Origin of the sequence: Acidisarcina polymorpha (genome assembly GCF_003330725.1) — a bacterium.
Lineage (GTDB): Bacteria > Acidobacteriota > Terriglobia > Terriglobales > Acidobacteriaceae > Acidisarcina > Acidisarcina polymorpha.
In genome coordinates, this window is the sequence record NZ_CP030840.1 from 346,029 (window position 1) to 461,371 (window position 115,343).

The 115,343-nt window shown below is 57.4% G+C and carries 97 protein-coding genes and 1 tRNA gene (2 of these 98 cut by a window edge); 43 read left to right on the plus strand and 55 right to left on the minus strand.

Annotated features, from left to right (window positions below):
- Positions 1-135: the 3' portion of an ulvan lysase-like protein gene (locus ACPOL_RS01580; protein WP_114205502.1), read on the plus strand. 1,836 nt of this gene lie to the left of the window's left edge; 135 of the gene's 1,971 nt are visible here — the last part of the coding sequence; the start codon falls outside the window, past its left edge; its stop codon occupies positions 133-135.
- Positions 136-267: 132 nt separating this feature from the next.
- Here ACPOL_RS01580 and ACPOL_RS01585 read toward each other — a convergent pair whose 3' ends face one another.
- The 6 genes from ACPOL_RS01585 to ACPOL_RS01610 form a co-directional block, all read right to left on the minus strand.
- Positions 268-1,260 carry a CPBP family intramembrane glutamic endopeptidase gene (locus ACPOL_RS01585; RefSeq protein WP_114205503.1) on the minus strand — a complete coding sequence of 331 codons (993 nt, stop codon included), beginning with the start codon at positions 1,258-1,260 and terminating at the stop codon, positions 268-270.
- Positions 1,261-1,593: 333 nt separating this feature from the next.
- Entirely contained in the window at positions 1,594-3,291 is a 1,698-nt protein-coding gene (locus ACPOL_RS01590) for a carboxylesterase/lipase family protein (RefSeq protein ID WP_114205504.1), read from the minus strand.
- A 77-nt stretch (positions 3,292-3,368) separates the two neighbouring features.
- Positions 3,369-6,032: a glycoside hydrolase family 3 C-terminal domain-containing protein gene (locus tag ACPOL_RS01595; RefSeq protein WP_114205505.1), complete on the minus strand. Its 2,664-nt coding sequence runs from the start codon at positions 6,030-6,032 to the stop codon at positions 3,369-3,371.
- Positions 6,033-6,067: 35 nt separating this feature from the next.
- Positions 6,068-7,303, minus strand: coding sequence for an esterase (locus ACPOL_RS01600; RefSeq protein WP_114205506.1), 1,236 nt, complete (start codon positions 7,301-7,303; stop codon positions 6,068-6,070).
- Positions 7,304-7,469: 166 nt separating this feature from the next.
- Positions 7,470-9,023, minus strand: a complete 1,554-nt coding sequence (locus ACPOL_RS01605) for a tannase/feruloyl esterase family alpha/beta hydrolase (protein ID WP_114205507.1) — start codon at positions 9,021-9,023, stop codon at positions 7,470-7,472.
- A gap of 103 nt (positions 9,024-9,126) precedes the next feature.
- Complete coding sequence (locus ACPOL_RS01610) at positions 9,127-11,274, minus strand: alpha-galactosidase (protein WP_114205508.1); 2,148 nt, start codon at positions 11,272-11,274, stop codon at positions 9,127-9,129.
- 88 nt (positions 11,275-11,362) lie between these two features.
- Here ACPOL_RS01610 and ACPOL_RS35950 point away from each other — a divergent pair, with 88 nt between their 5' ends.
- Positions 11,363-11,461: a glycoside hydrolase family 95-like protein gene (locus tag ACPOL_RS35950; RefSeq protein ID WP_414633408.1), complete on the plus strand. Its 99-nt coding sequence runs from the start codon at positions 11,363-11,365 to the stop codon at positions 11,459-11,461.
- A 209-nt stretch (positions 11,462-11,670) separates the two neighbouring features.
- Here the strand turns inward: ACPOL_RS35950 and ACPOL_RS01620 are convergent, their stop codons facing one another.
- Positions 11,671-13,944, minus strand: a complete 2,274-nt coding sequence (locus tag ACPOL_RS01620) for a PP2C family protein-serine/threonine phosphatase (RefSeq protein ID WP_114205510.1) — start codon at positions 13,942-13,944, stop codon at positions 11,671-11,673.
- Positions 13,945-14,122: 178 nt separating this feature from the next.
- Entirely contained in the window at positions 14,123-14,974 is an 852-nt protein-coding gene (locus ACPOL_RS01625) for a YihY/virulence factor BrkB family protein (RefSeq protein ID WP_236657164.1), read from the minus strand.
- 431 nt (positions 14,975-15,405) lie between these two features.
- On the opposite strand from ACPOL_RS01625, the gene ACPOL_RS01630 reads away from it, so the two are divergent.
- Positions 15,406-15,615 carry a cold-shock protein gene (locus ACPOL_RS01630; RefSeq protein ID WP_114205512.1) on the plus strand — a complete coding sequence of 70 codons (210 nt, stop codon included), beginning with the start codon at positions 15,406-15,408 and terminating at the stop codon, positions 15,613-15,615.
- A gap of 142 nt (positions 15,616-15,757) precedes the next feature.
- Here ACPOL_RS01630 and queG read toward each other — a convergent pair whose 3' ends face one another.
- The 3 genes from queG to ACPOL_RS01645 are packed head-to-tail and all read right to left on the minus strand — an operon-like array spanning position 15,758 to position 19,052.
- Complete coding sequence (queG, locus tag ACPOL_RS01635) at positions 15,758-16,891, minus strand: tRNA epoxyqueuosine(34) reductase QueG (RefSeq protein WP_114205513.1); 1,134 nt, start codon at positions 16,889-16,891, stop codon at positions 15,758-15,760.
- Between the two features lie 12 nt (positions 16,892-16,903).
- Positions 16,904-18,046, minus strand: a complete 1,143-nt coding sequence (locus tag ACPOL_RS01640) for a glycoside hydrolase family 130 protein (RefSeq protein WP_114210550.1) — start codon at positions 18,044-18,046, stop codon at positions 16,904-16,906.
- 1 nt (position 18,047) lies between these two features.
- The gene (locus ACPOL_RS01645) at positions 18,048-19,052 is read right to left on the minus strand and encodes a DHH family phosphoesterase (RefSeq protein WP_114210551.1); all 1,005 of its coding nucleotides are present in this window, start codon (positions 19,050-19,052) and stop codon (positions 18,048-18,050) included.
- A gap of 665 nt (positions 19,053-19,717) precedes the next feature.
- Here ACPOL_RS01645 and ACPOL_RS01655 point away from each other — a divergent pair.
- The 5 genes from ACPOL_RS01655 (at position 19,718) to ACPOL_RS01675 (ending at position 26,969) form a co-directional block, all read left to right on the plus strand.
- Positions 19,718-21,301: a carboxylesterase/lipase family protein gene (locus ACPOL_RS01655; protein ID WP_236657165.1), complete on the plus strand. Its 1,584-nt coding sequence runs from the start codon at positions 19,718-19,720 to the stop codon at positions 21,299-21,301.
- A gap of 135 nt (positions 21,302-21,436) precedes the next feature.
- Complete coding sequence (locus tag ACPOL_RS01660; RefSeq protein ID WP_236657166.1) at positions 21,437-23,839, plus strand: penicillin acylase family protein; 2,403 nt, start codon at positions 21,437-21,439, stop codon at positions 23,837-23,839.
- Positions 23,836-25,647 (plus strand): glycosyltransferase family protein, encoded by a 1,812-nt coding sequence (locus tag ACPOL_RS01665; protein WP_114205515.1) that lies wholly within the window; start codon positions 23,836-23,838, stop codon positions 25,645-25,647. Before ACPOL_RS01660 ends, ACPOL_RS01665 begins: the two co-directional genes overlap by 4 nt.
- Entirely contained in the window at positions 25,644-26,576 is a 933-nt protein-coding gene (locus ACPOL_RS01670) for a polyprenyl synthetase family protein (RefSeq protein ID WP_338026738.1), read from the plus strand. Before ACPOL_RS01665 ends, ACPOL_RS01670 begins: the two co-directional genes overlap by 4 nt.
- Before the next feature lie 60 nt (positions 26,577-26,636).
- On the plus strand, positions 26,637-26,969 hold the full coding sequence (locus tag ACPOL_RS01675) for a metal-sulfur cluster assembly factor (RefSeq protein ID WP_114205516.1): 333 nt from the start codon (positions 26,637-26,639) through the stop codon (positions 26,967-26,969).
- Positions 26,970-27,110: 141 nt separating this feature from the next.
- Here ACPOL_RS01675 and ACPOL_RS01680 read toward each other — a convergent pair whose 3' ends face one another.
- On the minus strand, positions 27,111-27,329 hold the full coding sequence (locus tag ACPOL_RS01680; RefSeq protein ID WP_114205517.1) for a cold shock domain-containing protein: 219 nt from the start codon (positions 27,327-27,329) through the stop codon (positions 27,111-27,113).
- Positions 27,330-27,473: 144 nt separating this feature from the next.
- Positions 27,474-28,136 (minus strand): NUDIX hydrolase, encoded by a 663-nt coding sequence (locus ACPOL_RS01685; RefSeq protein ID WP_114205518.1) that lies wholly within the window; start codon positions 28,134-28,136, stop codon positions 27,474-27,476.
- Between the two features lie 29 nt (positions 28,137-28,165).
- Between ACPOL_RS01685 and ACPOL_RS01690 the strand changes: the two genes are divergently transcribed.
- The 5 genes from ACPOL_RS01690 to ACPOL_RS01710 all read left to right on the plus strand — a co-directional run bounded on the left by ACPOL_RS01690 (position 28,166) and on the right by ACPOL_RS01710 (position 32,564).
- On the plus strand, positions 28,166-29,116 hold the full coding sequence (locus ACPOL_RS01690) for a Rossmann-like and DUF2520 domain-containing protein (RefSeq protein WP_150132868.1): 951 nt from the start codon (positions 28,166-28,168) through the stop codon (positions 29,114-29,116).
- A 159-nt stretch (positions 29,117-29,275) separates the two neighbouring features.
- On the plus strand, positions 29,276-30,901 hold the full coding sequence (gene bshC / locus ACPOL_RS01695) for a bacillithiol biosynthesis cysteine-adding enzyme BshC (RefSeq protein WP_114205520.1): 1,626 nt from the start codon (positions 29,276-29,278) through the stop codon (positions 30,899-30,901).
- A gap of 142 nt (positions 30,902-31,043) precedes the next feature.
- Positions 31,044-31,547, plus strand: coding sequence for a hypothetical protein (locus ACPOL_RS01700; RefSeq protein ID WP_114205521.1), 504 nt, complete (start codon positions 31,044-31,046; stop codon positions 31,545-31,547).
- Positions 31,548-31,779: 232 nt separating this feature from the next.
- Positions 31,780-32,106 (plus strand): hypothetical protein, encoded by a 327-nt coding sequence (locus ACPOL_RS01705; RefSeq protein WP_114205522.1) that lies wholly within the window; start codon positions 31,780-31,782, stop codon positions 32,104-32,106.
- A 131-nt stretch (positions 32,107-32,237) separates the two neighbouring features.
- The gene (locus ACPOL_RS01710; protein ID WP_114205523.1) at positions 32,238-32,564 is read left to right on the plus strand and encodes a hypothetical protein; all 327 of its coding nucleotides are present in this window, start codon (positions 32,238-32,240) and stop codon (positions 32,562-32,564) included.
- 217 nt (positions 32,565-32,781) lie between these two features.
- Here ACPOL_RS01710 and ACPOL_RS01715 read toward each other — a convergent pair whose 3' ends face one another.
- Complete coding sequence (locus tag ACPOL_RS01715; protein WP_161557133.1) at positions 32,782-34,119, minus strand: oligogalacturonate lyase family protein; 1,338 nt, start codon at positions 34,117-34,119, stop codon at positions 32,782-32,784.
- 241 nt (positions 34,120-34,360) lie between these two features.
- Between ACPOL_RS01715 and ACPOL_RS01720 the strand changes: the two genes are divergently transcribed.
- Together ACPOL_RS01720 and ACPOL_RS01725 are read left to right on the plus strand one after the other, a co-directional pair.
- Positions 34,361-36,196, plus strand: a complete 1,836-nt coding sequence (locus ACPOL_RS01720) for a PHP domain-containing protein (RefSeq protein ID WP_114205525.1) — start codon at positions 34,361-34,363, stop codon at positions 36,194-36,196.
- 211 nt (positions 36,197-36,407) lie between these two features.
- Positions 36,408-36,689 (plus strand): GNAT family N-acetyltransferase, encoded by a 282-nt coding sequence (locus tag ACPOL_RS01725; protein WP_114205526.1) that lies wholly within the window; start codon positions 36,408-36,410, stop codon positions 36,687-36,689.
- A gap of 19 nt (positions 36,690-36,708) precedes the next feature.
- Here the strand turns inward: ACPOL_RS01725 and ACPOL_RS01730 are convergent, their stop codons facing one another.
- Entirely contained in the window at positions 36,709-36,978 is a 270-nt protein-coding gene (locus ACPOL_RS01730) for a DUF2277 domain-containing protein (protein WP_114205527.1), read from the minus strand.
- 290 nt (positions 36,979-37,268) lie between these two features.
- Here ACPOL_RS01730 and ACPOL_RS01735 point away from each other — a divergent pair, with 290 nt between their 5' ends.
- The 4 genes from ACPOL_RS01735 to fumC all read left to right on the plus strand — a co-directional run bounded on the left by ACPOL_RS01735 (position 37,269) and on the right by fumC (position 42,829).
- On the plus strand, positions 37,269-38,885 hold the full coding sequence (locus tag ACPOL_RS01735) for a sensor domain-containing diguanylate cyclase (RefSeq protein WP_161557134.1): 1,617 nt from the start codon (positions 37,269-37,271) through the stop codon (positions 38,883-38,885).
- Positions 38,886-39,400: 515 nt separating this feature from the next.
- Positions 39,401-39,547, plus strand: a complete 147-nt coding sequence (locus tag ACPOL_RS33375) for a hypothetical protein (RefSeq protein WP_161557135.1) — start codon at positions 39,401-39,403, stop codon at positions 39,545-39,547.
- Positions 39,548-39,599: 52 nt separating this feature from the next.
- Positions 39,600-41,315 (plus strand): NAD-dependent malic enzyme, encoded by a 1,716-nt coding sequence (locus ACPOL_RS01740; RefSeq protein WP_201759055.1) that lies wholly within the window; start codon positions 39,600-39,602, stop codon positions 41,313-41,315.
- Positions 41,316-41,410: 95 nt separating this feature from the next.
- Positions 41,411-42,829, plus strand: coding sequence for a class II fumarate hydratase (gene fumC, locus ACPOL_RS01745; protein ID WP_114205530.1), 1,419 nt, complete (start codon positions 41,411-41,413; stop codon positions 42,827-42,829).
- 29 nt (positions 42,830-42,858) lie between these two features.
- Here fumC and ACPOL_RS01750 read toward each other — a convergent pair whose 3' ends face one another.
- The 5 genes from ACPOL_RS01750 to ACPOL_RS01775 form a co-directional block, all read right to left on the minus strand.
- The gene (locus ACPOL_RS01750; RefSeq protein WP_201759056.1) at positions 42,859-43,020 is read right to left on the minus strand and encodes a hypothetical protein; all 162 of its coding nucleotides are present in this window, start codon (positions 43,018-43,020) and stop codon (positions 42,859-42,861) included.
- 383 nt (positions 43,021-43,403) lie between these two features.
- The gene (locus tag ACPOL_RS35395; protein ID WP_114205532.1) at positions 43,404-43,652 is read right to left on the minus strand and encodes a family 16 glycosylhydrolase; all 249 of its coding nucleotides are present in this window, start codon (positions 43,650-43,652) and stop codon (positions 43,404-43,406) included.
- 11 nt (positions 43,653-43,663) lie between these two features.
- The gene (locus ACPOL_RS35400) at positions 43,664-44,278 is read right to left on the minus strand and encodes a glycoside hydrolase family 16 protein (RefSeq protein WP_161557136.1); all 615 of its coding nucleotides are present in this window, start codon (positions 44,276-44,278) and stop codon (positions 43,664-43,666) included.
- A gap of 86 nt (positions 44,279-44,364) precedes the next feature.
- Entirely contained in the window at positions 44,365-46,428 is a 2,064-nt protein-coding gene (locus ACPOL_RS01770; RefSeq protein WP_114205534.1) for a PKD domain-containing protein, read from the minus strand.
- 558 nt (positions 46,429-46,986) lie between these two features.
- Positions 46,987-48,213 (minus strand): carbohydrate porin, encoded by a 1,227-nt coding sequence (locus tag ACPOL_RS01775; RefSeq protein ID WP_201759057.1) that lies wholly within the window; start codon positions 48,211-48,213, stop codon positions 46,987-46,989.
- Between the two features lie 357 nt (positions 48,214-48,570).
- Here ACPOL_RS01775 and ACPOL_RS01780 point away from each other — a divergent pair, with 357 nt between their 5' ends.
- Positions 48,571-49,545: a putative antibiotic biosynthesis monooxygenase gene (locus tag ACPOL_RS01780; RefSeq protein WP_114205536.1), complete on the plus strand. Its 975-nt coding sequence runs from the start codon at positions 48,571-48,573 to the stop codon at positions 49,543-49,545.
- Positions 49,546-49,695: 150 nt separating this feature from the next.
- Here ACPOL_RS01780 and ACPOL_RS01785 read toward each other — a convergent pair whose 3' ends face one another.
- The 3 genes from ACPOL_RS01785 to ACPOL_RS01795 all read right to left on the minus strand — a co-directional run bounded on the left by ACPOL_RS01785 (position 49,696) and on the right by ACPOL_RS01795 (position 54,358).
- A complete protein-coding gene (locus tag ACPOL_RS01785; protein ID WP_114205537.1) occupies positions 49,696-50,298 on the minus strand; it encodes a GerW family sporulation protein in 603 nt (200 codons plus the stop codon).
- An 888-nt stretch (positions 50,299-51,186) separates the two neighbouring features.
- Positions 51,187-53,427: a choice-of-anchor D domain-containing protein gene (locus ACPOL_RS01790; protein WP_161557137.1), complete on the minus strand. Its 2,241-nt coding sequence runs from the start codon at positions 53,425-53,427 to the stop codon at positions 51,187-51,189.
- Positions 53,428-53,692: 265 nt separating this feature from the next.
- Entirely contained in the window at positions 53,693-54,358 is a 666-nt protein-coding gene (locus tag ACPOL_RS01795) for a leucine-rich repeat domain-containing protein (protein WP_114205539.1), read from the minus strand.
- A 39-nt stretch (positions 54,359-54,397) separates the two neighbouring features.
- Here ACPOL_RS01795 and ACPOL_RS01800 point away from each other — a divergent pair, with 39 nt between their 5' ends.
- Positions 54,398-55,060 (plus strand): HD domain-containing protein, encoded by a 663-nt coding sequence (locus ACPOL_RS01800; RefSeq protein WP_236657167.1) that lies wholly within the window; start codon positions 54,398-54,400, stop codon positions 55,058-55,060.
- Between the two features lie 142 nt (positions 55,061-55,202).
- A tRNA-Sec gene (locus ACPOL_RS33080) sits at positions 55,203-55,297 on the plus strand.
- Between the two features lie 37 nt (positions 55,298-55,334).
- Here the strand turns inward: ACPOL_RS33080 and ACPOL_RS01805 are convergent.
- From ACPOL_RS01805 to ACPOL_RS01820, 4 genes are all read right to left on the minus strand, one after another.
- The gene (locus ACPOL_RS01805) at positions 55,335-56,093 is read right to left on the minus strand and encodes a DUF169 domain-containing protein (RefSeq protein ID WP_114205541.1); all 759 of its coding nucleotides are present in this window, start codon (positions 56,091-56,093) and stop codon (positions 55,335-55,337) included.
- 202 nt (positions 56,094-56,295) lie between these two features.
- Complete coding sequence (locus ACPOL_RS01810; RefSeq protein WP_114205542.1) at positions 56,296-56,814, minus strand: hypothetical protein; 519 nt, start codon at positions 56,812-56,814, stop codon at positions 56,296-56,298.
- Entirely contained in the window at positions 56,814-59,069 is a 2,256-nt protein-coding gene (locus tag ACPOL_RS01815; protein ID WP_114205543.1) for a tetratricopeptide repeat protein, read from the minus strand. The genes ACPOL_RS01810 and ACPOL_RS01815 overlap by 1 nt, the downstream gene beginning before the upstream one ends.
- A gap of 91 nt (positions 59,070-59,160) precedes the next feature.
- Positions 59,161-61,188, minus strand: coding sequence for a CRTAC1 family protein (locus ACPOL_RS01820; RefSeq protein ID WP_114205544.1), 2,028 nt, complete (start codon positions 61,186-61,188; stop codon positions 59,161-59,163).
- Between the two features lie 599 nt (positions 61,189-61,787).
- Here ACPOL_RS01820 and ACPOL_RS01830 point away from each other — a divergent pair.
- From ACPOL_RS01830 to nadC, 4 genes are all read left to right on the plus strand, one after another.
- Complete coding sequence (locus ACPOL_RS01830) at positions 61,788-62,882, plus strand: tetratricopeptide repeat protein (protein ID WP_114205546.1); 1,095 nt, start codon at positions 61,788-61,790, stop codon at positions 62,880-62,882.
- Between the two features lie 752 nt (positions 62,883-63,634).
- Positions 63,635-64,954 (plus strand): quinolinate synthase NadA, encoded by a 1,320-nt coding sequence (gene nadA / locus ACPOL_RS01835; RefSeq protein WP_414633409.1) that lies wholly within the window; start codon positions 63,635-63,637, stop codon positions 64,952-64,954.
- Positions 64,951-66,519 (plus strand): L-aspartate oxidase, encoded by a 1,569-nt coding sequence (nadB, locus tag ACPOL_RS01840; protein WP_114205548.1) that lies wholly within the window; start codon positions 64,951-64,953, stop codon positions 66,517-66,519. Before nadA ends, nadB begins: the two co-directional genes overlap by 4 nt.
- Positions 66,513-67,370, plus strand: coding sequence for a carboxylating nicotinate-nucleotide diphosphorylase (nadC, locus tag ACPOL_RS01845; RefSeq protein WP_114205549.1), 858 nt, complete (start codon positions 66,513-66,515; stop codon positions 67,368-67,370). The genes nadB and nadC overlap by 7 nt, the downstream gene beginning before the upstream one ends.
- Positions 67,371-67,624: 254 nt before the next feature.
- On the opposite strand, the gene ACPOL_RS01850 is transcribed toward nadC, so the two are convergent.
- The 10 genes from ACPOL_RS01850 to ACPOL_RS35670 all read right to left on the minus strand — a co-directional run bounded on the left by ACPOL_RS01850 (position 67,625) and on the right by ACPOL_RS35670 (position 82,516).
- Positions 67,625-70,129, minus strand: a complete 2,505-nt coding sequence (locus tag ACPOL_RS01850) for an alpha-galactosidase (RefSeq protein ID WP_236657168.1) — start codon at positions 70,127-70,129, stop codon at positions 67,625-67,627.
- 148 nt (positions 70,130-70,277) lie between these two features.
- The gene (locus tag ACPOL_RS01855; protein WP_114205551.1) at positions 70,278-73,625 is read right to left on the minus strand and encodes a TonB-dependent receptor; all 3,348 of its coding nucleotides are present in this window, start codon (positions 73,623-73,625) and stop codon (positions 70,278-70,280) included.
- A gap of 223 nt (positions 73,626-73,848) precedes the next feature.
- A complete protein-coding gene (locus tag ACPOL_RS01860) occupies positions 73,849-75,279 on the minus strand; it encodes a Gfo/Idh/MocA family protein (RefSeq protein WP_114205552.1) in 1,431 nt (476 codons plus the stop codon).
- Between the two features lie 212 nt (positions 75,280-75,491).
- Positions 75,492-76,826, minus strand: coding sequence for an MFS transporter (locus tag ACPOL_RS01865; RefSeq protein WP_236657169.1), 1,335 nt, complete (start codon positions 76,824-76,826; stop codon positions 75,492-75,494).
- 29 nt (positions 76,827-76,855) lie between these two features.
- Positions 76,856-77,653, minus strand: coding sequence for a glucosamine-6-phosphate deaminase (locus tag ACPOL_RS01870; protein WP_236657170.1), 798 nt, complete (start codon positions 77,651-77,653; stop codon positions 76,856-76,858).
- Positions 77,654-77,841: 188 nt separating this feature from the next.
- Entirely contained in the window at positions 77,842-79,032 is a 1,191-nt protein-coding gene (locus ACPOL_RS01875; protein WP_114205553.1) for an SIS domain-containing protein, read from the minus strand.
- 165 nt (positions 79,033-79,197) lie between these two features.
- Complete coding sequence (locus ACPOL_RS01880; protein WP_114205554.1) at positions 79,198-80,184, minus strand: carbohydrate kinase family protein; 987 nt, start codon at positions 80,182-80,184, stop codon at positions 79,198-79,200.
- A 111-nt stretch (positions 80,185-80,295) separates the two neighbouring features.
- Positions 80,296-81,393: an amidohydrolase family protein gene (locus ACPOL_RS01885; RefSeq protein WP_114205555.1), complete on the minus strand. Its 1,098-nt coding sequence runs from the start codon at positions 81,391-81,393 to the stop codon at positions 80,296-80,298.
- Between the two features lie 336 nt (positions 81,394-81,729).
- A complete protein-coding gene (locus ACPOL_RS35665) occupies positions 81,730-82,203 on the minus strand; it encodes a DeoR/GlpR family DNA-binding transcription regulator (protein ID WP_338026739.1) in 474 nt (157 codons plus the stop codon).
- 1 nt (position 82,204) lies between these two features.
- A complete protein-coding gene (locus ACPOL_RS35670) occupies positions 82,205-82,516 on the minus strand; it encodes a DeoR family transcriptional regulator (RefSeq protein WP_338026740.1) in 312 nt (103 codons plus the stop codon).
- Between the two features lie 173 nt (positions 82,517-82,689).
- Here ACPOL_RS35670 and ACPOL_RS01895 point away from each other — a divergent pair, with 173 nt between their 5' ends.
- On the plus strand, positions 82,690-83,454 hold the full coding sequence (locus ACPOL_RS01895) for a hypothetical protein (RefSeq protein ID WP_201759058.1): 765 nt from the start codon (positions 82,690-82,692) through the stop codon (positions 83,452-83,454).
- A gap of 191 nt (positions 83,455-83,645) precedes the next feature.
- On the opposite strand, the gene ACPOL_RS01900 is transcribed toward ACPOL_RS01895, so the two are convergent.
- Complete coding sequence (locus tag ACPOL_RS01900) at positions 83,646-83,912, minus strand: hypothetical protein (RefSeq protein WP_114205556.1); 267 nt, start codon at positions 83,910-83,912, stop codon at positions 83,646-83,648.
- 183 nt (positions 83,913-84,095) lie between these two features.
- Between ACPOL_RS01900 and ACPOL_RS01905 the strand changes: the two genes are divergently transcribed.
- The 6 genes from ACPOL_RS01905 (at position 84,096) to ACPOL_RS01930 (ending at position 89,125) form a co-directional block, all read left to right on the plus strand.
- Complete coding sequence (locus ACPOL_RS01905; protein ID WP_114205557.1) at positions 84,096-84,437, plus strand: ArsR/SmtB family transcription factor; 342 nt, start codon at positions 84,096-84,098, stop codon at positions 84,435-84,437.
- On the plus strand, positions 84,403-84,924 hold the full coding sequence (locus tag ACPOL_RS01910) for an SRPBCC family protein (RefSeq protein WP_114205558.1): 522 nt from the start codon (positions 84,403-84,405) through the stop codon (positions 84,922-84,924). Before ACPOL_RS01905 ends, ACPOL_RS01910 begins: the two co-directional genes overlap by 35 nt.
- 16 nt (positions 84,925-84,940) lie before the next feature.
- On the plus strand, positions 84,941-85,375 hold the full coding sequence (locus ACPOL_RS01915) for an LIC_13387 family protein (RefSeq protein ID WP_114205559.1): 435 nt from the start codon (positions 84,941-84,943) through the stop codon (positions 85,373-85,375).
- Positions 85,376-85,387: 12 nt separating this feature from the next.
- Entirely contained in the window at positions 85,388-85,852 is a 465-nt protein-coding gene (locus ACPOL_RS01920) for an SRPBCC family protein (protein WP_114205560.1), read from the plus strand.
- A gap of 78 nt (positions 85,853-85,930) precedes the next feature.
- Positions 85,931-88,186 (plus strand): alpha-amylase family protein, encoded by a 2,256-nt coding sequence (locus ACPOL_RS01925; protein ID WP_114205561.1) that lies wholly within the window; start codon positions 85,931-85,933, stop codon positions 88,184-88,186.
- A 9-nt stretch (positions 88,187-88,195) separates the two neighbouring features.
- A complete protein-coding gene (locus ACPOL_RS01930; protein WP_236657171.1) occupies positions 88,196-89,125 on the plus strand; it encodes a 5'-3' exonuclease in 930 nt (309 codons plus the stop codon).
- 165 nt (positions 89,126-89,290) lie between these two features.
- Here the strand turns inward: ACPOL_RS01930 and ACPOL_RS01935 are convergent, their stop codons facing one another.
- The gene (locus ACPOL_RS01935; protein WP_114205562.1) at positions 89,291-90,904 is read right to left on the minus strand and encodes a tetratricopeptide repeat protein; all 1,614 of its coding nucleotides are present in this window, start codon (positions 90,902-90,904) and stop codon (positions 89,291-89,293) included.
- A 240-nt stretch (positions 90,905-91,144) separates the two neighbouring features.
- Positions 91,145-91,900 (minus strand): SDR family oxidoreductase, encoded by a 756-nt coding sequence (locus ACPOL_RS01940; RefSeq protein ID WP_114205563.1) that lies wholly within the window; start codon positions 91,898-91,900, stop codon positions 91,145-91,147.
- On the opposite strand from ACPOL_RS01940, the gene ACPOL_RS01945 reads away from it, so the two are divergent.
- The gene (locus tag ACPOL_RS01945) at positions 91,893-92,414 is read left to right on the plus strand and encodes a winged helix-turn-helix transcriptional regulator (protein WP_236657172.1); all 522 of its coding nucleotides are present in this window, start codon (positions 91,893-91,895) and stop codon (positions 92,412-92,414) included. The genes ACPOL_RS01940 and ACPOL_RS01945 overlap by 8 nt on opposite strands.
- 496 nt (positions 92,415-92,910) lie before the next feature.
- Here the strand turns inward: ACPOL_RS01945 and ACPOL_RS01950 are convergent, their stop codons facing one another.
- Both ACPOL_RS01950 and ACPOL_RS01955 read right to left on the minus strand, forming a co-directional pair.
- Complete coding sequence (locus ACPOL_RS01950) at positions 92,911-93,936, minus strand: glycoside hydrolase family 130 protein (protein ID WP_201759059.1); 1,026 nt, start codon at positions 93,934-93,936, stop codon at positions 92,911-92,913.
- Positions 93,933-96,227 (minus strand): glycosyltransferase family 4 protein, encoded by a 2,295-nt coding sequence (locus tag ACPOL_RS01955; protein ID WP_236657173.1) that lies wholly within the window; start codon positions 96,225-96,227, stop codon positions 93,933-93,935. The genes ACPOL_RS01950 and ACPOL_RS01955 overlap by 4 nt, the downstream gene beginning before the upstream one ends.
- 595 nt (positions 96,228-96,822) lie before the next feature.
- On the opposite strand from ACPOL_RS01955, the gene ACPOL_RS01960 reads away from it, so the two are divergent.
- On the plus strand, positions 96,823-97,584 hold the full coding sequence (locus ACPOL_RS01960) for a Crp/Fnr family transcriptional regulator (protein ID WP_114205565.1): 762 nt from the start codon (positions 96,823-96,825) through the stop codon (positions 97,582-97,584).
- A 78-nt stretch (positions 97,585-97,662) separates the two neighbouring features.
- Complete coding sequence (locus ACPOL_RS01965) at positions 97,663-98,118, plus strand: response regulator (protein WP_161557138.1); 456 nt, start codon at positions 97,663-97,665, stop codon at positions 98,116-98,118.
- A 204-nt stretch (positions 98,119-98,322) separates the two neighbouring features.
- On the opposite strand, the gene ACPOL_RS01970 is transcribed toward ACPOL_RS01965, so the two are convergent.
- From ACPOL_RS01970 to ACPOL_RS01990, 5 genes are all read right to left on the minus strand, one after another.
- On the minus strand, positions 98,323-98,505 hold the full coding sequence (locus tag ACPOL_RS01970; protein WP_114205567.1) for a hypothetical protein: 183 nt from the start codon (positions 98,503-98,505) through the stop codon (positions 98,323-98,325).
- Between the two features lie 605 nt (positions 98,506-99,110).
- Complete coding sequence (locus ACPOL_RS01975; RefSeq protein WP_114205568.1) at positions 99,111-99,599, minus strand: acyl-CoA thioesterase; 489 nt, start codon at positions 99,597-99,599, stop codon at positions 99,111-99,113.
- Positions 99,600-99,676: 77 nt separating this feature from the next.
- Positions 99,677-101,071, minus strand: a complete 1,395-nt coding sequence (rseP, locus tag ACPOL_RS01980; RefSeq protein ID WP_114205569.1) for an RIP metalloprotease RseP — start codon at positions 101,069-101,071, stop codon at positions 99,677-99,679.
- 81 nt (positions 101,072-101,152) lie between these two features.
- Positions 101,153-102,358 (minus strand): 1-deoxy-D-xylulose-5-phosphate reductoisomerase, encoded by a 1,206-nt coding sequence (locus ACPOL_RS01985; protein WP_114205570.1) that lies wholly within the window; start codon positions 102,356-102,358, stop codon positions 101,153-101,155.
- 28 nt (positions 102,359-102,386) lie between these two features.
- Complete coding sequence (locus tag ACPOL_RS01990; RefSeq protein WP_114205571.1) at positions 102,387-103,211, minus strand: phosphatidate cytidylyltransferase; 825 nt, start codon at positions 103,209-103,211, stop codon at positions 102,387-102,389.
- Between the two features lie 121 nt (positions 103,212-103,332).
- Here ACPOL_RS01990 and ACPOL_RS01995 point away from each other — a divergent pair, with 121 nt between their 5' ends.
- Positions 103,333-104,280 carry a vWA domain-containing protein gene (locus ACPOL_RS01995; RefSeq protein ID WP_114205572.1) on the plus strand — a complete coding sequence of 316 codons (948 nt, stop codon included), beginning with the start codon at positions 103,333-103,335 and terminating at the stop codon, positions 104,278-104,280.
- Positions 104,281-104,420: 140 nt separating this feature from the next.
- Here the strand turns inward: ACPOL_RS01995 and ACPOL_RS02000 are convergent, their stop codons facing one another.
- Complete coding sequence (locus tag ACPOL_RS02000) at positions 104,421-105,260, minus strand: isoprenyl transferase (RefSeq protein ID WP_114205573.1); 840 nt, start codon at positions 105,258-105,260, stop codon at positions 104,421-104,423.
- An 81-nt stretch (positions 105,261-105,341) separates the two neighbouring features.
- Positions 105,342-105,803: a helix-turn-helix domain-containing protein gene (locus ACPOL_RS02005; protein WP_236657174.1), complete on the minus strand. Its 462-nt coding sequence runs from the start codon at positions 105,801-105,803 to the stop codon at positions 105,342-105,344.
- A 275-nt stretch (positions 105,804-106,078) separates the two neighbouring features.
- Here ACPOL_RS02005 and ACPOL_RS02010 point away from each other — a divergent pair, with 275 nt between their 5' ends.
- Entirely contained in the window at positions 106,079-106,705 is a 627-nt protein-coding gene (locus ACPOL_RS02010; RefSeq protein WP_114205575.1) for an HAD family hydrolase, read from the plus strand.
- Positions 106,706-106,751: 46 nt separating this feature from the next.
- Here ACPOL_RS02010 and ACPOL_RS02015 read toward each other — a convergent pair whose 3' ends face one another.
- A complete protein-coding gene (locus tag ACPOL_RS02015; protein WP_150132871.1) occupies positions 106,752-107,135 on the minus strand; it encodes a DUF3592 domain-containing protein in 384 nt (127 codons plus the stop codon).
- A gap of 144 nt (positions 107,136-107,279) precedes the next feature.
- On the opposite strand from ACPOL_RS02015, the gene ACPOL_RS02020 reads away from it, so the two are divergent.
- Positions 107,280-109,037: an acyl-CoA carboxylase subunit beta gene (locus ACPOL_RS02020; RefSeq protein ID WP_114205577.1), complete on the plus strand. Its 1,758-nt coding sequence runs from the start codon at positions 107,280-107,282 to the stop codon at positions 109,035-109,037.
- A 116-nt stretch (positions 109,038-109,153) separates the two neighbouring features.
- On the opposite strand, the gene ACPOL_RS02025 is transcribed toward ACPOL_RS02020, so the two are convergent.
- Both ACPOL_RS02025 and ACPOL_RS02030 read right to left on the minus strand, forming a co-directional pair.
- On the minus strand, positions 109,154-109,591 hold the full coding sequence (locus tag ACPOL_RS02025) for a type II toxin-antitoxin system VapC family toxin (protein ID WP_114205578.1): 438 nt from the start codon (positions 109,589-109,591) through the stop codon (positions 109,154-109,156).
- Complete coding sequence (locus tag ACPOL_RS02030) at positions 109,588-109,830, minus strand: type II toxin-antitoxin system Phd/YefM family antitoxin (protein ID WP_150132872.1); 243 nt, start codon at positions 109,828-109,830, stop codon at positions 109,588-109,590. Before ACPOL_RS02030 ends, ACPOL_RS02025 begins: the two co-directional genes overlap by 4 nt.
- A 105-nt stretch (positions 109,831-109,935) precedes the next feature.
- On the opposite strand from ACPOL_RS02030, the gene ACPOL_RS02035 reads away from it, so the two are divergent.
- The 4 genes from ACPOL_RS02035 to ACPOL_RS02050 all read left to right on the plus strand — a co-directional run bounded on the left by ACPOL_RS02035 (position 109,936) and on the right by ACPOL_RS02050 (position 113,317).
- Entirely contained in the window at positions 109,936-110,334 is a 399-nt protein-coding gene (locus tag ACPOL_RS02035) for a hypothetical protein (RefSeq protein WP_114205580.1), read from the plus strand.
- 33 nt (positions 110,335-110,367) lie between these two features.
- The gene (locus tag ACPOL_RS02040; RefSeq protein WP_114205581.1) at positions 110,368-111,267 is read left to right on the plus strand and encodes a beta/alpha barrel domain-containing protein; all 900 of its coding nucleotides are present in this window, start codon (positions 110,368-110,370) and stop codon (positions 111,265-111,267) included.
- 40 nt (positions 111,268-111,307) lie between these two features.
- Positions 111,308-112,126 carry an enoyl-CoA hydratase/isomerase family protein gene (locus ACPOL_RS02045; RefSeq protein ID WP_114205582.1) on the plus strand — a complete coding sequence of 273 codons (819 nt, stop codon included), beginning with the start codon at positions 111,308-111,310 and terminating at the stop codon, positions 112,124-112,126.
- 168 nt (positions 112,127-112,294) lie between these two features.
- Positions 112,295-113,317, plus strand: a complete 1,023-nt coding sequence (locus ACPOL_RS02050; RefSeq protein WP_114205583.1) for an aldo/keto reductase — start codon at positions 112,295-112,297, stop codon at positions 113,315-113,317.
- 123 nt (positions 113,318-113,440) lie between these two features.
- On the opposite strand, the gene ACPOL_RS02055 is transcribed toward ACPOL_RS02050, so the two are convergent.
- The 3 genes from ACPOL_RS02055 to ACPOL_RS02065 all read right to left on the minus strand — a co-directional run.
- On the minus strand, positions 113,441-114,019 hold the full coding sequence (locus ACPOL_RS02055; protein WP_236657175.1) for a hypothetical protein: 579 nt from the start codon (positions 114,017-114,019) through the stop codon (positions 113,441-113,443).
- Positions 113,979-114,758, minus strand: coding sequence for a hypothetical protein (locus ACPOL_RS02060; RefSeq protein ID WP_114205585.1), 780 nt, complete (start codon positions 114,756-114,758; stop codon positions 113,979-113,981). Before ACPOL_RS02060 ends, ACPOL_RS02055 begins: the two co-directional genes overlap by 41 nt.
- Before the next feature lie 324 nt (positions 114,759-115,082).
- On the minus strand, positions 115,083-115,343 hold the 3' end of the coding sequence (locus ACPOL_RS02065; RefSeq protein WP_114205586.1) for a hypothetical protein. The gene runs 318 nt beyond the window's last position; the window shows 261 of its 579 coding nt (coding positions 319-579); the start codon falls outside the window, past its right edge; it ends in the stop codon at positions 115,083-115,085.

The following is a 115,343-nucleotide window of genomic DNA, read 5'->3' on the forward strand; positions in this document are numbered from 1 at the left end:
CGCTTCGACCCGATTCCCGGCGAGCGCACATTCAATCTTGTCCCCGGGTTCGAAGCAGTGCCGTTGATCGTTGCAATTCAGTCCGGTAAAGAGGTGCGCCTGAGGATTGAGGCTGGTGATGCTGGGAACACATGATGTATTGGGATGCATAGCTCAGGATGCCTCCAAGAAACCTTGACAGTATGGTTATCGACCTAACAGCACCTATCGATGCTCCTTCTTCAGGATGATGGGTCTGCCAGAAGCTGCCACTGTCTGCGCGCAAACTTAAGTCGCCGGGACTTTGCGTCGTCGTTCCAGCCATTCGAGAACTATCGCTATGATCAAGAAGATTATCGAGACGCTGGACAGAAACATCATCCTTTGCGACGCAATGACGTAGGCTGTCCCTATCAGGGCAAGCAGAACACATGCAGCTGGAGCCGTATGCCTGAAGACCGTTCTGGTCGCAAGCGCTCCGGCACGAAATGTCATCACAATCCCAATTACGAATGCGATCAGCGTTGCCAGTTGCCACCCAGGTGTCATCGGAATATTGATGATGGCGTGGGCGATCATGGAAGGGATCAGCGAGCGAGTATAGGCAAAGACGATGCCCAATCCTGCGGCGAGACAAAATAGACTGGCGACCATCGTGATGTTGTAGGCGTTGGGAATCAAATATTGTCGATGCGCGAAGACAAACAGGCACGATGTTCCCACGATTGCGGGGCCATCACCCCAATCTTCAGCCAGGCGCCGCTGGTAGTAGCCGCGAAACAGTAACTCCTCAAGGACCGGAACCGCTGCATAGCTAAGGACCGCTGCGAAAAGCCAGAACTGCCATCGACGCCAAGACATATCAAAGAAGGCCTGCCGCCAGGGTGCCATCGCGCCCAGAGGATGAACAGTGTCGACCAGGGAATGGATGAGCACCGGGCATTCCGAAAGACACGCCGCGGTGACGCCCGCCGACAAGAGCCAGCCCCAGGTGTTCCCAGCTCGCGTCAGCCCGTAGGCTGCAGGTCCGCGTCGCCGGTACCACCAGTTCAATGGAATGATCAGCAGGAAATACGATCCATACTGCAGGAGCCAGATCAGCAGCAACCGGCGGGTAGCAAGCAGCAGGTCGGCGTCTGTGGCATGGGCGGTGAGGAGATCTAAGGGACTCGCCGGCACAGCGAACTGCCAGTGCACCATCAAGCTGATGATCTTGTCCTCAAGCGCCCCTGCTGCAAGATAGATACTAAGCACTTCAAGAAGAGCAGCTGTTCTTTTCAACGCCCCCTCGTTTTTCACTGGCTCAACAGCTTACACGAGCATTTGTCGGATTGCAGGGAGGTTGCTGGATACTTTTGATCTAACCGCTGTCGCCCTGGCATCTTGTCTACACATCCGGAAGATGCCCGGGCCAATTCAAAAACAAAGTGGAAGGGCAACTGAGGTGTTCTTGAGAAAGAACGGGCGATGGATAAACACCGGTTGCCATGTTTACTCCGGCAGCTGACGACGAAGCGTATGGATCGAGCTACACGAAGCGTGAGCAATGCACATTTAGCAACTCGACCTCTTGCTTCGTGGAATTAAAAGCCAGCGTTATGACCTCAGCGACCCTCAGGTCAAGATAATCTTGCGAGCTTCTCCTTCCGGGTCATCGGCCATTCGACACTCGTTGTCCCAGATCATCGCGCGATTGGTGTTCGGATTGGTGGGCGCCCAGTTTAATCCCGGTATGCTCGGATTCCCGGTTGCAGCAAATGCCGCCCACGAAGACGCCATCTTCTTCGCCAGCGCCTGCGCCTGCGGCGTATTACCCGTCCCCTGCTCACAGCGCTTCGTGTTATCGAAACAGAATTGAAGATCCGCCGTATGCCATGCGCCAGGCACACCATCGAGAATCGAAGTCTGCCACGTGAAGTAGTATGCGTACGCTGGCGCGGCCTGCAGCGCATGTTTCTGTTGCGCCATCTTCACCACGTTGTTTCGCATCCCGAGCCCATTCAGCCCCGGAGTTCCGCTGCAGATATAGGAAAGCGTCTGTATCTTCTTCTGCGGGTACGCCTTCTTCAGCGCCGCCACGATGGCCGTCGCCTTGTCCTCCCCGTACGCCTTGGCAAGGTTTGCATGCCACTCTTCTTCGGTCGGGCGCGAAGACATCTGGTTACCCTCTTCGCTCACCGAACCTACTAGAATCGGCACATTCTTCGATATCTCCGGGGCGGCGTCGAAGAACGACCGCATGTTGATCACCTTCCCGTCGACGCAAGGCGACCACCCTACGCGCGGCGTCCCGGGCGCCCCCGGTCCCATCATGGGGCGACCTGGCGGATTGATCTTCGCAGCCGCAGCGTTCCCGGCCGCAAGCAACTTGGTCCACTCCATTTTCTGAAGCGAACCAATATCGTTCGACGCAAGCCCGAGTTCCTTCATCGTCTGCCGCGCCAGTTCCTTTTGCTGATCCCTGCTGGGAATGTTCCCTCCGCCGCCGGACTGCGCCGCAGCCCGGTGGAACAGGCCGACTGCGGAGGGCATACCCATCAGCGTCGTCACCTTCGATCCGCCGCCCGACTGCCCGTAGATCATCACGCGATTCGGATCGCCACCGAAGTTCTCGATGTTTTCCTGGATCCACTTCAGCGCTGCAACCAGATCCGTCATCCCTACATTCGCCGAGTCTTCATATGCCGAACCGCCAATCTCCGCCGCCTCGAAGAACCCGAGGATATTCAGGCGGTGATTCACCGAGACTTGCACCACCTCGTGGTGGCGCGCCATCTGCGCCCCGTCGTGGGATGGCAGTTCGTAGGATGATCCAAAGCTGAAGCCGCCGCCATGCATGTAGAGCATCACGGGCCGCTTTCCCGTCAAGCCAGGCGTCCAGATATTGAGCTTCAACATATCCTCGCTCTGCCAGCCGTCGTCCCAATCGAACAAAAACGTCTGCTCGATGGCCGTCCACGGGTGCAGGCTTTGCGGGCAGTTCGCGCCGTACGCAAGAGCCGGATACTCGTCCGTCCACGGCGCAGGCGGCTTGGCCGGCAGCCACCGATTTTCCCCAGCCGTCGTTGCCCCATACGGCACTCCTTTGAACGTCAGCACGCCGCCATCGAGAAACCCGCGTACCTTGCCGTACTGCGTCGTCGCCACGGCCGTTCGCGGCGTCGACACATTTCCCGGTTCCTGGTGCGCGCCGGTCTTCACGCTGTCAGAGCCGAAGGCAGGCTTACCCAGCGCAGCCCCCAACCCCGCTGTAGTGGACAGCAGCAGCGCCTCACGCCGCGTGAGAACAACAGATTCCTTTGACTTCGCCATGAACTGCTTCTCCTCTCGTGTTTCTAGAATCATTCGCTTCGGAACTGCGCTGCCGATTCTTAGCAGCGCAATCCTGGTTATTCCGGCAGCGCGTATTGCCCATCAACGTGGAACTTGCCCGTAGCAACGGGCGCTCCCGTATCTGGCTGCCCGCCACCTACGCTGATTATGTACTCGCCTTGGGCGATGATCGGATTCCCATCCTCCGTCACCATCCCCATGTCGCGTGGTTTCAGATCAAAGTGCATCTTCTGACTGGCGCCGGCGTCGAGATGAACGCGCTCGAATCCGCGAAGTGCGATCCGCGGCGCTCCCTTGACATCCGGGAACTTCAGATAAAGTTGAACGACCTCGTCGCCGGCCAGCTTGCCCGTGTTCGTCACGGTCACATCCACCCGCTGTCCGGCAGCAACGGCCTGTGGCGGGATACTGAGATCGCTGTAACTGAATTTCGTATAGCTCAATCCGTAGCCAAATGGATAAAGCGGCTTACCGGTGAAGTAGCGATACGTACGATTCGCCATGCCGTAATCCTCGAAGTTGGGCAACTGGTCCACGCCCTTGTAGAACGTCACCGGCAGCCGTCCCGCAGGATTGTTTTTGCCGCTCAGCGTCTCGGCGACAGCTGCTCCGCCCTCTTCGCCTGGGTACCAGGCTTCGACGATGGCGTTGGCGTGCTGGTTGATCCAGCTCACGGCCAGGGCGCTGCCGTTCATTAGAACAACCGCCAGCGGCTTGCCTGTAGCCGCCACGGCTTCCACCAGGTCTTCTTCCGGCTGCGGCAAGTCGATGCTGGTGCGGTCTCCCCCGAGGAAGCCCGGTTCACTGACGGGCATCTCCTCGCCTTCGAGCTGGCTGGTGATGCCCACGACCGCGATAACGGCATCGGCGGACTTGGCCGCCGCGATTGCTTCGGGCGAGACACCGGTCTGCGCTTTGTTCCAGATCAGCTCCGCATGCGGCTTGTTGCTCTGCGTGCCATAGGTCATGCTGATCGTCGTCTTAATCCCCTTCTCCAGGCGAAGACGGCCCATACCGGAGGACAGCTCTTCGCCTCCGCCGAATGCCGCTGCCACCTGCTTGTCATCTACGGTGAGCCGGCAGAAGCCGCGGCAGCGAACGCCGAGCTGATAGTCTCCGGATTCAGAGGGCGTCAGCGTCCCCGACCATTGCGCGCCATAAGCTTTCTTCCCGGCAACTTCCTTGGGCAGATTGCTCTCGCTCAGGTTCACATTCGCTTCGGTGCGCGTCAGGATCGGCGTGGTCTTCGACCCGGGAGACATGCGGCCTTCGCTGTATTCAGCTTTGAGGCCGGGTTTGCCGTCGGGCGTGGTCAACAGCGCATCCGGCACCAGTTTTCCATTTGTGCGCAGAAACTGCGTTCCCGGAACATAAGTGATCGTTGCATTGGGGAACTCAGCATGCAGACCGTCGAGAACGGAGACGATGTGCGTTGGCTGGCCAGCGTAGTTGCCGATCAGCGGACGAGTCTGATCCGCCAGCGGACCGACAACAGCAATCTTTTTGATCTCAGGTTTGAGCGGAAGAACTCCGTCATTCTTGAGCAGCACCATGGACTCGTTCGCCAGCTTGCGTGCATGAGCCCGGTGTGCTTCGCTATCGAGCTCCTTCTCATCAATTTTTGCGTATGGGACCATGTCAGTGGGATCGAACATGCCGAGCTTGATGCGCGCGGTGAAGAGGCGAATGAGCGCGGTGTCGAGCGTGTTCTCAGGCAGGTAGCCCTGCTGCACGGCATCGATGTAAGCCTTTTCGACGGGTTCGCCAAAGCGAGAGGTGAAGGTGACGCACTCGTTGTCCATGCCGCGCAAGACAGAGATTGCGGCGCCCTGAGCCTGCGTGGGCCGATAGCGATGATTCGCCGCAACGTCGCGAACCGCATCGCAATCGGAGACAACGTAGCCCTGGAAGCCCCACTTCCCGCGAAGCTGATCTTGAAGCAGGTACTGGTTGGCGCAGGCAGGCTCGCCGTTGATAGCGTTGTAAGCGCACATGACGGATCCCGCCTTGCCCTCGGTCACGGCGGCGCGGAAGGCGGGCTCGTATGTGTCCACTTCATCGTGCTTGCTCACGTCGACATCGGCGAAGTGACGGGTCGGCTCCGGTCCACTGTGCACGGCGAAGTGCTTAGGCGTGGCAATAGCGAGGTAGTACTTGGGGTCGTCGCCTTGCAAGCCGGTAACGTACGCTACGCCCATGCGACCGGTGAGGAACGGATCCTCGCCGTAGGTCTCCTGCCCACGGCCCCATCGCGGATCGCGGAAGATGTTGAGGTTGGGCGACCAGAAGTCGAGGCCGCCCATAATGCCGGTGTGTCCTTCGCGCTGGTTCTGCACGTGCTTGATTCGGCCTTCAATGCCAATCTGCGCGGCCATGGTGTGGATGCCCGCTGCGTCGAAGGTCGCCGCCAGGCCTACCGGCTCGGGATACTCCGTCACACCCTGGTTGATGACGCCATGCAAGGCCTCACTCCACCACTGATACGCGGGGACCTGGAGCCGGGGAATGGCGGCCGAGTTGTTTTGCATCTGCGTCGCCTTTTCCGCCAGCGTCATGCGACGCACCAGGTCGGTGGCCCGCTGCTCTGGGGAGAGCTGCGGATTCATGTAAGGAAGATTTGCGGGTTCCTGAGCCACTGCAGTGGGTGCCGCTGAAGCAAACAGGAGTGCTACGCTGCAGGCGGCAATGCATTCGATGATTCTCGTCACACGAGTTTTCATACTTCCTCTCCAAAGCTAATTTCAGCAAGCGCGCTCTAGTGCGCCTCAGACGACTTGAAGACCATTGCCGCGAACTGATGCAGATAGTCTCTCCAACTGGGCCATGCGTGAAAACCGCCGCTCTCGTGCTCCTCCACATTGATACCGGCATCTTTCAGGATGGCCACGGTGGCATGGCTGTTCTGAAGCGCGATGTCGTACTTGCCCGCATCCACCCAGAACAGGCGAAACGGCTTGCCCGACGCGCGGTACTGCGCCACGTCCGTGTCCTGCTCTTCCTTAATCGAGTTGGGAAACCATCCGGAGCTGAAGACGCCCACGTAGGCGAAATCCGCTGAGTTGTCGAGCGCGATATTCAAGGTCTGCAGACCGCCCATCGAGAGGCCAGCGAGAGCGCGGTGGTCGCGGTCAGCGATGGTGCGATAATGCCCGTCGATGTAGGGCAGCACCACCTTTACCAGGTCATCGTTGAAGGCGTCATGGCCCATGCGGACGCCCGGCGTCAAACGGAACTCCGTGGAGATGTGGCCTGCGGGCATCACGATCAGCATCGGGACAGCTTTCCCGCTAGCGATCAGGTTGTCGAGAATCGCACCTGCCCGGCCGACCGTAGGCCATGAGTCATCAGAGTCTCCTCCCCCGTGAAGCAGGTAAAGTACAGGCAATCTCGCACTGCCGTTCTCGTAGCCCGGCGGTGTGTAGACGTGCATGCGGCGTTCGCCGCCGGTGGCAGACGAGTCATAGTAGACCGTTGAGATTGCGCCGTGTGGTACGGCCGTTTTGTACTCCGTGAAGTCCGAGCCCGGAACTTCGTACATGCTGAACGCGTGGGTCAGCGATTGCGAGGTGAGCGGATTCCGCGGGTCCGTCGTGCTCACGCCATCCACCGTGAAGGTGTAGCGATAGACTCCGGGCTCGATCGGACCGATGGTTGCTTCCCAGATACCCTGATCCCCCTTAGTAAGGGGCACACCAGCCATGTACTTGTTGATCTCTTGCGGCGTGACTCCCGGTGTGGCCTCCGGGCCCTCGGCATGCAGCTTCACCTCGGTGGAGTTCGGCGCCCAGATGCGAAACCGGACACGACGGTCGGGCTCTACCTCGACCGATTTCAGCGTGTCGTTCGGTGTGGGCGCCGGCATTTGCATCGCCGGCCAAGGCGGCTGTGCTGCGGGTTGCTGAGGCGCCGGCTGCGCATGAACGTACAGCCCGACGCATAGCGCCCCGAATACACAAACCGGGCGCAGGACTTCAGTTCTCAACCGCATCATTGGATTCTCCTGTGGACTTCCAATCTTGCTCTCAGAACAACTCGTTGGGCACTTTCAACACGCCGTGTCTTGTCTGTTTTGCCGGGCCATGTATCTGTCCGGAATGGTCTTGGCGGCAGGAACGATGAACCATGTAAGGAAACCTTTTCTCGGGAGTTGTGGGTCTTCACCGGCACTGAAAGTTTTGGGCGTCCTGTGGGTCTCCGCTTCCGGTGTACTGCGCGTGTTTGGGATAGGCGCATAACGGACGGCTGCGTCCTGGAAACGCCGCGCCGGTGGCAACGACGGACTCGGGCGCTGCGCCCTTCTCAACCCACCCGACGAGTGCGCTGAGCATGTCGAAGTGGTCCAGAGATTGGCCGCCCCCGCAGTGAGCCATTCCCGGCACAAGGAACATCCGGCTCCACTCAGTGACCTTGTCGGCTCCGCCGTTGGTCGCGGCCAACGACTTGTAGTATCGGAGCGTGTCGAGGGGTGAGAACCATGGATCACTGTCGCCATGGAAGAAGATCAGCTTCCCGCCGTTCTGCGAAAACGTAGACAGGTTCGTCGAGGCCGGCTCGACCAGCGGATCAGACGCGTGCAGCGCCGCGGCATCTACGTCGAGTTCGGTAGCGGTGGTGTACGGACCGAACAACCCATCTTTGCTCAGCGCCAGCAGACCGGGTATGCCGGTTTTCGAAGCAATGCCCGCGTCGTAAAGGAAGCCAGGGTAGACCTGCGATCCGTAAGCATTCTTTGGCCCTGAAAACGCTTTCTTGATCGCCGTGATTTTTTCCGGCGCGATGCACGTGTCGGCCTGCCCGGATTTGCATGCGAGCACCGCAGGATCGAAGTCGCACCCGATTGGATCGAAGATCATGCCATCCGCCACGCCATCGCGCGCGTCGCACTGCTTCATCAGGCCGTCCATAAAGACCTTGCGATCCGTCTCCGTCAGAAACTTGTCGATCTCCGGCTTACCGGACGCGTCCTTCGGCGACGCCTGGTTGTAGGCGACTGGAATCCACTGTGCAATCGCGAGGTTCGACAGGCCTGTACGCATCGCCGGATCGCCCGAGACAATCCCGTTGAACACCGTCGGAAAGCGCTGCGACAGTATCATTCCCTCTCGGCCACCGGTGGAGCACCCGACAAAATAGGAGTATGCCGCAGGCTTCGCGTAATAACGGTCGATGATTTCCTTGGCTGCCCCCGCAACCTCGGCGTTCGCCATATATGCGAAGTCCAGATAAGCCTGCTGGTCGCGCATGAAGGTGAAATCGAAGCCGCCGGTCTTCGCCTTGTGTCCAGAGTCCGTGCTTGCCACAGCGAAGCCGCGAGAGAGCGCCGGCTTGTCTCCTGTGTAGCCTGCCCCGGTTGGGTACGCCACGACACCGTTGCCGCCTCCGCCGCCCTGCATCATGAGGTCGGCGTTCCAGACACTCGGATCCGGAAGCGCCACCGAAAACCCGATGCCGTATTCCACTCCATCAGTGCCCTTGCGGCGGTTGATCATGCCGTCGACGCGGCAGTGTGCGGGCAGCGGTCCTACGCTCGATGCCCCGGGGTAGGCAGGTGCAATGGTCTTCCCCGCCGGAACCGGCTCGGAGTTCGTGATCTCGACGCCGGGGAGCGTTGCGGTCTTCAGGGCGGCGCAACGGTTCGATGATTCAGACTGCGCCTGTGCTGCAATCGAACATGCTACGAGCGCGAGGATCCCGATCTCTGAGTACCCCATTGGAACTGCCTTTCAGGAGGTCTGCACGCAGCTGATTGCTAAGCTCGCGGAACACCCGAATATACTGGCTCACCAGCTGCTCGAGCAACAGAAATAAATCGCTTTATCGCGGAGCTGTACCAGGCTGTCCCTCCCGTATGAGCAGCAATTTAGACTCTGCCGGTCGCAAGTCGATCGTTAGTACTCCATTCACGTTCTCAAGCTTAGCTTTCGAAGCCACATCCGTGACTGATACAGCGCTACGCGCCAGTTCCTGCGAGACCCGCTGCAGTGGAATACGAATCGTCTTAGAGTCCTTGTCGCTATAGTTAAACGCCGCCAAGTAAAACCCATCGGCGGATCGCCGCGTGAAGAGCGCGGCCGCCTCGTTTCCGGTGCCGCCTTCAACGGGTCGAAAAGCAATACTCTCCGAAGCGACGGCCAGGATGGCACGGTCGCTATAGACTGACTTGGCCAGTGACTGCCCCTGCGGATCATCGGCAAGACGACTACTGTCGAGGATCATGCCTCCACTGATGACCGCGGAAAGAAGACGGCTCTTTCCTTCCGCGACACTGCGCGCTCCCAGGTCGGCCTTCTCGCCCAGCGCGACATGATCAGGATCAGCAATGTAGAGGTTCTTGTCTGTCCACCATCCATACGTAAGCGAATTCAGCATGTACTCGGTAGACTGATCGCCGCCCCCGACGTGTCCCTTGCTATCGCAGGAGAGTCTCCGCGCGTGACCATAGCCTGACGGAAACAAGGGAGCGATCGACAGGCTTAGGAACATCTGGTTGGCGTTCTCAACAACGATCTGCTTCATGCCCTGGTTATAAGCCTGGATCCCCGTCTGGATGGAAGGATCGTAGTGAGCTCCTTCCAGGGCTCCATGAGAAAGAAAGTCGAGCTTAAGATATGCGAATCCCATCTGCTTGAATTTCGCAATAAAGTATGTGGTTCGCTGCTTGGTGCCGGGGTGCGAAGGATCGATGGGCCAGCCCCCATCCACCTTTGGGAGCAGGGATCCATCGGGCGCCTTCAGAAGAATGTCCCGATACCGATACATCATGCCAGTGCCTTCGACATAGGCATCGAGATTGTCCGACCAATAGGCGAATGGCGTCCAATAAATTCCGGGTTCAAAGCGAAGACCACTCGTGCTGCGCATGGCCTTCACGGTCGCGACCGCGTCTGCCAGCTGCACGGCGTCGAGCTTCGACCAGAAAGCGTCGAGGTTGATATAAGCGACTCCATTGCGCCCAAATCCCTCCGGAGCCAGAGAGTCGCGCACAAACGCAGCGGCTCCGAGGTAGCGCTGGTAGTCGATGTGTTCGGCGTAAGAAGCCCAACTGTTCCAGCCCATCGGCGCTCCTGCCGGCCACGTAAGGGGAGGATGGACGGAGGCGTTGGCTCTGCCATAGGCTTCCAGGCCATCGCGCCAGTCGGAGAACGAGCCGATGAAGATCCGCGGCGAATGCACCCGCTCGCCACTCACCAGGCCGTGGGGCAAAGTATCGTGCGTGTCGGTACGCACACCGGTCGGGGATGCGATGCCTCCATAGACATCGAGGCCGGTCAACTGGCCGCCGGCCGCGTGTACATCGATAGCCGTCTTCCACACATCGTGCGTCAAGGATCCAAGAACAATTCCATTGCGACTTGTATTGTCATCGATCGCGGTGACTTCCTCGCTCGAATAACGTTCGTCAGTCTTCATGGCCGCAACCAGGACGCTGTCGTAGCGAAACCACATATCGTTGTCGAACGGAACATGGAGAAAACGCATTGCGGCCTTTTCCCCTATGTGTACGCCGTTCTCCCTTACCACCACTGCGTCGAAGTGTCGGGTTCCTTTCCTTGCGGCTTCCGGTTCGAGCTCTGCCTCCACTGCAATCCAGGGATGGCCGTCATATAGCCAGATGTGCTGTAACAACGCCGGCGACGTAGCGGAGGAGCTACGAATCGTATATTCGCGCTCGCCTGCACTGACAGTCATTCCCGGTATCAACTCGTGCGCACTGTAGGTCGTGCTTGACAGCGTTCGACCATCCGAAAGCTGCGCGGCACTTGATATGCCAAGCAGCTTGTGACCGTCGCGCCAAAGCACGTCCATAGTTCCGGTTTGACGGTCGTACCGAACGGTGACGAGATCGTTTTCAAAGGACAGCGGCGTCTCAATCGCGCCGGGTCGCGCATGCGCTTGTGACATGAGAAAGATCGAAGCAGCAACGACGGCCAAAGTGCCGCGAGATAGGTCAGCGAGATACATACGGGCTCCGCAACCATTCTTTCTTGAAGTAACGCACCTCAATATCTTCTCTCTGGAAGGCAAGACCGTTGCGGCGGGTCTAGCAAAAATGCTGCTGCAGTCGCAGGCTGGTGGGATCGAGCTTCTCCCTGCATTGCCGGACGCATGGCCCGAAGGCTTCATCCGAGGGCTCTGCGCACGGGGCTAGTGCGTGATCGATATCGAATAGAAATACGGCGCATTGCTGGCCACCTCGAGGCGAAGCCAGCTCGGAGGCTCTACGCCGCTCCGCTATCCAAGACAGTGTGATTACGCTTCGCTTTGAGCCCGGCGAAACGATCCGCGTTCGTCAGAAGAGTTTTAAGCTTCATTAGTCGTTGGAGGATCTCACCGGCATAAGGCTGCATTTCCAACTCGTCAGCGCTGCCGGGCCAGCACCAGGGTGATGTCGTCCGGCTGCTCCTGGGTGCCGATCCAGCTTCGCAGCGCCTGCATGACCAGGTCGGAGATGGCCGACAGCGGCAGATGCCGGTTTCGGCTCACCACCTCGAGCAGACGCTCCTCGCCAAAGTCGCCAAACTCGTTTTCAGGCTCTGTGACTCCATCGCTGTATGCGATCACGATGTCCCCGCTGGTCAAATGGATGGTCCCTTCGTCGTAGCTCATTCCATCCATCAGCCCGACGACGGTCCCGCCGCGATCCAGCCGGGTCACCGAACGATCGCCGCGCAGCACCAGCGGCGGCAGCTGGCCGCCGTTTGAGTACGTCAGCCGGCTGCCCTTGCCTTCATAGTGGGCGAGAAATAAGGTCGCGTATTTCTCGGGTTGCGTGCTGCGATATAGATGCCGGTTCAGCAGCGCCAGCACCCTGCCGGGAGACTCGAACATCTCACCGCAGTTGATCTCCTGAACGCCGCTCTTCACCATCTGGAAGGACGGCGACAACATGGCATCAGTGCCGACAGTGATCAGTTCCTCGCTGGCAAACTGATAGGCGCGCACCGCCGAGTGCAGGGTCGCCATGAGCAGCGCAGCCGAGATTCCCTTGCCGCTGATGTCGCCTAGTGCCAGGCCAAGGGTGGAGGGTCCGAAAACCAGGAAGTCGTAGTAGTCGCCGCTCACACTCCTGGCAGGACGGCAGACGCCGTGCAAATCCAGCATGGACAGGGTTACATCCTGGCGCGGAAACAGGTTTGCTTGCACTTGCTGGGCAATTTCAAGCTCGCTCTGCAAGCGTTCCTTCTCCCGCTGCTCTTCAAGTAGTTCTTCAAGAGATGCGGTCATCTCATTGAACGATTTAGACAAAGCGGCGAGCTGATCGTGACGTGTCACGATGATGCGATGGTGGAGATCCCCTTCATCGATTGCCTGGGTTGCGACGTACAGTTCATTGATCGAGTTCGTGATGGTGCGGTTCAATCGGACCGCCATCACAAAGGCGATTAACTCCAAGAGGCCGAAAAAGGCGGCAATACTGATTAAAACGTCCTGGATGACCGTGGCCACCTGGAGCGATGTGATGAAGAGCCGCTCGTAGAGCAGCGATGGCCGGGAATTTACATGGATAAACGATTCATGTTCTTTACCCGACGACCAAATGATGGCTTGCATCGGTGCCACGAAGGAGACGGTCACATCGAAGAAGTGGGTCGGCTCGGGCAATGTGCCGCCAGTAACCGCACCGCCGTGCCGCTCTTCATCCCCGAGCGGCTTGCCGTTAACCCTGATTTCAGAGTTCCCGCTGTCCGGCCTGCCGAGGGCCATATGGACACCGCCGGGAGCCGGCGGAGCAGGCGGTGGCAGGTCCGCATGGGGAGCAACTGCGCGGTTCTTCGCATCGCCTTCCACATGCGTGACTAGGTTTGGCTCGAGACCGCGATCATTCTCTTCTTCTGAATTCATGCCGGGAACGATGGTGACCGTTCCCAGTCCGCTAGCGATCTGGTCGAGGTTTCCTTTCTCAAGCGGCAAGCTGGTCACCAGCACAATCTGGTGCGAACCAACTGTCTGGGTGTCCGCTGCCCGGAGAAAGACCCTTCCGTGACCCAGGACGAGGCCGCGGAAATGGTCTTTGAACCAGGGAGGAATGGAAGTCAGGCCAGGCGGCAAAGGGCGTGCAGTCGCGAGTGCCAATGGTTTGCCATCTTCAAATGCCGCTACTTCGAGCCCGACACGTCCCCGGTCGAAGGCGGAGTCATCGTCGAACTCCGGAAGAGTGACGGCCTTTGTCTCCGGATGGGCTTCCAGTTCGCGAGCGACATGGACCGAGAAAGCGCGATTCTCCGCGGTGATGTGGGCCAACTCCCGGTTGATTTCTGAGGTCGCCGCAAAGGTCGCAAACTGTCCGGAAAAGGTGTACGTCGCGACCAACGCGAGAGTGCCGAACAACACTATGGGCGCCAGCCCCATCAGCAAGTAGGTGACTACCAGCCGATGGCTCACTTTCCACAAAACCCGGCGCATGACCCACCGCCAGAACAACGGGATCGAGCACACGATCAATGCCCAGAGCACGAGCACACTCATGTCGGAAAAGGAGTGGCCCCAGTTGCCCGGGAGGAGCCTGCCAACCCCCAACAGCAGGTAGCTGATCAGCAGCCAGAAGGCGGTTCGGTGAAGCTTGGTCTGGGGTGGAACCCGGCCCAGCCGCCGGTAGACGCCGCTTTCGAATTTTCGTAGCAGACCGGGCATGTAGACCTGAGTTTAGCTCAGAAGTAAGAGTGGCGTGATATGCCGAAGATTGGTTCTGCAGGCCTGTTCCATGAGGAAAGGACGTGCCAACTTCGATTCTTCGCATGGCGCCAGCTGTACTTCTGCGCGGGACGATTTTCTCTTCGCGGTTTTGGGTGGAGGGAGCGCGAGTGCTAAATCACGGCTTGGCATCGGCTTCGATATCTGCCTGATGCACCAGTTTGAGGGTGTAGCGCGTCGCCGAGTAATGGGCTCCCGCCAGCAGCAACATGCCGGTGAGAAAGGCCCACAGCATCAGCCCGACTGAGGTCGCGAAGGGACCATAAACTGCCTTGAAATCCAGCCACGGAAGCGCTCCTACATAGAGAATCTTGGCCACCTCCCACCCTAAACCGGTGATCAGGGCGCTGGGCAAGACCGCCTGCCACGGCAGCCGCCGATTGGGCAGGATCCAATAAATCAGGAAGAACAAGGTCACGCTGAGAAATGCGGCCGACAGCTGGAGCAGCCACTGCGCTATAAATCGGAAGACGAAGTTGTCGACATGACCGAAGAAGATGAATCTGAGCAGCGAATGCTGAAAAGCGGTCACCGCGACAGAGCCCAGAACAAGTGCGCAGACGCTCGCTGCCAGCCCGGTGGATACCAGCTGGTTCATCAGATAGGATCGATTTTTGGTCACGCCCCAGACTTGATTGAGCGCTACCTCCAGGGGCAAAAAGATCCCGCTCGAGGAGATCAGCAACATGATGACCGCGGCGACCCTCACTCCGCTGTGAGCGTTGGCCACCAGACTCATGTTCTTTACGACGAAGTCCTGCCCGGTAGGTAGAAAATAGCGCACCATGTTGCCGATGACATCTTCCATCGAACGTGAGTGGAAGATACGGCGCGCTACGGTATACATCATGACAATAAAGGGAAATAGCGACAGAATCGCGTTCGCGGCAACGCTGAACGCATAGGTATGAACTTCGGTCTGGCTAAGGTATTTGGCGAGCGAGACAAGCTGGGTCCCGATCTCCTCCAAGGAGATTCTTGCCCTCGGTTGATTCGCAGGACGACGAGCGGCGTTGGCTGCTTGCTCGGCCGGTTCGCGATGCTCCGGTATGGCTGGCTTGATGGAGAAAATCGAGGTGGGCTCCGTGTGGCGATGCTATCAGTCCGAACAGGGCCACTCAATTTGAGTTCACTATGATCGCAGTGCATAGGGCCGAACGGCCTCTGCCGCCTTCAAATTTTTCTTGCGTTTGCAACTCTTTCCTGTCATAAAAAATAAGTACCCAACTTAAAGGTACGGAAGTAAGTCTCGGAAGGCCGCTCTTTTAGATGTATTGGTATCACCGATTCGAGAATGGGACTGTTTCTCTGAGCTGCCATCGCGTCGCGCCTGCGCCGCCGGCGGCTTGTGTGTTTTCAGGAGCATTCTGGATCTAAACAGGAAGTCACAAGGAGTTAAGGATGAGGGAGCACGGCGTCGTCAAGTGGTTCAATGGTGCCAAGGGCTATGGGTTCATTCAGCGTTCAACCGGGGAAGATGTGTTCGTTCATTTTTCGGCCATTCAGGAAGACGGGTACAAGAGTCTGAATGAGGGAGAGGCAGTCGAATTCGAATGCCAGCAGGGGCCCAAGGGACTTAACGCCGCGAATGTTCATCGAAATCGTGCTTAGAGCTTTACCCGACATCCAGAGCAGCAGTCCAGGTGGATGCATTTGCCGGAGAACAGCTCTATAGGCATTTTCCTCGGAGGAAAACGGCCGCCGAGTTCGGTTCTTTGCATTCAATAGCTGTACTTCTGATCAAGCTCTCCGCTTAAAGGCCATCGGTTGATGGTTGACTCTCGATCTGGGTGATGGCCCAGGCCGCCGTCGCCGCCAGGACGGTGTCTGCTGCCTGGGACCACTCTTGCAGCTTCGGAAGAAAGCTCCGCAGCCGCGAATTACCCATCGCGATCGCCACATTGCGTCGCAAGCCCGAAAGCTTAGTGCGGGTAACCGGCGAGCCGTGGAAGAGATTTGCGAAGCCCGATTCGTCGATTGCCGCGAGCCAGTCGAGCGCCGGATTCACCAAGTCGGCGCGCGTGGATAACTCAACATCCCGACCGAGCGGGGCCCTCCGGTTCCATGGGCAGACGTCCTGGCAGATATCGCAGCCAAAGATTTGCCGTCCTATCTGGGCGCGTAACTGCTCCGGTATCTCCCCCCTCTTTTCGATCGTGAGGTAAGAGATGCAGAGGCTCGCGTCCATGCGGTAAGCGTCGGTGAGCGCGCCTGTCGGGCATGCCTCGATACAGCGGCGACAACTGCCGCAGCGATCCTCCGGGACGGCAGCGATCGATGCCGGGCTCACCTCGATCGAGGTTGCGATCACTCCGAGGAATAACCATGACCCTAACTGCTCGTTCAGGATGCACGTGTTCTTTCCAATCCAGCCTATGCCTGCATATTTGGCATAGATCCTCTCCACGATGGGTCCTGTATCCACGTAACAGCGGGATTGAAAGTCTCCGTACAGATCTTTGAGTTTCGTCTCCATCGATCGCAGCCGGTGTAAGAGCACCTTGTGATAGTCCGAAGGCCGCACCTGGCCGTCGCCGGAAGGCTTCCCGGTCCAGGCGTAGCGGGCGATCCACCCTCGGCTTGAAGGGGCAGGTTCGGTCGAATTGGGTGCGCCGGAGTTATAGTTGGCCGCGCAGACAATCACCGAACGCGCCCAGGGCAGGGCGACTCGAAGCGAAGACCGAAGCAGTCGTCCGGCCTCGTCGCGGCGCTTGAGATACTCCATCTCCCCGGCGCGGCCCGAAGCCAGCCATGGCTCGACGTTTTGCAACTCCGCGTAGTCTTCGGGCGAAGCTGGATCGGGAACCGCAGCAATGCCGGTCGCCGCGAAACCAGCCTCCTGAGCGAGTTCAGCGACCAGGTCCGACAGGGAGGCGGCAGGATTCATCAACCATTTGCCTCACTCTCGCGAAGCGTCATCTACGGCGACGCCAACCAGTGAATCCGCGCAACCATAATAGAGAAACCATTTCCCTTTAAAACAGACTAGACCCTCCGCAAAAGTGGTTCCCGCCGCGTATTGTCCGGTTTTTTCATACGCCATCTCCGGGAAGAAGAAGGGCCTCTCGCTTCGCTCCAGCAGCTTCGTCGGATCGGCTGCGGAAAACAACGCCTCTCCCGCTGCATAGGCGTTCGGTCCTAAATTTGGGTCGCCGTTCTCTGGAGCATTTTTGCCGTTATAGATCACGACGATGCCGCGTTTGGTAAGCACCGGTGGCGGCCCAGTCTCGGGAAAGCTGCTGTCGAAATGTCCAGGACGTGCGGACAGCAAATCCTTCGGCTGTGCTGCGCCATCTTCGACCGGGGCCCAATGAATCAAGTCTTCTGAAGTCGCTAAATGGACATGGATCTCGCCCCAGTACATCCAATATTTGCCGTGAATCTTCGCGGCGATCAATCGTCCACTTTGAAGGCTGGTGACGATCCCCGCTGACTTGTACATCAGCCCAGCATATTTGCCGGTGTTTCCAAAGGCTGGACCATGCTTGGTCCAGGCGACGAGGTCTTTGGAAGTCGCGATACCGACCGAGTAGGTCTTACGATTCCATTGCGTGTAGGTGAGCACGTAAGTCCCGTCCTCGCCTTCGACGAGCCGCGGATCTTCGACGCCGCCGGGCCATTCGCGGTCTTTTTGAGCGTCTACTGCCGGATAAAAGACGGGTGTTTTCTGCGGTGAGAAATGGACGCCGTCATCGCTGACCGCCAGACCCAGGCGCGAGGTATGCATGCCGATCTGCATGGCGCCGCTGTCGTCTTCGGCGCGGTATAAGACATAGACTTTGCCGTCGCGAACGATCGCCGCAGGATTGAAGGTATGCAGCGCCTCCCAGGTAACTGGGGTCTGCAGGATTGGATCCTGAAAGATGGCGCGTTTGTCTGGAGTGATGACCGGGTTGCCACTCGCCGGCCGCACGAATGGCGCAATCTGCCAGCCGCGGTCTTCGGCCATCGCCGGCATCGCAACGCCGATAGCAGCAATCGCAGCCACGATTGCCCCAAGCAGGAGGCGCTTGCAGGCAGGCACGCGGACCAGGATTTTCATCTTAGGCCAGATTTTGAGCGGCCAGCGGATTGTGAGCGCGGAGCTCAGCAACGATCTCGGCAGCGGCCTCGCGCGCGCGCTGCTCCTGATCTGGCGGAAAGGAGATCGCTCCCACCCGCGCATGCCCGCCGCCGCCATAGCGTTCACAGATGGAAGCGAGATTCAACAGGTAGGCGGGATCAGCCTTCGTCCAGGGATTCGATCCGACCGAGACCTTGGTGCGAAAGCTCGACTTCGAGAGCCCAACGGAATAGGTCGCATGCGGGTGCAGGTAATAGGGGATGAACTTGTTGTATCCCTCTAAGGGCCGGTCTGCGATGTCAAAGAAGATGGTTCCGGCGTTCTCTTCCGAACGCTCGCGGATCAAGGCAATTGCCTCCCGATGGCGCTCGAGCAGGGGCGGAAGCTGACTTGCTACAAAAGGCTCCCTTAGGACCTGATCAAGCGATTCTGTGGTCAGCAAAGGAATCATTCGTGGAATGAATTCCGGATCCTGACTGGATTCGATGATCAAGGTCAGCTTCATAGCCGGCGAAGCCATTTCGACCGCCGCCTCCGCACTCTCATAGAGCGCGCCGTCGACGATGTCGGCCCAATAGATGAGATCGGCTACCGGAGCGACGTCGAAGCCGAAGCGCGTCTGCGCGATGTGCGCGATGAAGCTGGTGCAGGAGGTGTACTTGGGATCGTAAAATCGCCGATCGGTGAAGCTGCCGTCGGCCAGTCCGCGCAAATACTGGGCATGGTCCTCGGGAGTGAGAAATGCGCTCAGATGGTGGTCGAACCACCAGGTCAGCCGCGGCGATGTTGAGTATTTGAAATCGACGATGGCATTTTCCTGATCGCCGAAGTCATCATCCTGAAAGAGCGCGCCCGCGCGGTGCACCAGCCCGTGATATTCATACTGCGCCTCGGGCTGAATGCATTGCTGATGAAAACGGGTAAACAGCGAGGCCGAGCAGGCTCCGTCGAAGCAACGATCATGATATAAGACGCGAACCTTCAACCCCGAATCCCCATTCCCCGGCACACGGACGGACAAGCCCCCGACGCCAGAGTTCCTATAACGAATTCTCTAGGATTGCTGGGAAGCCGCCGCCTGTCAAGTGAGGCAGGGAGCTTCTATAGGAGACACATGGGAATTTTCGCTCATCGGCTCGTATGATTCTGTACGCGCTGGTCGGATTGGGGTCTCCGGCTTTCACCATCAGTCTCCTTCCATTCTCCCAGCAAGCTTCTAAAGAGGGTGCCAGTCATCGGAACGAGGTGCACGATGAAGTAGGCTGCACACATTGCTTCCACAAGCTTTAAAGGCCATGGTATGGAACAAACATAGGCCGAGATCAGCATCGACACCGAGGTGATCCAAAGCAGAAAGACGATGCTAGCGGCCCGACGCCGGCTGCTTGGTGTCTTGCACCAGATGGGGAGATCTCCCTTACGTTCGGTCATCATGCTCCTAGCGACTGACGGCACTTGAATGCCATTCACTCTAGCACGGAACCTATTATTTTTGGTTCCGGTCGGGGCATGAACGTGGGGGCATGAACGTGGCTGCTCTTGGGCGCGGGAAGGTCTTTGGCTCGGGAAAGCCCAGCAGCCGCCACATTGGCGGGTTCGTTGACTACAATCCTCTTGAGCCATAGTCTGCCGAATGAAAAAGTCTGCCGAATGAAAAATCAGATCTCGTCGCGTCGCCCTATCTCCCGCCGTGCCTTCGTCACCCGAGCCTCGCTCGCCGCGCTCGCTTTCCAGTCGAGACATGCACTGGCCCTTGACGCGCCGGTCTCGGCGACCGTGCGCGCTCCGAGCGGAACGTTCCGTGGCGAGATCGCCAACAACGTCCGCGTCTTTCGCGGCGTCCCGTTCGCAGAGCCGCCGGCCGGTGCGCTGCGCTTCCGGCCACCCGTTAAGGCGAAGCCGTCGTCGGGTGAACGCGACGCCACACACTTCCCGGCCTCCGCCATGCAGTGGCATGAGACCATCGCGCCCGGCGAGCCGCCCATCACACACAGCGAAGACTGCCTCTACCTGAACATCTGGGCGCCTGAGGGCAACGGGCCGTTTCCCGTCTTTGTCTGGATCCACGGCGGCGGTTTCGTCAGCGGCCACGCCTTCGAACCGATGTATGACGGGACCGAGTTCGCCCGAGCGGGCATCGTCTTGATCACCGTGGGTTACCGGCTCGGGGTCTTCGGTTTCCTCGATCTGGGTCCATTGCTCGATGAAAAGGCAGAGAGCGAATACGCCGGCTCTGCCAACAACGCGCTCCGTGACATCATCATGGCCTTAGAGTGGGTCCGCGAGAATGTGGCTTCTTTTGGCGGCGATCCCAACCGGGTCACCATCGGAGGCGAATCGGCAGGGGCCAAGCTGACCGACATTCTCATGGGCGTTCCCTCAGCCCAGCCGCTCTTCCACCAGATGATCTCCGAGAGTGGAGGCGCGGAGCGTATCTGGACGGCGGCCAACTCGGCCACTGTCGCGAATGGTTTCGGCGAAGAATGGCGCAAGTCCTCCGGAAAAGACCTTCCCAGCTTGAAAACTGCTCCGGCGAGCCTGATTATTGAAAGCCAACACTCGTTCCTCGAACAGTGGCCGCAGCATTTCCCTTTGCGCGCCGAGGTGGATGGCGACTTGATCCCGCGACTCCCCATTCAGACGATCGCTGCAGGATCAACGCGTGGCAAACGATTGCTCATTGGCACGAATCGCGACGAGAGCGCCCTCTTCATCGGTCCCCATCCGCAGAGCGATCCAGCGGCCAAGGACCTGGGCAATCTTTCGCTGGCGAAATTTGAAGAAGTCCTGGAACGTTACAAGCAGATCTATCCAGAGATGACCGAGGAGCAATTGCGCATTCGCGCCGTTACCGCCGAGGAATACTGGATTCCTACCGTTCGCGTGGCGGACGCGCATCTTCAAGGCGGCGGAAGCGCCTGGATGTATCAACTCGATTTCTCCGAAACCAACGGACGGCTGCGCGGCTACTCCTATCATTCGCTCGATGTGGGCCTGGTTTGGAACCGCCCGCATGCCGACGCGGAGAATGAGTCGGCCGAGGCGGCCCTCGCGAAACAGGTTCACCAGGCATGGGTCGCCTTTATCCGCGGCGACACTCCTGCCGCGCCTGGCCTGCCAGAGTGGCCGGCGTACTCTACGACGGCCCGGCCGACGATGATCTTCGACACCCAAAGCCGCATCGAGCGGAAGCCGCAAGACGCGGAGCGCAGGCTCTGGGACGGCGTGCTTTAAGCGGTGTCGTTCCGCCGTTCCTTTGCTCCCTTGAGTTGACGGGGAATCGGGCGGCTATTTGTCCGCATCGGATGAACCAAGCCCTCGGTGAGACAATGAGCTTTTGCGGAACGAAGTTCAGGAGTATCCATTTCCGTGTCTGGCTCGGTAAGAAGAAGTCCTTGGCTACGCCTGCTCGGCTGGCTGCTGCTTGCTCTCGTCATTATCGTGATTTCCGCAGTCGCTGGAGGCGCTCTCTGGCTCAAGCACGCGATGCGCGCTTCCCTGCCCCAGATTGACGGCACGACCAAATTGGCGGGCCTGACCGCTGAGGTCTCCGTACGGCGTGATGAACACGGCGTCCCGCATATCGAGGCTGCCAATTTAGACGATCTCTTTGCCGCCCAAGGCTACGTCACCGCGCAAGACCGTCTCTGGCAGATGGACATGACCCGCCGCTATGTGGCCGGGGAGATTGCCGAGGTTCTCGGCAAAAATCTGGTGGCGCACGACCGGGTGCAGCGCCTGCTCGAAATGCGTCCGATGGCGGAACGCATTACCGCCGGATTGAGTGCTAGGGACCGCCGCTTCTTCGACGACTATGCGCGCGGCGTGAACGCCTTCATCGCTGCACATCCAGACACGCTGCCGGCTGAGTTCGGCTTCCTGAGGTATAAGCCGAAACTGTGGCAGCCGGTCGACTCGGTGCTGGTTCTGCTGGGTATGGTGCAGATGGAGGACGAGCGCTGGGAGAGCAAGCTCGAGCATGAACAAGTGGTGGCTAAGCTCGGCCCGACGCTCGCGGCTGATCTGTTTCCGGTTGGTTCATGGCGCGACCATCCGCCGACCCAGGCGCTGCCAGACCTGACTGCGCCGCAGCCGCCGATTCCGGACGTACCTCTCGACGAATCCCAGTCCTCGGTGGAAGACCTGCTCGGGCTTCGTGACCTGCTCGGCCATAGTGGCTGCGATGGCTGCGCAGTCGGATCCAACGAATGGGCGATCTCAGGCGCGCATACCGCCTCGGGCAAGCCGCTCATGTCGAACGACATGCACATCACCCATACGATTCCCGACATCTGGTACGAAGTCGACCTCAAAGCCGGCGGCTTCCACGTTGCCGGAGTCGGCTCTCCGGGCTCGCCCTTTGTCACCTCCGGTCACAACGATCACATCTCCTGGGGATTCACTTCCCTCTACGGCGACACGCAGGACATTTACATCGAACGAGTGAACAACCGGGATGAATACATGAGCGCGACCGGTTGGAAGCCGATCGAGCATATCCGCGAAACCATCCGGGTACGCGGCGGCAATGACATCGTCGTCGACGTGGGCCACACCGACCACGGTCCCATCCTCACTCCAGCCATTGCGCACGAACAGCGCGTGCTCACGTTGAAATGGTCTGCCTACGATCCGGGCGCGAACAGCATTCCGCTCTTCGACATTGACGCCGCTTCCAACTGGGGCGAGTTCCGCAGCATTTTGAAGTCCTGGTGGGGACCGTCTCTCAACGTCATTTACGCCGACGATCAAGGGCATATCGGCTATCAGGCGGTTGGCTTTATTCCGATGCGTGAGGGCGGCCTTTCGTCCATTCCCGTTGCCTCCGGGACTCATGAGTGGCAAGGCTTCGTTCCTTTCGAGCAACTGCCGAGCGTCCTTGATCCCGCGAATGGCATCCTCGCGACCGCGAATGCCCGGATCACTCCCGACGGCTATCCCTACCCGCTCACCCTCGAGTGGGCCGCGCCTTATCGCAATGAACGGATCTGGAAGTGGCTGGCGGGCAAGAACAAGTTGACCCCAGCCGATATGCTGACGCTGCAGACCGATATTTACTCTAGCCTCGACCAGGACCTCGCCCGGCGCTATGCCTATGCGATCGATCACACGCCAAAGGCCTCACCACAGCTGCGCCAGGCGGCCGACCTGCTTCGCTCCTGGGACGGGGTGATCAACGCCAACTCCGCACCGGCTGCGGTGATCGCCGCTGCTCGCCAGGCTTTCTGGCCGTCCCTGCTCCAACCGAAACTGGGCGACGGATGGAAACTCTACAGTTGGGGAGAGAAATACTTTGCAGAGGAGGAACTCCTCACCCATACTCCTGCACACTGGCTACCCAGTGGTTTCGCTAACTGGAACGAGTTCCAAACCGCCGTCGTGAAAAAGGGACTCGAAGACGAACACGCACCCGCCAATCTCAGCAGATGGCAGTATGGAGAGATTCGAAAGATCGAGCTGGCGCATCCGATTTACGGCATGCTGCCCTGGTTCAAGAAGTGGACCGGGACGGGAGTGCAGCCCCGCTACGGCGACCCCACAACTGTCGACCAGATGGGCGCAAGCCTCGGACCTTCGCAGCGGCTTACGGTCGATTGGAGCAACCTGGATGGCTCTACCGAAAACATCGTGTATGGACAGTCGGGCGACCCGCTCAGCGCCTGGTATAGCGATCAGTGGCCGTACTGGTATGGGCGCACCACCTTTACGCTGCCGTTCAGCGAACAGGCGATTACCGCCGCTGCGAAACACACCCTTCGGCTCACTCCGTGAAGTGGACTGCAGCAGCCGCGCGCGAATGGCGGTGGCGGGGCTTGATCGCCGTCTGCGCCATCTTTGTCTCATTACCTCTCGCAATCCGCGGTAATTCCTGCGGGCACGATTTCGATTTCCATCTGCAATCGTGGCTAGCGGTCGTCCAGCATTGGCATCAAGCGACGATTTACCCGCACTGGGTCGAAGCGGCGAATTACGGTGCCGGTGAACCACGGTTCGTCTTCTATCCGCCATTGACCTGGATGCTCGGCGCGCTTCTAAGCATAGTGATGCCGTGGGCTGCCGTACCTGGCGTATTCACATTTTCGGTGATGGCTGGATGCGGTTTGAGCATGTACCAACTGGCGCGAAGGTGGCTGCCGCCGAATGCCGCAGCCCTTGCCGGATGCGCTTATGTGCTCAATCCCTATGCGCTCTTCGTCGCCTACGAACGTACCGCCTATGGAGAATTGGCGGCCGGCATCTGGCTTCCGCTGATCGTGTTATATGGCACTCGATCGGGCACCGCTTATCTTGGCTCTGAAACTCTTGGCTCTGAAACTCTTGGCTCTGAAACGTGGGGGGCTGAAACAGAGCGCTCACGCACAAGGAACGTCGTTGCCTTGGCGCTGGCCATCGCCGCCGTCTGGCTCACCAATGCGCCCGCCGCCGTGATGAGCTGCTACACCCTCGCAGCCATCATCCTGTGGAAGTCGATCCGTCTCCGCCGGTGGCAGCCAATTCTCGACTCCGCGATCGCCCTGCTTCTCGGCCTTGGCCTCGCATCGTTCTACCTGGTTCCCGCTGCCTACGAACGCCGCTGGGTCGATATCGCCCGCGCCATCGGACCCGGAATGCGAGTTCAAGACAGCTTCCTCTTCGCCCGCACCGGCGAATCGTTTCACGATCAGGTTCTCCGCACCGCCTCCTGGATATTCGTCAGCATGCTTGTGACCATCGCCGCAGCCGGCCTGTTTGCCGGGAAGCGTCAAAGCCCACGCCGTTTTCTCTGGCCTCTCTATGCGACCGCCGCACTCTTGCTCGCCCTTCAACTTCCTTGGAGCCAATTCATCTGGACCCACGCACCGGAGCTGAAATTCCTGCAGTTCCCCTGGCGCTGGTCGCTGGTCTTGAGCATTCCGTTCGCCCTCTCGTTGGGAGCGGCAGCCCTGCCCCCGAACCGAAATCAACTAAAATCGCGATTCGTTCTACAAAAGATCTTGACCCTGGTGGCCGCCATTGCCCTCGTCTCGACGTCGACCTGGCTCTTCTGGCAGCGTTGCGATGAGGAGGACGTTGTATCCGCACAACTAACTCTCTGGCCGGGCGGGAGCGGCTTCGAGGGCACGGATGAATACACACCTCTCGGCGTGGACAACTCGATCATTCAACAGTCTCTTCCCCCGATCCGCATCTTGAATGCCGCTGATGCGGAAACCGGTGTACCGCCGGCCAGCGACGAGCAGGCGAACCCTTCCTACACAATCGATCCATCAAGTCACGTTGCGGGCGAGTTTCGCATCGAACGGTGGCAGACCGAGGACATCGCCTTCAGCGTAAGGAGCGCCGAGCCGGGTTTCGCCGTTGTGCGGTTGATGGACTATCCCGCCTGGGTAGTCAGAGCAAACGATACTGTAGTCATTGCCCGTCCGCATCGCGACGATGGCCTGCTGACAATTCCCGTCCAAAGGGGACTTACTCGCATCAAAATAACATATTCGGCGACTCCGGACGTCTGGTTGGGGCGAGGCCTGAGCGCGGTGTCACTGGCAGCTTTGCTGCTGCTAGCTGGGCTGCGGCGGAAAGCCGAAGGTCGGATATCATGATTGAAATGCTCGTAGATGTGAAAGAGATCCTGCGTTGCGGCGCGGAGCGCACCGACCGCGCCCTTGACCGGCTGCTTCCTTCGGAAACCCGGGTCCCCACTGCAATCCATCAAGCCATGCGGCATAGCGTCTTCGCTGGAGGCAAGCGTCTCCGGCCCGTACTCTGTATCGAAGCCGCGCGCATGGTTGCCGGCACCCTCGAACCGCCAGAAGGCGCAGAAAACCTCGCGGCCGCGATTGAAATGCTGCATACCTATTCGCTGATCCATGACGATCTGCCCGCACTTGATAACGATGAGCTGCGCCGCGGTAAGCCAACTTGCCATGTGGTCTTCGGAGAGGCCATTGCCATTCTTGCCGGGGATGCCCTCCAGACACAGGCCTACGAGACCCTGGCGACCCTGCCTCGATCCGCTGCCGCGGTGGTCGAGATCATTCGGCTCGTTGCCCAGGCGACCGGTACGATCGAGGGAATGATCGGCGGTCAGGTGCTCGACCTCGAAGCCGAACATCACCAGCCAACCGCAGCGATGGTCGACGCAATCCACCGTGCGAAAACCGGCGCGCTGATCCGGGTGAGCCTTGCCGCCGGGGCAGTTTATGGAAGTAACGCGGGAAACAGTGGCGGCACTCCTGACGGAGGAGCCGATGTCGACCGACTCACTGAATTCGGGCGAAAAGCCGGGCTTGCCTTCCAGATCGTCGATGACATTCTCGACATGACTGAGGACTCTGAACATCTGGGCAAGACTGCCGGGAAAGACCTGGCGAGCGACAAAGCCACATGGCCAGCGGTCTTCGGTATTGAACGTTCACGAGAAGATGCAAATCGGCTGATCACCGAAGCATTTACCTACCTTGAGCCCTATGGAGAGCGCGCCGACGCTCTGAAAGCGGTCGCGAGATACCTGGTGGAGCGGAAAAATTAGCCATTCGGCCTGGAGATCAGGCAGTTCATTTGGTGCAGAAGGAACAAGCGTGGAGTTGAAATGCCATTGACCGAAGCAGAAATCCGTGATGCATTGCGGGATGTTTACGATCCCGAACTGCCGGTCAACATCGTCGATCTCGGGCTTGTCTATAAAGTTGATTTAGCGGCGGACCCGGATGCCCCCGGGTTAGTACCAAAACAAAAGGTGATCATCGATCTCACCTTGACGACCCCAGGGTGTCCATCTCACGCCCAGATCACGGAGCAGATCCGCAATCGCCTTGCTGGTCTTCAAGAGGTGAGTACGACCGAAGTCAACCTGGTATGGGAACCGAAATGGAGTCCCGCTAGGATCAGCCTTGAAGCGCAGCAAAAGTTAGGTATCGCTTAGGCTGTGACCCCTTCTACAGAAGAACTTTGGACTTATGTACGCGGGATTACGAGCGCAGTTCTGGAGGAGCCGGCCGGGAGGTACGAGGCAAACCATTGCTGACCATCGGCAGAGAGCGATGGTTTGCCCATCGGGATGCGATCAAGCCGCGGTTCCCAGACGTAGAACCGAATCAGCTTGGGGGCCTTTCTGCCCTTGAACGATGTCGAACTCGACGTCGTCGCCCTCTTTGAGGCTCTTGTAACCGTCCAATTGAATTGCCGAATAGTGCACGAAGACGTCAGGACCGTCTTCACGGCCGATGAACCCATACCCTTTTGCGTTGTTGAACCACTTCACTTTGCCTTTGTAAGCAGCCACGAGCCGTACCTTCCTCAAGAGCCAGATCGAAACTTGAGTGTCACCCCAATTCCGCCTTCTTCAAGAGACGCACTCCAGGGAAGATTGGTTTTCCATGAAACTGAGGAAGCCGTGATAGTGGCAACACGCTTCCATTCCACTCTCTCAAGACTTTGTCTTCTGCTTCCGGTTCCGCGCGTAGAACTGAACCCCAATCAACGTCTTGCCATCCAGAATGGCTCCAGCATCGATTAAGCGAAGAACTTCGGAAAGCGAGATCAGATACAGGTCGATGCGCTCATCCTCTTCCGGCCTCGCATCGCCAAGTGTCAAGCCCTCAGCGAGAAAGATCTGCATCCACTCTCCGAGAAATCCCGGGCTAGCGAAATAGCGAACGAGCGGCGACCATTTCTTCGCCCGGTAGCCGGTTTCCTCGATCAGCTCGCGCTTCGCTGCTGCCAACCGACTCTCGTCGCCATCGATCTTGCCAGCCGGAAGCTCCCAGATGTACTGACCGGCGGCGTGCCGATACTGCCGCTCCATGACAATCATCGGATCGCGTTTGCTTTGAGAATCATCGACCGCCAGGATGACCACGGATCCACCGTGCCGGACGACATCACGGGTGCACTCGACGCCATTCGGTTCGACGATATGATCACTGAAGACGCTGAAGAGCGGCCCCTGATATTGAAGCTTCGACGAGAGCACCTCGGCGGTTTCGGGCTGTTTGGATCTGGACTTCGCCGCGGCCGTAGCGGAAACGGATTTCTCCTTCCGTTGCTTCGCGTCCTTCTTTTCTTTCTTATTGGATTTTTCCTTTGCCATGTCGTTTGTCTCTCCGATGCTGCACTTCCGTGCTGATAGCCAAATTCAACGGTACCATCCGGTATATGAGCGCAGCCTCTTCAGGGAAAAAAGCAGCACGTTTCCCCCTTCGCCGAGGAATATCGGTAATTGGCGCAGGAAATTGGGGAACTTCTCTCGCGCTGGCGATCGTGAAGTCTGGATTAAGGCTCGCTGAAGTGGTCAATCGCGCCAAGAGCGATCGTCCGCCGCCCTGGGGCAGCCCGAATGCGGTGGACTGGGAAGAGGCTCAACTCGATGCTGAGGTCCTGTGGATCTGCGTTCCAGATAGAGAAATTGCTGGAGTTGCACAACAGATTGCGGAGCGCAGGGCAGATCTGCGACGGCAGACCGTTCTGCACTCGAGCGGAGCGCTGACGGTGAAGGAACTGACCGTGGTAAAACAGCGCGGAGCGGCAGTGGCCGCTATTGCGCCGATTTTCAGCTTTCCGACGCGAGAGCCGGTTGGGCTTGAGAATGTCCTTTTTGCCGTGGAATCCTCGCCGCCGCTCTCGAGAAAGCTGGCGGCGCTGGTGCGAAGACTCGGCGGCAGGCCGATCCACGTTCATTCCAGTAAAAAGGCGCTCTACCACGCAGCAGCCACGATGGCTTCCCCTTTACTTGTCAGCGCCATCGATGGCGCAGTCTCAATGGCCGGAATGGCTGGGCTCACGAAAGCGGACGCCGAGGCGGTCGTCCAGACGCTGGCTATGGCGACCTTAAGGAATTACTTCGAGCGGGGCAGGACGGCGAGCTTCAGCGGAGCCTTTGCCCGGGGCGACGTTGGCACCGTGAAACTGCATCTTCGGGGATTGCTGGCGCATCCCAACCTGTACACGCTCTACCAGGCCTTGGCCCAGAATGCGATCGCGACCCTTCCGGTCAAGAATCGGTCCGATTTGGAAAAGGCAATGCAATTGAATATTCCGGCCGCGCGGATGAAACGGCGGCCCGGAAAATGAAGAAGCGAGAGAACGGATTTAGCATTCATCCCGTTAGAGGAGCGCGGGCTTTTCCTCCCGAACTGCCTAACTTAATCTTGAGTTGATTTGACTTGTCCCACCTCTAACTTTGGCAAAGATAGGCCAGGGTTAAGGGATCCAGCTTGGAAGCGAGAGGCAATGACGCAACATACGGAGTGTTACCCGATATCGATCCTTCCGCACTCCAGCAAGCTCTTTTTGGATTATGCCGAGCATCGTGAACCGTTGCTGCCGTTCTTTCCATCCAGCCCTTACTCGAACGGCTGGATGCTCCATCGCTCCCTTCTTCCCGAGACGTCGCGGCAAAGGATAGCCGATGTCCTTGAGGAGCAGAGTCGTGAATTTGGCGCCGGGAGGAAAGCTTCGGACAACATCGAGGCGCTGCGGCGAGGCGCCAACGCAGTTGTGACTGGACAGCAGGTGACGCTGTTAGGCGGTCCACTGTATACGCTATTTAAGGCAGCAACCGCAATCCGGAAGGCACATGACGCCAGCGCCGCCGGTCATCCGCATGTTCCGATATTCTGGCTGGCCAGCGAAGACCATGATCTGGCCGAAGCCGATCACGTGACCTTTCCGTCCCGGCATGAACTCCATACGCTGAAGCTCCGAATGCCGGAGGGAGCCGTCGTCTCCCCGGTCGGAGGATTGGCCTTGGGTGACGCCATCCAGAGGGTGGTGAGCGAAGCTGCCGGATTACTCGAGCCCGGTCCGGTGATGGAGGCTCTCGAGGAGTTCTATCAGCCAGGAGAACGGTTTAGCCGCGCCTTTGGGCGGCTGCTTTCGCGGGTCTTCGAGGCCGAAGGATTGATCGTTCTTGATGCGTCGAGCCGCGAATGTCATGCCTTGGGAGCAGAGGTCCTGCGCCAGGCGATTACTTCAGCGGAAGTCCTGCACAACGCGCTGATCGAGCGGGACAAGCTCCTGGTGGAGCACGGATACCACTCCCAGGTGCTGGTAACGCCGCAGTCCGGGCTGCTGTTCTTGATCGATGCCGAAACCGGGGCGCGCCTGCCGCTCAAGCGGGTGGGTGGACGCTCCGGAAGTGGCGAGTTTGCTGCAGGCAGAAAGAACTATTCTGAGTCAGCGTTGCTCGAGATCCTAGAGAAAGAGCCGGAGAGGCTAAGCCCCAATGCGTTGCTGCGGCCGGTCTTTCAGGACGCCATTCTGCCTACCTCGGCATATATCGGCGGACCAGCCGAGATAGCCTATTTCGCCCAGTCACAGGTGCTCTATGAACGAATGCTGGGACGGACGACGCCGGTATTACCAAGGCTGAGCGCGACCCTAATCGAGCCGTCCGCCGCGGAATTGTTGCATCGGCACGAACTGGCCTTAACGGATGTGATCTCCCTGCGCCCCGAGGAGTTGGCGGTCCGGCTGGGTGCGCGGGCGATGCCAATCGAAAGCAAGCGCAAACTGTCGGCAACCGGAAAGTCTCTTGAGGCCGAACTGGATGAACTTACCGCTTACATGGGATCGCTCGATGAAGGCCTGGGACGATCTGCCCTGGTAGCGGCCTCGAAAATGCGCTACCAGATGAACCGGCTGCGTCGACTGAGCGCGAACTATCAATTGCAGCGCGAAGCAAGCCTGCGCCGCCATGCCGATTCGGTAGCTCTAGCCCTCTTTCCCGATCATCACCTCCAGGAGCGGCTTATCGGAGCAGCCTGGTTTCTTTCGCGCTATGGCGAGGCACTGCCTTCCCTGCTGGTTGAACATGCGGCGCAGGAATGTCCGGGACATAAAGCTATATTTCTCTAGCGCCTCGTACGAAATTCTCTCGGAACAATCCTGCTTGCCCTGCGTATAAACCCGCAGAGGCCATCAAACCGCTCGATGGAGCTTGCACGTTCTGCGAGCATTTCCCCTTCGTCTTGTTGGCTGTAATCCCGAGGAGCAAGTCATGGGTAAGACCACTGTTGGTGTTCTATTCGTCACGTTGATCTTGGCCGTCGACGCCACTGCCGCTCCGGTAGCTGCTGATGACAGCGGCACGGTAGTCATCGTCTTCCGGGATGGACACCAACAGAAAATTCCCGCTTCCGCTATTTCCGCGATGGAATTCAAGAATGCCGCGGGCGTCACCACCCCGATCGCGATCCCAGCTCTGCTGGTTCCGGGCAGAGGGCATTTCCTGGGGAAATGGATTGCCGGACAAGGTAATGGCTCTGACTTTAGCATCGAGTTGGAAGACGATGGCGAGGCCAAGAAGTCGATTGGCTCCCATCATGGTACCTGGACCTACGTCGATGGGGAGGCACGAGTCAGCTGGGACGATGGCTGGCATGATGTCATTCGCAAAGTGGGCACCAAATATCAGAAGTTTGCCTACGCGCCAGGAAAGACGTTCTCCGACACTCCCGACAACGTGACCGAAGCTCACAATACAAGCCCGAAACCGATCTAACCGTCGTCATCTCAGATTGCCAGGCACTGAACGCGGGAGGGGCTTCATGCTGAGCCTGAATTCCTCCAGGCGACTTGCATCTGACGACCCATCGCCAACTTGAAACCCTGGCCATACCTGCGCGCTTGCGCAAAAGGTCGTTGACCGTAGGGCTCTGAGCAGCTACCGCGTCCGATTCCTTTGTCTATCCAGTATCGCGGCAATGCTCTAAAATCGGCTTTCGGAAGGTGTTATGGCGACTTCGGCAAAGAACAAAAACGACAATCAGATCTTCGAACTCGTTTGCCCGGACTGTGGCGCGATGTTGAAGGTGGATGCTTCAACCCGGTCCATCATTGCTCACACTCCGGCTCCTCGCAAACGCACTTTTGAGGATCTGGAATCCGCTGCTCGAGGGATGCGGGAGCAGGATGAGCGCAAAGAAAGCATCTTCCGGCAAGCCGTCGATGCAGAGAAGAATAAGACGGATCTGCTGGAGAAGCGTTTCGCGGAAGCCTTACGCAAGGCCAAGGAGACCCCAGGAACGGGCAAGCCGCTTCGGGAATTTGATCTGGATTAATACGATTGGCGCCCCCTTCAACTCGCGGGAAGGTGTGAAATGCTCAAAAAAGGAGCGACCACCTCCAAAAACGGGAGACGAGGGCACCATATTGTTTGCGCTATGCATCTCCTAACTTGAAAGAAAAACCTATGAGCCTATCGAACGTGACAAAGCAAATTGAAAGCAGCCTTCCCTCTAACCTGAGTTCTGTGCCTTGGACGCGATCCTTGGCCGCCGGAACTCTATTGACCAGCGCCGTCCTTCTCTTAACGGGAAGGCGCAAAGCTGCCCTGGCAGTGGTCGCGGCAGGTGCGGCCGTCGCGTTGCTGGAAGATCCAGAAGGGGTGCGAAAATTTTGGAGCGATGTGCCAGACTATGTCAAGGCTGGACAGCGACTGCTCGGACGTTTGGAAGGCATCATCGAGCAGGTGGCCGATCAGGGGCAGACCTTAAAGGATGTATTACGCAGAGGTTGAAAGTAGAACGAGACGTGGTGCAGACGTTCATCCTGATTGCCGTCCTGGTAGCGGACAACGGTCCAGTTTATGAGAGACTGTCCGCGCTAATCGTCCTTCGACGAAGACCGCTCTGCCTTCTTCGATCTAAAAGGCGCAGAACTTCCAGATATCCGAATAGAACACTGCCTCCCAAGGTTCCTTGAGGAACCTTGGGAGGCAGTCGTGTTTAGGACAGCTACTTGTTCACGCTGACTGCGTAGACCTCGCTTTGCCCGCTCTGGGTGGAGGAATAGATCACCCATTGATCGTCGGGGGTGAAGATCACATTCGGCTCGCGCTTGCTGTAATCATTCTGCGCCACGCTTGCCAGTGGCACCTGCTGCAGCGTCCCATTCGGCTGTGGCAGGAGTAGCTGGATCATCGGATTATGCGAGCCGCCGGTGTCTCCATCGCCAACGAAGATTTTGCCACTATGCGAGATGTTGTAGTGCCGGGAAAACTCCGGCTGCTCAATTGCATACTGTTTCTCCGCGCCGCCCTGTACGCTACGGCCCGTCAAGAAACGGCCTTTGCCATTGTTCTGGGAGAGGTCGAACCAAATCGTTTGCCCGTCCGGACCCCAGAATTCATGGCCGACCGCATCTGTAGGCGTCTGTTTAGGACGGAAGCTGACCAGGCCACTGCCGTCTGCGTGGATCAGGTGCAGCCGGTCCGTCTTGTCCCACGGCCCTTCATAATCGAACAACATTAAATTCGGATCTGTCGGTGAAAACTGCACATGGTCATACCAATCCGTACCGCGCAGGATGACGTTGATCTTGCCGGAACGAAGGTCCACGGTATACAGGAAGCTGGGAAGATGAGCCTGAAAGGTCGCTTGAATCTTGTTTTGCCGCGCCGCAGCAGCCTGCGCGCTGCTCGCCCCTGCGGGCGCCTGGCCGATCTTGTCGGCACCCGTAGTCACCGCGCCCGCCAGCAAAGTCTCATCCGCGTTGATGCTCAACCCCTGGGTGCCCGAGACCGACATGTCCCAGTCTGCAGGCGTGGTCGCGATCGTCCGAGTCTTCAACGTGTCCAGATTGGTGGCTAGAATGCTGTGATCATTGATGTAATAGACATCTCTGCTCTGTTTGCCCACTACCGGGAAACCGAGGAGACGGATGGTGTCGGCAAGATGAGTGCTTTTACCGCTCCCGAACGGCTGCCCACCGCTGATGTCGGTCGACCAAAGGCTCTGACCAGGACCCGCATTGATATGGGTCCAAACCACTTTGTCTCCGGTTCCTGTGAATACGTTCTGATGGAAATAAATGCTGTACGAACCCCGTCCCGGTTCCCGGGAGAGACGCACTACCTTGTGGCCGGTCATTGGATCGACATACGAATCGGCGGAGGAGCTCGGGGGAGCTTGCGCACCCGCGGCTGGGGTCGCTGCCGCTCGTCCTGGTGACAAACATCCGCTTACTACCGGCAATACCAGCATAAAAGTGACAAATCGGACTGCGGTTCGGCGCGAGCGAGTGGAAACCAGAGACCGCGAAAACTTACATGCTGACGAAACAAACTGATTCATAGATGACTTCTCCATGCTATTCCTTTCTTACTATTGCGAATAACCCCATTACGTTCTGATAGTCGCAGCTATTCCATATTGGGATTCATCTGCCTACCCCGCTGTCGCCTGCTTCTGCGAAAAGTCGAACAATTCTCAAAGCCGATACCCACTCGCCGCCGCCTGTTTCCCACTATCACACAGTGTCGTTTGTTGGAGATAATCGCGAGAGCATCCTTCTCTTGCCGGCTGCTCTTTCTCTATGGATAACCGTCAGATTGCCAATCTTCTCGCCGAAACCGCCGACCTGCTCGAAATCGCTGCCGGCGACCCATTCCGCATCCGCTCTTATCGCCGCGCCGCGGAAGCGGTTGAGTCCTCCACTATCCCCCTCAGTCAACTGGCTGTTGAAGACCCCAAAAAACTGCTTACGATCGCCGGCATTGGCAAGGGCATGGCAGCGAACATTCTGGAGATCGAGAAGGCCGGGACCCTGCCGCTTCGCGAGGAGTTGCTGGTCAAGTACAAACCCTCGATGCTCGAACTCCTCAAGCTTCCTGGCATGGGGCCGAAATCCGTGGCGCTCTTCTGGGAGGTCCTCCAGGTTGCCGACATCGACCAGCTCGAAGCCGCCATTGCGGCGGGCAAGCTCGAGGAACTTCCCCGCTTCGGCGCCAAGGCGGCCGAAAAGCTGAAGAAAGGCATCGCCGAATACCGCAAGAACTCCGGCCGCTTCCATCTTGACGATGCCGAGATTGCCGCTGAAAAAATAACCGCCTACCTGCTTGAGTTTCCCGGCATCGACCGGGTCACGCCTGCGGGATCGTTGCGGCGCGGCCGCGATACGGTTGGCGACCTGGACCTGCTCGCGACTGGTCCCATTTGCGAGGAAGACAAAGTCGGGCCAGCGGTCGACTACATGGCCGCCTACCCTCCAATCGCCTCGCTGATTGCCAAGGGCGCGAACAAGGTCAGCTTCCGTCTGCGCTCCGGCCTGCAGGTCGATGTACGGCTGCTCCCGCAAGGCTCGTACGGGGCTGCGCTCCAATATTTCACCGGGTCCAAGATGCATAACGTGACCGTCCGCCAGCGGGCCTTGAAGCGCGGCTACACGCTCTCTGAGTACGCCCTGGCCAAGGTTGAAGATGGCGCCTTTGTTGCCGGCGCCACTGAAGAGGAGATCTACGCGGCGCTCGGCATGGACTGGATCGCCCCCGAACTCCGCGAGAATAACGGCGAACTCGAAGCCGCCCTCGAACACCGCCTCCCGCAACTGATCACTCAGGCCGACATCCGCGGCGACGTCCACATGCACACCGTCGCCACCGATGGCTCGAATACCATTCGCGAGATGGCCGAAGCGGCGCTGGCGCGCGGCTACGAGTACATCGCCATCACCGACCACTCCAAAAATCTCGCCATGACCAACGGCCTCGACGACCAGCGGGCATTGACCCACATCGCCGCCATTCGCCAGGTCGAGAGGGACATGGCTGAGGAATTCTACGAGAGGGAAAAAAGAGAGCCTGAGGGTAGTCCACTCAAGCCCCGCCCTGGCTCGAGTGGAACGGCCACCTCCCCAAGGCAATTGCCGATCCGGGTCCTGGCAGGAATCGAAGTCGATATACTTGCCGACGGCCAACTCGACCTCGCTGACGAGACCCTCGCTCAGATGGACATTGTCATCGCGAGTGTGCACACTCTCTTTAGCCAGTCGATCGAGGAGATGACTGCCCGGGTGCTGCGCGCGCTCGAAAACCCCTACCTCAAAATTCTCGGACACCCCACCGGCCGCAAGCTGCTCCGCCGCGACGCCTACCAGATCCACCTGCCGCAGATCTTCCAAGCTGCGGCCGCAGCGGGAGTCGCCATGGAACACAACTCCAACCCCAACCGCCTCGACCTATGCGATCGCGATCTGAAGATGGCTAAAGAAGCCGGCTGCAAGATCGTCGTCAATACCGACGCCCACCACACCAGCGAGATGGAGAATATGCGTTATGGAATTAGGCAGCTGCGGAGGGCCTGGCTGACCAAGGAAGATGTGCTGAATACGCTGCCGGCGGATGAATTCCTCGAAACCGTAAAGCGTAGATGAAGGTCTTCTGTCGATTGGCGGATAGTTGAGTCCAAGATTTACCCTCCGTGAAGTCTTGTCAAGCCGGATCGGAATGGACCGGCCAACAACGAGAACGAGAGCGCGCCAGTTTATGAGACCACGCTTCATCGGGGAGCACGAAGGATAGGACACCTTCATCCGTCGTTTTTCTCAAGCAGTAGAATCTTTCCCATACTCCGAGGAAGTGGATATGACCATCCCCAGCAAAGTCACTAAAAGCCGTTTCGAGTTTGAAGAAGACGGAGAGGTAGCGTGGCTCGAGTTCGATCGCGACGACCAGGGATGGATGACCCTCTGGCACACCGAAGTTCCACCACCCCTGCGCGGACGAGGCATCGCCGCAACCCTCGCCCGCACCGCGCTTGAATACGCCCGCGACGAGAATCTCAAAGTCGATGTCATCTGCCCGCTGGTCGCCAACTACCTCCAAAAGAACCCGGAGTTCAACGGCCTGGTTGGTATCAAGCGCTAATCGATGCAGGTAGAAAAGCTCAGCCGGCAAACCGGGTAGCGTTGCGCGCCTTTGCCTTGGCTGCCTCTTCTTCCCGGCTCTTCGCGGGAGCGCTGGTTTCGAGTAGGTGCAGCAAGCGGCTCGATGCCTGGGCGATCTCCTCGACCGCAGATAAGAATGCTGGTTCATTCGCCTTCGACGGCTTGTTGAACCCGCTGATCTTCCTTACAAACTGCAACGAAGCTGCGCGGACCTCCTCCTCAGTGACTGGAGGATCGAAGTTGAAAAGCATTTTGATATTCCTGCACATCCGGGATCCTCCGATCTAGTTGGAACGACAGCACCCGTGAGAAAGCCATCATAAATTTCCAAAGCGAGCAAGTGAAGGGGCGGTGCAAGGAGCCCCGACTTCGGGGAGCCGCCGCATTCAAGCTCCCCGGCCCGAATGCCGATAGCAGAAAGAGGACTGACTCGAAGCCATCCATCGCCAGGCAACGTTCACAGCCATGTGACGTTTCGCGATGAATGAATTCGCTGTACGGGTACAAACGATGCAACCAATCGCAACGACAACGATTCACTGGCTGGTCGCCCGTTTCAGTGCTGATATCAATCGCTGCTTCGTACGGCGCCTTCAGCTTTGCGCAACGATTCGCCAACTCCAAAGGAGTGGCGCATTGGGTGTGGATGGCTAGCGGTTCGCTGGCTATGGGTCTCGGCATATGGTCCACGCACTACCTTGGCATGTTGGCCGTCCGCCTTCCGGTAGAAGTCTTTTACCACATCCCTACCGTGTTGCTTTCCCTGCTTCTCGCAGTTGCCGCCTCAGTTATCGCTCTCATGGTCGTCAGCAGAGAAGAACTTCGCAAGTGGCAGATCGGTATAGGAAGCGTACTGATGGGGTCCGGCATCGGTGCCATGCATTACACCGGCATGCATGCCATGCGGTCCACGGCAATGCACCAGTACCATGCGCCGCTGGTTCTGCTTTCGGTTGTGGTTGCGGTCGGATTCTCGTGGACGTCGCTGTGGATCGCGTTCTCGGTACGCAAGCGCTATGACCACCGGGAGGTTTTTCGGCTGGGTGGAGCCACGCTGATGGGCCTGGGGATTGCAGCGATGCATTACACGGCGATGAGCGCGGTCACCTTCCGATCCGGGGGGATGATGGCCTTCTCTACGGAACACACGATTCGCATCTCGAACCTGGGCGTCGCTGCGGTTGTTCTGACCACTGGTTTCGTCTTGCTGGGCGCTCTGCTGACCACGATCCTCGACCGAGAGCTCTACCAGCGATTGAGCGAAGACCGCGACCGGCTGCGTGCAGTGACGGAAGCCAGCACGGATGCCTTATTTATCTGCACGGCGGTGCGAAACACCCGCGGAGAGATCGAAGATTTCCTTCTCACCTACCTGAACAAGAACGTCGAACTGATAGTCGATCAGCCCCCTGAAAAGCTGTTGGGCAATAAGATGTTCGAGATGTTTCCCCTTCACCGGGCTGCTGGTCTTCTCGAGCTCTACCAGTGCGTTGTAATTACTGGAGTACCGCTGACTTACGAGTTTGCCATCAAGGAAAATGAAGTCATCAGCAACTGGATTCGCGTCCAGGCGGTGAAGTTGAAGGATGGGCTTGCGATTTGGGCATCCGATGTGACTATGCGAAAGCTGAAGGAGCAGAGCGTCTTCTATAAGGCTCAACACGATCCCCTGACTGGCTTGGTGAACCGCAGCCTTTTGAACGATCGAGTTGCGCAGGCGATCGAGCGGGCTAAGCGCTGTGCGAATAAGGTGGCCGTGCTTTTAATCGATCTTGATAATTTCAAGCGGATCAATGACAGCCTTGGGCATGCCGCCGGGGATGGAGTTCTCTTAGCTGTGGCTGGCCGCCTCAGCAATTCGGTACGCGCGTCCGACTCGGTGATCCGCATCGGCGGCGATGAATTTGTGATCGTCATGCCAGGAATCGACCGTCCGGCGGATATCAACGCGCGCGCCGAAAGGATCATTGAATCGTTCCAGCCCGCCGTAGCGCTTGAGGGAGTGGAACTTCAGGTAACGTGCAGCCTCGGCATCGCACTGTACCCGGATTCGGCGCTCGATGTTGAGGAACTGCTTGCAAAAGCCGATTCCGCTATGTATGTCGCCAAACATCGCGGCAAGAACCAGTATGAAGTCTTCCAATCCAGCAAGTCGCTTATGGCCACCGTCGTCTAGAACAGCCGCCCAGTCTTGGTTATCTGAGGCTTATTGGTGTCCTGGCCGCGACGGCGTTCGGCTGTTTGAAGCTGTTAGACGGTGCGCAATTCGGCGTCCAGGAGGTCGGCCTCTGCTGAAGCTCCGGAGCGTTCCCCTCGGATGATCTGCGCTGGCTTGGATCCCGACAAGTCTCAATTCACGACCGTCAGTGTCAATGTCTCTCCAGTTGGGGGGACCGAGCTATTAAAGGCGCGAATCCGGCCACTCCCTCACTGCCCCCTTGCACTCAATCGATCCTTGATGGCTTCCATCTACACGAAACGTCCGCCGCCGACATGCATGTACTTTGCCTATCCTCCTCAGTTATTTGGGAATTCTTTGCCTGCCCTCAGCCATGCCACTCCTTTCCCCAAGCAGATTAAAAGGTGAAGAAAATCTCTGCCTTAGATCATCTTCTTCGGGAGATCTTTCGGCGGAAGAGACCTCTAAGTCTTGAACGGCAGCATCAGAAAACGATTCATGGGAGACTCACAATGAACAGAGTTGGGTCGGTTGCCATGTTAAGTCGCCGCTTCACCGTAACCGGAGCCTTAACCGGCGCACTGTTCCCGCCCAACGCCCTCTTCGCAAAGGAGCAGAAACATGTCGAGCGGGCGATCTATCCCGGTTCTGCTAAGTAAGAGCAACAAATGTTGATGCGATATCGATCTAAACCGGACAGGAGGAATGAACATGAACGTTCAGCAGCAAGCCACCTCTGAGGAAGCGACCCTTCAGGTTTCTCTTTCGGGATTTGACCTGATCAATTCCCCACGTCTCAACAAGGGAACAGCCTTCACCGATAGAGAGCGCGACATATTTCATCTGCATGGCTTATTGCCTCCGCATGTCGGAACGCTGGATGAACAAGTGGAGCGCCGGATGCAGGGATTAAACGACCAATCGACGCCGTTTAATAAATACGCCTTTCTCCGCGACCTGCAGGATTCGAACGAGACGATTTTCTATGCCCTCCTAGTTCGCAACGTCGAAAAGATGCTGCCCCTGGTGTACACCCCAACAGTTGGTGAAGGCTGCCAGCGCTTCAGCGAAATATGGCGGAAGCCGCGAGGATTGTTTCTAAGCTATCCAAACAAAGACCGGATTACCCAGATCCTGAGCCATCCCCGGTACGACGGTATCAAATGCATCGTGGTCAGCGATGGAGAGAGAATCCTCGGCCTCGGCGACCAGGGCGCGGGCGGTATGGGCATTCCGATCGGAAAGATGGCACTTTATACCGCCCTCGGTGGGATTCATCCAGAGCATTGTCTTCCGATTTTGCTTGATGTGGGTACGGACAATGAGGAGAGATTAAGCAGTCCGATCTATGTTGGCTGGAAACACCACCGGATCCGTGGCCAGGAGTACGACGACTTTGTCGATACTTTTGTCTCTGCCGTGAAGGCGCGCTGGCCACACGTTCTACTGCAATGGGAGGACTTTGCCGGCTCGAATGCCGCTCGCTTCCTGGCTCGCTATAGAGACCAGCTCTGTACCTTCAACGATGACATCCAGGGTACCGCAGCGATAGCTGCGGCTACGCTGATCTCGGCGATCAACGTTACCGGCATTCCGCTCAAGCAGCAGAAAATCGTGGTCGTCGGATTCGGGACCGCTGGTCTTGGCATCACCAACCTGTTAGCCCAGTTCATTGAGGACGAAGGCGTCTCTCCAGACGAGGCTCGTCAGTGCTTCTATGCGATCGATCGATACGGCCTGGTTACAGAACACGGCAAGGATGTGCGCCCCGAGCAGATGCCCTACGCGCGCAAAGAACAGGAAGTGCAGGGCTGGAGCTCACAAAATGGCGAGATTACGCTCCTCGATGTGGTCCGCAACGCCAAGCCTACCGTCCTCATCGGCGTCTCCGGTCAAGCGGGAGCCTTCACTGAACAAGCCGTTCGCGAGATGGCGAAGCACACTGCCCGCCCAGTCATCTTCCCCCTATCGAACCCGACCTCGCGCAGCGAAGCTATTCCGCAAGATCTTATCAACTGGACAGAGGGCCGCGCCCTGGTTGGCACTGGCAGTCCCTTCGATCCCGTTGATGTCGATGGAAAGAAGGTTCCCATCGCACAGACCAATAACTCCTATATCTTTCCCGGCCTGGCTCTCGGCATTGTTGCTTCCAAAGCGAGGCGCGTGACCGATGCCATGGTGAAGGCCGCCGCTACGGAATTGATACGACATGTACCCACACAGAAGGATAAGTTGGCCAGCCTTCTCCCGCCTATCTCCGAGGCCCGCGCTCTCGGACGCTTGATCGCGCAGGCTGTTGGTAAGCAGGCGATTCTCGATGGGCAGGCGCAGATATCAGACGAAGATGCCCTCAGGCGCGAACTCGATGCAAATATCTGGGAGCCAGCCTACGTGCCGTACGAACTTCAACGAGGTGCGGCCTCATAAGGTATCAGCGACGATCGAACCGTCCTAATAGGGTTGTTCACCTGGTATGGCGCCTACCCCGATAAGAAGACTAAGTAATTTGTAGGAGGAAATGAATGACCGAGACAGAGATGAGGATAGAAAGGGACTCCATGGGGGAGGTGCCGGTTCCAGCCGGCAAGCTCTGGGGGGCGCAGACGCAGCGCTCCCTTGAGTATTTCAGCATCGGTTCCGACCTTATGCCTCGGGAGATGATCTGCGCTTATGCAGTTCTGAAGAAAGGTGCGGCCAGTGCGAACCATGCCGGACGAAGACTGGATGATGAACGCCATAAATTGATCGTTCGGGTATGTGACGAAATCCTCGCCGGTCAGCACGTCGATATGTTTCCGCTCCATGTTTGGATGACGGGCAGCGGCACGCAATTCAATATGAACGTGAACGAGGTAATCTCGAACCGCTGCTGCCAGCTGACGGGCACGCCGCTCGGGAGCAAGACGCCGGTTCATCCGAACGACCATGTGAATATGTCACAATCGACCAATGACTCTTTTCCAACTGCCATGAACATCGCGGTAGCTGTCAACGTGAAGCAACGGCTGCTGCCGTCTCTGCAGCTTTTACATAACGCGATTCATGCTAAAGCCGAGGAGTGGAAAGACATTGTCAAGATCGGGCGCACCCACTTGCAGGACGCCACGCCTCTGACCCTTGGCCAGGAGTGGTCAGGCTACGTAGGCATGCTCGTCGACAATCTCGAACGCATCGAGTGCGCTCTGCAGGGCGTATACCATCTGGCTCTAGGCGGTACTGCGGTCGGTACCGGAATCAATTCAGATCCCGGTTTCGCCGAGTCGGTTGCGGCTGAAATTGCCTCGCTGACAGGCCTTCCTTTCGTTACCGCGCCGAATAAGTTTACTGTACAGGGTGCTCACGATGCCCTGGTGCAATTTTCCGGATGTCTACGCACCCTGGCGGTATCGCTATACAAGATCGCCAACGACATACGGCTTATGTCCTGCGGTCCGCGTGCAGGTTTTGCAGAGTTGTTGATTCCAGAGAACGAGCCGGGCTCTTCCATTATGCCGGGCAAAGTAAACCCGACTCAAGCTGAAGCTCTCACCATGATTGCCGTCCAAGTCATGGCCAATGACGTCGCGGTAGGATTCGGAGGAGCGGGCGGTTATTTGGAAATGAACGTTTACAAGCCCCTGATGATATTCAATATCGCTCAATCAATCACGATCCTGACCGATGGATGCACAAACTTCCGCAAATTTCTTATCGAAGGCACGAAGCCAAATTTGAAGAAGATCAAGGAATACGTGGACCGCTCGTTGATGCTGGTGACAGCGCTCGCGCCGATCATCGGCTATGACAAGGCGTCCGAAGTTGCGCATTATGCGCTGGAGAATGATCTCACTTTGAAAGATGCGGCGCTGAAGCTTGGTCTCGTCAACGAGGAGGAGTTTGATCGCGTGGTCGATCCGGCCAAAATGGTCAAGCCGTATATTGCTGGAGCTGACGCGAGGTAGAGAATGGCCTATGGTCGACGCGCTAATGTTTAGGTGGCGCTTACGGCCTGCAGGAACTTCAGTAGCTGGTCACTGACGATGGCAGAGGCTTCGTGATGCACCCAGTGGCCCACATCGTCGATTTCGAAACTCCCCACGAGACCAGGAAGGTTGGCGCGAAGTTTTTCGAAGGGTGGATAGAGTTCCGCCAAGCCATCCGCCTTTCCCGCCACGTAAAAGGATGGTTGATTGATCTTCGAGGGTTGACTGATCTACGCGTCTTTCCAAGCGCCAAACAGATAGGAATGCGGCTGGGTCCCATAACGCCGGTCGGTCCTAGATGGCACGTGCGTTCTTCCACAAATTTGCTGGGCCGCTGGAAAGCACAAGCTCTTTCGGCGGGAACAGAATTCGGAGGCCACGTTCATCCCGCCACCGAACCAAAAGCGCGGCTCGATCGCGACTCCTCAATCGAGTTTTCATCCGCGTTCGAACATTTGGCCGTCAAGCTTACGCGCCTGGTTGAGACGGGTCGTAGCTACATGAACTTGCCGGACTCATCTCGCTCGGTCGGACATCGTCTCTCCGTCCGCCTCTACTGCAGAGCATAGATGCGCAGCGATTTTACGAACATGTCATGGCCCTCAGGATGGTCCGGAATGCCCGGATAGATCAGCGCGCTCGACAACATGACATCGGCGTGAGCTTTGATCGAGTTGTTCGTGACAGCCGCGGCAACGGGCTCTCCGTCGACTTCAAAGATCAGCTCTTTAGGGGTCCAAAGTACGCCGTAATCGTGGAAACCGGCCGATAGATCGTCGACGAATTTGGCTCCCCATCCCATCCCGGTATGCTTCACGCTGGAAGAGCGACATTGTTCAGTTTGGCCGGGTACTGTTGCAGCCCGATGTGATCATAGCTTGGGTACTGCACCTCGGAGACGTCGATCTCGAAATAGTCGCCAGTTGCCGGCTGGTTCTCCGTGTTCATCCAGAACGCGTCGTTCATTCCTTTGACGTCGGCTATTTTTATAGTAGCTTCGAAAAAGCCATAACCGTAGTCTGCTTTACTTTGAATAGAGCCAGTGGACCATTTCAAGCTCTGGTTGTGGCAGTCTGCCTTGGCGGCTAATGTTTTCAGTCTCAGGCCACTGCTCGTCGCTTCCACGTTCCCAGGTCGTCGACACATCCTGCCATCATCCGAAATCAGTGTCCAATCCGCTTGAAGTTCGGCAGCGTCGGCGAAATTGGTAGAAAAGACGGGCAGCTTGTGTCCGGAGCGATAGCTCTGGATGGCAGAGCGGTCGGCAGCAGTAACCGGGCGCCGCTTGGCGTAAGGCTGGTCCGGCGACCCCCAATTCACCGGTTTCGCGAGCGTGGCTGCTCGGTCTGCGGCGCTCGTGCCGCCAAGAGATAGGAATGCAAGCAGCGCCGAGCCGATGACAGCGGTAGTGTGAACTCGAAACGTCATAGTCACTTCCTCCAATACCATCAACTCAAACCCTCGACTTTCGCCACTGTCTGGCGGTCGCATCGATTGAGCCGACAATCCCCTTCCTAATGCGCCGCATGAAGCAACGCACTGGCAGACACAGGCTCACGCATCATCCCAGGCCCCTCCCAGAGCAGCACCGGCTCCTTGGATGACGCCGCGTTTTCTATCTCAGGTCCGCGATCTATCTCCACCCGATGCAAGCCAGCCGCGAGCGCCACACTTACGCGCACCGCCTGCACCGCTGCCCCCTTCGACCCGCACACCTGCGGTCGTAGCATTCCACTTTGCGTCCGCTCTCCATCGACCGATAGTGAAGCCGTGGTGCTAGTCAGCAGCGTCAACGTGTACCCTCCATCCGCCGGTATCCTCACCATCCCTTCGTAACTAGCGTCGCTTCCGGCGATCTTCACTAACCCTTGTGGCATGCCCTCCTCTGTTTGTGCTGCCATGAGTGAAGGCCTTACAACCAACGTCCGAGAACTCCACCGTGTGCGGCCACTAGCATCAGTCGCCGCCAGCAGCACACGATAACGCCCCGTCCCATCGAGTAAGGTGCCATCCGCATCCGCAAACGAATGCTGGATCACCGCACCGTCTGCTGCCGCCCCATCCCCAAACAGCCAGTGATAGCGCACTCCAATCGCGGCGGGCACCGTAAAAGTTACCTTTCTTCCCGGCCTGATCAACCCACCCGTATAACTAAAGTCCGCCGCTTCAGCCGAGTGACCATAGGCAGGTTCAGCTGCCCCATCCATCACTTGCAACGGAATATTCGCGTCTTCCCGAACATTGCCGGCCCCAAGGTTGACATCTCGAAACGTCACGCCACTTACATCACCCTTCAACTCAGAAGGTGCAAGCCCCGGCCCATCCATGGCCGAGATGTTTTCGAAATGTACATCGCGGATGGCCGGATTTGGCTGTCGTAGCTGAACAAGCGAGTACCAGTCCTCCAGCCGAACATCCTCGATGCGATAATTTGACTGTAGCCCCTTCCCCGCTGGATCAGCCCATAGCTCCACCAGCGCGAACGGAACTCCGCAGCTTCCCATTCCCATGTGAATCACGTCCGAGTCACGCAGCGTAAAATGGTTGCTGTCGAAGATCTTCTTTGGCCAGTTCGCCCGCACCACGTTCGAGATACTTGTCGACAACACGCTGCTCTCGATTGTGATATTGCTTACCTCATGACCTGGCGTCGCCAGCGCCTCTTCCGTGTACCCATCCCAGTTCCCATACATCGCGAAGATATCGTCGGCCGCGCGAATAAATGAATCCTGCACAAGGGTATCCCCGCCCCCAAGCCAGTCCATTCCATCCTGATTGGCATTTCCCGGGCTCCCGCCAACCACCTTTACGTTTCGAAACGTCACCCCACGCGAATCCCGCATCTGGATCATCCACGTTCGGCTTCGCACCACCGCAGTTATCCCCTCAATTTCGATACCATGCGCACTGTCCATCGTGATCACGTGCCAATTCAGTTTGTGCATCCAACCAGTGTCGTGATCCGGATCCTGCGGTCCGTTATAGAGCAACATGCCAAGCCCGGAAACGTGCACATTATCTACCTGCCAGATATTCAGCGCTCCCATTATTACTGCCCCTGCCGCCAGGTAAATGTTGTCTCCCTCATGGGCGTCTATATTCTCGCGATGCACCCCGGGCCCGTAGTACCGGACCCCCGGGGTGTTCGCCGTGATCCTGTACCTTTCTGGCTTATTAGCAAACAGAAACAGCATCTCCGAATCTGCATAATGTTCGCCGGGCCGTGTAATGGTTAACTTTGCCGGCTGCTCCAGAGGAAACGTAATCGACGCCCCGTCCCTTCGCGGGCGAATCCCGAATCGCATAGGCTGCACTTCGACTCCCCGATCCCAATAATGCGGATCGCTCGCGGTTACCGTCACCTGAACCGGGGACGAAATGTCAAAGTTCAGCAGGTAATACCCACTGGCAGCGCTCACTACCGGCGTACTCTTGTGGCCGATTTTCACAGTGAAATGGGTGGAACTCACCTCCGGCGGGATAGACGCGAACGTCACCTGCCCCCCCGCTGCGTTCCACGCCATGCACAATGCAGTTGCTGCACTCAACAACAGTACACAAGCAGCTTTGCGCCTCATCGTTTGATCGGAACCTCTCCGGAAAAGTCGGCGTACCTGAAGAAAATATTTGAACAAGTTTGCGCTAACGCCATAACTTCGCCATCCTCTCATTTCTAACCGAAACAGTGACACTTCACACAACCGCATTGTACGGGCGCTAGCAAACACCTTGCTTCATCCTTTCATTGGCTCCAAATGTGTCTATAAAATTCAGGTGGCAAACGAAACCGGATCGTAAACTACGCGATATCCGTCGAAGTACTCAACAGCATAGCTTGCTGGCGGCATGAGGTATCCCAGAAGATGTGGCGGTACCGAGGTGAATATGCACGACCGCCGAATAGAATGCCACCGGCGCTGACGAAGTGCAGGCGATTGTGATCGATCTGTCCGAAGTTGGGTTGGTAGTACCGACGCGGAGTTCGTCATCGTTCGGCTGGAAACTGATAGTTGCCGGGAAGTGCGGCGATCTCGATTGGATGGTCTCGATGGTAGCGGGCGATGCGGCCGAGCTGGCATCAAGTTAGCTTCATCCGAGCTTGGCGCCAATCTCTGAATGATTGCTCATTCGCTCTCTCAATACAGAAGCGTGACTCGCATGGTGACGGCCGTTGCAGCGGACAAGCTAGGGGTCTTGCCGGGGTCAGGAACATACGTCAACGTGGGTTGGAAGTAGATGCCTCCCACCAGGTGGATCTGATAATATCCCTGGATTATAGCCTCGCTGTTTCGGAACCCATCATTCTTATTCAATCGCGACACTCCCGCGCCTATGCCTAGAGAGTCGTTGGGACGCTTGGGAACCAGGCCGAAACCGGTGACGCCGCCACCTATATACTTGTCTACAATCAGCGTTTTGGACTCATTCATGCCGAATTGGAAGAAGCTGGTGACTCCGCTGTTATCGATGCCCGGTTTCGTTAGCCACAACCGTTGGCTGGCGAATGCATAGAACCCCTGGGCGCCGTCTTCTGTCTTCCCTCCGCCCGACAACTTACCAGTCTGCCCCCATGCGCCCACAGCGAAGGTGCCGGGCATTTTAAGCGAAGCAAGCTGCCAGGCGTAACCGATTTCTCCAACGTTGAAGAAATAGCCGTTGAACGCGGGTACGGCACGCAGCCCTGTCTGATCGCCCCGAGCTCCCGTGCCATCATACAGCCCATAAGACATATAAACATTCTTAGTCGGCGCCAAACTCGCCGTGATGCCATAAGCCGAGTTGTAATAGCCCGGCATGACACCGAGTAGAGTCGGATTTACAAATACGGGCGTATAGATTAAGCCCGACACCGCTGGGATGGAAAGAGTCAGGTCGTGAAGCTGTAGCGGTCGAGTCACGTTGTTAAAGTCATTCGTCGGAACAGTTTTTCCGACTCGTAACGTAAGCTTGTCGCGAAAGAGGCGTTGCCGCCACCACAACTCATAAAGTTCACTGCGCGCCAATGGCGACAGTCCGGGAAGGCTGTTATACCCTGCCACGACCCCCGCCTGTGCATTCGACGTTTGGCCGTTGAACTGAAGGTAAACGACACCGAACTGGGCTCCCGGAATCTCCATCCACTTATTTAGGTCCAGATCTAGATCCAGCAGCAGCAAGCTGTTAAAGCTTGACTTGCCAGGTTCAACTCCGCCGGAAATTAGATAATTTGCATCCCCGAGCCACACGCCTCCGAGATGAACACCTGACGTTTTGTCGAGGCCGAGCAGGCGTCCCAGTTGACCAGTGCCAATTACAATATCCACGGCACCGGGGTTTGCGCTGAGGCCGCTTTCCTCAGAGCTTTGGGCTGGTAGAGGGAGCACTGCAGCTATCCCGCAAAGCAAAACCAACATATTCTTACGAAGGAGTTTTTTTGCGACAGAGTATCGTGGCGAGGTTGCCCGGTACATCTTGCGCAACCTAGTCCCGCATCCACATTTTGCCATGAGCGAATGGATCCTATCATTCTGTTCATGCATAGTCCACGCAATATGAGGGGGAGGTCAGGGCAACAAGATCGTATTTACATTACTGATGTTACTTATGAATTATGTTGCGCCCATGCGGTCGACCGGTAAGATTAGCTGAACGGTCAGCCGGGTACCTAAGATGATCAATTATGCGCATTCTGGTCGCCATGCCCTCGTTAATGGCTCTTTGCTTTGAGGGAGAATGCGCAAGTGCCGAATGTCGTTAGCAAAGCCGGTGAAGTAGATCAAGACCTAGTTACGATCGTCACGCAGACGAGACCAATCGCTGGACAAGAGGATGCCTTCAGAAGCTGGCAGGATGAAATCCGCACGGAGGTATCGAAGTGGCCTGGCTTTGTTGAGCAGAAAGTTATTCCACCGCACCCACCTCTCCAATTCGATTGGGTGATTCTGCTCCGCTTTTCCTCTCTTGACGCCGGAACCGGATGGCTGCGTTCACCTGAACGCCTTAGGCTGATCGAAAAGCTGCAACCGATTCTCGCTGGTATTGATGATGTGCACATCGTGAAAGACGGTGCCTCCGGGGTACTCCCAGCAGCTGCTTCTGTCGTCATTTCGACACGTCTGCTACCGGGTCAGGAGAGCCAGTATCGCAGCTGGGAACAGCGTATTGCAGCCGCCCAATCTAGGGCAGCCGGCTTTCAAGGATATAGGCTGGAGCCTCCGATTGAGGGTGTTCAGGATGATTGGCTGTCGATCATCCGGTTTGATTCTCAGCAAAACCTAGACAAGTGGCTTAATTCCCCCGAGCGGCTCAATCTCATCAAAGAATCAGAATCATTCACCGAACGTTTTGACACTCGCGTCGTGCACAGCGGGTTCGACCAATGGTTTCCCCGCTCAACTACGAGTGCGCTATCCGCACCGGTATGGAAGCAGAACATGATCGTACTTCTGCTGCTTTATCCGGAAGTGTTTTTGTTTGGAGCGTTTGTTCAGCAACCACTTCTAGTCAGGCGCCTACACTGGCCGTTCTGGTTAGCACTCTTCGCGGGAAATCTCGTGGGCGTCCTGCTGATGAATCAGATCGTACCGTGGACCAGCGACCGCTTTGCCTGGTGGCTGACCTCGGCGAAGTCGACGGAGAGAAAAACCACCTTAGTCGGGCTTGGACTGGTCATTGCCCTCTATGCTCTGCTGCTCATTGCGTTCTCACGCTTTTAATGGACGCCGAAGAGCAGCCAGAATAGTATGACTCTCCGGCACACACTCACCTCGATGGATTTCTATCGGATGGATGCCCGCTGCATGCCACAAGCCTAAGCCGTGGTGCCTCTTCCGAGTGGGTGGACGTGCTTCGGAGCGCTCCACCTGTTAGCGCTGTCTCCCCGCGCTCTTCTTGCGTGCCACCTTCTTCGCAAAGGTACTAGCGGACGCAACCTTCCGTGGCAAAGACCGGGAGGTCTTCACCGGGACTGCTTTTTTCGCCTGCACTTTCTTAACCCTGGCCTTCTTCTGTGCCGGCATAGAACGCTTTCCTGCAGCTTTCTTATTGGCTGCTGATCCATATGCGGTGGCCAGTTGTTTGCTCGGCGTGTCCGAGGCGCCCAACGGATGGTTTTCTTTCGCAGGCGATCCTCCGTTGTTCATTCCTGAATTTGCGGAGCTCGATGCAATCAATGCAAAAATCTTCTTCCCATCCGGGATCGGGATGAAACGCGTTCGGGTAGGAGTAATCTCGATGATCCCAGCAGGGATGACAGACACCTGTCCGCCGCCTCCACCGCCGCCAGCTTCCTGAGCCATCCGGCGATATGGCGCAGGAGTGCTTCCACCTGCACCGAAGTCGTATCTCACCCAAGCGACTGGGATGACGGTTCGATCTGCCACTGAAACAGGCTCGGCAAAGGCCAGCTTTCCGCTCGCGAATGTGCTGATCTGTTCGCCAATCGTCTTCAATACCTTTGCTATGTCCATTGTTATGTCTCCAGTCAGAATCGTTCCTGCGCGGGTCTCTGAAGGCCCTTAGCTATCGCTACACCTGCTGCTCCACTACTAGCTCGAATGAAGGGCCGGGCTGTGTTGAGCGCCCATCTCGCAAGCACGAGTCAAGGTGAACATCATGGATAAGTTCGAGATTTCGCACCAGCAGTAGGCCGGCTGGCGAAGACCTATCCGATTGATGCGAAAGTCCCCCGCGCATTTTGCGGAAGTAGTGCCGGGAACACGCTATCGGCGGCTGGTCGAGATGATCGTAGCCGAGAGCAACACGCTCGAGTCCCTGCGCCGCTTTTCTGGCTAATTCCACCTGATCCCTTCGCCGCATCGAACGCACCGCCCACAGAAGGTATTCTTATGACGAAGTAAACTGTCGCGGTGAAGCCGGGGCAAATGGGGCAGGCTAACAGCAGTCGATACATACCTACGAAGGTTCTGAAGACGACATCAAATCGCCGACTAGCACAGAGCATACACCCTTTCCGACTTAAGGCCTTTCGCAGAGTTGAAGAGCCAGTCATCCAGCGCCTTGGAGACACCAAGTCGACGGCGCCTTGAACCGCCAAAACGCCATCCCAGTCGCCAGCAAGCGGAAAGATGTCAGGATCGGATTGGGCGACGGCCCGAGGAGAGAGAAGTCCCCAAACGAGCAGCATTGCGCACAGCAAAACCGGCTTCATGCAGTTTCCGCCTTCGGACGGCTCAATCTTAATCCAGAATGTTGCGAGACGCTTTGTTTGCCACCGCATTGGGTACAACGCTCTGCGCAATCCTCTGTACCCTTCATTCCAACGCTAATGGGTGCACCTGCAGGAACGCCCGCGCCAAAGAGCGGATCCCGGATTCTAGCGGAGAGCAGCCGCTCAATTAGCCGCAGCACTCCTCATCAAAGCCCCTGAGGTAGACGGTGCTGGGAGCGGCTCCCCCACTGGGAGTCAGCGTCAGAATGTCGTTATGATAGCCCAGCGCTTGCGGGATAAATTCCACCTGCAATGTGCAGGTGCTGCCCGCCGTGAGGCCAGCAGTACAGGTACTGCCGACAATTTTGTAGCTCTGGCCGTTGATGCGAGTGCTCACCGTCACCTTACCGGGAACACCGAAGTTGTAAATCGTGAGTGCGACAACCGGAAAGGGGTCGCCCTGCCCGTCCTCGTAGTCGGGGAATTGAACGATCTTGTTAGCTTCGAGAGCACCGACTCCGGTACCGAGGCCCCTAAGAGCGACGTTCGCAGTGGTCGGCCCATTGTTGAGCGATTCATTGGTGACCAGGGTCAGGTTGTCATTGTGGTTCCCAACAGAAACCGGAGCGAATTCCACCTGCAAAGTACAGCTCTTGCCTGCGGCCACTCCCGCCGAGCAGGTGCTCGACGCGATCGTATAGCTGGGCCCGTTGATCGAGGGCGCAAGCGTCAGCGTGCCACCGCCAATGTTGGTGATCGTCAACGGAAGCGTCGAGCTGGTGGAATAAGCGATGCTCCCAAAGTGCAGCGTCGTCGCCGAAAGCTTGGCCATTGGCGGGTCGCCAATGGTTCCCGCCAACTCGATGACCTGGGCCGCGCCACACTTGTTCAGCGCGTTGTCCGTGAGCGTAATCGAGCCGGTGGTCACGGCTTCCGAGTCTGGCCTGAAGGTGACGCGGAGTTCGCATCGCCCACCCGGCGCGAGAGAAGAGCCGATTGTGCAGTCCGAGGAAGCGCCCGAAAGCGTGGCAAATGGTCCGCTCGCAGTGATGCCGCTGAGCGTGAGTGATGCATTACCGGTGTTCTGAACATTGATTGACAACGGGATGCTGGTGGTTCCCAACGGGGTTTCGGGGAAGCTTAATGGGGGCGGTTGGGAACGATGCAGCTTGACCAGATCGCCACTAGGTAGGATGGAAAAAACATCGCCGGCGGGATTGACTGCCACGTTCTGATGGTCCGAGTATTCAGGCTTCGGAAAAGTGCTGATCGTAATAGCTGAGCTCGAGCCGGCCGGAATCTCCTCGATCTGGGGAGCGTTGCCAACGAATAGATTGCTGGCAGCGTCCGCCGCCATGTACCCTCCGTCGACATTAAAGGTAGGGGGTAGCACCACTTGACTGCCGCCACCAGCCGGCACTTCGTATACTTGCCCGGTGAAGCCAGGGAAAGTAACAAACAATACGTAAACGTTGCCCAGACTATCTATAGTCAGCGATTCTGCGCGAGCCCGATAGTCGTCGCTCGGGAAGGCGAACGGAAGGGGGATTTCAGGGCCGCCCCCGGCTGGGATTTCCGCGACCGCAAACATTTGAATTCCCGAAACATAATGCTCGTATAAAACGAAGAGATTTCCAGACCCGTCCACCGCCATGTCCAATGCCTCATCGAAGCCATCACCGAGGAGAAGGGCGGTAGGTTCACCACCGCCGGCTGGCAGCTCGACGAGGTCCAGACTTCCTCTCACAAAAACATTGCCTGCGCCATCCAATGCCGAAGGAGCGCCTACGTCCAGTCCTGCGGTGTTCAAAATGGTCGGAGTTCCGCCATCGGGAGGAATCTTCGCTATCCCGTCGATTACTCCGTCGCCAGTGTAGGCAACATAGAAATAGCCTAATTCGTCGACTTCAAAAGGACTGCCGAAGGAGGAGGAAGCTATGGCGACGGTCGTTTGTACGGCGGGATCGAACGCAATCTGTGGGGCTACTCCTATTCCATGAATCAGCGTCGTCGCCTGTAGTTTGCCGGTTGAGTCTACGATCTCGACCGCGCCCTTGCGCAATCCCGAGAAGCGCGGCGTGAATTTCAATTTAACCGTGCAGGACGTGCCCTGTGTGACCAGGCCGGTGCAGGTACTGCCGCTGGCCAGGGTGTAGTCGAGTTTCGGCGTCCCTTTGGTGACGGCTTTCGGCGTGCCAAGGGTTCCAGTCGCTGTGACCCTGTAAGTCAATGTCAGCGTTTTGTTGCAGGGCGAGGGGGAAGTTGAACCCGCTGGACAGACGTTGACGTTGCCAAAATTGAGGGCTGGCGATGCCCCGGTGTGGACTACCGATTGCCCATGCAACGAGCTTGAGGCGAAAAGAGCGAAAGCGGCTAACGGGAAGGCAGAGAGACGAAACGTCACGCGAAGGCGGAGTAGATACTTCAAGGCGGCACTCCTAGCACCAGCGGGGGACCAACCGAGGGCTTTCCAGTCGCCCCAGATCATACGCCCGAAGATTAAGATCCGCCATCACCTAGTAAGTGAATAACCAAGATCCGATCAAATCGTGACCTGCCACCTATGCTTCAACTCTGGCACGGGTCTCTCAAAAAATCCCTTGCAAGGACTTAAGCGAGCAGCCGAGATAGATAAGGCCGTGACCGACTTCGATTGCCGTTCTGAATTGGGCGGATACCGTGAGCACAGGCACTTATCTGTAAACTGCGCAACCCTTGGCTTCCAACTCAAACAGCCAGACTGGCGGCGCCAGAGTAGGCACCCAACGGAGATCCAACTTCTCCAGTTTCGGCAGTTGCAGCAAGGTATCGGGCAACGAGTGAATGGGATTCTGGCGGAGGTCCATCTGCCGGAGTTCTTTAAGACCACCAACCGACTCGGGAAGTACCGTGATCTCGTTGTTTCGCAGGTGAAGCTCTCTCAATTGCGCGAGCTGACCGATTGCGTCCGGCAAATCGCGAAGTTGATTGTCACAGAGTCGCAGTTCGATCAAGCTCTCCATTTCGCATACCGCCTCGGGCAAGACCTCGAAGCGGTTCTCACTAAGGTTTAGATAGCGAAGTCTCGTCAAGCGCCGAAGAGACACCGGCAATGTCACCAGCTCATTATCATGCAGATAAAGGAAATCGCGGAGCCCGATCAGCGCTCCAAGCCCTGATGGCAGTGCAGCAAGATTGTTGTGCCCCAGGTCCAACATACGAAGTCGCGTAAGCGTGCCAAACCTCTCAGGAACTTCGGTTAGATCATTCTCCGCAAGAACCAGAGTTTCAAGCTGGGCGGCAACTTCCCAGACCTCCTCCGGCACCTTCCCAAGGTGTTTTTTCCAGAGATTTAAATTTACAGTGGACTCAGCTGACATACCTCCGATAGTACGCAGCTGCCGAGCAGCAAAGGAAGAATGATGAACTCTGATCTATTTGCGCCATTCAATGAACTTGCGAGCAAGCTCTTACCCATGTTGTCCGGAACCGATGGTGCGCATGACGTCTCGCACCTCACGCGAGTGTGGCGGAATGTGAAGGAAATTCAGCATCATGAGGGCGGAGACTTGGAGCTTCTGGCCGCTGCGGTTCTCCTGCATGATTGTGTCGACGTGCCAAAGCAGTCACCCTTGAGGTCACAGGCGTCCCGGCTAGCCGCAGCCGAAGCGATCGCCCGGCTCACCGCCCTGGGATGGAGCGCTACGCGAATCGACTTGGTAGCATCAGCCATCGAGAGTCACAGCTATTCGGCGGGGATCGCGCCGGTCACTCTAGAAGCTTGCATCCTGCAGGATGGCGACCGCCTAGACGCCATAGGTTTCACAGGCATTGCCAGGTGCTTCTACACCGCGGGCCGAATGGGATCGTCACTTTACGAACCTTCTGACCCTCGCGGAAAACGAAGGGCCTTGAACGATGCCGACTTCGCCCTGGACCACTTCCCGGCGAAGCTGTTGAAGTTGGCAGAAGGCTTTAGAACGGTTACAGGACGATCCATCGCGGCACGGAGGCATGAGGTGATACGCAGCTTCTACTTAGGTATGTTAGAGGAGTTTGAAGATCCAGTAGAACGCGCTTGACGTTGTCGCTTCCATAATGAATGGGGTCTTGGCCCATTCCGGGGAAGCGGCAGGTGAGCTTGCGAGCGCGTCTGCATCCGCCGAAGTCAGGTCGAGTGGAGAGTGCGAGCAGTGATTCGGCGGGTACGCTGCCGAATGCGCAGGAAGCGCTCAGGCTCCGGTGATCCTCCTGGTCTTCAAAACCAGTGGGCTTTCTTAACGGGCGACGGTGTGTTCGACTCACACGCGCTTCCGCCAGAATGTTGAGTACTCAACGCGAGCCGCCTCTGCGGCATCATGCTCCCATTTCCAGCAACGACTCTTGGACAGTCGGAGCCCTCCCATTCTCGACATCGCGGCGGCGAAGCTGATGGAAGGCGGTTAGAACCTTGTTGGCATTCGCGAGCGTTTCGATTCTCTCGACATAAGCCTCAAGCTTGGCGCCCGGAATCGCAAAGAGGGCAATGTCGTCGGTGAGAACGTCAAGGTAGGCGCGGGCTCCGCAACACCCCAGACTGAGCGCGGCGCGACCGGTATTCATGACCTGCGGTACGACCGCGCATGCCGGCCTGCCCATGGCGGGGGGGTTCTGGTTCTCGACTTGTTGCGTGGCTTCGGAGAGAATCAGGCTCTGATTTGCCAGGACAAACAGAAGCACGACGTCCGGCACAAACGGCGCTCTAGACAGCGGCGAATAGAGAACATATTCGTGCTGAGACTCCAGCACTGGAATGGTCGCGAGATCCTGCGCTGTCACATAGCCGAGCTCGCCAAATACCTTGAGAGCATCCATGAGATCGCTTTGCTGGGCTGGAGATTCCTGAAGACGGTGAGTATAAACACCGATCGCGCAGAGACTGTGGTCCGCGGCGGATGTCGCAAACGCGGCGTCTGCCGCATCCTCCCAGAACCTGCATCCTGCGGGTACCCGGCCTGTATGTTCGCTCATGCCAGAGGGGATGAACCTCGAAAAGCCAAGCGCCACAGGCGGCTGCCGAAGCTCGAGTGCAGCCGCAAGCCTGGCCGCTAAATTGGAGAGCCTATCTTCGCTCATTGTGTGCATTGCTCCTTGTTCGACTGCAGTCCTTCAACCTTTTCTGCTATGAGACTGTTACCAGAGATCATTCGTCCTCAGTCTCTGATTGGCTCGACCGCCGCTCGGTCGCTGGGCCGACATAGAGAGCACCGTTGATCCTCCCCAAACAACACTTCCGCCGTAAACGTAACATACTCGGGTCATTGGCCGGAGGTCAGTGCTAGAACAACGCGCCGCTCACCTGCTCGGCAATCAATTTGGCTTTTTCCTTGAGCGCTGGACGCGCCATCAACGGGTCATGGGCCATTGTCGAACTTATGGCCACGATGAAGAGACGATCGCGCACGCGCCCGATCACCTGCTCCCCGCGCGAGTAACCCACATCGGCGGAGCAGGACACCGCTTCATTTCCTATGGCCTTGAGAGCGGTGGGCGTTGAAGTACACAAGGATTTGTGAGACACAATGGAATTATTCACATCCTTCAATGGCTGCACCATAATGCGCAGAGCGGAGTAGTCCTTTGCTGTCTTCGAATTGGTGAACGTGCAGATGGTCTGATCATCCGGGGCACTCTCCAGAGTGAGGGTCACCGACCCGTTTAGCACACCCGATGCGGTGGCCTCATTCAACCAGGCGCAGTGACCTTCTTCAGCATTGCATAGTGCGGAGATCATCACCAATCCCGCTAGGACTACCCAATCAAGCGCTTCGGTCTTAAGCTTGAAGAACTTTCTCATTACTGTGCTCCTGAGGCCGGTTCGCTCATATCGTGGACGTCATCCGTGTGCATGTGCCATGGCACACTTTCGATCGATATCTCAGGATGTTTTCGCAGAAAGTCGAGCGAGTAAGTGGGCGCGCCCGGATCGAATTTCTTAGTAACGAACAAAGCCTGCTGCTCTGCCGCCTTATCCTTCATGCCCGCGCGCCGATAGAGGATCGAGAGGTTGTAGTGCGCGGCAAGATCGTCGGGGTCGATCCTCTGCAGCTCGACAAACTGTGCCATCGCCTCATCGTTCTTATGCTGTTGGTAGTAGGAGATGCCCAGTTCCCGGCGTGCATCGCGGGAGTCCGGGTATTGCCGGACGACCTCTCGCAGGTCGGCGATCTCGGCGTCAGAGTGACCTGCCCGCCTTTCGAGAAGCGCCGCATAGTAAAGGGCCCTGGCATTATTGGGACTTAGCTCGAGCGCCTTATCGATGCCCGCGCGAGCTGACCCGTATTTCTCCCACTCGATCTCGGTGAGTGCGATGTTGGTGTAAGCGTCAGCATAATCGGGCCTGAGCTTTACCACTTCATTGAATGCACGGATAGCGTCCGCGTATTGCAACTGGTCGAGGTACCCGATTCCCAGGTTGTTCCACCGCATCCAGTCGGCGTTATCGCCAGGTTCAGGTTGGGTAGGCTCATTCTTTCCTATATTCAGCGACTCGGTGCGGGAGGCGATCTCAACGACCGGATATGCCGGATGGTCAGGGCCGAAGACATTGTTCAAATAACTCTGCCGGAAGTGACGGTAGTTCACCCGCGCCGTCAACTTGATCTCACCTTGAATCTGCGCGGGTATCCGGAATTGATACCGAACCAAAGCCGACCGTCCCGCCTGAACCGAGTTGTCATAGGCGACGGAGTGGATCGTCCAGACTTTGTGGTTGTCGACGAACTCACCCTCCAAATTCACAGGGCGGTTGGTGAAGCTGTGGGCGCGCTCGTCCAGATACCCGTCTGGCTTCAGAAAGCCGCTGTGGTAGATGTCCTTGCCGGCGGCGTCCTGCACGGTGAACTCGATCCAAGCCTCATATAGGTCGCGTACTTCGGGGATCAACGAGTGTCCGATGTTCTTATTCTGGACGACCACCAGTGCCTCGATTGTGCTATTCGGCTCCAGGCTGAAAGGGACCGACCCGAGTGGCGCAATTAGCTTTTCATCACCCGACTTCTTCAATCCCACGATATCGACATTCAGGAAGTTCCCAGCCCGCAAGAACGCGATCGTTTTCTCCAGCTGCTCGTCGAAGCCGTAATAGAATGGCACCGCGGTGTTGCCGGCGAGCCAGCGATGCGATGCGAACGTGCCATTCTTCGCCCCGTAGTCCGGCAGGACATTGGCGGCTCGCTTCATATGGCAGTTTTGACAAGTGGTAAAGTCGCCGGAATAAAACGTCAATGGGTTCCGCTTGGAAAATTTCGAGTTCTGCCATTCGTCGTATGCAGTGAACGCCCGGATGAACTTATAGTCGTTCAGGGGCGCCGGCAGATTGGCTTTGTGGCAGGCGCCGCAAAACTCCGGGGTCCGGTAGAAGCTCTGCATGACTGCTTGAGAATGGCGGTCGGTATGCTCCAATATCTCCTTGTATGGAACTTCCCCGGGGATGCGGTTTCCATTCTCATCCACCATCACCGACGGAATTCCCATAACAAAGCCGCCGTTCCCCTTGATCGACTGCAGTTTCTGAATCGAATGGCACGTGGCGCAGGTGAGCCCATCCTGGTCCATTTTCCGATCAACTTTGGAATCCTCAGTCAAACCGCCCGCCATGACGGCGACGGGGTTGTGGCAGCTATCGCAATGGCGCGCAAACTCAATGCCCTTGGTATTGACCAGAATATTCACGCTCGCCCGATAGAAGGGTGTGCGGAAGGCATTTGAGTGGAGAGCCTGCCGCCATTGGCTGTATGCCTCCTGGTGACAGTGGGCGCAGTAAGCGGCATTTGGAAATGCACCGGGCTGAACAAAATCGTCACCTTGCACCTGCATTGTTCCGGGGACAAACAGGTTGTCCTTGCCGAAGCGAAAGTTATAGGTCTCGCGGACCTTTGCGGCGTATTGTTTGCGTTCTTGATCGGACCGATCTTTAGCGGCTTGATATTCAGTAGATTGATCTTTAACTTGATCCTGGCTGAACCCTGATCCGGTAGAGATCGCGAAAGCAAGCAGACCGCCGACGGCAAAAGCCGCAACTAGAGTCAAACGCTTCCTGATGTATTGCATAGGCCATCCATAGTGTTTCAGTGCCAACTCAGTTGATATCTGCAAGGCGCTGGCATCGAGCCAGCTTGAAAAGCTCCTGCAGTGCCCGCTGCTAATTCCCAGCCGACCGTGGTTTAATCGCGGATGCAGCGCTGTTCGCGATCGCATCGTAGACACTCGGTACCAGACCTTTGCCTTCTTCGATAACAAAAAAGCGATCGACGCTCGGAAGATTGACGTGTTCGACTAAACCACTGTTCCATCGGACCTCGACGCTGTCAACCGCGCTCGCCGGTCCCAGACCAAAATGAAGCCGCTGATCGTTGGATGATTCGAAACTACCGCCGCTCATTACGTCGCCGCGTTGCCGTATCCCGCCTGCTGCTACGTAAACAGTCGCGCCGACCGCGTCGCGAGGACTCTTTGGACCGCCAACGAGCTTGAGGCCCACCCAGTGGTTAGTGTCCGCATTGACATTGCGGAGCAAAACGGGAGTGTGATCGATGCAGTTAATAACAACGTCGATTTTGCCGTCATTAAAGAGGTCTCCGAACGCCGCTCCACGGCTAGGGACGACGATCGCCAGTCCCGTGCCCTCGACCGCGGGAACGACTTCAAACGCCTTCCCTTTCTTGACGTTGTGGAACAACTGGGGACGTTCGGCGAAGGTGGTGCCCCAGTCATACTTGTCCACCTCCGGATAGACATGCCCGCTGACCGACATGATGTCCTTCCATCCGTCATTGTCGTAATCGATAAACTCTGTGCCCCAACTCAAGAATGGATAGGTGACCTCGGCGATTCCCATTTGCGGGGTAATTTCGGAAAAGTTGCCGTCGCCCTCATTGCGGAAGAGGGTCTTGTAGTCGTCGGAAAACGTGGTTGTATAAAGGTCAACCCTGCCGTTATTAAGGTAGTCTCCTACGGCCAGCCCCATCGAAGCTGTTTCACGGGCGGCCTGGTTGAGCGCAAAGCCTGAATAGAAGCTGGCGTCATCAAAGGTGCCATCGCCCTTATTGATATAGAGGTAGTTCGGGGTCGAGTCGTCGGCGACAATAAGATCTACCTTACCGTCGTTATTTACGTCAACGAAGGTAGAGGAGAATCCATAGTAGTGATGCGTATCACTCACACCGGCTTTTTCGCTGACGTCGGTAAAGGTCCCATCCCCATTGTTGTGAAAGAGATGGTCTGGCTCGCCCTGAAGCCCGCGCGGACCGCACATCACAGGCGCCCCCCGGTACTGGCAGAATCCAAATCCCACCGCTGCCGAACCCGGCGCCGGCGGGTGACTAACATCATAATGGATGTACCCGGGGACAAACAGGTCGAGCTTACCGTCACCGTCATAGTCACCGAAGCTGGCGCCTGTCGACCAGTTCCCTAGTGTCACTCCGGCATGTTCGGCAACATCGGTGAAGGTGCCATCGTGGTTGTTATGATAGAGCCGGTTTTTCCCGAAATTCGACACATACAGGTCGGGCCAGCCATCGTTGTCATAGTCTCCTACCGCGACTCCGAATCCCCATCTCCCGTTTGTTACGCCAGCCTGCGCTGATACGTCCGTGAACGTGCCATCGTGGTTGTTGTGAAAGAGCGCTGCGTGCGGTGGCTCGGCCTTTCCATCCAATGCCTCATACGTGGAGCCGTTCACTAGATAGATATCCAGCCATCCGTCGTTGTCATAATCTAGCAGCGCCACACCGGATCCGATCGTTTCCAGAATGAAAGGCTTCTGCGGCGTGCCCATCTTATGGCGCCAACCAGTAAGGCCTGCCTTCGCGGAGATGTCCTGATAGACGATCGGTCCGTTCTTGACGAAACCACCTGCGGTAATGGGCCGCTTCTCCGAGTCAAGAACGGGAGCGAATGTGCCCGCCGTTGCGGAGCCGCCTTGCTGCGGTGTTGCGGCGCTGCCACCGTAAAGCGGGGGTGTTGCTGGTTGCTGTCCATGCGCTGTCGGAGTTCCAATAGAGACAGTGACCCCAAGCAGGGCGATGGCTACTAAGCTCCACCGGGACGCCCGGAGCAGACGCAAGAAAATGACTGCTGAGTTCGCAAAGACGTAATTGGCCACGGCGCTAATTATGCGCGTATCCTCACTCCTTGTCTTCAGCCCCAGGGTGGACAAAATCACCATTCGTCTACCGAAGACCCGGAAGCTGAAGCAGGGATGTTGGCGGAACTGACCTAGTTGGCAGGGCGTCGGTAATGCCCGTGGGGAACGAAAGAGTCTCAGAAGGATCATTTGTCCGCTCGTTGCAATCCCAAGGCCTCGAGCTCCAGAAAAGACGCCTTTACTAAGGGAAGGGCCGCATAACGATCTCGACCGAATTCTCTTCGGGCGGTCACCAATTCTTGCCTGCTGATGTCGAGAAGGGGGAGTTGCAGTATCCAACGAATGCATTTAGACCAACTTCCCTGACCTTCGTAGACAGCACTGGCTCCTTCGGTCGCCACGAAGATCATGCGAACCCTGGGCCTGCGTTGAGGACCGGAGACCCCAATCAGGTGGATGCAAAATGTATTCTGGACTGAGTGGAAACGGTCCTTCATGATGGAGACGCGTGGGCTGGTGTCGAATGCCCTATTGCGTCGGAGGCAAGTTTACGGGCTCGGCGGCGGTCGTTGATCGCCCAAAGGGATGAATTTCGCGTGCCAACGTATCTTTGATAGCGCCGGCATGATTTCTATTCGCTCACCCATACGCGCTTAATTTGCTGTACGATTTTGCACACCATGGGTTGGCTTTCTGCTTACATCGTTTGCCTGGTTCTGGGCGCTGCCTCGCAGACGTTGAGTCAGACGCAATCTCGCTCCAACCCCGCCGCGGTTAAGGCCACAGAACCGCCGAGCGTGGTGATCACCGAAGATGCCACCCAGCTGATCAATGAGGGAAATCTCAAAGAGGCGCTCGGAAAGCTGGATGCGCTGGCTGTTGACCACCCGGGACTCGTTGGTCTCGAGTATCTGAGAGGTTTCGTCTATTATCAGCAGTCTGATCTCAGGAAGGCAGAAATCGCTTTCAGGAGAGCAATTTCCCAGAATCCGCAGGATCGCGAGTCGAGGCAGATGCTGGGAATCACGCTGTATCGTCAGGGTAGACCCGCCGACGCGATTCCGGTTCTCGAGGCGGAACACTCCTCCCCGGCTATGACGAATGTCGATCCCAGCTATCTCCTCGCCCTCTGCTACATAGATGTTGATCGGTACGACGACGCCCGGCATACCCTTGCCGCCGAATACGGTTTCGTTCCTGATTCTCCCTCCGCCTACCTGCTTACCGCGCGAATCCTGCTGCGCCGTGAAAGCATGGTTCCCGCGGAGTCGACGGCTCGGAAAGCGCTCCAACTTAACCCTCGATTGCCGCTCGCGCACAAACTACTGGGCGAGATCTATCTGGCGAAGAGCGATATCAACCAGGCGATCCAGGAGTTTCAAAGCGAGCGCAACTTCAATCCTCTAGACGCCACAATCTACGAACGCCTCGGCGACGCCTATTTCCGTGCTGGGGACGACGAGCAGGCGAGAGAGTCGCTCAACCGCGCTCTCCTGCTCGATCCGCACTCTACAGGGCCTTACATCCTGCTGGGGAAAGTGCTGGTTCGAGAGCGGAATCCATTAGTTGCTACCGGGTATCTTGAGCGCGCCTTGCATATGGATCCTGGGAATTACATTACCCACTACCTGCTCGGGCAGGCGTACCACGCGTCCGGGCGCACGCAAGACGCCTCTCGCGAATTCGAGAAGTCAGAGCAACTGCGATTTGGAGCAGATTCCTCGTCCGCACAAGCCCAATCACCCTCCCCCTATGAGGGCAAGTTGCCGAAGTAAGAGTGGCACCGGCAGTGCTAATGTCAGTTCTTGCGGTGATCACCATCTAGTGCCGGTTGATTGCGCTATGCGATTGTTCTCCCTGTTGACAGGTAGCGGCGAAGATTCACATCGCAATTGATCATGGGATACTTAAAAACTGGCCTCCGAAGTTGTCGGAAGACGGCACAATCTTGAGGCTCGGGCGCAAGGATGATACGAATGGACAAACAGCGGTTCCGCCGCGAGTCGAATATGAATCGACCGAGATGGGCTCGAGCCTGTTGACTGCCCTTGAAATCCTACCTTCTAGATCAGAGACACCTTGCCCCGAATGCCGGCGCACTTACGACGATGCTTGGAATAAAATGTTTCAGACGCGCTGCCGGAGCCTGACAAGACGATCCGCGAGTAACCACACGCGTTGCCGCGACCCGCCACGCCAGCGTCTTCCTTGCGTCTTCGCGCGGGGCATTCCTGATTCAATCGAATCGCTTTCGTTAATCTCCCTTCCCCATAAGCAGCCAAGGCTGAATTTGTTAATCTGCTTCATTCGCATTGCTTTGGACGGGAGAATCGATCTCGCTGCATCCACCGGCTATCGCACAGAGTCAAATGCGTAGCATCGGGATCGAAGGATTGTGAACGTGGCATCTTGGCCCTTAGACATCTAAACGAGGTTGCTTCGAGCGGCTCCCCACCATCGGGAATCAGCAGAGTCGGCACGAACGCCCGCGGGAGAGAAATTGTTATCAGTAGACGACACTATTCAGTTGATTCGCATAGGCGAACGGCCCGCGGGCACAAACGGGTCCGTGCCATCAGCCACCGGTGCATGCTCTACCGATTTGGCAGATGAGCCTTGGTTGTTTGACATGCAGGAGCCCGGTTATGGCCCTGGGGCGTCCATGCATGACACTCTGCCGCCCAGTTCGCCGCGCCAGGGCTTTCTTCCGCAGGAATATCGACAGGCCTCGAAGGGCGAACTCGATCAGCGGATCCGCACAGCCAAGGCTGCCCTGGGGGAGCGGTTGGTGATCCTGGGCCATTTCTACCAGCGCGACGAAGTCGTGCAATATGCCGACTTTGTCGGTGACTCCTTCCAACTCGCGAACGCCGCCAGAACCCGTCCGTTGGCCGAGTTCATCGTTTTCTGCGGCGTGCACTTCATGGCCGAAACCGCCGACATGCTTTCACGCCCCGATCAGGCCGTCGTTCTGCCGAACCTGGCAGCCGGCTGTTCGATGGCGGACATGGCCGACCTTGATTCCGTCAAGGACTGCTGGGAGGAGCTCACAGAGGTTCTTGGGGACGCGCCAGACGGAGCAGGCCGCCAGCCGGTGGTCCCCGTAACTTATATGAACTCCTCGGCAGCCCTGAAAGGCTTCTGCGGAGAGCACGGGGGCATTGTCTGCACCTCGTCGAACGCGACCGAAGTGCTCAAGTGGGCTCTGGCTCGCGGTCAGCGCGCCCTCTTCTTTCCCGACCAGCACCTTGGCCGCAACACCGGTAAAGCGATCGGCATCCCGCTTGAGCAAATGCCGCTTTGGGATCCCAGCCGGCAGCTAGGCGGTTCAGACGCATTGACGCTGCAGAGGTCCCGCGTCATCCTTTGGCACGGTTTTTGCTCGGTGCATAAGCGCTTCACCGTGAATCAGATCGCAGCCGCGCGTCAGCGCTTCCCTGAAGTTCGCGTCATTGTGCACCCGGAGTGCCCAATGCCCGTCGTAGATGCGGCGGATGCCTCGGGATCGACAGACTACATTACCAAGGCGATCGCCGCTGCCCCCACCGGCAGTACGTTTGCCATCGGAACTGAGATCAACCTGGTGCAGCGGCTTGCCAACCAGTATCCGCAGCATAAAATCTTCTGTCTGGACTCAGTCGTTTGCCCCTGCTCGACCATGTACCGCATCCATCCGAGCTATCTGGCCTGGGTGCTCGAAGCGCTCAATCGTGGTGAGGTGCTGAATCGCATCACGGTGCCGGAGCAGATCGCCAAGCCCTCGCGCATCGCCCTGGAACGCATGCTTAGCCTCAAACCGGAGTCGAAACCGGAATCCAGGATCGAGAGCCCGGTGGCATCCCTATGAAGCGCATCCTTGTCGTCGGGAGCGGCATCGCCGGTCTCATCGCTGCTCTGGAGCTTAGCCGCAAGCACGCGGTCACCCTGGTCACCAAGGCGCGGCTTGAAGACAGCAACACCCGCTTCGCGCAGGGCGGCATCGCTGCGGCGATGTTCTCTGACGACAGCGTCGCTGAGCACATCGCTGACACGCTGCGCGCCGGCGCCGGCCTGTGCGATCCGCAGGCTGTGGAAGTGCTTTGCTCCGAGGGGCCGCGGCGCATTCGCGATCTCGTAAGGCTCGGGGTTGCCTTTGACCAGCACAATGGAGAGCTGGCGCGAGGACTCGAGGCCGCTCACACCCGCGCTCGAGTTCTGCACGCCGGCGGAGACTCCACTGGACTTAACATAGAGCTGGCGTTGGCCCGCGCTGTCCGCGCGGCCGGTATCCCGGTGATGGAACACACCTTCGCTCGCGACCTTATCCTGCGTAAGGAACGGGTTGCAGGCCTTGACGTGTTGGAAGCCGATGGCGCCCTGCATGAACTTTACGCTGACGCTGTAGTGCTGGCCAGTGGCGGCGCAGGCCAACTTTATTCGCACACCACCAATCCATCGGTCGCTACCGGGGATGGCCTCGCCATGGCACTCCGTGCGGGCGCGCAGCTTACCGATCTGGAGTTCTACCAGTTCCACCCGACAGCGCTGGCAGGCCCGGATACCTTCCTTATCTCGGAAGCGGTTCGCGGCGATGGAGCGGTCTTGCTCGACGCCAATGGGCGCCGTTTTATGCAGCACATTCATGCCGGCGCCGAACTCGCCCCGCGCGATGTGGTAGCCCGAGGGATCGCCCGCCAGATGGCCGCGCAAAATGGCCTGCCGGTGATGCTCGACGCGACGAGCCTAGGTGCATCGTTCCTTGCCCGACGCTTTCCTACCATCGACGCCGCCTGCCGGACTCGCGGCCTCGACTGGTCCGGGACACCGATACCAGTGACCCCCGCAGCCCACTATTGGATGGGCGGCGTGCGCACAGATATTTGGGGACGCACTTCCCTGCCAGGTCTCTTCGCTGTCGGCGAAGTCGCCTGCACTGGCGTTCACGGAGCCAACCGCCTCGCTTCCAATTCCCTGCTAGAAAGCCTAGTCTTCGCCTGGCGATGCGCGGAACTATTGCTTAAGGAAGATGTCAACGAGATAAAGTCCGCACCTTTTTCGCCCTTCATCACCGGAGCGAAGGAAGCCGCTGTGACATTTCCGCTGTCACCACATCTCTCCGCAAACAACAGCGAACCAGTAAGCCGGCAGGCGCTGCAAAGCCTGATGTGGAATGCAGCTGGAATTGAACGAACTGCTTCCAGTCTCGGCGCTTGCGCAAAGCAGTTGGATCGATGGCGTCCGGGAGGAGGCACGATACACGACCTCGAAACCGCCAACCTGCTCGCGCTTGCAAGAGTGATGGTCGCTGCTGCTCTGGCACGGCGGGAATCGCGCGGCGCGCATTTCAGGGAAGATTTTCCTGAAACCTCCACCGGCTTTCAGCACTCCTTGGTCGCCTCACAGGAAGTTGCGAACACCACGACCACATGCTGATCCGGCCGGGCACCGAAGCCATCCAGCGTCTTGTCCGCATAGCGCAGGAGGAAGACGCTCCGTGGGGCGACCTTACCTCGCAATCCCTCATTTCGGCGTCGGCACGCGTAAGTGCGCGCCTGGTAGCGCGGGAACCCGGCGTACTTAGCGGAGAAGATGTTTTTGCCGCCGCCATGTCGCTCACCGACTCCGCCATCGACACGCGCTTCCATCTGCATGACGCAGAGTCTTTCCCGGCAGGAGCAGTGCTCGCCACAGTGGATGGACCGGCCCAAGCCATCCTGCAGGCAGAACGTGTCGCTCTCAACTTCGTTCAGCGCATGTCCGGCATCGCAACCCAGACGGCGCAATATGTAACAGCCGTTGCAGGGACACGGGCGCGGATCGTCGACACGCGCAAGACCACACCGGGTCTCCGTCTTATCGAACGTTATGCCGTCCGCTGCGGAGGCGGCCATAATCACCGCTACTCCCTTTCCGATGCCGTGATGGTCAAGGACAATCATCTTGCCATCCTGGCAGCCACGGGAGCCGTGAATGTGACGGAAGCACTGCAATCCATGCGTACCCGTCTTTCCCACACCACGCACGTCGAAGTAGAGGTCGACCGGCCTGAGCAGATCGAGGCAGTCCTCGCCGCAGGTGTCGATACAATCCTGCTCGACAACTTCACCACAGCACAGCTCTCTTCGGCCGTAGCAGAGATTGCAGGCCGTGTGCTGGTTGAGGCTAGCGGCGGGGTTACGCTCGCCGGCATTCGCGAGATCGCCGAGACCGGAGTAGACATTATCTCGGTCGGAGCGCTGACTCACAACATCCGGTCCCTGGATCTCGGACTCGACATCGTCTGAGTGGCAGTCGTCAATCGTTGAAGGATTGCTCTTGCCTCTCGCAAGAAAACTTCTCCTGGCGTAGTCAGCGTCAATCGTCTCGAATCTCTTTGGAAGAGAGCTACACCGACCTCGCCGATGGTCAACTTGGCTGGCTAATGCGGCTCGGAACCTGATGACGAGGGATCGAACCAAGCTGATTTCATGCCCCTGGCAGATTTCAAATGCAATGAGCCCCCACCAAATGCAAGCCGCAGGAATTCCTGCCTGAAGACCTACTCCTTTGTTGACCGAGGACGCATGATGTTGGACGGGTCGAAGGTCGTCGGCATATGACCAGAGATGCGGATGTGAAAACGATCTTGAGAACTCTCCCCGCCAAGGCCCGTTGCCGTAACAACAACGTGATATTCACCCGATTCTGTATAGGTGTGTTCCACATCAATGCCTTCCGATGTAACGCCATCTCCGAAGTCCCAACGATAGGAGATCACCGGATCGGCTTGGTGACTCCGGGCTGAGAATCGAAGCACGGCCCCCGCCTTACCGTCCGAGGGATGGTTCGCCTCGACGGTGGGACCCGTCGCAGGAACACTTGTATCAATGATTTTCAGCACGCGTACGGAATGCGCTGGCTGCTGGATCGATAAGATGCCACCGCTTAGGGTCGGCATCTCCTTTGTATCGAGAACATCTGTGACCACGTAGTGATGGCCTGCAGCAGGCAGTCCGATCGCTGAAAGGTCGATTGAGTGTGCCCGTTGTTTGTCGGTCCAGTCGAACACGGTCAACATGCTCTGTCGACGGTCCTCCTTAAGAAGGAAAATACTCGGCTGCTCATCCTCTACTGCATAGGTCATGAGATCGATCGGCACAGAGGCCTTTCCCAGCCGTATCATCTGGATCAGGTCGGGGTTTTCAATGAGAGCTAAGCGAACAGGGTCCTTGGTCAACGACGTCAGATTGTCACCAATTTCAAACATGCCGCCCGAGACAGCAGCAAGCGAAATGGAGACCTCCGCTTCATCCAACGTTGCAGGCTTGGTGCTCTCGTGCCATGTACGATCCTGGATTGTTTGCGTCGATACGGTGAAGGCATCCGGATCTGCCACGAAATAATTACGATTCATGTAGTACCTTGCAGCGATTCCAGTTGCGGCCTCTTTGCTGGCGCTGAAGGTATGCCCGGTATCCTGCGAGATCCGGCCGTAGTCCACGAAGCCTACTGGATTCAGCATGGCGCTTCCGTCCTTATCCAGGTAGACGTCGTTCCCAACAGTGTCTCTAATCGTTTGTAACCCAATCCGCTGCGCTTCCAAGGCGGTTGTATTTGGCTTGTAGTAATAGCCTTCTATAGCGCTGTCATCCATAAAATCCATCTTGATATATCGAACGCCCCAATCATTCACAAGCGTGGAATATGTCTTTCGCAGGTAATCCTGTGCGGCAGGGTTGGTTGTGTCGAGAACGAAAAGTTGATCTTTTTCATCCTCAACACTGCCCGCATGTATCGGCTGGCCCTTTTCATTCTTGACCAGCCATTCAGGGTGATTCTGATAGACCCACGAACGCTCCGATACCTCAAAAGGAGCCGTCCAGATACCCGGGGTCAACCCCAGCCGGTTCACCTTGTAATAGAGCGGCGCGAGACCGTCAGGAAATAAGGTTACGTTGGGTGTGCTATATTCTCCGCGAGCATACTGGTAGCCTTCGTCGATGTGAAAGATGTTATAGCCGAGGGATTTAAGATGCTCCGCTTCCCACTGAGCATTGGTCAGAGCGGCGCCCTGGTTCAGGCCGAAATAATAAGCCGTCCAGCTCCACCAACCCATAAGTGGAGGAGCCGACGTTCTCGCGTGGTGGATCTCCCGGATCAGCGAGGCGTAGGTGTCAAGCTGGTGGTGGTAATCCTTGGAGACGCTGAAGAGCACGCGCTCCGAAGAGAGCTCCGCGCCCGGGTCGAGGGGAAGACTCAATGGCACCTGGTCTTCTGCGGGGGAATGTTCGAGCGAATTTTCCATCTGGAGCTCGGTAGTCCCAGTTGAATCGCCCTCGTAGGATGAGAGACTCGGTTCTCCGCCAGATGCGGTGACTAGATGAAGCCTCAGAACTGTCAGGAAGCGTTCAGATGTAAGCGCGCCCAGAAACAGACTCTCATGGCTCTGAAGGTTGTAGATGAGCTGGCTTCCCACAGCGCGATGCATCTGCTGTTTGGAATCCGCAAGGTTGTGAATTGTCATACCAGGACGATCTTCACTCCAGCTATCTGAGAGCACTCGGTCTTCGGCTGGGGGACCGCCCAGATCCAGGATTCGTCCGCCGGTTGAATCCCGGTCGGTCGCGTCCACAGAACGGATCCCACCAATATGGATCATTTTGTTGGTGGTATTCCTAACAGTCACCAGGACGTCCCCGAACGCCTGGTCTGAATACGCGCGGAGATGATAAGTCAAATCGGGCTTGCCCTTAATGCCCGAGTAAGTCACTTCCCACTCGGATGCCTTTCCGAGCAGTCCATCAACTTTAGATTGCTTGATCGTATGGTGCGGATAATCCGAAGCGTGAAGCCAGGTCCCATCTACCTGCACCGCGGCTCCTGCCTGAAGCGTGTAAGCGTCGGAGGCCGGCCTCGCGATCGTGTACCTTCCTGTCGTCGGATCGACTCCGATTTTAAGAGCGCCCTCATAACTGGACGTGTGCTCACCCCTGGCGGCCAGGCTACTTCCAGCAAGCAGTGCAGCCATGCACCATCGAACCGCGATCGTCGAACTATTTCTCACCGTTCCTCCATCAATCCAGGAATGCTTACCGATAACAGCAGTATCGATTTCTTACAGGCCGGTAACAGCGAAGAAATCGGAGCTCTTACGAGCCATGATGAAGCAATGCAGAAAAGTGATCTGCTATATGCTCGCTTAGCGTACGGCTTCAGAATGAGAGCCGTAAGGCCATCTGGAGGATTCGGGGATCGAAAGCGGAAGTGATCTGGCCAAAACCGCTATCAGTCAGCCCGGCATCCGGTGCGCCGAAGTTTACGTTGTTGAAGACGTTGTAGAACTCTGCCCGGAACTCAAGCCCAACGCGTTCATTGATCTTTGCGTCTTTTAACAGGGCCAGATCGGTGTTGGCGAATCGCGGTCCGCGAAGAGCATTCTTTCCTGTGTTGCCAAAGGTTCCAACCTGGTTTGGGGCGAAGTCGCTGGTGTTAAACCATTCGTTGACTAAGTTCGCATGGGATCGCCCGTTGCTTAACACCACGTTCTTGATGCTAGGAGCTGTGAGGTCCGCGCGATCGGCCCCCATTCCGCTGAAGGAGTTATCAAAATCGCTGAATACAGTAAATGGAAAGCCTGTCTGCCAGTTCATGATGGCGGTCAGATTCCATCCATTCACGACCTTATCTAGCACCCCTTTGAACCGAGCGTTAGGAAATGCATAGACACCGGAAATCCTGAAGACTTTATTGACATCTCCGCCGTCCGGGCCGTAATCGAAATAGCGGCCGCAGCTACATGAGTTCGTATTGAGCGCACCAGGCTGGCCGTAAGGACCAAAGTTATTGAGGGACCGGGACCAGGTGAAATTTGTCAGAAATGAGAGCCCGTGGGTCAAGCGCTTCTCCAGCGAGAGTTGGAGGGAGTTATAGTTGCTGATAACTCCGGAATTGATCGAATCCACAAAACCGAACGACGGGTAAATACGCCGTTGCTGGGTGTTATCTTCCGTTGACTGTCCTGGGATGTAAACAGCCGGATTGACCGCTAGCAGTCCAGCTTCCTGATCTCCGGTGCCTCCAAGATGAGTGCCTTTGTTCCCCAAGTATGCGGCACGTACTAGCCAGTTTGCTCCAAATCCATGCTCCAAAGTCATGTTCCACATCAGGATCTGCGGCGGACGAAAGTGCCGATCGAAAATCTGCGTGAACGAAATGTCCTGAGGAAATGTGGCAGCCGCACCAGGGGTGTTGGGACCGAACTGCGCGGGAAATGGATTTGCTATGCCGCCGCTCCCATAAGGATCGGTGAAGTTCACGGCCGAAAGATTCACGATAGGGGCGAACGGAGGGATTCCGACAACATCTTCAAAAGCTACCAGGTTGGGCGGTTGGTAGTAGTAGCCTGCTCCGCCGCGCACACTTGTCTTTCCATCTGACGTGAGTTGGTATGCGAATCCCAGGCGTGGTCCGAATTCGCTGAAGGTGCTATAGATCGAAGACGAAGGACAGCCCGGATCGTGATTACTCCCACCGAAAATCAGCCCTGCGGGCGCGTTTGGATACCTCAGAGATTGTGCCCCGGGAACGAAACAGCCCACTCGGCCCTGGCTGTCTTTGTAAGGAATGAAAGGGTCCCAGCGTAAGCCGGCACTCAGCGTCAGCCGTGGAGTTGCTTTCCAATTGTCCTGGACGAAGGCGCTCCAGTTAAAGCCGGTGAAGTTGAGATACAACCCGCCGGCCTGCGTGAAGCTTGAGACAGCACCAAGTTCGAAGTCGGCGACATTGTCGCCGGTGAGGCTGTTTGAGAAAGTAAATACACCGTCCGCCTGATAGGAATTGCCCATCGGTGCGGTCACCCGCATGATTTCGCCGCCGAATTGAATCTGATGAGCGCCCTTGATGTAGGTGGCCACTTCACGAAGCGATTGGTCCCCCCGGTCCCAGGTGCCGCTGGCCGGCTGTTCCCCAATCGTGAAGTTTCCCGCCACTCCCACGTTGAGCGTGGGTTTGAAGTTGGTGGGTTGCGCGATCAGCGAGCCGGCATCCTGGATAGTGAAAGGAGCAGGAGAAAGGGTCTGTCCGGTTTGACTCGTATATCCGAAATAGCTGTTCAAAAGAATCGTCGGAGAGATCGTGTAAATATCTACGACGCTGATGTTCTTAAGCCCCAGACTTTGAGGAAACTCTGTGTTGCTTGCAAGAATGTTGTCTGCGGGGGGCAGAATCACCGGAATATTGTAGTTCAGCTGAAAGTAATGCACGCTTAAGTGATGTTTCCCAATGTTGTAATCCACTTTCGCGAGATACTCGTCGGTCTTCTGTATGGAAGGAGCGCCGTTGTAAGTTAGCTGGCGGCCGGGGCCATTCGGAAGAGGAAGGTGCTGTAACAGATAGCCGGCGGTCGGATCGAGATCGGATAGCGGAACCTGATTGTTGTTGTAGCTTGCGCCTGTATTCGGGTTAACCAGCTGAATGGGTGTGGGATTCGAGGGCGAGACCACCAGCAGGTCCGAGAAATCGCCCGTGCGTTCCGCGGCAGTGGGCACAAAGGCGACCAGGCCATTGATTGCAGTGTTCTGCCGGGTGCCTTGATAGGAACCAAAATAGAACAGCCTTCGCTTGAGGATAGGTCCGCCAATCGTTCCGCCAAATTGGTTCTGCTTGAGGGGGTTTGGGGAAGTCGCAAAGTAGTTCTTCGCATCCATGGCGTAGTTCCGGAGGTATTCAAAGGCGCTGCCATGAATACTGTCTGTTCCCGACTTGCTGACGGCATTGACGACGCCGCCCGTCGCATTTCCATATGTCGCGCTCATGTTGCCGGTCTGGACATTGAACTCCTCAAGCGCGTCCGGGCTAGGAAAAGGCAGATTCGTATTCAGATAGAGATCGTTATAGTCAACGCCATCCAGAAGGTAGTAGACGCCGTTCGCGCCACCGCCGTTGACCTTGGCATACTGTTCCCCAGGCAGAACACCGCCTTCGCACCCGACGCCGCAGTTCAGCGACGTAACATCGACTGCTCCCGGGACGAGGAACACTAATTGCTGCGCTTCGCGCCCGTTCAACGGCAGACCTTGGATGCTCCTCTGCTCGATCACCTGTCCGACCGCGGGGTCGTCAGTAGTCACGAGCGATGCATTCGCTTCCACGGTCACTTGCTGGCTCACGCCGCCTACGCTGAGTGTAACGTTCTGGTTCGCGGCCTGGCCGACTTCGAGGACAATGCCCTTTTGAACATACTCATTAAAGCCAGTCATCTCGACTGTGAGCTGGTAGCTGCCTACCGGAAGGCTTGGAAACGAGTATTCCCCCGTGGCACTGGTCTTGGCCGTTTGACTATAACCCGTCGTCACCTGCGAGACGGTCACCGTCGCCCCTGGCACAGCCGCATTCGTGCGGTCTGCCACAATGCCGCTGAGCCGGGCGGTCGTGTACTGGGCAAGCGCCGTTGTCATCCCCGGGAGGCCGGCGAACAAAGATAAGAAAACGAAAGCAACCCTGAACGCTGGCCACTTAGGAATCTGGCGTTGGGGATTAGAAATGCAATCATTGTGTGACAATGGTGCCCTCCAGGGTAAAGCTGTATAAGGTGCGACGGTTGTATTCAGTCGTTCTCTTCACTTGCCAGTTCGATTTGGGAGCTTACGTGTCCGCTGCGGTTCGGTGCGGACCCCTATGAGTGCTTGTCGGGTGCTGCCATAAACAACGGGCGTGGAGCGGTCAAGTGGCAAGCCATCAGCTTCTCTCTGAATCATCCGCGAAGTTCAATACCCGACCCTATAATCAGGTGGGGCTGAGCGGCTCGTCGACAATCTCCTCGCGCAAAGCGTCCCAGTACAAGCGCTTTCCTGACCAGTACGATTGCGCGGCCATCATGCAGACGATAGAGTGCGAGAAGCCATGATCAACAGTGGCGTTCGGTTGTTTACGCGCCTGCATGGCCTCGAGCCAGTTCACCAGATGGCCGGCATCGTCATCGTCGGGCCCTAGCGATGTAGCGGGCGGCGCTCCGGGAACCTGCAGTGTCTCCGCCCCTTCCCCGAGGGGCATCGGTAGCGATTTCGGGGTGTAGACGGGGCCTGACTCCCACGGGTCGAATTCCCGCCTGCCGCCTTCCTGAGTGGTAACGAAGAGGGAGGCGCCTTCGCCTCCGTAATTCTCGATGGTCCCATTCCGCCCGAGGATGCGCGAAAAGCTCCGATAACTGTTTCCGAATGTCGTCTTGTAGGTATACAGAAATCCATTAGGATAGGTCACGGCAGCCACGCAGGTATCAGGATTTTCACGACCATCTTTCCAGATAAAGGTCCCGCCGTTAGCGACTGCGCTTACAGGATGGGTCTGGTCTGTCCACAGGTGAACCAGGTCGCACCCATGACTAAGCCACTGGTCGAAGATCCCGGAGGAAAAATCCTTGTAAAGCCGAAACTCAAGATAGACGTGCGGATCGAACGGCCGATCTGGTTTGCCGAGCAACCAGCGCTTCCAGTCCGTATCCTCCTCGCGAAGTTGGGATGGCCGGCCATACAGCCAGCTCTTCCATTCCATCTTCTTGTCCATCAGCATCTCTGGCGAAATGCCCGTGTCCACTCCCACAAACCGCCAGCGCTCTTCGTTGACGTTCCACTCCTGTTCGATCTGGACGATGTCGCCTATCTTTCCTGAGCGCAGGATGTCGCGAACGGCGAGCATGTAGGGCTGACTGCGATGCTGCGTTCCCATCTGTACGATCTGTTTCGAAGCCTTGACTGCGTCGCGCGCGTTCTTAGCCTCGGCAAGCACATTGGCGAAAGGTTTCTCTACATAACAATCTTTGCCAGCCTGGACCACCTCGATGCAAAGTTTTGCGTGCTGGTGGTCGCCAGTTGCGATCATCACGCCGTCTAGATCCTTCCGGCCTAGCATCTCTTCCGAATATTTGTAGCTTGCTGGCTCCTGGAGAAAGGCCTTTTTCACTTGGGCGGCACGACGTTCCCGCGCCAGGGTCCATAAGTCGCAGACAGCTACAGTTTCTACCGGCATCTGCTTTGCGGCGAGTTGCACCATGTGTACATGGCCTTCGCTTCGGTCTCCGCACCCGAGCTGTCCCAAGCGGATACGATCGTTGGCTCCCAGGATCCGCGCATAAGAACGCGCATCCATGCAGGCGGCCATCAGCGCGCCTCCGGCGCTCTTCAGCAGTGTTCGTCGGTCGATCTGGCCTGCCTCATCCATGCTGCCCCCGAGGAAACAATGAGACCCCTCAAGCAGAATCGCTTTCTGTTTCTTTTTATTACGTTTTTAACCTTAATGCTACGAAACATACCGCTGTTCGATCTCCTTGTCAAGAAGTGAATGCGGGTTTCATCGTGTCTGGCCTGCTCCCGGGAGCCACAAGCCATTTCAGCCTGATAGGCTTGTGTGGCCGCGATTCTTTGAATGACAACTCAGCCATTGCCAACAATCTCGTTTTCTATTGCTTCGCCGGGGCTGCGAATCAATAGGAATAATGCAGCAGTAGCAGCAAGGGGCAAAAGCCCGGCGGCGAGAAATGCGGGTCCGTACGAGAATCGGTCTACTGTGAGCCCCACGACGAAAGTGAAAGCGGCCCCCGCCAACCCTGCGGCCAAACCGCTAACGCCAGTCACCGTGGCAACGATCTCTTCTGGGAAGAGATCGGACGGCAGCGTAAGGCCCATCGTGGACCAACTCGCATAGCCCCATAACGCCACGCAGATGAGAGTCAACGCGGCATAGGCATTATGCACGCGTGCCGCAGGAATACCGGCGAGGATCGGCAGACAGCTAACCGCACAGATCCATGTGCGCGCTCGGATGACGGGTATACCTCGCCGAATGCAGTAACCGGAGATCAGGCCGCCGGTAAAGTTTCCCAGGTCGGCCGCGACAAATGGTATCCAGGCGAACAAGGCAATGCGTCTCAGGCTGAATCCCTGGGCATCGCTCAAATACTGAGGAAGCCAAAAGACATAAAACCACCAGATCGGATCGGTAAGCGCGCGGCCTACAACGATCCCCCAGACATTCCTATTGCGGAGCAGAGAGGGCCAGCGAGATAGACCTTCTCCCGGCTGAGATAAGGGAACAGTGTTATGGCCAGCGCGAATCAGAGCCACTTCTTCCCTGGTCACCCGCGGATGACGGTCAAGCGGATGGTAAACGTGCAGCCACACTGCGAGCCAACCAAATCCAAGCATCCCTGAAAAGACAAAGGACCAGCGCCAGCCGAGGGTGAGGGCAATCCATGGGATGATCAGAGCGGCAAGGGCTCCGCCCACACTGGATCCGCTGTCAAAGATCGCCACTGCCACGCTGCGCTCTTCGTTGGGGAACCACTCTGCGACTGCTTTGCTGGCTCCCGGCCAATTCACGCCCTCGCCCATTCCAAGAAGAAACCGAGAAGCAGCGAAAGTGAATACCGAACCGGCAAAACCGGTGAAGATATTGACCAATGACCAGAAGATAACTGCGACCGCAAGACCGAGGCGCGTACCGACCGCATCCAGAAACATTCCTCCCAAGAGCCAGGCGAGCGCAAAGGATATTTGAAAAGCGCCGAGTATCCTGCTGAGTTCCACATGACTGAGATGGAATTGGGCGGTCAGCAGCGGCGCCAGTACGGAGAATGTTTGCCGGCTAATGTAATTGATCGTGGTCGAGAGGAATAACGTCCAGACAATCCACCAGCGCGCGCGTTCAGGCCTCTTGCCATGAGTAAAGGCATTGACCATCGGAGGCTTCACGTCGCTGAATGTATCCATCTGACTTAGCTACTTCTATCTGCTCCTATTTACATCGCCAGCAAATCATCCAGTTCGGCTGAGGAATCTTCATCCAGGTAAACCGTCACATCCGGATGTGTTCGCAGGATGGTTGCGGGGCACGCTGTCGAGATGTCTTCTTTGATGGTGCGGCGCATGATTGCAGCCTTTCGCGGTCCCGGCACGGAAACGATTAGTTTAGGGACACGCAGCAGGGCCGGAATGGTGAGAGTGATCGCCTCCTCCGGAACATCCTCAACGCGGGCAAACCAACCCTCGGCCGTCTGCTGTTCTCGGCACAAGGCATCCAGACGCACGACCTTCACATCGAGCGGATCATCGAAGTCAGCGACCGGCGGATCGTTGAAGGCGAGATGGCCATTCTCGCCAATCCCGAGCAGGCATAGTTGCGGATCAGCCGAGCGGAGTTTCTCGGCATAATCGCGGCAGGTCTGCACCGGGTCGAGCGCCGATCCGTCGACTTCAAAGAACTCTCTCATCGACACCTTCAGGGTCAGCTTCTCGCGCAGATAGCGGCGGAATGAAGCCGGATGGTCTGCGGAGATTCCGACGTACTCGTCCATATGAAAACCCGATATACGGTTCCAGGGAAGGTCGGCAATGCTGGTGAGTGCCTCGAGCGTATCGAACTGCGAAGCCCCGGTCGCAAAGATGACACCAATCACATCGCGCGTCACCTTCAGCTGCTGCAATGCTCCGGCGGCCGCATGGGCGGCAGCGGCGCCCGCAGACGCGCGGCTCGGATGTACTTCTATCTTCATCGTCCCAGCGCGAAGATGCTGGACCTGTGACATTGCAGGTTTCATATAGTTTCCTTCAGCTCACGCGTATTCGGCTTACAATTTCCTCTTTGCGGCCGGTCACCAAATTGGACCAATAAGTCAACTGGCAGTTTGCATCCGCTTTGATAGGTGCCTACTCTATTCACCCGCAACCAATAAAGTGATTCGCTTCGAAACTGACATGACGATCTGTCACCGCGCGTGGCCAGTCTCTACTGGTAGATCTCAATGGGTTGGACAACCCGGCTTATGGCGCCATTTGGGCTTGGCGCGTCCGGAGCAAGACCACAGCGCAAGCTTGAAAAGAGTCCTAGAAGCTGACCGAACAGGATGTCTACTACGGGGCGGTAAGTATCGGGAATCGCATACTGCCCGGCCGGCGCCACCATGCGCGTGCCCTTCAACTGCGGGAGCGGAGTCGATCCGCAGCCCACAATGGCCACAGAGGCGCCGACAAGCTGCTTGCGCTCAACCTCGCGAAGCAGATCGATCTCATAATGCCGCCGGATGCTTTGCGTCGAGAGAAAGCTCACTAGGAGAGTTTCACGATCGAGCGCCGCCATAGGGCCATGCCGCAGCGCGAGTGTTGCTTGCGACATCGTCTTGATCTTTCCGGCAGTCAGCTCCAGTAGTTTAAGCGCAGCTTCCTGCGCAGTCCCGGCGAGCAGGCCGGAACCTATGAAACAGGCGCGGCTGTAATCCTTCCCGGCAAGCTCTGCCGCGTTTTCAGCGGCAGTGGGGAGAAAAGCTCGTCCCGCTTCGCAGATCGCGTCGAGGATGGGCTGGTATTCCTCCGCGGTCCATGCGTGCGCGAGCGCCTGGCCAGCGATCACCATATTGGTGAAGGAGCTAGTCATCGCCAGACCCTGGTCGTTTGTCTTCGCTCCCAACACGATCTCGAGGCAGTTCGGCTTGCCTTCGATCATGCGAATCATCTTGCCATCCGCATTGCACGAGACCACAAGGTTGTGGATGAGCGGATGTTCGGATAGACCCCGTTCCAGCACGGCGACTCCCTCCGGACTATCGCCCGATCGGGAGAACGAGATCCAGAGATACGGCCGGCCTGGAAGGATGTAGTCGGAGAAGTCGATGAGCAGATCGGTGCTGGGTACTGGTATCACTTCACACTGCCAGCGCTGACGCAAAAGGTGGTGCAACGAGCGCCCAATATAGTCCGAAGTGCCAGCTCCAATCAGGAAGACGGTCGGCCGCTCCCCCGGCGGGTTGCGGATGCCGGCGGATTCAAGAAAGGACTGTATCTCCTGCTGGCGCTCCATGAAGATTCCCCACGTGCCAGCCCAGGTATCCGGCTGTTGCGCGATCTCCGGTGGTGTATGGACGATCCCTCGCCTCTTCTTTTCGGTCTCCGGTAAATCCAGTAGCGCCATTAACGGGTTCACGCTGTATAGGCTCCTTAAACATGGTTAGGCTCTCAGGTCGCTCTGAAATGCGCTCAAGAGCGAGAGCAGCGATTTTGAAAGATCATCGAGCGAACTCTACGCCTTTGAAGGCACGCCATTCAAAAGACGTCCAAACCGCCTGCAAGCGACAACACTGAAAGCGATTCATATCGTATGCGATTCCCGCTTGCCTCGGAGGACCTCGCCGCGCATAACGGGAAATTGGTGCCTTCGCAGAAAGGATGCAAGCTCCTTTGGTGAACGGAACGCTTCGGTTCCGCCGGGCCGCTGCGTTGAGAAGGCTCCCGTGATGTTGCCGGCCGCGGCACTCTCTTCGGCATTGCAGCCGGAGAGCCATGCGGCAAGGAATCCCGCGTTGAAGCTGTCGCCCGCCCCGATCGTGTCGACAGGGTCAACTGGCACCGCAGCCACCCTAGTGCGTTTTCCATGGTCTTGGACAATGGCCCCATCGCGCCCGCACTTGACGGCAATGATAGGGACGACAGCTGCCAACTCGCCGAGCGCCTCGTCCAGGCTGTCGCGACGGGCTATGCGGCATAACTCATCTTTGTTCGGCAGCAGTATATCGACAAGAGGCAACAGTTCCTGAAGCGGACTGCCCCACGTATCCTCCGGATCATCGTTTGTATCGAGCGAAATGGTGAGCCCGCGCGCTTTCAACTCCCGGAACAACTGAGGGAGGTCCGCCTTTAATGCGCGATGAAGAAAGAGCGACGAGAGATGAAAATGACGGGCGGAGGCGAGGTATTCAATGTCGAGATCGGCCCTCGACATCTCAAACATCGTCCCCGGATAGGTAATGATTCGACGCACTTCGCGATGGTGCAACAAAACGGTCAAGCCTGTAGTTGTGGATCCGCTTGAACGGACCACGCGAGAGAGGTCGACGCCGCTTTGCGCCAGGCGATTGAAGGCGATCTCTCCTAGCTCGTCCCGCCCCATACGAGTGAAAAACCCTGTCGCGACGCCAAGTGTGGCAAGATTATGGGCAAGTATCGCCGAGGAACTGCCGAGCGTGACCTCGAGACCGCTCGCGAGCACCTCACGCTCGACGGGTATCTCCCGAGGAAGGCCATAGAGGATAAGGTCGAGGTTGATCTCGCCGGCGATCGTGACATCCAGGGATTGCATGTTAGCGTCTCAACTTCTGGCCTTCCGCATTGTTATCATTTCTTACGAATTATGGCAACTTCGAAGTCACGACGGGCCCCGCCCAGAGGCTGGTGATCGAGCGGAAACACCTCAATGCTGGCTCGCGGAATCATTGATGCCAGGCAGCCAGTGAACTGCGTTGTCGTGAAAAATCTTTTTTAGAACCTGAGCAGGCAGGTGCAGCCCCTGCACGGTGCGGCCGTTATAGTCGAAGCGATCTGCGCTTGCGAAGTAGCGCCAGTCGAGCGCTAGCTGCTTCTCCCATTCTTCGACTGCCGCGCTGCCCGTCTCCGGCCCTGAGAACTCGTTGTCCGTGCCATAAAGCACCCGGTCCTGATACTTGATCAGGAACGCGCGGACTTTGGCTGAGGACTGAATCGTTAGGTGAGGCACGCGTGCACCCGTATCGATGGCGAAGTTCGGATAGAGGTCGAAACGCTGCGCGATCAGGTTCACGTCCGACTCCATGCTGCCAAGATGCGCGCCTATCACCCGCATGTGCGGATGAAGGGCGAGAAGGTGATCGCGGGCAGCCAGGATGGTCTGCTTTGACGGCGCACCGGGAATTTTCTCCATATTCCATTCAGGATGTTCGGCATAGTAAGAGGCGTCGAGCGCTTTCGGGTCAGGCGGACCCCACGCCACGTCCGGCTCCGCCTGGTGCGCTATGAGCGTCTTGTTGTGCGCCTCGATGTCGCGATAGATGGGTTCCAGCCGGGGGTCGTCTGGCATGACATAGCGATTGTCGCTGTCCTTGAGTTCCATACCTATGTTTTTCCAGATCTTCACGGCAATCGCACCGTCCGCAAAGTCGGCATTCAGACCGTTGATCGTGCTCTCGATAAAGCCGGGCTGCGAAAACCGGAATGGGTCGAAGGTGGTGCAAAGAGAGGCGTGCCCGTGCGCCGATCGCACGAAGCCGAGGGCTGCAGCGCGCTGTGCATTCAGCGACAAAGAGGAAGGCTGTTTGTCGTCCACGTAAAGAATGTCAAGAACATGGAGGTTCCATCGTTCGAGCATCGCTGTGAACTCAGGATCGGTCTTCCAAATGTGGACATGTGCATCGATCGGATGCAGCGCTGCGAGCGCCCGAAGATTGGCCACTTGCCTCGCATCTTTGATCTCTTTATCAACAGCGCCAGTTGCGAGCAGAACTGTTGCGAACAAACACGCAGCGAAAGACTTCATGGCGGTCCTCTTCGACTTTTTAAATCGAACTATGTTTCTCTATCGGTGCGAGCCGATTCGAGATCCCGCGGCACACTCGACCGACAGCTCGTCGTTCTCTTAAGGCGGCGTGCGCTGTGAGAGTTGACGACTGTATGATCCGTCGAATGATTATCGCTTACGAAAAGTTTCGAGTGCCTATTTTTAGTATTGCTTCAAGCGTTTTGTCAAGAGGATTAACTTGCGCAAGGGATTATGTTGCAGAGCCGCTCTGGACCGATTGGAGTTGGTCAGGCGCATTGTTTCAGCCTCAATAGCCGTTCCGAGGGCCATCAAGCGGCGCAAGTCCCTCGAGCGTTACACCATCTTGACGGTAACTCCGGCTGCGGCCATGGCGCTGACGTATTCCGGGGCGAGGTTCGCATCCGTGACTACCAGGTCGATTTCATTGGTCGGAACGATGAGTGCGAGACTCCGGCGCCCGAATTTACTGGAGTCGCGCACGGCAACGACCATCTGCGCGGCGCGCGCCATGGCGCGGTTAACGCGGGATTCGAGCACGTTGGGCGTGGTGACGCCGGTAGCTGGGTCAAATCCGTCCACGCCGAGGAAAACAATGTCGGCGTTGAGATCGTGCAAGAGATCCTCCGCCGGGTGGCCCACCAGGGAAAAGGAGTTCTTCCTTAGAGTAGCCCCGGTTCGTATCACTTCGAAGTGGGTACTGGAGAGTTCCGCTGCGATGTTGAGCGCGTTCGTGATCACGGTTAGTCGCGAGAACTTTCGCAAAGCGCGCGATGGCTGTCGTGGTGGTACCCGAGTCAAGAATGACACATTAGCCCTCGTTTACCAGCTTGACGGCAGCGGCCGCAATTCGCTGTTTCTCCTTACGATGGAGTTTTTCTTTCTCCAACAATGAAGGATCGAACAACGAGTCGGACTGCACGGAAAGCGCTCCGCCATGGGTCCGTTGAATTAAGCCCCTGGATTGGAGATGCTCCAGATCTTTGCGAATGGTGATGCGCGAAATGCCAAGCTGCGCTGACGATTCGCCTACCACCACGCGACCCTCACGTTGAATGCGAGCTAAAACATGCTGACGCCGCTCTTCGATCAGCATCTCGCTCCCATTGACCGATTTCGCCACCTTCTAGCCTCGCTCCCGATTCACCCTGTGCGGGTTGGACACGCTATACGATAGCGCAGCGCACCCACCTTAAGCTTTAGCGGATGGCGAGGACGAGTCTACGATAGAAGCGGAAACCGTGTCTAAGGCTTTGCTGATCGCAGCGACAGTGTTTCCGTGGAGGCTAGATCGTCATGAACCGGCTCCTGTCCGTTCGTTCTTATCTCTTGTGCGCGGTAATTCTCCCGGCTGGACTAAGCGGAATACTCGACGCACAGCAAGCCTCCGCTGATCCCGCGCAAGCTGCCGGAATTCCCGGTGCGTACATGGGCCGCATGGGCCACATGCACATGACTACCCAGCGGCCTGTGCAGGCCGGTGATCAGGCAAAGGCCGACGCGGTCGCAGCTGACGCGAAGGCCGCTATGGCCCACTATGTGGATTACCGAAAGGCTTTAGCCGACGGCTACCAGATCTTCCTCCCCGATGTGCCGCAACCCCAGTATCACTTCACGAACTATGAGTACGGACGGGAGGCGTGGTCTCACTTCGATCCGACCAAGCCGACCTCGCTGCTCTACAAAAAAACACCGGATGGCGGATATAAGTTGATCGGAGCGATGTACACCGATCGGGTAGACGCTACCGAAGATGAGTTGAATGAGCGGATCCCGTTGAGCATCGCTCAGTGGCATCAACATATCAACTTTTGCAAAGCGCCTCCCGATCATAAGTCTGAGTACTTTGGGCCGCGGGCAAAATTCGGTCTGGAGGGTTCGATTACGACGAAGGATGCCTGCGACGCAGCCGGAGGAGAGTTCCATCCTCATTTCTTCGGATGGATGGTCCACGTCTATCCGTTCGAAACCGATCCGAAGAAGGTCTGGTCCATCGATGATGATGATCAGGGGCACGACAACATGGACCACTCCGCGATGCCGGGTATGAAAATAAATTAGGAAACGTTCATTTGGCCCGGCTGCATTCACGTCAACAATTGCGACTGCCTGATGAACACCGCGGCCGCAAAATCGGAATGATCGCTACTACCGAAGGGTGCAGAACACCGCGACGGAGGAGCCCGTCGATGCCCTCCTCCCGGATAGAAAGAGAGTCCGCGCCCTTTGACCGGGCCGATCCAGCATTGTGTTCACTCGCCGCGATTGTGCCGTTCTTCGGGCGATGCGTAATGATTGGCGATCTCCTCTGGGGAAATACGAATTTCACTGTTCTCTTCAATCAGCTGCGCGATCTCCGCATCGCTCTTACCGCGTTTGCGAAGTGATTCTATCTCGTCACTGATCATGCCGACGAAAGCCTGTATCGGAAACATTTCGGGCCCGAGCCCACTCGCTGCTCGCAACGCTTTTTGCGCCTTTACGGCTTCTTCCACGGGATAAGTTTTTGGCTCCAGCATATCTCCAAGATCGTCCTTTCGTATTACGAAGTACTTTACACCTTTGGTTTTCCCGCGCCTCAACAGAAGCGAGCAGGAGGTGGTTATTAACAATCCTTTGTTTTTCCTCCCTCGCGCTCCGCCGAATTTGGGACCGAAATTTACACTTGACGCCGCTGTTCTGTTAGTCGTAACTTACGGTTCATGCCGGCTTACCGACAGAAACAGTTGGACGCTCTTGGCGATACCACCCGGCGGGCCATCATGGAACGGCTCCGACGTGGTCCCGCCCCAGTAGGAGAACTAGCCCGGGCGGTACCTGTGAGCCGGCCGGCGGTTTCGCAGCACCTGCGCGTCCTCCAGCGGGCCCACCTCGTACGCCATCGTGCCGTGGGGACTCGGCACATTTATGAGCTGGATCCGAAGGGCTTTGCCGCACTACGGGCCTATTTCGACACCTTCTGGGGCGACGCCCTGGAAGCACTCAAAGTGAAAGTAGAGGAGACGGAAAATGAAGGACGTGAGCGCAACCACACAGGTCATTGAACTCGCCACAGCAAGCGAATTAGAACCAGTGCGTAAGAGTGTGCTGGTCCATGCCAGCCAGGCAAGCGCCTTTCGCGTCTTTGCCGAGCAGATGGATACATGGTGGCCTCGCACCCACCACATTGGCGACTCGCCGATGAAAGAAGTTGTCGTCGAGGGCCGTGCGGGAGGGCGTGTTTACACGAGCCAGGAAAACGACACGATCTGTCAGTGGGGAACGGTCCTTACGTGGGAGCCTCCGAGCCGGTTCGTGATGGCCTGGCAGGTCAGTCCGGAGTGGAAGTTTGAACCGGATCCTGCACGGTGCAGCGAGGTGGAAGTGCGGTTTACGCCCGCCGCGGGCGGCCAAACTCTCGTCGAGTTGGAGCACCGCGGATTACAGAAGCATGGCGGCGCGTGTGCAAAAATGCGCGGTCAGGTTGATTCCGAAGGCGGCTGGGGAAGCTTGCTGCGCCTCTTTAAAGAAAAGGTCGAGACCATCGCGTAAAAGAGGAGTAATCCACTTGAAGGCATCGCTTCTTTTTCGAATCGCTGCTGTGCTCATCGTTCTATTTGCCGCTGGCCACACATTAGGCTTTCGGCAGATCGATCCAAGCTGGGGTATTCAGAACATGCTCGGTGCGATGAAGTCGGTCCACTTCCGCACGCAAGGCTTTAGCCGAACTTATTGGGACTTCTATGTCGGCTTTGGCCTGTTCGTGACTGTTCTTCTGCTGCTGGCTGCTGTGATCGCTTGGCAGCTTGGAGTTAGTTCGGCGCAGTGGCCGACTGTGCGCGCCATTGCATGGGCCCTCACCGTCTGCTTCGGCCTGGTGGTGATTCTGAGTTGGAGATACTTTTTTGTCGCACCGGTTGCATTTTGTGCACTCATCTTCCTGTGTCTTCTTACAGGGACTCTGCTCGAAGACCGAGCGCTCGCCCTAACCAGGTTCCATTAGGAGGAGCCCAGCATGCCTGACATCATGCATCGCCTGAGCATCAGCTCGGACCCGCAACGAGTCTATGCGGCCATCACGACGACCGAAGGGGTCCGATCCTGGTGGGTCCGCGATGCCGATCTCGAACCTTGGGTAGGTGGGTCCGGAGAGTTCCGCTTTTTGCATTATGGACCAGGCCACATCCACCGAATAACCATCGAAGCATTGATGCCGGAACAGGAGGTCACGTGGCGGATCCAGAGCTCCTTTATCTCAGAATGGAACGGCACACAGATCGCCTTCCATCTCACTCGCAGCAATGCGGGCACCGACATTCGATTTGCCCACAGGGGCTATATGAAGGCGGACGATATATACGCCATGTGCACGACCGGTTGGGGCTACTACCTGGTAAGTCTCAAACAATACGTCGAGACTGGAGAAGGCGGCCCAAGTCCAAACGTCGACTTCAGCCGAATGCTTCAATCGGTGAGCTAGCGGCGAGATCGAAAGAAGCCCGATGCCGGAGAATGTCGAGCTTCGGCTTGATTTCCTCGTGTTAGATTTGGAGGGTCAATGCTGAACCGGCGCAGCTTCCTGAAAACGAGTCTCACGGCTGGAGCAGGAGTCATCCCGCTAACATCGAGGCTCTCAGAAACCACACCGTCTTCGTTTGTCGAGTCGGCTCACGCCGAGGATGGCGCAGGGGCCGGGGTGGAAATCATTTCCCTTCCCCAACGACTGCCTCCAATCGACCAACACAATGTTCCCTGGCAGCAAAAGATTCGACGGGTGGGGCAGACCAACTTTACCGAATACGACCCGGCCGTGATGAACGTCGAGGAATGGGCAGACTACTGGCACTCTGCGCAGGCGGACCTGGTCTTTGTCAGTGTTACCGGCATTCTGGCTTTTTATCCTTCCAAGGTAAAGTTTCATCGCCACGGCAAGTTCCTTCGCAACCGGGATCTATTCGGCGAGTGCACGGCGGCGGCGAAGAAGCGCGGCATGCGAGTCGTGGCGCGTATGAGTCCTGACCTGAATTGGGGAGATGCGCTGGAAGCCCATCCGGAATGGGCGATGCGTTATCAGGACGGATCGGTGCAGCACAGCGGCGAAGAACCTCGCTTGTTCAAGACCTGTATGTTTTCGACATACATGGACGACTATGTGCCGGCGATCATGCGGGAGGTCAACTCGCTCTACGACGTCGATTGCTTTTATACCAATGGCTGGCCTCCATTAGGCGCTCTGCCCGAATGCTATTGCTCCATCTGCATCAAGCTGCCCGCTAGCGGCACCCCTGCCTATTGGCGCGTCTTCACCGACCGTGTGCTGGCTTTATGGCAGAAATACAACTTGATTGCCAAAGAGAAGAAAAGCGACAGCTTCTTTTTCGCTAACTCTGGAGGCAACGTGCGTGGCGGCCCGAATCTCGAACGTCTTGGTCAAGTTGCTGACTGGTTCCAGGCCGACAATCAGGGCCGGACGTACGATGACGCAGCCATCTGGGGATGCAGCCTACAAGGCCGGGTTTGCAATGCAGTGCTCGATGGTAAACCCGCCGCTAACGTTACGGCCGCCTACTCGACAGGCAGCCCGGGATGGCGCAATGTCTCGAAGAGTCCGGATGAATCCGAGATGTGGCTGAATGAGACTCTGGCGAGTGGTATGGTGCCGTACTTTCACTTTGTCGGGGCGGAGAACGGATTTCGCGAAGACCGCCGTTGGCAGAGTGTTGGTAAAGATTATTTCTCCTGGAACGCGCAGCACGAGGCGCATTTCACGACGCGCCGCTCTATTGCCAACATTGGAGTCGTCTTCGGACAGAGCACGCAGCTTCTTTATCCAGGTCCCACTTCGGCGCGCTCGCGCCTCTATACCCACGAGACCATCCAAGGCATCTATGACGTATTGCTGCAGGGCCGCTTCGCCTTCGACTTCGTGCATGAAGACCGGCTCCAGGCGGAGCGTCTGAAGAAATATCGTGCCCTACTGCTGCCCAATGTTGCCATGCTCAGCGACAGTCAATGCCAACAATTGCGCGACTATGTGAGTTCGGGCGGATCGCTGATGGCTAGTTTCGAAACCAGCCTCTACGATCAGGACCTGAAACCGCGGTCGGATTTCGGCCTTGCAGATCTTATGGGCATAAGCAAGGCCGGCGATGCGATCGGCACGAACGGCAATGCATACTCTGCGCGCATTGAGAAGCCCAACACAGACCGGATGCCACCCATCCTTGAAGGTTTTGCCGAGACGAACTGGATCGCGGGCGCTCAGAATCGCGTGCCATTAAAGCCGGTCGAGAGTCCGTTGCTCACCGTGGTTCCAGGCTTTGTCCGTTATCCTCCCGAACTGGCCTACCCGCCAGATTCACACACCAACGAGCCGGCGCTTGTTCTACGAGAGTTGGGAACAAGCCGTACCGCTTGGATTCCAGGAGACATCGAGCGTACATACTGGCTTACTGGCCACCAGGATCTATCGCGATTGCTACACAACACAATCCGCTGGGTCACTCACGATGAACGGGTAATTGATGTAGATGGCGCCGGCTTTGTCGAGCTATTTTGCTGGGAGACTTCGTCAGGCTACGCCATTCACCTGCTCAATTACTCCAGCCCCAACGCTCACCATGGTTGGCTGCGTTCAGTTAGCCCACTTGGCCCGCAAAGAGTGACGATGAGACTGCCCGGCCAGATGAAGGTCAAGGCGGTCGAACTTCTTAAGGCGGGTCAGGGTGCTTCGTTCGTGCTTCAGAACCAATTGTTGCAGTTCACGATTCCCTCTTTAAAGAACTATGAAGTGGCAGCGATTACGGTTGAATAAACGCAATAGGTGCAAGTCAAGATCGCATTTGGCCGCCTCTCCGCCACTGCGATGCTTCAGAAATTGCGGGGCGCCAATTTGGAAGTCCACTTAATCGATGGGACGTATGAACTCTTCCGTCATTACCACGCGCTCCCATCGATGCGCGACAGCGAGGGCCATGAAGTTGCGGCTGTCCGCGGCGTCATCGCGTCCATTCTCGGGATGATCGAGAAAGGCGCGACCCATATCGCAGTCGCAACCGATCACGTCATCGAATCGTTTCGCAATAAACTCTGGGCCGGCTACAAAACCGGCGAAGGTGTCGAGCCTGATCTCCTGGCGCAGTTTTCGCTCCTCGAAGAGGCCCTCACCGCTCTGGGAGTCGTGGTTTGGCCAATGGTCGAGTTCGAAGCCGACGATGCGTTGGCGGCGGCCGCCTTCACTTCCGAGAAAGACCCTGCCGTTGATCGGGTGCTTATCTGCACACCCGATAAGGACCTCTCCCAGTGCGTCCGAGGAACTCGGGTGGTGCAACTTGATCGCCGCAAAAATATAATTCGCGACGAGGCCGGCGTCATTGCCAAGTTCGGCGTCGGACCGCTCTCAATCCCCGACTACCTGGCGCTCGTGGGAGACGCTGCGGACGGATATCCTGGTTTAGCCGGATGGGGCGCAAAATCCACGAGCAGAGTGCTTGCCAGGTATCTCCACATCGAGCTCATCCCGGAAAGCTGGCGCGACTGGGGTGTCGACGTTGTGAACCCGTTCGCATTATCTGAGACGCTTCATCGAGAGCGCAAGCATGCCCTTTTGTTTCGGGACTTGGCGACGTTGCGCACCGATATTCCTCTTTTCGAATCAGTGGAAGAGCTTCGTTGGCAGGGCGCCACCGCTGCTTTTCCGCCTCTCGCTGCGCGACTCGACGCTTCTCTGGGCCGTAAAGCTAGTCGGGGCTGAACCAACATCGTCAAACAACGAAAGACACCCGAAGGTGACCAGAAAAATCGGGCGCCGACTCTCTCACCAAAGTGAAGATCCTCTGAAGTGAGCATCGTTCGTGACGGCAGGCCGTCAAGCAGCGATCGATGAAGTTTCGTTGAAGATACGGGGATGCCGCGTTTGCTACTGCTGAACTCCCTGCAATTTGCTCAAGTAGAGCAACGTCTGCTGGTCACCGGGCTTCAGTTGCAAAACCTTCTTATAGAAGGCCAACGCCTCCCGGTCTTGTCCGCGCTGCTGAAACATCACGCCCAGATCGAAGTACGCGTTCGAGTCGTTGGGGTTTACCGCAACGGCCTGTTTATACATCGCGATGGCTTCATCAAGGCGGCCCTCTTCGATGTACAGGCTCTCGAGGTCGACGTAAGCAGTGCTGTCCTTAGGAGCCAGTGAGATCACGTGCCGGTACTGGCTCTCGGCCTCCGCTTGACGCCCTGCCGTCTGTAGCGCTGCTCCATAATTGAGATTCATTAACACGCTTTCTGGCGTGGCCTCAAGCGAATGGCCGTAAAGCGCAATGGGGTCCTGCCAGTCCTCGACCCGCCTCATTAGCCTCCACGCTGACCACCCCATCCAGATCGCGAGACTGGTGAAAGCAATCTCTCGCGCTACGGGCCGGGCTGCCGCGGCCGCCGCCGTGATCCCCAACGCGAAACCGATGGATGCTAAATAAACGTAGCGCTCCGCCATGCCCTGGTAGATGTAAACGAATCCGCAATAAGGTAAGACCGCCACCAGCACTACGCTCAGACCCACAGCCAGCATGGGCGCCTGCCGGCGCAACTGAATCACGACGATCATGAGGGCGAACAACGCCACCCACGCTGCTACGGCTCCGCCTGTCAGCGCGGCATGCGGAACAACAGTGGAGCGCTCGACGCTCATGTGCACCGGCAGTACGATCAGCTGGATATAGCGCCAGAAAACTTCGCCTGCACTCCAAGGGTGGTGCGGTCCCCCGCCCGCGCGAGTGCCCACCACCAGGCGGCAGGCAACATAGACTGCGTCCGCCAGCAGTGCGAACCCCACTAGCAAGGCCCAGCGCCGGGGGCGCCGGTCTGCTTCGAGCAGAGCATATCCCAAGGCCAGGAACGCCACCAGCAGCACTCCCTGCTCATGAGAGAGATTTGCCAACAGAGCTGCTCCCGTAAATGCCGCCAACCAACCCCAGCCGCCCGAGCGCAGATACCCCAGCGCCAGCAGGAGAGCGAGCAGAAGAAACGCCGTACTCAGCGGATATAACTGCCCGCTGACCCACGCCACCGCTTCGCTGTTCACCGGCAGTCCCAGCCATACCAACGTTGCCAGCGCAGCGACGGGTACGCCTGCCTTCAGTCGGCGCAGCAGCACGAAAAGCAGCACGCCATTTATCCAGTGAAGCAGCAGACTGGTGAAATGAAATCCGGCGGGCCCGGCGCCAAACACGTGCCGCTCCAGTGCCAATGCGATCCAGAACCCCGGGCGATAGCTCGAGCCGCCGTTCTCCAGGAACCCGGAACCTAATTGCGAGGGCCTTAGCAGATACTTTGACCAAACCGCGCGCCAGGACTCGAGAGCGGGGTTGTTCGCGACCTGGTCTAGATCATCGTAGAGGAACGGTGCGCCGAAGACGCCGTGGTACAGGATCCCGATCCATACTGCCGACACAATGCAAAATAGCGTGCCCGAACGCCGCGTGACCCAGGCGCGCCAACCGCTCTCAAGCTGGGCGCCGCCTCTTCTGCGATTTTTACCCACCTCACCCTCGAGTGCCGGGCGGAGGGCTGCTGAAGCCCTCCCGTCCAAGCATGACGAAATACGCTTTGCCGACGGCTAGACTTCTATCGACCCATCGTTACCGGAATGACCCTCATGTGATTGTAATGACGACGAGATGGACAGGCGAACCGTTCATCTATCTCGATTCGCCGCAGGGACCACCCAGGCTTGTGTCCTGACCCGTTAGCTTTCGTCCGCAGTCGCCGACCGGCATTCAGTCTACTGCGATCCCAGTGCCGTGAGGAGCTGTTCATAGCTGCCGTTTTTCTCCGCCCAGCGCAGAGGCTTCACCCGTTCCACAAGGATTTCGCCCTTAGGCGTGTTGCCTGATTCCAAAATCTGCATGACCTCGGTGATGAACTCGTCCAAGGGCATGGCCCGCGGGTCGTTCGCCTGATGAGAGCCGGTCAAATCGGTTTGCACGTACGGAGGAGTGAGTTCCAGCACTTCCACGTTGGTGTTGCGAAGTTGAAAGCGAACTGCCTCCAGCCAGGCATGCAGGAACGCCTTGGTTCCGGAATAGGTTGGAAATGCAGCCATGGGAACGTGCGCAAGGCCAGAGGTCGTCGCCATCAGTGTCGCCTTCGGCTGCGCTTTCAGCGTGGGGAGCAAAGCGGCGGTCAAGCGCACGACGCTGCTGATGTTGGTAGTGAGCGTGGCTTCCGCTGTTGCTACATCGACCTTCTCGGCGGTGTAGTCTTCGGCCCGCATGATACCGGCGTTGTTAATGAGCACGTTCAGCTCGGGAAATTGCCTCTGCACCTGCGCTGCAAACTGCTCAATCGAGCCCTTATCGTCAACGTCCAGCTGAAGACCAATCATGCCAGGATTCGCAGCCGTGACCTGGTCCAGCAGTTGCTGACGCCGCCCGGCGATGATGACCTTGTTCTGACGCGCGTGCAGAGCCTCCGCCAGCGCCTTTCCAATGCCGCTGGTGCCACCGGTGATGAGAATGGTATTGCCTGTGATGTTCATAGCTACTCCTAAGAAGCAGCCTATCTCGCTCGCTCTCCTTTGGAAAGTAGGCACTTTTTGGAACTATACTTACCCCCAGGAAACCATCATGAATGCTCCAGCGAAAAAGAAGAAGATTCAGAGGCAATCTCGATATCCCGAAACCACGCCGGAGGTAGACAGGATCGTACGGGAGATCATCGGCCGTCTTGCCGACAAGTGGACCATGCTCATTCTCGAAAATCTCGAGGAGTACGGACGAGCTCGATTTACTGTTCTTAGCCAGCGCATTGGTGATGTAAGCCAGAAGATGCTGACAAAGACCCTGCGCCAGATGGAAAGCGACGGCCTGGTAAAGAGAACGGTTTTTCCCGTGGTCCCGCCACGAGTCGAATATGAGTTGACCGAACTTGGAGAAGGTCTAACCGCTGCCTTCTGCGGCGTCTGGATTTGGGCTGAGGCCAATCACGACAAGATCGAGGCTGCCCGGGTCGCGTTCCAGAAAGTGAAGCAGGAGAATACGAGCGGCCTATGACGAATCACGGGATCAGGCCTGGTCACTACTAACTGACTGACTTACCATGCGGTCGGCCGCGCATTCCCGGCAGGTTGGAACACGTTCCGGCACGACCCCTGTAGGATTGCCGCGAATCGTTCAAGTAACTCGGAACCTTCGTCCCCGTTGCATCGACGACGATAAGCGTCTGATCGAAAGCGTACCCAGCCTCGAGCGCGGGACTGCGGCGCGAAATGCAGCCAGCGAGTCCGTCAATTAGACGCCCTGATTGAGGGCCGCAGATCTATCCCGTCTTGGCGAACCAGTAGTACCGCCGCCAGCAATTCACGCAGCGGACCGGCCGCAACGCAAACAGACCGAACAGCCTATCAAGAGACTCGGGCTCTGCAGGCTGAAACCGGATCGAGCTACAGAGCGGACACTGCCGGTGCATCCAAAGTAGCCTCGGAAGCGGGCCAGGCCAGTTCAGACGAGCAGTGTTCATGGATTATCCTCACGATCGGAATGAAGGCAACTAAGAGACGTTGAGGAGTCCCGTACTGGAGTTTTGATCCAGCCACAAGAGAAGCCGTCGAATGCTGCCCGTGGCCAGCGCCATGCAAGAGTCGGCCGCGCCGTAATAAAGATGAATGGTATCCCCGTCCGCGCCGATCGTCTGCCCGCATGGGAAGACCACACCGCTGACATCTCCGCTACATTCGTAGGGCGCTTCTGGACCGAATATCCAGGAGTCGCCTCGCTGCAGGCATACTTCCGGCTTCTCCAGGTCGAAGAGCGCAAGGCCTAGTCGGTAGATACTCCCGGACGCGGTCTGGCGAACCCCATGATAGAGGACCAGCCAGCCTTTTGCCGTCTCAATCGGCGGAGAGGAGAGCCCAATCTTGTTGGCGTCCCACCAACCCCCGCGTCGCGCTTCGAGCATAATTCTATGTCCGCCCCAATGGCGCAGGTCGGGGGAGTACGAGATCCACATGTGGGCGCCCAAGGTCGTCACTGGACGATGAATCATTGCCCACAGACCTCCGATCCGCCTTGGCAGCAGCGCGGCGTCTTTGTCTTCCGGCTGCATGATGACGCCGTAGCGCTCAAAGGTCCTGAAGTCTTTCGTCATGGCCAGAGACACGCCGGGGCCGCCTCGTGAGAATGAGGTGTACGCGATCGCATACTGCTGCAACTCGGGCACATAAGTGATGCGAGGATCTTCAATGCCCCATATTTCTTCCGGATATTCACGATCGGGGGTCAAGGTCGGTGGCGAATCGATACGCCATCCATCGACTCCATCGGCTGAGCGGGCGGCGCAGAGATGCGACAGACCACGCCGGTCCTCGACGCGGCAGAGCAGTAGAGTATCGCCGTCATCAAGGCGAACGGCCGCGGCGTTGAAGACGCTGTTGATCGGGTAGGGCCAGTCTTTGCGGCTGAGGATGGGATTGGCGGGGTTACGGGTGAAGAGAGGTTCTTCGGAGTACGTTTCCGACGTGCTAAGTTCACTTGGTGCGCGCTCCGGTTCTAAGACCGGAGCAAGGATTGAACTCAACTGGACACGCTCATTTCGTGGACCATGGTATCTACAGTGGGCGCTTCTAGACTCTGCATGTCAAGCAGCGCCATCAGGAAGGAGAGCGTCGACTCCGCTCCCTGGTTTTCGTTGACCCGGTCTGGATGCAGCCCGTCCCTGCACCCGCCGGTTGCAGGGTCATACAGCGGAATTCCGAGATCGTTCGCGCCCAGAAACCAGCGAAAGGCCGACCATGCCTCGTCAAGCCAGTGCCTTTCGGCAGTGACACGATAAGCAAGCAGACACGCGGCAATGGTGGCGCATGCCTCGACCGGCTGCTGATCGAACCGGGCCTTCTCCCCGCCCTCCGCAAAAAAACCCATTGAACCGATGGGCACGAAGATGTCGCTGTCTCCGCGGTGCTGTTCGGCAACCAGCCATCTCAAAGATTCGCAGCCCATCTCCACCATCCTCTGGTTCTTGCTCTGGTGTCCAGCAAGCAGAAGCGCCTGCGAGAGCCTGGCATTCGAGTAGGAGAGGCTTGTCTCAAACCACTTCCAGCCCGGCGAGCTTGCCCGCATGTAGATATCAAGCAACCGGTTTGCGAGCAGATTACGCGCTCCCTGGACAACTCTGTCCCCCGGGAACCAGTCAAGATACGCCTGCATACCCAGGATTGAGAACGCCCACGCGCGCGGACTGCTGAAGGTGGAAGCAGCGGGAAATGCTTTCTCGAACAGTCTTCCCGCAGCGCCTCGCAGTCCCGCATCTTTCGTGTTGCCGAGGACCGTCCCCAAAGCCCACATGGCTCGCCCATGACTATCTTCGGACCCGGACGGTTCCAGCCATTTCCGGTCATAACTCAGGAAGTTCCTGAATCGGCCTGTTTTATCGTTGAAAGCATGCCAAAGGAATGTCAGATAGCGGCGCGATAAGCCTGCGTGGCTCGATCCATTTAGGAGTACCGCGACAATCAAAGCGCGGGCGTTGTCATCAGTCGTATACCCTTCCAGGCAGTTAGGCAAAGAAAAGATTGCATGCTGCAGAATACCGGTATCATCGGTCATGCTCAGCAGATGGTGGGTATTCAGTCGAGCCAGGGTGGCTGATTCCTCCAGCGTTGCGGCATCCTCTCTGGTAGCTCGCGGCCGTAACATCCGCTCTGCCCGTGCGCGTTGAAAGCTCGCCATATACGCCCGGGCCGTCTCCGGCCAGGTGGTGGCGCGAGCGTAAAGATAGGCGCGTTTCCGCATGGCGTGGCGGTCAGCGTCGTTATCCAGAAGTGCTGTCGCGGCCGCAGCGATAGCAGCCGGATCGTCAAATGGAACAATGATCCCGCGACCGTCAGCGAGCAATTCCTTGGCATGCCAGTAGGGCGTCGAGATAATAGCTTTGCCGGCACCGATTGCAATGGCCAGCGTGCCCGAGACCACTTGCGCTTCCTGCCGGTAGGGAGTGATATAGATGTCGGCCGCACCCACGTGCTCGACCAATTCCTCGGTGCTCACAAAACGGTTGTTGAAGATCACGTTCGGCCCGACTCCAAGCTCCTCCGCCAGCGCCCTCAATGAATCTCGATACCGCTCGCCCTCTCGCCGTTTGATGTGAGGGTGGGTGGCGCCGGAGATGATGTAAACCAGATCAGGATGGATCGCCAGGATCGCCGGCAGCGCGTTAATCACGTTTTCGACGCCCTTGTTCGGGGAGAGCAGTCCGAATGTCAACACCACCGACTTGCCCTCGGTTCCGAACTGGTCCTTAAAGTAATTCGGATCCATAAAGGGAAGATCGGGCACCCCGTGCGGGATTACGTCCACTTTGCCCCGCGGAATCCCATAGACCTCTTGCAGAAGATCGGCAGCGTGTTCGCTCATTACAATGAGCCGATCGGAGAGTTGGGCGATCTCCTCGAGCACCGCGCGTTGGTCCCAATCAGGCTCGCGCAGCACGGTGTGAAGGGTCGTCACTAATGGCATCTTCAGCCTTCGCAGCAACGTGAGAATATGCTTTCCGGCCGGTCCTCCGAAGATTCCATACTCATGCTGCAGGCAGACTAGATCGTTTCCGTTGAAATTGAGAAAGTCGGCGGCGCGTTGATACGAGGAGCATTCCTCCTGTTCGAGTTCGAGTCTCACCGCCTCGGGGTATTCATAGCTCGATTCGGGATCGTTGACCGGGATCGCAAACATTCGGCCGACCCCATACTCAGCACCCATTGCCGTGCACAGGTCGGTGGTAAAGGTGGCGATACCGCACTGGCGGGGCAGGTAGTTCCCTATGAACGCGATGCGTGTCGGCAGCGAAAGTCCGAGAGGTCTCGGCTCTTCCACCGCTTGTTTCTGGACGGGAAATAGGGCTCTTGATGCATCTTCGTCGAACACCAACGCTGGGAGTGAGATTATCTTCCTGCTTTCCGCGCATCTATGACTGACAAAACACTGGGAAGTGGCCGAATTTGCGGGCCCGTCGGGCAACGGTCGCCGAAGCTCCGTTAAGCTCCTCACCCACTCTCTCAGAAACATACAGGCAATACTGGTCATTTGTGCTCAGTCACTCCGTTGGCCCGGTATCAGAGACCACTTGCACATCCAGCGGAGACGGCGCGATGTAGATTTCGGGCGCACCACATGCTTCATCTCCAGCGGCACTGATCGAAGTGGAGAAATACCCTCCTCTCCGTCCAGCAATTCGAGTCTTGGCGTGGGTCAACCCTCCAAGAAATGAGCAATATTGCACTGTATTCCCTTTTCTTAAGTGCAAAACTCATAATGGTAAAGGGTGATATCGCTCTGGTGAAAAGCCCTTAGTTCCTCTGGATTGGTCTCCATGGGTAGTCCAGATGCACCATCTTTTCGCGGTCGCCAGGATTGAGAACCAGTCAAACCCGAAGGCGCACCGCCTCAGGGAACGAGAAAGAACCGCGAGATGGCAAGCGCTAGTCCCGAGATCTTCGACGCCGTAGCCTTTCTGACCGAAGCAGGTCTGGGTCGACGAATCGTCCGGCTGAAGCCCAAGAACAAGTTCTTCTCCCAGGGCAATGCCGCCGACTCCATCTTCTATCTCCAAAAAGGACGCGCGAAACTTACCGTCGTCTCACAGAAGGGCAAAGAGGCGACAATTACCTTGCTCGCTCCGGGCGACTTCGTCGGGGAAGAATCTTTGGCCAACATGGGAGGTACGCGCATCGCTACGGCGATTGCCATCACCGCATGCACCGCGCTCAAAATAGATCGGTTGGAAATGGTTCGCGTGATGCATGACGAACCGTCCTTGTCAGATCTCTTCCTCAAATTCCTGCTCGCGCGCAGCATGAGAACTCAGGAGGATTTGATTGATCAGCTGTTTAATTCAAGTGAAAAACGACTCGCAAGGATTCTCTTGCTGATGGCGGAGTTTGGCAAACCGGGAGAGCCTGAGACACTGATTCCTCAGGTGACCCAGGAAACGCTTGCGGAGATGATCGGCACCACTCGGTCCCGGGTCAGCTTCTTTATGAACCGTTTCCGTAAATTGGGATTTGTCGAATACAACGGCCGCATCCGCGTCCACAAATCACTGTTAAACGTGATTCTCCATGACAAGATGCCCGACGACAACGCGGAGAAGCCATCCATCTTTGATGCCCAGTTGCATCTTCGCAATAAAGCCCTAGCCAAGGGCTCCTTAGCTAAAGTTTCTAAGTTGTGAGCCAAAGAGGACAGAACTGATCCCGATCACAGGCTACACTTCATCAGAATGCCCCTTCAAGAACTGAAGAGAGTAGTCATGACAGCCAAGGTACGAGCTAAGATACTGGTGGTCGACGATGAATACACCCTCAATACAACCCTGGTGCAAATCCTGGAGCATCTTGGCCACCATGTACGGTCGGCGAGGAATGGAGCCTGCGCTCTTGCTGAGATCCATTCGGCAGTGCCAGGAATTTTGATCTCCGACTTGAACATGCCCGACATCCCGGGACCTGAACTCCTTTCGGTGATTCGACGCCGGTTTCCATCCATTCAGGTCATCGCCATGAGCGGCGGCTCCTATTTCGATGACGCCCTTCCGGACGGTGTCGCTGCTGACGCGTTTTACCGGAAAGGAACGGGTCTCGGACCGCTGTTGCAGATGGTTCATGCGATGGCAAACTCGGAGTCTCCGAAAGCCTCTCGCAGGAGCAGCGCCTCGGCTCCGCTCTATTCTCCCGCGAGTCTCGAAGGCTCGGTAAAGCAGTGGTAGCTTACCTGCCACGGATGGCTTCGGGCCTTTAGGACTGTCGACGTTCTTATCCACCCCTCACTCCTGCTCACAGGAGCTTGTTCTGGCAGCCTATGGCCGTAAGTTGCCTAAATGCCCAGGCTGAGCTAAAGCGGTTCAGGACAAGAAGTCAAGATTGAGGAACCACGCGCAAGAGCACAAGAACTAACTGGCTGCGGCTCCCGGCTAGTCCTCGCTGCACTTCTTGATAGGCTTGGCCTGCGACAACATGGAATGGAGCAGAGCGGCAGAAAAAAAAGCAGTCTGACCGTCATCAAAGGCAACCACCACCCCATTGCCGACCTTATCGATCGCTTCGAGCTGAGCTCGGGTTTCCATACCGACGAGGTGCATGGATCTGTATTGCATTCGAAACTCCTCATTTCGTTCCCGGGACGCAACTCGCGCTCGCTAAGGAGAAAGATAGGCCCCTAAACTTGATAAGAGGCCAAGTCCGTTTCTCTTGCGTCTCTTATAGGCAATGCAAAAGTCTCTGCATAGAGAAGAATGTATTTATCTTTACGCGAACTATTCCCAGTAGGGTTGACTTACTCATCTAACTACATACTTTCAGCGCCTTGAGACCTAGGCGGTTCGATCGTAAAGTTAGTCCATTGAGTATTGGATCCTACGGGGCGCCGGAGTCCCAATTGGAAGACGTAGAGTGCCGCTACCCGCAGGGTAGCGGCACCCAAATGTAACCTTCTCCCTGTTACCTTCCAGCAAAGTCTATCGGATCTAAGGCTGATCCTGAGGTATTCTGATGCCCAGCCATTAACCTTAAAGTAACTTAGCAATTACCTACGTTTCCATTAGAGTTACCCAGGTAAGGGCTAGAAGTACTACCGACTTAGGGTTCCATTTACCTCGGCGAGGATGACCACTTAGCCCAGATCGTTAGCATCAGTATGGACACCTGCGGTCGTGAGGGAGGATCACTTCAGTACCAGTCGAAACATCTCACGGATGAATCTTCAATCCACTCCTGGGATGGTGGGAAGATTCTCTTCGTCGACTAACGGACCCAGCGTCGCCCGAATCACGCTCGCGTACTTCTCCGGCAAGACCGTCTTCTGCATGCCGTACCCGACAATGACGTGCGAGGTTTCGCCGGAGGCCAGCAGTTTCCCCGCGACTGGAGTTCCGTCAATCGTCTCCGCGCGATAGACTTCGTAGGAAAATTTAAGCATCGAGGTCCGCATCGCCGTCACTCTGGTTTCGATGACGATGAGGTCGTCATATTGAGCGGGGGCCTTGTATCGACAGATCGCCTCGACCACCGGGAGCATGCAGTCGTCCGCAACCTCCATTTGCTTGTAGTCGAAGCCGAGCTGGCGAAGAAATTCGACCCGGCCAATTTCAAACCAGACCAGGTAATTGGCGTAATAAACGACCCCCATCTGGTCAGTCTCCGCATAACGGACGCGGACAGTAGTGCGGAAAGGCGCAGTTCCATCGGTCATGTTGAACTCGGGACGGAGAATTTTGTGCAGAAAGAAGATTCATGCCCGGGCGCCACAGGGCGCCGGGCATAAAGACCTTAAGGCTTCAGCTTCGAGAAGATAGGCAACTTGGTGACATCGTTGAACATGACAAATGCAGCAAAAAGAATCAGCACGACAAAGGCAACCTGGTAGACGCGCTCTTTAAATTCCTGGTTGAGATCGCGCCGCAGGATGCCCTCAATCAAGAGCAGAACAATCATGCCGCCATCCAGGATCGGGATCGGCAGCAAATTGAAGATGCCAAGGTTGAGGCTGATCAAGGCCATCAGGCCGATAATCGGCTGCCAGCCGGGCATGGAAATGGCCTCGCCCGTCTGACGCGCGATTCCGATCGGCCCGCTGAGGTTCTGGACTGCCGAGCGCCGGGTAAAGAGCTTGTGCAGCACCTCTACGATCAACCCCGAATACTGCAAATTGGTCTTGGCGGAGCGCCGCGCTGCTTCGGGCAGCGAAAGTTGTTCGACGGTGTAAGGCGGAGGCGCGGGCAAAAATCCCAGCCGGTAGGTGTTGTGTCCGGTACCGTCGTCGGCAAGCGCCGGCTGCACCGGGATATGCAAGGTCTCACTTCCCCTTTGGATCAAGAGGTCGACTGACCTGCCGGCGGTCTGTTGAAGATAAGCAAGCATCGACCCGACATACGTAAACCGATGCCCATCCACCGAGGCAATCACGTCATCGGCTTTGAGCCCTGCCTTGGCTGCCGGCATGGAAGGCTCAACCGCTTGCACCTTCAGCGGATGCCCCTGCACTTGCGGCAGCAACCCGAGCGTCTTCGAATCGAACTCGTCGCTCGTTCCCGTATTCTGGACGGTAATGCTGGTCTGGATGACCTTCCCATCGCGCTCGACTGCCACTGGAACCGTGGTGTTCGCGTCCAGTCCGGCGCGAATGTCCAGCTGCTCCCAGGTGGGATTCTGCTCGGCATCGAAGCGAACGATGCGATCGCCGGGCAGTATTCCGGCCTTAGACGCCGGTGAGTTCGGAGCGACCATCTCAACAACCACGGCCTGCGAATAGAATGTAGGCACTTCGTTGTGCATCATGTACAAGCCAGTCATCAGCAGAAAGGCCAGTACGAAATTCGAGAATGGACCAGACAAGCCGATCAGGATGCGCTGCCAACGTGGATGCGCCGAGAAATCGCCGGGATCAGGCGCGGTGGCGGCAGCATCCCCGGAAGTTGAAGTCGGAACTCCATCGCCGGCAGTCTCGCCTGACATCTTGACATAGCCGCCTAGCGGAACCAGGCTGATGCGGTAGTCGGTGTCGCCGCGCCGGAATCCGAATAGCCGCTTGCCAAAGCCGATCGAGAAGACTTCGACGCGTACACCAAAAGCTTTCGCCGTTATGAAATGACCGAACTCATGCACCAGCACCATGATGCCGAGCACGACTAAGGTGGAGAGAGTGGCGGTAATTGCGAAGGGCATTCTTAGAAGACCTTAACTGCTTTTTTAACAATGAATTTGTGCAACCAGAGGGTCGCTGCCGCGTTTATCTCGAAGCCGCGTTTATCCCGAAGATGTCCGGCTTGCCCCCGTGAGCGAAAGGTCGGAGAGCTTCGCGTGAGCAGTCTGGCGGGCCGCCTGATCAAGCATTAGCACGTCCTGGATCGTCTCCGGATGGGACTCGGGAGTCGCCTGAAGCACTGCCTCTATTGTACGCGGGATGTCCAGGAAGTGAATATCGCCAGCCAGAAAGGCCTCGACCGCGACTTCATCGGCGGAGTTCAGCGCAATGCAGTGCGCGCCTCCCTTGGCGGCCGCCTCATAGGCGAGCCGTAGACACGGAAAACGCTCCAGATCCGGCTGTTCAAAATCGAGTTGCCCCAGCCTGGTCATGTCAAACCCCAGACCCTCGGCTTCACCCGTATCGATGCGCTCCGGGTAAGTCATTGCATACAGAATCGGCAGCCGCATGTCCGTCACCGAGATCTGCGCCAGGATGCTTCCGTCAATGAACTCCACCAAAGAGTGCACCGTAGACTGCGGATGAATGGTTACCTTGACCTCAGCCGCCGGAAGATCAAAGAGGCGGCAGGCTTCGATCACCTCGAGTCCCTTGTTCAGCATGGTGGCTGAGTCGATTGTGATCCGCCGTCCCATGTTCCACGTTGGATGCTTCAGCGCCTGTTCGACGGTGATGTCGGCGAACTGGGCCAGCGGCAGTTTGCGAAATGGGCCCCCTGAAGCCGTCAACCAGATACGGCGAACCTCCGTCCGGCTTCCACCCCGCATACATTGATGAATGGCATTGTGTTCGGAATCAATGGGAAGCAGAGCGGTCTGATGAAGGCGGGCTTCGCGGATGAGAATCTCGCCGGCAGCGACCATGGCCTCTTTATTGGCAAGGCCGACTGGCTTCCCTGCTTGAACGGCGGCGAAGGTTGCTTCGAGGCCCGCCACTCCCACAATGGCCGAGACTACGAAATCGACCTGCGGCAGGGTGGCGACCCGGACCGTTCCATCCGTTCCCCAAACCACCTCGACCCCAGTGATGCCGGCGAATTTAAGCCTGGCGAGAAGCTGGCTCGCTAGTTCCTCGGTGGCGACCGAAACCAGCCTCGGACGCCATCGCCTGCACTGTTCGAAGATGGCATCAAGGTTGCGGCCTGCAGCCAGCGAGGCGACTGCGAATCGTTCGGGATAACTGGCAATGATGGAAAGAGTGCTTTGTCCGATGGAACCGGTGGAACCGAGGATGGCGATCTGCTTCAAGACGTTTCGTAGTCGCGCCGAGCCAAGTCTAAAACCACTGCTGGACTAGCTGAGCGTACCACAGCGCCGGGGCGGCCAGCAGCAGCGCATCGATTCGGTCGAGAATGCCGCCGTGTCCGGGCAGCAGCGTTCCGGAATCCTTCACCCCGGCACCGCGCTTGATAGCGGACTCGGCAAGGTCGCCAACTTGCGCGGCCACATTGAGAATCAGCGCCAGCAACAGCCAATGCAGCAGCGAGCCCGGATAGGCCACCAGCTCGATCCCGCGTCTCGCCAGAAAAGCTGCGAAGGCCACCAGACCCGCGGTCACCAGCAGGCCGCCGGCCACTGAAGCGATCGCGCCCTCCCACGTCTTGTTGGGGCTAAGTCGCGGCGCAAGCTTCCTGCGCCCCAGGCTCTTGCCGACATAGAGCGCCGCAATGTCTCCCGACCAGACCACCAGCAGCAAGAGCAGCAACAGCGACGGACCGTTTTCCTGGGCGCTGAGCAGGGGGATCGTGGTCAGCGTAAATCCGATATAGATCAAGCCGAAGACGGCGGTCGCCGTGTCCCGTAGTACCCGATCGAGCGGCGATCGGAAGGCGCAAAAAATAAAAAGAATGAGGGCCAGTCCGCCGATCGCCGGGCCAATCAGGTCGGCGTTCCGAAAGGCGCAAAAAAACAATGTCGCGATCGATAACAGGGTAAGGACCCGGGGCGGCCGGGCATCGCTGGTATCAGCGATTCCGAGATACTCCCATGCGGTCAGGCACGCCACCCCCGCGGACACCACCGTAATCAACCAGAAAGGCGCCCTTAGAACCAGCAGCAGGACTATGGGGATAAGCACCACTGCCGTGAGTATTCTTTTCATCGCTTTAAGGAGAATACACGGCTCAAATCGACTCCGAAGCGCCGGCTTAAACTAACGCCCTCTCCGTATCGGCGTCTTGTGGCGTCTAATAAGTAGCCGGGTTTATTAGAAAAGGAAAAATATGAGTCTTCAGAACCGAATTTCCAACTTGTTGATGGCTGCCTGCCTGATCGCGGCCCCACTTCTTCACGCGCAGTCGGGTGTCCAGGCCCAGACGGTCGTGACTGTCATGCCGAAGAACGGAAAGCAGCCGGCCTCACTGACCGCCCAACAGCTCAAGGCTACCGTAGGGGACAAGCCGGCGCAGGTGAGCGATTTCGTGCCGCTCCGCGGCGAACGCTCTGGACTCCAGATCGTGATACTGATCGACAGCTCGGCCCGCAGCTCGTTGAGTCTTCAATTCAGCAGTCTGAAAAGCTTTATCCAGAAGCTCCCTGAAGGCGCTCAAGTAGGCGTCGCCTACATGCAGAACGGCCGTGCCGCGATGGCGCAGAACATTACCCCGGACCGTGCCCTAGCTGCCAACTCCCTGCGGCTGACCTCCGGCGTTCCCGGCGAGACCGGTAGCCCGTACTTCTGCCTCTCCGACCTGGTGAAGAACTGGCCATCCGGCAGCACTCCTGACCGTCGTGAAGTCCTGATGATCACCGACGGCGTCGATCTCTACTATGGGCGCCGCTACGATCCCAACGACCCTTACGTGCAATCGGCGGTCACCGATGCTCAGCGGGCAGGGGTCATCGTCCACTCCATCTTCTATCGCGACACGGGCCGTTTCGACGGCGGGGAGTGGACCGAATCCGGTGCGCAAAATTACCTCCTTCAGGTGTCGGACGGCACCGGAGGGCACGCCTACTGGCAGGGTTTCGGTAATCCGGTCTCTTTCGACCCGTTTCTCGACGACCTGCACACCCGTTTGGAAAACCAATATGAACTTGGGCTGCTTGCCCGGCCAAAAAACAAGACCGAGCTCCAGCCGCTGAAACTGAAGGTCTCGGCTTCCGGTGTCAAGGTGGATGCCGCAAAGATGATCCTCATCCCAGGAAGTGAATCCTCCGCTTCCCGATAAACGATGTCCCCGGGCATTCATATTGCGGCTTGAGTGCCCGGTCCGGAACCGTTCGCATCGCAACAATGAGCCTGCAAGAAGGCGCGAATGAAGCTATTGTCAGCATGTTTACTTGAGGCGACGTTGGGGTTCTGGATCTGCTAGCGGGGAACCAGGACCGTGTTCGCCGGCAGGCTTGAAATATCGTCAGACTCGGTGCCGTCCCCCAGGCCGCCATAGCGGCGTTCGCGGCGCTGGTAGTCTTCGATTGCCTCTAACAGGTGAATACCGCGGAAATCTGGCCAGAGCCGATCGGTTACAAATATCTCTGAGTACGCAATCTGCCACAACAGAAAGTTTGAAACGCGCATCTCTCCGGAAGTCCGAACCACCAGATCAGGGTCAGGCATGTCGGCCGTGTAAAGACGGCGCTGGATCTCTTCTTCGCCGATCTCCCCAATCTTCAGCTTGCCCTCGCGCACCTCGGCGCAGATCGAACGCACCGCATCTACCAACTCCGAGCGGGCACCGTAATTCAGCGCCAGCGTCAGCACTGTGCCGGTGTTTCTTGCAGTGGCTTCTTCCGCCCAGTGCATCTTCTCCTGCACTTCGGACGGCAGTTCCTGGGTGCGGCCGATATAACGGATGCGGACGTTATTGTCGTTCATGCGCTGCACATTATTGCCCAGATACGCGCGCAACAGGCGCATGAGGAAGCTGACTTCAGCCTTAGGGCGGCGCAGGTTATTTTCCAGTGAAAACGCGTAGAGGGTCAGGTAGGGAAGGTCAATTCGAGATGCAGTCTCGACGACAAACTGCACGGCTTCCGCGCCCTGCTGGTGTCCCAGAAAACGCTTCAGCATCCGTTTGCCAGCCCATCGTCCGTTGCCGTCCATGATGATGGCGACATGGCGGGGCAAACGATCTGCGTTCAGACGGCGGTAAACAGCCTGCTCGTCGGCAGGCAGCTCATGGACACGGCTTGGCGACGATAATGGCAAAACACTCGCTCGTAAGGACGAACGTAGCACATGGCTACATCAGCCGCAAACCATACCGTCGAACCGCTGTCTCGGACAGCGTTAGGCCGACTTTCGCCGGCCCATTGCCATGTCCCTCACCTGGTTGAGAAAAATAGAGCGCTGGAGCCCGTCCAGATGCGCAACGTAGGGCGCTATTTCGGCCAGAAAAGGATCGGCAAGAATCGTGGCCGTCTCATCGTGCCGGCGGCTGCGCGCGTCGTGGACGAGATGGCAGATGTCCACCTCGAGCGCATGCGCCAGCCGTTCCAGCGAGGAAAGAGTCGGGGTCGCCTTGCCGTTCTCGATCTTCGAGATATAGGTGCGCGGCACCTGCATCCGTCCGGCCAGTTGACGCTGGCTTAGATTGCGCTCATGCCGCAGGTCGCGGACGGCACGAGCCACTTGCAAGCCGCCGTCGTCCGAGGACCGCCCGGCGGAAGAGACCAGCGCGGGTACCAGCGCTTCAGGTTCATCGACTTCTAGAGGTTTGTGGCAGCGCCTGCACAGCGCGTTTGCGGTCATGAACTGCACCAGGCTGCAGTGCTCGCAACGAAGGACCGCGCGTGCCTCAGTGGTGGCTACGGGGTTGGCGACGATTGTTGCCATAGATTGTGTACGGAGGCCAGAGCGGGCGCCCGTAAGTGCGGCATCGCATTGTATGCGAGTCCTCACTTAACTTCCTTAGAGTGCGGGTGGAGTATCTGAGTTGTCAAGTGGAAAGTATGAGTCTTCCGTAAAATAACCTAAGACTCCCTAAAGAAAAGGGCAAATGCCCGGAAAAGGCGGAACCGAAAGAGATGGACGGAAAATTTGAGTCACCCTTCACCCGCGAGGCAGCCTGGCAGTTGGTCCTCGACTACACTGACTCACCGAGCCTCCGGAAACACGCGCTCTCTGTCGAAACCTGTGTGCGCGCCTATGGCGTTCGCGAGGCTGATGCGCGCAGCCTGGTTGGCAGCGAACGTGATTCGCTCATCGAGAAATACGCCATCACCGGAGTGCTTCACGATTTCGATTACGAACGCTTCCCTTCCCTCGACGATCATCCCTTTGCCGGAAACAAGATCCTCGCTGAACTCGGCTGGCCTGAAGAGATTCGCACCGCCATTCTTTCCCATGCCAGCTACTCGGGCGTCCCACGCAACTCTCATCTCGAAAAGTCTCTCTTCGCGTGCGATGAACTCGCAGGCTTCCTTACCGCCTGCTCCCTGGTCAAACCCACAAAATCAATTTTCGATGTGGATGTGGCTGGAGTCCGCAAAAAGATGAAGGACAAAGCTTTCGCGCGCGGGGTGCATCGCGAAGACATTCTTAACGGAGCAGCGGAGCTGGGCGTCGATCTCGACCAGCACATCGCCTTCTGCCTGGAAGCGATGCAGAAAAATGCTGATGAGTTGGGGCTAGCAGGAGTGCAACCTAGCTAGCCTGTGAGCTGTCCAGGCACACTCAACCGCTCGTACCGTTGGCACCTCAAAAGTGCACGACAAGAGCGAAGTAGAGCGCAATCAGGCTCACTGCTGCCACAATCAGCAGCTCAGTCCGCAACTTCTCTTCAGGGTCAGCGCTATTCCGTTCGGGACGTACCGGGTCGTGGCGCACCATCAGCGTCTCTCCAGGAGAGTACCTGGTTCGCGTCTTGAAGCAACCAGTGTGCATGCGGTCATACACCCAGTAGGTGAAGCGGACCGAGTAAAGATCAGCATGAGGACGATCCTCGTCCCACATTCCGGACAGATTCAGGCAATCGGCAACCGTTGCCTTCGTCTCCGGCCAGGAGTCGCGCTCGCTGCCCTGATGCGCCCAGGGATTCACAAACGGATTGTGCAAGAACTGCGAAAGCCTTCCAGAGGACATCAGTCCCACCTCGGATGACCATTCCATTATCACACCGGCGGGCCCCTGACAACATAAGGCATTCATAAACGCCGGGCTGCGGGTGCAGAGTAAGTGCGGCTCGCAAGCGAACGGCATGATCGAAATGCTATTCTCCATGTTCCTATGAGCCTCGATCCAAAAGCAGCGAGTTCCAGCCCAGAAGAACCTCATACAACGCCATTGCCGCCCAAGCTGCTGAAAAATGTCCTTGCTTCCCGCTTAGACATCGCGAGCCCGCGTTCGCGAAAGAATGCCGCCTCGATGGCGGCGCTCTGCTCCTCGATGGCTGAGGAAGCCAAGCTCATTCAGCAAGGCGGCGGCCAGAAGGCCGTGGAGGCGCAGCATGCCAAAGGCCGCCTCACCGCGCGCGAACGGGTGGAACTGCTGCTCGACCCAGGCACGACTTTCTTCGAACTCGCGCTGTTCGCAGCTTACGGTATGTATGAAGAATGGGGAGGAGCGCCCGCAGCCGGGACGCTGACCGGCCTAGGCCGCGTCGCGGGACGCTTGGTCATGGTCATCGCCAACGATGCCACGGTGAAGGCAGGAGCCTTCTTCCCGATGACCGCGAAGAAGGTCATCCGCGCGCAGACGATAGCGATGGAGAATCGCATCCCTACGATTTACCTGGTCGACTCGGCGGGTGTCTTCCTGCCGCTCCAGGAAGACGTCTTCCCCGATCAGGATGACTTTGGGCGCATCTTCCGCAACAACGCGGTGATGTCGGCAATGGGCGTCCCTCAGGTCACCGCGATCATGGGCATGTGCGTCGCCGGCGGCGCGTATCTGCCGGTGATGACTGACACCGTTCTGATGACTGAAGGCAGCGGACTTTTTCTCGCCGGCCCGGCGCTGGTGCAGGCCGCAATCGGCCAAAAATATACAGCCGAGGAGCTCGGCGGGGCGGCCATGCACGCCGAAATCTCCGGCACTGTCGACTTCAAGGAGCCCAACGACCATCTCTGCCTGGCGCGGCTGCGTTCTCTGATCAGCCGGCTCGGCCATCCGCCTTCCGCCCCATTCGACCGGGCCGACTTCGTGGAGCAGCGCGACGCGCCGCTCTTTCCTGCCCAGGATCTTGATTCGCTGATGAATCCAGAGGCAGCGACGAATGCCTACGACATGCACGAAATCATCGCGCGCATCGTCGACCGCAGCGAGTTCGATGAATATCGCCCCGACTACGGCCGCACTGTCCTGTGCGGATACGGGCGGATCGGGGGCCATTCGATCGGCATCGTCGCTAACCAGAAGGAACACCAGCCGCATACCGCACCTAACGGTGAGAAACGCACCGAATTTGGCGGCGTCATCTATGCCGAGAGTGCCGAGAAGGCGGCTCGCTTCATCATGGATTGCAATCAGAACCTGATCCCGCTGATCTTTCTCCACGATGTGAACGGCTTCATGGTCGGCCGCGATGCCGAGTGGAGCGGCATCATTCGCGCCGGAGCCAAGATGGTCTCCGCGGTCGCGAACTCAACCGTTCCCAAGATCACCATCATTGTTGGCGGATCGTACGGCGCCGGCCACTACGCGATGTGCGGCAAGGCTTACGATCCACGCTTCATCTTTGCCTGGCCGACAGCCAAATACGCGGTCATGAGCGGGGCCTCCGCCGCCAACACTCTGGTCGAGATCAAGATACGGCAACTCGAACGCGACGGCAAAAAACTTAGCGATCCCGAGAAACAAGAGCTCCTGGAGTCGATCAAGGCCACCTACGAAGCCCAGACAGACTGCCGCTACGCCGCTGCCCGCCTGTGGGTCGATGCCATCATCGAACCAGTCGAAACCCGGACTGCGCTGCTGCTGGCGCTAGAGGCGGTGGCGCTAAATCCTGATGTGGCCAAGTTCAATCCGGGTGTGATTCAGACCTGAGAGCGCATGATCTTGGCTTAGCCGCCTCTATACCCAGCCTATATACCCAACAGCATGGCTTAGGCTCATCGCAAAAGCCCGGAATCATCCGATGGAACAAGGGCGCTGGCTCAAGTTCAATCATTCAGCATCAGGTTAAGGGATTGCGCCAGCGTTCTTTGCTGCGTATCAAAGCTGTAGAATCGGTCTACCCTGAGTTCCAACGCGGTGGAAACATGCAGCAGATCGCCGGTTCGCGTACCAAGCCGCGCCGTCGTCTCCAGCGCCAGTTTGCGTGCGCGTCCAAAGGCGTCTAGCGGCAAAGCGACCACGTCGAAGACGCCCGCCTTCAGGTCCTTATCAAACGCCTTCAAGGCCAGGTGAATCTGGGCAGCGGAAGCCTGCTTGCGAAAAAGCCGCAATCGAAGTGCGTTCACGACTTCCAGTTCGCCGAAAGTGCTGGTGAGAAGAGTGTCCGATATTGAAGCCAATCGCAGGGCCTCTCCGGCAGCGACGGAATGAACGTCGAGACTATAGAGCGAAACCATGAAGCTTGCGTCCAGATAAATCTTCAATAGCGATCACGGTCCTCACGAATCAACTCCGCCCCGCTCACTTCTTGGACCCTATCGCCGTAGATCGAGTGCAACCTGGCCAAGAAGTCGGGCAATTCCGGCCGAGCATGCGGCTTCTCCGGCACGAGCCGCGCGATCACCTTACGGCGCTTGGTGATATGAATCTCTTCGCCTTGGCTCAGGAGCCGTTCAATCTTTGGGAAGTCATAGCGGAGGTCGCGAACGGATGCGCTCTTCATGTGATACATTCTAGCATCACAAACGAGACCATTCCATCTGCGATGCCCGACTTTGGTTCCCTACTGGTTATTCCCGCAATCACTCCACCGACGTAAGCTCAAACTATGGCCGCTACCGCATCGACCCTCCCCAAACGTAAGCCCTCAGCGAGGCGAAAGAGCCGCAAGAAACAATCCCCGGGCTGGATCGCATGGTGGCCGCTCCTGGTTGGCATCGCCGTGACCCCCATTGCCGTCAAGGCGGCCACGCTCATGGCCTTGACCGGCCCTGATGCCCTGCGCCTGCTCTACCCGTGGATGCTGGTCCCCAAGCTGCATTTCCTCGCACTCTCCGATTCGCTCGGCGATACGCTCTCACAAGCCATGATGTACCTGCAGTTCCCGCTCTATGGAGTCTTTGCGATGTTCATCCATCGCTCCAAAGGAGCCGCCGCAGCGATCCTGTGGTTGACGCTGCTCCACCTCATGGCGGTAGGATTGATCTTTGTCGCGGCGCATTCCTGAGCGTACTCGCTCCAACGGCAGCATCGAAGTTCCATGAGAAAGCACAGAACCCCCGCCTTAAAGCTGATCGAATGCCCCCGTGACGCCTGGCAAGCTCTCCCCAGGCCCATTCCCGCCGAAGTCAAGGCCGATTACCTGCGCCTCTTGATCGCCGCCGGACTGAAGCACATCGACGCCGTCTCTTTCGTATCGGCGGCGGCGGTTCCGCAGATGGCCGACTCCGAACAGGTCTTGAAGTACCTCGATGCGGCGGTTCCCGATATGCCCGAGGACGTAGAGATCATCGCCATCGTTGTCAACGAAAAGGGCGCAGAGCGAGCCATCGCTACTGCCGCGGTGCAAACCCTCGGCTTCCCCTATTCCATCTCGCCCGAGTTCCTGAAGCGCAACCAGAACCAGACGCCGGAGGAATGCCTCGATGTGTTGGAGGCAATCGGCCAACTCGCCTTTAAAGCCGGCCTGGATATTGTCGCTTACGTATCGATGGCCTTCGGAAACCCCTATGGCGACGCCTATGACACCGAAGAAGTCATCGCCGCCTGCGATCTGCTTGTCGATATGGGGATTACTCAGATTTCTCTTGCGGATACGGTCGGCCTGGCGACACCGCGCCAGATTGAAGATCTCTCAACCGATGTGCTGGCGGTCCACGATGACATCGAGATTGGCTTGCATCTTCACGCCCATCCAAATGATGTTGCGCTCAAGGTAGCAGCGGCGTATCGTGCGGGCATAAGGCGAATGGACATGGCCGTTGGCGGCCTGGGCGGTTGTCCTTTTGCACAAGATGCATTGGTCGGCAACTTGGCCACTGAGTTGGCCATCGCGGAGCTGAAACGGTTGGGCGCCGAACTTCCGGCGCTTGCGCCCCTCGATGGGATCATCGCCGCCAATCAGGCCATTGCAGACAAGTTCGGAGCAGCAATTCAGTAACGGCACAAGGCAGCGGCCTTATCGGGGGCGAGAGAGAACGATGAGCAAGTACACCACCATCCAAATCTGCGACGACAGCAACGTCAGGACCATCAAGATGAATCGTCCGGAAAGGCGCAATGCGCTGAATGCGACGATGATCGCCGAACTCATTATTGCGCTCGAACACGCTGCCGACGGACCTTGCGGCGCCCTCATTCTCACCGGAGCGGGGAAGTGTTTCTGCGCCGGGCTGGACCTCGAAGAGCTTCGGCAAATGGAATCTCGAACCATCGAAGAACATCTTTCCGACGCTGAACAGTTCGCCAAGCTCATGAGGCTGCTGTACGACTTTCCCAAACCGACCATCGCCGCAGTGAACGGCCCCGCGATCGCCGGGGGCACAGGGTTAGCCACGGTTTGCGACTTCACCTACGCCTCTTCCGATGCGACCTTTGGCTATACCGAGGTCCGGATCGGATTTGTGCCCGCCATTGTGTCTTCCTTCCTGCTTCGTCAGTTAGGCGAGAAGCAGGCCCGCGATCTGTTGCTCTCCGGCAGAATTTTCGACGCCAAAGAAGCGCACCAGCTTGGACTCGTCACACGGATCATCGTCCATCCCCAGATTCTGTTGCGGGAAGCGTTTAATCAGGGTCTTTGCCTGCTCAAGAACAGCCCTGAAGCGATGCGCTGGACCAAAGGATTGCTTGGCGAGCATGTCCGCGACAGCCTTGATCTGGAGACCGCACGGGCTGCTCAGTGGAATGCCCGCGCGAAGCAAAATGACGATTTCCGCGAGGGCATCCATGCTTTTCTGGAGAAGCGGGCGCCGCTCTGGCCTTCTCTTCACAAGAAGACCTCGAAGTATCAGCCTGTCTGAGAACAGCCGGCAAGCATCCGCATTGCTCTTTCTGCTGAACTCCCGACGCGGCTCGTAGTCTGAAGGTAACGTGGCGATCGCTTTCCCCTCCGAGATTCCCACAAAGACTGAAGCTCGCTCCTCGCGCAAAAAGGATCGTGGTTTCCCTCGCCCGCATCAGAACGGGATATGTCTACTGCATCCACCAACGCAAGCAAAGCTGGCTCCCTCAGCGAAGCGAATCTGACGACTCGTCCACTCGGTGACTCCAATCTCCATCTGACCCGCATCGGGTTCGGCGCCTGGGCAACCGGCGGAGGTAACTGGGAATTCGCCTGGGGTGCGCAAGACGATAACGAATCAGTCAGGACCATAGAACATGCCCTGGATCTCGGCATCAACTGGATCGATACCGCGGCAATTTACGGCCTCGGACACTCGGAAGAGATCGTCGCCAAAGCCCTCAAGCACGTCGTCAAGAAGCCCTACGTCTTCACGAAATGTTCCATGCGATGGACAGAGGACCGGCAAATCTACCGAAGCTTGAAGCCCGGGTCGATCCAAGAGGAGATCGAAGCCTCGCTGCGCCGGCTGCGCGTCGATACCATCGATTTGTACCAGATCCACTGGCCCAATCCCGATGACGAGATCGAGGAAGGCTGGGAGGCGATGGCCAAACTGCAGCAGCAGGGCAAGGTCCGCTATCTCGGGGTCTCAAACTTCAACGTGGATCAAATCAAGCGCGTCCAGAAGATCGCCCCCGTAACCTCGCTTCAGCCCCCATATTCGCTGCTGAACCGGAGTGTTGAGGCGGAGATTCTCCCTTATTGCCTGGCGCAAAACATCGGAGTCATCAACTATTCGCCGATGGCTTCAGGGCTTCTCAGCGGGAAAATGACTGCCAAGCGGATCCAGCAGATGCCGCAGGACGACTGGCGTAAACGCAGCCCCAACTTCAACGAGCCTAAGTTATCTCAGAATTTGAAACTGGTTGAGCGTTTAAAGGAAATCGGACAGGAATACGGAGTTGAACCCGGTGCTGTGGCTGTAGCATGGACGCTACAGAATCCCGCCATCACGGCTGCAATTGTGGGCGCCCGGCGTCCCGATCAGGTCGACGGCACCCTTGCCGCTGCCGCTCTGGTACTCAAACGGGAAGAAATTGCGAAGATCGGGGAGTTTATTAATACAACCCAGGGAGCGCGCCAGTAATCTAAATAACAGAGAAGTGCGGTACAACGATTCGAAAATCAGCACTCTCGCTCCGCACATGGGACGCTTTCAACGGCGTCCCGTTTTTTCGCTGTGCGTTTAGACTTGCGGTTCTCCGGTTACCTACATTGCGTCGAGAAACTTCGGGAACAGTAGCGCGGAATGTTCTTGAAAGGTCGAGGTCATTCTCGCCAACATCGCAGTATAGGCGACTGTGGCACGATGAGCGCTGATTCGCGCGGCAACGGATGATTGCGAGAAAACGTGTTGCGCCAGAGCGATTAGGACACATATGCGAATTTGAAAGGCATCGCTGCGGATGCTCTCCAGCACCTCTTCAGGTATGGCGCCGCGGTCCGCGTGTTCCGACGCATAGTCCGCTAGTTGAACCAAAACCGGAGCATTGCTGTACATAGCCCACAAACCCTTAGCTCCAGAAATCCGGTCCCATATGTCTTCGGGAGTAGCGCTGACCTGGTCACTATACAAATATCGCTTGGTAACATCCTCGAAACCCCAATCGTTCGGCCGAAGCTTAACCACGAGTTGGTCCCATGTCTCGGCGCGGCGTTTCGATTGACGACTTCTCCAATAACCAGCATAGGCGAGCATGAGAGCGGTAATCAATACCTGGATAAGTGGCAACATATGGTAACTTTGGTTACTTTCTGGATAAGCGAGCAGCTGCAGCGCGATTTTCACCTGCTACTTCCGCTATTGATATCAGAAAACTAGCCATTTTGGGATTAAATTCGCGTCTTGCGACCTCTTTTTTCGCCAGGACGTAACTCCAGTAACCTAACGCTACACACCAGCCGACGATTCTCATCTGTTCAAGCAGGTGGTAGCGGTATTCGTCCCTACCCGTGAAGTGGTGGGTGAGCTCGACGACCAGAATAATTGCAGAATACCCGGCAAACCCAGTTGCGATTTGAAGCACATGGTTTTTCCATCCGATGCCCAGCATCTGTGAAAATCCCATAATGGAGACGAAGATCACTAAACGCAGGATTGCAAAGGTGAAATTCATCCGTAGAAAATATCTTCCCCACCGATTCAGCGACTCCGGGCTTGAATGCGCCGTCAGTAAGATGGCGCCCAGTACCCCGATAACGACAATAAAGCCAAAAAGGATCAGGGCGGATCTCGGCAGCGACTTTTTTACTGGACTGACGACGTTGGTTGCAACTTCGAGCAAGATTCCGAGTTGAAGCAGAAACTCCGGCACCGCGTTAGCAAAATAAATGACGAAGTAGGTTTTCTCGGAGACATGTCGGAAAGACAGCATGATCAACAGGTCCGACAACGATGAATAGAGAATGTACGCTGTAAAAAGAGGAAACGAACGGTCAAAACGTCGACGGGCCAATATTAGAAAAAGCGCGAGTTGGCCGAGATCGCTGAACAACAAAAGAGCTACGTCGATGCTGGTTAGATCCATTCATTGCTCCAGCCGAAGCTGTGGGGGTGGCGTGGTAACCCCTCCCAGCGAACAGAATACACGGCTTATCTAATTGGAACGCCGCTCCAAACCCGACCCGTCTACTGGAAGATTACGCTTGTAACGGCAGGCCCGTTCCCCCAATCACACCGATGCTACGCGTTGGAACCTTCGGCGCTGGGAGGCCAGGGCCGGCTACTTCGATCACACCGACGCTGCGTGTCGGAACCTTCGGAGCAGGCAGGCCAGGGCCCGTTCCCCCAATCACACCGATGCTACGCGTTGGAACCTTCGGCGCTGGGAGGCCAGGGCCGGCTACTTCGATCACACCGACGCTGCGTGTCGGAACCTTCGGAGCAACGGCAGGCCCGTTCCCCCAATCACACCGATGCTACGCGTTGGAACCTTCGGCGCTGGGAGGCCAGGGCCGGCTACTTCGATCACACCGACGCTGCGTGTTGGAACCTTCGGAGCGGGCAGGCCAGGGCCGGCTACTTCCACACCCATGCTGCGCGTCGGAACCTTCGGGGCAGGCAGGCCAGGGCCAGCGACTTCGATCACGCCCATGCTACGCGTCGGCACCTT

Bases quoted from the DNA above. Each gene is read 5' to 3' on its own strand.
- ACPOL_RS01925 (WP_114205561.1), top strand. From the start codon at position 85,931: ATGCTGAACCGGCGCAGCTTCCTGAAAACGAGTCTCACGGCTGGAGCA.
- ACPOL_RS01910 (WP_114205558.1), top strand. From the start codon at position 84,403: ATGAAGGACGTGAGCGCAACCACACAGGTCATTGAACTCGCCACAGCA.
- ACPOL_RS02050 (WP_114205583.1), top strand. From the start codon at position 112,295: ATGTCTACTGCATCCACCAACGCAAGCAAAGCTGGCTCCCTCAGCGAA.
- ACPOL_RS35400 (WP_161557136.1), bottom strand. From the start codon at position 44,278: ATGACGTTTCGAGTTCACACTACCGCTGTCATCGGCTCGGCGCTGCTT.
- ACPOL_RS01590 (WP_114205504.1), bottom strand. From the start codon at position 3,291: ATGGCGAAGTCAAAGGAATCTGTTGTTCTCACGCGGCGTGAGGCGCTG.
- fumC (WP_114205530.1), top strand. From the start codon at position 41,411: ATGACCGAGACAGAGATGAGGATAGAAAGGGACTCCATGGGGGAGGTG.
- ACPOL_RS02010 (WP_114205575.1), top strand. From the start codon at position 106,079: ATGGACGGAAAATTTGAGTCACCCTTCACCCGCGAGGCAGCCTGGCAG.
- ACPOL_RS01830 (WP_114205546.1), top strand. From the start codon at position 61,788: ATGGGTTGGCTTTCTGCTTACATCGTTTGCCTGGTTCTGGGCGCTGCC.
- ACPOL_RS01870 (WP_236657170.1), bottom strand. From the start codon at position 77,653: ATGAAACCTGCAATGTCACAGGTCCAGCATCTTCGCGCTGGGACGATG.
- ACPOL_RS01700 (WP_114205521.1), top strand. From the start codon at position 31,044: ATGGGTAAGACCACTGTTGGTGTTCTATTCGTCACGTTGATCTTGGCC.
- ACPOL_RS01905 (WP_114205557.1), top strand. From the start codon at position 84,096: ATGCCGGCTTACCGACAGAAACAGTTGGACGCTCTTGGCGATACCACC.
- ACPOL_RS01600 (WP_114205506.1), bottom strand. From the start codon at position 7,303: ATGATGCGGTTGAGAACTGAAGTCCTGCGCCCGGTTTGTGTATTCGGG.
- ACPOL_RS01685 (WP_114205518.1), bottom strand. From the start codon at position 28,136: ATGGCAAAGGAAAAATCCAATAAGAAAGAAAAGAAGGACGCGAAGCAA.
- ACPOL_RS01965 (WP_161557138.1), top strand. From the start codon at position 97,663: ATGACAGCCAAGGTACGAGCTAAGATACTGGTGGTCGACGATGAATAC.
- ACPOL_RS35950 (WP_414633408.1), top strand. From the start codon at position 11,363: ATGCTGCTGCAGTCGCAGGCTGGTGGGATCGAGCTTCTCCCTGCATTG.
- ACPOL_RS01620 (WP_114205510.1), bottom strand. From the start codon at position 13,944: ATGCCCGGTCTGCTACGAAAATTCGAAAGCGGCGTCTACCGGCGGCTG.
- ACPOL_RS01655 (WP_236657165.1), top strand. From the start codon at position 19,718: ATGAAAAATCAGATCTCGTCGCGTCGCCCTATCTCCCGCCGTGCCTTC.
- ACPOL_RS01770 (WP_114205534.1), bottom strand. From the start codon at position 46,428: ATGAGGCGCAAAGCTGCTTGTGTACTGTTGTTGAGTGCAGCAACTGCA.
- ACPOL_RS33375 (WP_161557135.1), top strand. From the start codon at position 39,401: ATGAACAGAGTTGGGTCGGTTGCCATGTTAAGTCGCCGCTTCACCGTA.
- rseP (WP_114205569.1), bottom strand. From the start codon at position 101,071: ATGCCCTTCGCAATTACCGCCACTCTCTCCACCTTAGTCGTGCTCGGC.
- ACPOL_RS01720 (WP_114205525.1), top strand. From the start codon at position 34,361: ATGGATAACCGTCAGATTGCCAATCTTCTCGCCGAAACCGCCGACCTG.
- ACPOL_RS01730 (WP_114205527.1), bottom strand. From the start codon at position 36,978: ATGTGCAGGAATATCAAAATGCTTTTCAACTTCGATCCTCCAGTCACT.
- ACPOL_RS01785 (WP_114205537.1), bottom strand. From the start codon at position 50,298: ATGGACATAGCAAAGGTATTGAAGACGATTGGCGAACAGATCAGCACA.
- ACPOL_RS01800 (WP_236657167.1), top strand. From the start codon at position 54,398: ATGATGAACTCTGATCTATTTGCGCCATTCAATGAACTTGCGAGCAAG.
- ACPOL_RS02060 (WP_114205585.1), bottom strand. From the start codon at position 114,758: ATGGATCTAACCAGCATCGACGTAGCTCTTTTGTTGTTCAGCGATCTC.
- ACPOL_RS01895 (WP_201759058.1), top strand. From the start codon at position 82,690: ATGAACCGGCTCCTGTCCGTTCGTTCTTATCTCTTGTGCGCGGTAATT.
- ACPOL_RS01880 (WP_114205554.1), bottom strand. From the start codon at position 80,184: ATGCAATCCCTGGATGTCACGATCGCCGGCGAGATCAACCTCGACCTT.
- ACPOL_RS01740 (WP_201759055.1), top strand. From the start codon at position 39,600: ATGAACGTTCAGCAGCAAGCCACCTCTGAGGAAGCGACCCTTCAGGTT.
- nadC (WP_114205549.1), top strand. From the start codon at position 66,513: ATGCTGATCCGGCCGGGCACCGAAGCCATCCAGCGTCTTGTCCGCATA.
- ACPOL_RS01885 (WP_114205555.1), bottom strand. From the start codon at position 81,393: ATGAAGTCTTTCGCTGCGTGTTTGTTCGCAACAGTTCTGCTCGCAACT.
- ACPOL_RS01945 (WP_236657172.1), top strand. From the start codon at position 91,893: ATGTTCATAGCTACTCCTAAGAAGCAGCCTATCTCGCTCGCTCTCCTT.
- ACPOL_RS01990 (WP_114205571.1), bottom strand. From the start codon at position 103,211: ATGAAAAGAATACTCACGGCAGTGGTGCTTATCCCCATAGTCCTGCTG.
- ACPOL_RS01630 (WP_114205512.1), top strand. From the start codon at position 15,406: ATGAGGGAGCACGGCGTCGTCAAGTGGTTCAATGGTGCCAAGGGCTAT.
- ACPOL_RS01725 (WP_114205526.1), top strand. From the start codon at position 36,408: ATGACCATCCCCAGCAAAGTCACTAAAAGCCGTTTCGAGTTTGAAGAA.
- ACPOL_RS02020 (WP_114205577.1), top strand. From the start codon at position 107,280: ATGAGCCTCGATCCAAAAGCAGCGAGTTCCAGCCCAGAAGAACCTCAT.
- ACPOL_RS01810 (WP_114205542.1), bottom strand. From the start codon at position 56,814: ATGAGAAAGTTCTTCAAGCTTAAGACCGAAGCGCTTGATTGGGTAGTC.
- ACPOL_RS01920 (WP_114205560.1), top strand. From the start codon at position 85,388: ATGCCTGACATCATGCATCGCCTGAGCATCAGCTCGGACCCGCAACGA.
- ACPOL_RS01705 (WP_114205522.1), top strand. From the start codon at position 31,780: ATGGCGACTTCGGCAAAGAACAAAAACGACAATCAGATCTTCGAACTC.
- ACPOL_RS01900 (WP_114205556.1), bottom strand. From the start codon at position 83,912: ATGCTGGAGCCAAAAACTTATCCCGTGGAAGAAGCCGTAAAGGCGCAA.
- ACPOL_RS01805 (WP_114205541.1), bottom strand. From the start codon at position 56,093: ATGAGCGAAGATAGGCTCTCCAATTTAGCGGCCAGGCTTGCGGCTGCA.
- ACPOL_RS02035 (WP_114205580.1), top strand. From the start codon at position 109,936: ATGGCCGCTACCGCATCGACCCTCCCCAAACGTAAGCCCTCAGCGAGG.
- ACPOL_RS02030 (WP_150132872.1), bottom strand. From the start codon at position 109,830: ATGAAGAGCGCATCCGTTCGCGACCTCCGCTATGACTTCCCAAAGATT.
- ACPOL_RS01640 (WP_114210550.1), bottom strand. From the start codon at position 18,046: ATGAAAATCCTGGTCCGCGTGCCTGCCTGCAAGCGCCTCCTGCTTGGG.
- ACPOL_RS01865 (WP_236657169.1), bottom strand. From the start codon at position 76,826: ATGGATACATTCAGCGACGTGAAGCCTCCGATGGTCAATGCCTTTACT.
- ACPOL_RS01860 (WP_114205552.1), bottom strand. From the start codon at position 75,279: ATGGATGAGGCAGGCCAGATCGACCGACGAACACTGCTGAAGAGCGCC.
- ACPOL_RS01995 (WP_114205572.1), top strand. From the start codon at position 103,333: ATGAGTCTTCAGAACCGAATTTCCAACTTGTTGATGGCTGCCTGCCTG.
- ACPOL_RS35395 (WP_114205532.1), bottom strand. From the start codon at position 43,652: ATGGGATGGGGAGCCAAATTCGTCGACGATCTATCGGCCGGTTTCCAC.
- ACPOL_RS01975 (WP_114205568.1), bottom strand. From the start codon at position 99,599: ATGACCGATGGAACTGCGCCTTTCCGCACTACTGTCCGCGTCCGTTAT.
- bshC (WP_114205520.1), top strand. From the start codon at position 29,276: ATGACGCAACATACGGAGTGTTACCCGATATCGATCCTTCCGCACTCC.
- ACPOL_RS01710 (WP_114205523.1), top strand. From the start codon at position 32,238: ATGAGCCTATCGAACGTGACAAAGCAAATTGAAAGCAGCCTTCCCTCT.
- nadB (WP_114205548.1), top strand. From the start codon at position 64,951: ATGAAGCGCATCCTTGTCGTCGGGAGCGGCATCGCCGGTCTCATCGCT.
- ACPOL_RS02045 (WP_114205582.1), top strand. From the start codon at position 111,308: ATGAGCAAGTACACCACCATCCAAATCTGCGACGACAGCAACGTCAGG.
- ACPOL_RS01960 (WP_114205565.1), top strand. From the start codon at position 96,823: ATGGCAAGCGCTAGTCCCGAGATCTTCGACGCCGTAGCCTTTCTGACC.
- ACPOL_RS01670 (WP_338026738.1), top strand. From the start codon at position 25,644: ATGATTGAAATGCTCGTAGATGTGAAAGAGATCCTGCGTTGCGGCGCG.
- ACPOL_RS02015 (WP_150132871.1), bottom strand. From the start codon at position 107,135: ATGTCCTCTGGAAGGCTTTCGCAGTTCTTGCACAATCCGTTTGTGAAT.
- ACPOL_RS01715 (WP_161557133.1), bottom strand. From the start codon at position 34,119: ATGAATCAGTTTGTTTCGTCAGCATGTAAGTTTTCGCGGTCTCTGGTT.
- ACPOL_RS01675 (WP_114205516.1), top strand. From the start codon at position 26,637: ATGCCATTGACCGAAGCAGAAATCCGTGATGCATTGCGGGATGTTTAC.
- ACPOL_RS01605 (WP_114205507.1), bottom strand. From the start codon at position 9,023: ATGGGGTACTCAGAGATCGGGATCCTCGCGCTCGTAGCATGTTCGATT.
- ACPOL_RS01795 (WP_114205539.1), bottom strand. From the start codon at position 54,358: ATGTCAGCTGAGTCCACTGTAAATTTAAATCTCTGGAAAAAACACCTT.
- ACPOL_RS01610 (WP_114205508.1), bottom strand. From the start codon at position 11,274: ATGTATCTCGCTGACCTATCTCGCGGCACTTTGGCCGTCGTTGCTGCT.
- ACPOL_RS02005 (WP_236657174.1), bottom strand. From the start codon at position 105,803: ATGACCGCAAACGCGCTGTGCAGGCGCTGCCACAAACCTCTAGAAGTC.
- ACPOL_RS01820 (WP_114205544.1), bottom strand. From the start codon at position 61,188: ATGGTGATTTTGTCCACCCTGGGGCTGAAGACAAGGAGTGAGGATACG.
- ACPOL_RS01815 (WP_114205543.1), bottom strand. From the start codon at position 59,069: ATGCAATACATCAGGAAGCGTTTGACTCTAGTTGCGGCTTTTGCCGTC.
- queG (WP_114205513.1), bottom strand. From the start codon at position 16,891: ATGAATCCTGCCGCCTCCCTGTCGGACCTGGTCGCTGAACTCGCTCAG.
- ACPOL_RS01940 (WP_114205563.1), bottom strand. From the start codon at position 91,900: ATGAACATCACAGGCAATACCATTCTCATCACCGGTGGCACCAGCGGC.
- ACPOL_RS01970 (WP_114205567.1), bottom strand. From the start codon at position 98,505: ATGCAATACAGATCCATGCACCTCGTCGGTATGGAAACCCGAGCTCAG.
- ACPOL_RS01595 (WP_114205505.1), bottom strand. From the start codon at position 6,032: ATGAAAACTCGTGTGACGAGAATCATCGAATGCATTGCCGCCTGCAGC.
- ACPOL_RS02040 (WP_114205581.1), top strand. From the start codon at position 110,368: ATGAGAAAGCACAGAACCCCCGCCTTAAAGCTGATCGAATGCCCCCGT.